Genomic DNA, 115,343 nt, shown 5'->3' with positions numbered 1-115,343 from the left:
ACCTTCTTTGGGGTGAATTTCGCCAGGTTTCCAGTCATTCTCAGCAGTCACGCTGTTGAACTGCTTCTTGATGATGGCCATCTGGTCGGCCTCTGATACGTTACGCTGGTTGACAGCTACACCGATGGTAAAATACTCTTTGTAGGCATCCTTCAATCCGGGGCCTTCCGAGAAGTCGATAGGACGTCCCCATTGTGCCAGAACAGACACGCTGCTCATGGTGAAAAACGATAATGCAAAGAAAAGTTTTTTCATTTTTGCTAATATAATCTGATTATTAATTATTCGGCAGCAAAGGTACAATAAATCCTCCAATCCGATTATTCTGAGAGTATCATATTCTTTATTATTTGTACCTAATGAGTCATATTATACCCAAATTTGTTAATCTGCCAATTGTTCTTGGCACATTTCCTACTATTATATAGGAATATCCTATTTTTGAATATGTGTAGAAATAAAATGTATTATGTGTAAGGACAAGAATGGCACAAACCAGGACTACTGGGAGTTTTTTTTTCGGTAAGTTTGCAGCGCAAAACTAATGTAACATTACTATTCAACCCACAAAATTAATATTTATGATAAAGAAGGTAACAACAATTGCTATTTCGTGTTTGGTGTCGATGAATATTGTGGCACAGGAAAAGAAGGCGTATATGGTGGCCGATGCCCACCTGGATACCCAGTGGAATTGGGATGTTCAAGCTACTATCCGAGACCACATACGAAACACCCTTAACCAAAACCTGGCGCTGTTCAGACAGTATTCTAATTATGTATTCAACTTCGAAGGAGCAGTGAAGTACGCTTGGATGAAGGAATATTACCCATTGGAATACCAAGAACTGAAAAAGTATATAGTTCAAGGCCGTTGGCACATAGCTGGTAGTTCGTGGGATGCCAACGAGACGATTATCAGTTCGCCCGAGTCGATGTTGCGCAACTTTATGCTTGGTCAGAATTTCTACCGTAAGGAGTTCGGTACTGAGGGAACAGACGTGTTCTTGCCCGACTGCTTCGGTTTCCCCTACACCTTGCCTACGCTTGCAGCTCATTGTGGACTGATTGGCTTCTCGAGTCAGAAGTTGATGTGGCGCACCAAACCTTTCTACGAAGGTAATAAACGTTATCCTTTCACTATAGGATTGTGGCAGGGCATTGATGGCAGCCGCATTATGATGGTTCATGGCTTTGATTATGGTCATATCTATAACGATGAGAATATATCGCATAGCAATGACTTGATGCGCGAGATTAATGAAAGCTCACTAGGAATGGCCTATCGCTATTATGGAACAGGTGACATAGGTGGATCGCCCACCATCTCATCCGTACGTTCTATCGAAAAAGGACTGAAGGGTGAAGGTTCGATAAAAATTATCTCGTCGACAAGCGACCAGATATACAAGGACTTTCTGCCTTATGAAAAGCATCCCGAACTGCCTGTGTTCGACGGCGAGTTGCCCATGGATGTACATGGCAATGCTTGTTATACATCACAGGCAGCCATGAAACTCTACAACCGCCAGAATGAGAATCTGGGTGGTGCCGCAGAACGGGCAGCGGTGATGGCCGACTGGCTAGGTAAAACCAAATATCCTGTCAGTCAGATGACGGAAACATGGCAGCGAGTCATCTGGCATCAGTTCCACGATGACGTTACTGGCACCTCAATCCCACGTGCTTACGAGTTCTCGTGGAACGACGAACTGCTGGCTCTGAAGAAATTTTCGGATGTGATGACGCATAGTGTAGGTGATATCGTACAGTTGATGGACACTCGTGTAGATGGTAAGCCTGTAGTAGTTTATAATAGTGAGGCGTTCCCCGTGAATAGTCTGGCCGAAGTTGAGCTGGCTGACGACAACAACTACCAAGTAGTGGACGCCAACGGACAAAAAGTGACGTCGCAAGTGGTGCAGCGAAATGGTAAACACTTCCTGCTGTTCAATGCCAGTGTACCATCAATGGGATTTGCCGTGTATGGCGTTAAGACTACCGGTAAATGGAAGAACATTAGCAAACAAGGTCAGACAATAGAGAACAGTCGCTACAAACTTTCAGTTGATGAGTATGGCGACATCACCTCTCTCTTTGATAAGAAAGCCAATCGTGAAATGGTGGTTTCAGGCAAGAGCCTGCGACTGGTAGTATTCGACGATTGCTTGTCGAAGATATGGCCCGCTTGGGAGATTCAGAAGGCTACTCTCGATAAGGCTCCAGTGCCTGTACACGATGGGGTGGAAATCAGCATGGAGTCTGGACCGCTGCGTCAGACACTCATTATAAAAAAGAAATATGGCGAGTCGGAAATCACTCAACGCATACACCTCTACGAAGGTGGAAAAGCGGAGCGTATCGATTTTGAGAACGAGGTCGACTGGCGCTCTCTGAATGCTCTGCTCAAAGCCGAGTTCCCCTTGAATATCAGCAATCCTGAGGCAACCTACGATATCGGTCTTGGCAACGTGAAGCGCGGCAATAACTGCGACAACCTGTTTGAGGTTTATGCTCACCAGTGGACTGATCTTACCGACCGTTCTGGGCAATATGGTATTACCATCCTCAACGATTCCCGCTATGGATGGGATAAACCTAACGACAACACCATGCGTCTGTCGCTGCTCTATTCGCCAAAAGTGGAGCGTAACTATGCCTATCAGGCCGAGCAGGACTTTGGTCACCATGTGTTCACCTATAGTCTCATTGGCCATCAGGATAAACTCTATCCTTCAGTAGCAGTTCGGCAGGGATTGGAGCTAAACAATCCGCTCAAGGTATTCAATGCCACAAAACATACTGGTAGTCTTGGCAAATCTTTCTCATTCGTTGCATCAGATAATAATGATGTGATGGTCCGTGCCCTGAAGCGCGCAGACGAAAGCGATGAATATGTAGTACGCGTGTATGAGACAAGTGGAAGCACGGAACAACTGGCTAAAATCACGTTTGCGGCTGAGATAGCAGAAGCTGTGGAGGCTGATGGTACTGAGAAGACCATCGGACAGGCTTCGTTCTTAGGCAGGAGTCTCAATATCAGCATTAAGCCCTATAGTGTGAAGACATATAAAGTGAGACTGAAGAAGGCGATACAATCGAACACTCAGTTTGCCACATCTAACATCAAACTGAATTTCGACCGCATGTGCGCTACATTCAACGAGTTCCGCACAGCAGCCAACTTTAGTGACGGCTATAGCTTCGCAGCCGAATTATGGCCAAGCAGTGGACTGATCGTTGATGGCATAAACTTCTGCTTTGGTGAGAAGGAAGGTAAGAATGGTCTCTCGTGCAAGGGCGACACACTGCTACTGCCTGCCAACCAGACTTATACTCACCTCTATCTACTTGCTGCCAGCGACAAGGATGACCGTGAAGGCACTTTTACTGTCGGCAAGAGTCTGCAGACGGTTAGTATTCCTTATTACTCGGGCTTCATTGGCCAATGGGGACATGACGGTCAGACCCGTGGCTTCATTAAGGATGCAGAAGTCGCTTGGGTGGGAAGCCACCGTCATTCGCCGAGTGCCGATGAGCCCTATGAGTTTACCTATATGTATAAGGTGAAACTCTACATCCCAAAGGGCGCACGTCAGGTGATTCTTCCTCGCGACCGTCATATCGTACTCTTCGCGGCTACGTTGGCCAACGATACAGAATATGCCACGCCTGCAGCTCCATTCTTTAAGACAGCCATCATAGGAGGAGCTACTGCACAGGGTGAGGCTGAGGAAGAAAAAGTGTCGCTGCTGAAAAACGCAAAGATTGTGACTGTTTCAGGCGAAGTAAACAAAGACGAAGAGGCTGCCAACCTTATCGACGGACGTTCTGATACCAAGTGGTGCGATGCCCAGTCGGCCCCGAACTATGTTGTCCTCGACCTTGGCAAACCAACCACAGTAGGTCGTTGGCGTCTGTTGAATGGTGGTCGTGAGATGGCGGCCTATATCACCCGCACTTGTCTGTTGCAGGGGCGTAATTCCGATACCGAGGAATGGCAAACGCTCGATATGATAGACAATAACCGTAACGACCTTGTCGACCGCAGGTTTCCATCAGCCACGGTGCGATATGTTCGTCTCTTTGTGGTTTCTCCCACTCAGGGACAGATGCCAGCCGCACGTATCTATGAATTAGAACTTTTCTAATCAGATAAACTTGTCACTCTGTCTCCAATCCTCGGAAAGCTTTTAACAGAGGGTTTCCTGAGGATCGGAGACAGAGTGTTTGGATAGAGAAAAGCAGGCATTTATAAAGATAAAAGCCATAGAGCGCTTGAATTATGATCATTTCCTTATTTAGTCTCATAATTTTATATTACCTTTGCATACTGATAACAGATACAATGAACATATAAAGCGTATGACACAACTGAGATTTATATTTCTAACAGCTGCAATTATCGTATCGGTAGGAGCTTTTTCACAGCAGAGAAAAGTCGTGAAGAACTATTGGCATGCCCAGGTATGGTTAAAAGACGGTACAACAGATAGTGGGTATGTCCAGAACGCTCATCATAGTGTATGGGTCTACGATGATGAAGTTGTACTCAATGACCTTGATAAATTTTTAGGAAAGAATAGAAGGCATGCCACCAAAGATATTGATAGTATGTATGTATGGGTTGATACAAATCCTTATAATGTAATTGTTAGTGTGCCCGTTCCTGTCAATAATTCTTATGGGAATGATGAACCGATGGTGTATAAGCATCCATGTATGTGTTACATCATCTACTCTGGGCGGAATGTCGTTATCTACGAAGCATGGCATGACTTTTTGGGAGACTATTACTTGTATAAGACCCCTGAAATGTACTATGCAAAAGCACTGTTTAGATCTCATCAGAAACTTAGCGAAAAACGTAGAATCACGCTTGCTGAAGAGTTTGATGACTATCCTGTAATCAAAGATTATATCAGAAACATTCCAGATAAAATGTTGAAGGTTAATCCTCTTCCTTTTTTCCTCCTTATTGATACAACGCTGGGGCAAAAAGACAAAGCAGCAGGGAAGGTTGGAAATTAGCTCCGTCGTATAGATAAAAAGCTATAGGAAGTATTCTTGGCAGAATTACGTTAATCTTCCAAAATCGTTCCGCTTTTACAAGTTTTTTCCGTATATTTGCGCACGAAAAAGGAAAAATTATACATGAAGATAAGATTACTACTGGCTTTATTAGTTTTTGTCCTGCACGTGCAGGCTTATAACATCCGACATATTTCTAATGTCGACGGATTGTCGTCAAGTTCTGTTCTCACCATTGAGCAACAGTCCGATGGTGCCATGCTGTTTGGAACGATTGACGGATTGGACAGTTACGACGGGCACAGAGTATGGCCTGCCACCTTCAATGCCGGCCAGCGACTCTACGGAAATCTGATAGAACATGTGGTCACAGTGGAAGGGGATAAGACGTGGGTTCTGACTAACTATGGACTGAACATCGTGTCGGCCAAGGGACAGACTGTGAGATTCTACCCGGAGTTTCAAGGATTAAGACGTATCCGACGGAATCCACAAGGTGATGGCTTCCTGTTACAAGATGGTAAACTGAATTATATAGGCAGGCAGGACGGGTGCATCCATGTCCTGCCCCTCCATGGCGTTACATTGGGGGATATCTGCGATTTCGCCTTTTCGCACAATGAACTCTTGCTCTTCCGTCATGAGGGTGTCGTCAGCTATCCGTTACAGTTGGATAATAATGTTTATTCGATTGGACGTCCTACATGGGTGAAGCATGTTCGGTTGATGACGGCTGTGAATAATGAAGGCGTAGAATACATGGTGTCGGATGACGGACAATTGTACAGTTATGATTTGAAGTCCCGTAAAATGCGACACGAGATGTTGTTGGCAGCTGAACTGAGTCGTCGTGGCGGTGTGACCGATGTGCTGCGGTTCAAGGAGTCGCTGATGATAGCCTTTACAGAAGGCGGTGTCATCAAGGTGAACCGCCATGCTGGAAAACCAGATGAGATTGTCGACTTGGATGTGGAGACTGGTGTGTTCTGTCTGCGGAAAGACCGTTTGGGCGACATCGTGTGGATAGGTTCCGACGGCCGTGGTGTACTGATGTATTGCGATGAACCGCTCACCCTGCGCTCATTTTCGAGTGCGTCGATAAGAGCCGGTAAGTCTTGCCCCATCAGGACACTACTGAAGGATGACGATGGTAACCTGTGGGTGGGTACCAAGGGTGATGGCGTGATTTGTCTTCCTAAGTTCAGCGTATATCAGAACCCACGACAATTAAAGGAGATGTTCTTCAGAGAACAGAATAGCGGTCTGACCAGCAACGTGATATACCACTTTGCAGAAAGCAAGTTCCCTGGATTCTGGATCAGTGGGGGCGAAGGCATCTGCTACTACTCGTACGACTCGAAAAAGATCCTCCCTGTACAATCAGACCGAAGGATACAGCAGGTTATCGACGTTCGGGAGAAAGATAACCAACTATGGATGGCTGCATTAGGTACAGGCATCTTCAGAGCTGACATTATCATGGAGAACGGACAGCCGCGCCTGACCAATATGCGCCAATACTCGCTGGACGAAGGGAAAGGTCCATCTAACTATTTCTTCTGCTTGACTTATGACCAGAAGGGGCGTTGGTGGTTTGGCAATCGGGGAAAGGGACTTTATACCTTGGAAAACGACCGGCTAAGACACGTACCGACTCTAAAGACACAAGATCCAAGCATCAATGACGTGTTTGCCCTGCAGGCTGTGGGGGATAATCTGTGGATTGGCACTGGTATGGGTATCTGCATTCTCGACAAGAACAGGAAGAGTCGGCGGTTAAGTACCACCGACGGATTGCCCAACAATACCATCCATGCCTTTACAAAAGGAATGGATGGCGAGGTATGGGCTACAACAAACAACGGTCTGGTGGAACTCTCGAGTGACGGAACTGTGTTGAAAGTCTATGGTATGAACAGTGGCCTGGATGTGACAGAGTATAGCGATGGAGCTGCATTCGCTAAAGGCATGGAACTTTTCTTTGGAGGTATCAATGGTTTTACTGCCATAGAGAATGAAAAGACCACCAACCAGAAGATACATGAGTCGCAGATAGGGTTTACGGCACTTGATATTCTTGGTAAGTTGCGGAATATCAATGAATTTACAAAAGGTGAGCGCGATAATCTTACCCTCACACTCGACCACACGCAGAACACATTCTCCGTGAGTCTAGCCACGTTCAATTATCTGGAAGAGCCTTTCTATCATTATCTCTACCGCTTGGCGGACAATGGTGAATGGATAGATAATGGGGCGAGCAACATCATCTCGTTTACACAGATGGCTGAAGGCAGCCATATGCTCTATGTCAAGGCCAAGAATATGCATGATGGCAGTGAAACGGTCGTTTCACAACTCCACATTGATATTAGACCACCTTATTATCGTACCATCTGGGCCTATCTGGTCTATGCCATGCTGGCTTTGGCTGTGATTGCCATATTGGCACGTAACTGGTATAAGGATCAGAAACTGCAACAGCAGATGCAGCTAGCAAAGTTGAATCAGCAGCACCAAGATGAGCTGTATGAGGAGAAGCTGAAGTTCCTGACCAATGTGGTACACGAACTGAACACGCCACTTACTCTGATTTACGGTCCTTGTGAACGCATCCTAGCCTACGGCAAGACCGACGGATTTGTCAGGAAATACGTAGGTAAAGTGATGCAGAACCTGAGCCGCCTGAATAGTCTGATTCAGGAAATCATCGACCTGCGTCGTGTTACCTCGGGTCATCATGTCATCAGCTGGCGCAGGGTCGACGTTTCATCCGTCATTAGCGACTTTGCCAGTGCCTTTACAGAGATGGCTGAGCGTAGTGGCATCACATATCAGCAGGAGATAGAGCCGGGCATCGTGTGGATCTCTGATGATACGGCATTGAAAAGAATAGCTGGTAATCTGATATCAAATGCCTTCAAATACACCAAAAGCGAAGGAACGATTAAGGTTACACTGGTCCGACAGAATGACGGATTACTTTTTTCTGTCTACAACTCTGGTCGCGGCATCGCACCTGAAGACAGGGAACGCATTTTTGACTATTACACTGTGTTCGACAGCGTTGAGGAGAGTCCGAATGCCGGACAGACCTCACGTAATGGCATTGGTATGGCCATCTGTCATAACATGACCAAACTGTTAGGCGGACGGATAGAGATTGACAGCGAAGTGGGCCAGTATGCACAGTTTAATGTGTATCTGCCCGAAAAGCCGCTACCCGAAGGTATGAGCGACGAGGTGGTGACATCGGCTAAGCAGACCGACAACATGCCCCTGGCTGTGCCACAGGCAGTGAGCAATGCCAAACCTGCACGCCCACTGCCCAAGATGGCAGGCGACAGAACACCTACCATCCTGACGATTGACGACAACCAGGAGATGCTTGACCTGCTGGCCGACTGCTTGTCGGACTACCGTGTGCTGGCAGCCTTGAATGCCGAACAGGGCATGGCCTACCTGAAAGAGGAAACTCCCGACCTGATTATTACCGATATTATGATGCCTGGTACCGACGGACTGGACTTTACACAACAGGTAAAGCGCAACAAGCACACCATGCACATACCACTGATTATCCTATCGGCCAAGACATCGGAAGAGGAGCGTATAGAGGGATTAGACAGCGGCGCCGACGTGTATATCAGCAAGCCCTTCAGCATCAACCTGCTGCAGGCCACCGTGGTACGACTGTTAGAGAACCGCAACGTGCTGCGCGAATACTATAATTCGGCAGCATCGGCCTATGTGTATGCAGGCGGCGACCTGATTAGCAAGGAGCACCAGAGCTTTGCCGACGAAGTGACAAAGGTGATTGACGAGCATCTGACCGATACTGAGCTGACCCCAGAGACGTTGGCGGAACTGATGAGTATCAGTCCGCGCAATCTCTATAGGAAGTTCAGTGATGCCAATATGCCGACACCTAAGGATTATATCAAGACCTATCGTATTAATGTGGCCGCAAGATGGCTTACCACTACTAATACCACTATTCAGGAAATCATTTATAAAACGGGCTTCAACACGCGCTCACAGTTCTATACTGAGTTCCGAAAGCATTTTGGTATGACACCTAAAGAGTATCGAGAGCAACAGCTTCGAGCAGTACACAACCACTAACGTGGGTACCCAAGTCGATGGCCGATGTGTTACGAGCCCAGTTGCTGCCAATCAGGTACTGGGCCTGAAGGCCTTTTTCCTTCAGTACCTCGGCATTGTGCCTTAAGTAAGCCACAAAGCGGGTTTTATCGCTCGCATCAACCTGGGGCTCCTGAATGAGCAGGGTGAAATAGCGCACAAAAATGCCCTTAAACAAGCCGCCATCGCCAGTACCCTCGTCCTTGAGCACACTCTCGGTGAGGTCGCTCAGGCTCGACAGGGTGTAAGACGAAGCACGCACAGCATCGCGCAGATACAGGGTCTCGCCAGTAATCTTGAACAACTCGTAGCACATACCCACAAACGTGCCCTGATTATAGGTAAACACCCAGGTGGTAACATTGTTGCCATCCTGCCCGTTCATACTATCATACACAGCACCCGTGCCAGGGGCATACAGGTTGTCGCGCTCCCAGTTATAGATGCGCTTGGCCAGATCTAAATCAGATGCCTTGTGAAGGATATTGTACATACGGGCAGCGATGATGCCGGCAGGACCATTGCTGCAGGCATTCTTGCTCCAGGGCTGACTTTTGCGCCAAGCCATGCCGCCACCGCAGTACTTGGTGTTCCAGGCATTCTGGATGTCGTCCCACAGCAACTGGGCGGTATCCAGATACTTCTGTTCCTTGGTGCAGTCGTACAGGCGGAGCATCGTCAAGCAGATCCACTCCTCGTCGTCGTAGAAATCGTTGAAATAGCTGTTGCCAGCCTTTTTCTTGATACCCTCGTGCCACTTGTCAAACAGGTCGCGATAGCCGGCACTGCCTGTACGCAGATAGGCATCAATCACCACATCCATGGCATGTGCCTGGGGCCAATACTGATTCTGATGGATATCGGCCACATCGGGCATCGAGTTGAAATAGCCCTCGCGACCGTTCCAGAAGTGAGTTACTAAAGCCTGTGTAGCCTGCTCGGCCACCTGTTTCCAATTCGTCTGCTCAGGCTGTGGTGCAGGCGTTGGTTCATCCTCGGATGAAGAAGAACCGCAACCCTGCAGCACAAGGCTGCAGAGAAGCGGTACGAAGAAAACTTTTAATATGTTATGCATAAGTTAGAACTTACAGGTTAGTCGGCCAACTCAACATGGTGGGTATAGTTGGCACCATGGAAGAGTACGGTGATGCGGGTCTTGACGCCGGGGTGAGGACCATCAGAGCCACCATCGAAGTCGCCATCAAACTTCCACTTGTCGTCCCACTGGTTGTTGCCAGTTTCCATAATATAATAGTAAGGATCGTCCATAGCCAGACCACCAGGGCGTGAGTCGGTGCCATTCTTGGTGCCCCAGTACTGCTTGGTGCCGTCGGCATACTCCATCAGGAACTTATAACGCTCGTCGCGGCCCCAGCCCTCCTGCTTGAAGGCTACCACACCTACACCTGAGAACTCGCCGTTGCCAGCGTAAGGAAGATCGAACATGATATTGTTGTTAGGACAGAAGAACAAACCGAGACTCTTGATTTCGCGGATGGTAGCCGAAGCCACATTGAAATCGAGTACCAGACGGTAGATACCTGTAGCAGGTGCCACGGTAGAACCACCCTCGCGCAACTTCAAACCATCGAGCGAGTAGATAGTGCCATCGCCCTTGTTGTTGCTGCAGAACTGGTAGCTCTTGCCACCCTCGAGCTTGGTGAAGATCTCATATACACCCTGCTCAGGCGAAGAGAAAGCACAGCCGTTCTCGGCACCCTCGCCCATGATGAAGAGCGAAGAAGGAATCTCGTCGAAGCCCTCGAGCGAAGTAATGTTCAGCTTGTGCTTAACTGTAGCCTCGGCCTGATTCAAACCACGTGAGGCAATGATCGACCAGCTGACTGTGCCGCTGGCACCACTCTTGAAACCGGCAGCTGCGGCTACCTTGTTCAGGGTCTTGTGAGTGATGGTGGCACTGTTCATCATACCATTCTTATCAGAGAGCACCTTATAGATAGGTGTGCTCTCGCCATCCTTGTAGAAGACAACCTCGTAGAGGGGCGAACCACTATCTTCGGCCTTGGCAGCCTCCCACTCAAAGAAAGTAGAGGCAGTGGCCGAAGCCTGAAGGGTTACACTCTTGCCATCGGCGGGCTCGTAGAGCTGGGTGATGGCGGATACCTGACTGTCCTTGAACTCCATGTCGGAGGTGCAGGCTGACATACTGAGCACGGCGCCTAACAGCGCGAATGCCTTAACAATATTCTTATTCATAGCTAATTGTTTCTTTTTTGGTTTTTACTAATAATACTTATTGATGATATGGATTAATTGCCGTAGCCAGGATTCTGACCTAAGTTAGGATTGAGGTCGATCTGACTCTGAGGAACAGCCCACAGATAATCACGGTTCTCATCGAACGTGAACTTCCAGGGGATGTCGTGGGTAAAGCTGGCGCCACGAACGGGTTGGGTAAGATACTCTGAACCGGCCTTCCAGCGCTTGATGTCGTACCAGCGCAGTCCTTCGAGAGCCAGCTCGCAGCGGCGCTCATTGCGCAGAATCTGACGAAGTTCAGTCTGTGACTTATCGGCAGGGAAGTTAAGAGCCTTAGCTGTCTTGAAGCCAGCACGCTGACGGATGGCACGTACAGTGCTGTTCCATACATCGGCTGTCATCTGGTTCTGCTCGAGCTTAGCCTCGGCCCACATCAGCAGGATATCGGCATAGCGGAACATGATGATGTTGAGACCCGAACTCATGTCGCCAGTAGCCTGTGGGGCAAACCACTTACGGGTATAGTAACCTGTAGCAGTGGTATTGCTACCTGTTCCGATATAGGTATCAACGGTGTTATCGCCAGCAGGATCGATATGGATCACCTCGCCCTTTGAACCATCGCCCACATTGGCGCTCCAGTCGTAGTTATCATAGATGATGGTAGCAGCAAGGCGTGGGTCGCGGTTATCGTAAGGATGGTTAGGATCGTAATCGGTACCAGCCTCATCAATGGTATAACCGGTCAGGGTGAGATAGCTATCCACCAGCGACTGCTGTGGCACGCGGTCGGCCACACGGCCACCCTTACTCAGGGGAACCATGTCGAGAATCTCGCCCCAGGTGAGCAGGTTGCGAACATAGGCACGATCCAGAATCACCTCCTGGTTGTACTCATTACCCTCCTCAAACAGGCCACGGTAGCTGGGGAACAGAGCATACGAGCCGTAGGTCTCGGGCTGATTGATGAGCATCTCACAGTACTTCTGCACGTTGCTCCAGTCGCTATCCATCAGATAGGCACGTGCCTGCAGAGCAACCACAGCGCCCTTGGTGATTTTACCGTTCTCGCTCTCAGGCAGGTCGTTGCGCGATGGCAGATCGCCAATGATATCGTTCAGCTCCTGATGGATGAATGCCATCACCTCGGCATGCGAGGTACGACTGATGGTGTTCGACTCATCCACGGTGATATCCTTGGTAAAGAAAGGAATATCGCCATAGAAGTTGGTGAGACGGAAGTAGATAAAAGCTCGAACAAAGCGTATCTCGGCTATCATACGAGCCTTCTTAGCTGCATCGAGGTTGGTGATAGCATCGATATTATCGAGGAACACGTGACAGGTTTTGATGCCGCCATACAGATCGGCCCACTCGCTGCCAAAGATACCAGTGGTAGGTGTGGCCTGCCCCATACGCATCAGGCGCTGGTCGGTAGTAGAGCGGCCATCAATCATGTTATCGCTGAGCGACTCGTCGCGCCACATTTTGCCAGCATTATACATCTGTGCATAGGCCATGTTTACCACGTACTGCGCTCTGTCGGGCGAATCCCAGAAGTTAGCATCGGTAAACTGATTGCCAGGGGCATTCTCCATGCCGTTGCAGGCAGTAAGCGTAAGTCCGCCTACAGCAGCAAACAGATAGATATATTTCTTGATTTTCATTTTCATAAGATTCTTAATCATTAAAATTCTACATCGAAACCAAAGCCATAGTACTGAAGCATAGGATAGTTACGACCACTGTTACCACCACCAGAGTTCATGTTCGAACCGAACTCCGACGACTCTGGATCGATGAACGAGTTCTTGGTAAGTGTAAGCAGATCCTGACCGGTAACATATACACGGAGTTTCTGCAAGCCCATGGGATCGATCCACTTCTTAGGCAGTGAATAACCGATGGCAAGGTTCTTTAAGCGTGCATACTTGGCATCGAGCACAAAGATGTCTGACGGGCGCCCCCAGTTGTTGGTATCTGAGGCCGAGCCCTGTGCTGCCAGACGTGGATATTTAGCGTTTGTGTTAGTCGGGGTCCAGAAATCAAGCTGATGTTTGTACATCACATAAGAATAGTTTGAGTGGTATGGTTCGAGCAACTCGCCACGCAGCATCTGCGAACGTTTGCCTACACCCTGCCAGAACATACTGAAATCGAAGCCCTTCCACTCGAAGCGGTAGGTGAATCCAAAGGTGTAACGTGGGAAGGCGTTACCTACGATAACACGGTCGTTAGAGTCGATGACATTGTCGCCATTCTGATCCTTGAACTTCAGGTCGCCAGGCGCTACCTCTGCGCCAAGGGGCAGAGCGGAGTTCTTAATCTCATCGTAGCTCTGGAAGATGCCCTCAACCTGCCATGCATAGTACGAGTTGAGCGCCTCGCCAACGCGGATAATCTTGTAGATCTCATCTACACCGCTAATCTGCTCGTTACCTGGGAATTTGGTAACCTTATTCTTTGAGTCGCCGATATTGAAGTAGAAGTTGTGCTTCATATCGCCGGTCTTCAAGCGGTAGTTGATAGAGAGCTCCCATCCATCGTTCGACATCTCACCGATATTGGTACTTGGCATGGTGGTGCCGAATACACTGGGCTGCAAGGGCTTCATGAGGATATCCTTGGTGCGCTTGGTGTAGTAATCGAAGGTGATGTTCAGTGCATTATGCAAGAACGAGGCATCGAAACCTATATTGAAAGTGTTGGTACGTTCCCAGGTCAGGTCCTTCAGTCCGAGGTTGAATCCGGCACCGGCTACGGCCTGATTGTTATAAGCATAGGTGGTAGAGCTAACGCTATAGCGGGTATAGCGGTCGTAGTCGCCTACAGCCTGACTACCCAGGATGCCGTATGAACCACGGATCTTCAGGTCGCCCACCTTTTCGCGATATTTCTCCATAAAGGGCTCCTCGCTGATGCGCCAGCCTAACGACAGTGAGGGGAAGAAACCCCAGCGGTAATCCTTATGGAACTTTGAGCTACCATCGTAACGGAAGTCAAACTCAGCATAATAACGCTCGTTGTAGTTATAGCCGATACGACCTAACAGTGAGGTAATGCTGGTCTGACCAGAACTATCCACGGTGGTAGCACCACCGATGTTACCTACCTCACCTGTAGTGATGCTGGTAGAGGTACCCAAGTCGGGATCAACATAGTTCTTCCAGATTTCGTTGTTATACCAGGTGTACGACTCGTTGGTGGCACCAAACAGGCCACTGACAGTGTGCACGCCGAAGGTCTTATTATAATCCAGCAGGATCTGAGTGTTCAGACGGTAGTTGTCGGCGTTCCAGTTGCTCGTTCTGAAATCCGACTCCTTACGTGGACGGGGCTCGGTAGCATCTTCGCCGGCATAATAATAAGAAGGCATGCTACGCGAGTAACGGTTGTTACCCACCACATCGGCACCAAACACGCCACGGAGCTTCAAGCCATCGATAATCTTGAGCTCACCGGTAACACTGGCGGTGATGGCATTGGTACGGTACTTATCGAAACCGCCCGACTCGAGCTGACCGAGTGGGTTGAACTCACCCCACACATCATTGAGCAGGTAACGACCATCGGCCGACTTCATCTTATAGATATAGGCACTAGGCACACGACTGGCATCAATCTCCAGACTACCACCATTGGTATTCTTGCTATCGGTGCGGGTGTAGGCCAGTGTGGCAGTCAGCTTCAGGCGACCCAACTCGGTAACCAGGTTGGTACGGAAGTTATAGCGCTGCAAACCGAACTTCTGGGTGCTCACATAGTTGCTACCCTGATCAAAATAGCCGGCAGAAACCATATAAGTGGTCTTATCGCTACCACCGCTGATGCTGATATTGTAGTTCTGCTGCATGGCTGTCTTGAAGATCTCGTTCAGCGCCCAGCTCTCCTCACTCTGATGGGCGTAATAGTCGAGAATCTGATCCTGACTGTAAACGGGGGCATTACCCACATTGGTCTCGGCCATGTTACGCAGCACCGCATTCTGGTAGCCGGTAACAGGTGTGAACAGGATATGGGGATCCTCCCAACCAACCATACCATTCAGGCGGATACTGGTGCGCTCGTTGTTCTTTCCTTTCTTGGTAGTAACGAGCACAACACCGTTGGCCGAACGTGAACCATAGATAGCGGCAGTACCGGCATCTTTCAGTATAGAGATATTCTCGATATCATTAGGGTTCAAGCGGTTGAAGTTATCGTAGTCGGTAACCAGTCCATCGATGACAAACAGCGGACTGTTATCGTTCAGTGTACTGATACCGCGAATATTAAAGTTGTTGTTCTGAGCGTTAGGGTTGTAGTTCTTACGCTGGATGATAACGTTTGGTGCAGCACCCTGCAAAGCCTGTGTTACATTGGCTACAGGACGGTTCTCTAACAGGTCGGAGCGAACCTGATCGACAGCACCTACGGCACTTTTACGAGTGGTTGTGCCATAACCGATAACCACCACCTCGTCGAGGATAGCATTATCTTCTTTCAGCACAATACGGCTCAGGTTGGTATTGGCACGCAGCTCTTGGTTGATATAGCCTACATACGAGAATACCAAGACATCAGTTGGTTTGCAGTTCAGTGAGAAGCTACCATCAAGACCAGTCACGGTACCAGAGGACGAACCCTTTACCGAGACCGTTACACCGATCATAGGTTCTCCCGATGCATCAACAACTGTGCCCCTGACAGTGGTTTGCTGTACATTGTTAGTAGCAGCCACCGAGCCACCATTGGCAAGAGCAACGGACGGACTACCTACGCATAGGGCCACTCCCATAAAACCTTGCCAGATGAATCTGGAATAGTTGAAATTTACTTTTTTCATTTAGGAAATTGTTTAAGATTGGTTTTAATTATAGTAACAGTTGATTATATAACTTATTCTGTCTGGATGAGCATCTCTGCTCCTTGCGCCAGCTGACTATGGGTGACGAACCAGCCCTTCAGCGGCTTACCACCTACGGTGATCCGGCTAATCTTACGGCCAGTTCCCTCACGACGGATGGTAAACGTCTTACCTGTTATTCCGAGAGTGAAGCTGACCTTCCGGAAGAGCGGCACCGTGACGATGTATTTCGGGTCTGCAGGCGAGTAGGTATAGATGCCGATGGCATTGAGCACGTACCACGACGACATCTCGCCGGCGTCGTCCATACCTGCATAGGCCAAGCCCTCTTCGCCCATACCATAATAATGGCTCAGCAGCGAATCGATAACCACCTGGGCCTTTTCCTGCTTATCAGCAAAATAATAGGTATAAGGAATGCTGTGACCGGGCTGGTTGCCATGACAGTAGGTTCCTAAGAAACCTGTCAGGTTCCACGCCTCGTAGCCATGATTGGGTTGGGTAAACAGCGAGTCGAGTTTCTGTTCAACAGCCTTTTTTGAGGGATAGAGTGCCACCATACCCTCGGGATCGTGAGGTGCAAAGAACAGCGAATTCCAGGCATCGGCCTCACGGTACATATAGGCGTAATAGGGATACCAAGGGTCGAAATCCTTAATCCAAGAGCCATCGGCAATTCTGCCACGCCAGAAGCCTGTTGACGCATCAAACAGGTTCTTGTAGTTCTGCGAGTGCTGCATCAGCAACTTGTAGTTTTTCTTATCTTTCAGCTCACGGGCTATCAGAGCGGTAGCATAATCATCGTAGGCATACTCCTGGGTTTTGGTTACCGAAGCCTTATACTCGTTCCATGTAGGCACATTGGTGGTGTCCTTTTCGGCAATCCAACCCTGCTCCAGATATTCTTTCAACCAAGGACGACCACCACGACCGGGAACGGTAGCATTCTTGAGCAGGAGCTTATAGGCACGCTGCAAGTCGAAGTCCTTGATGCCACGCAGCCACGAACCTGCCACGAAGGTAGAGGCATGGTCGCCATGGAAGAAGGTGGGCATATAACCACCGGCCTTCTCACCTTTATCGATAATCGACTTGATGATATCAGTAGCTACATCAGGAGTGATCATACCCAACAGAATAAGCTTGTTACGATAGGTATCCCAGAAAGAAGGATTGGTATAGTAACGGAAATCGGCTTTGCAAACACGGCCCTGTTCGTCGGTGTACTCGCCATTCACATCGCTGCGCAAGGCAGGCCACAGAAAAGCACGGTAGAGTGTAGAGTAGAACATGGTCTGCTGCTTTTCGGTACCGCCCTCTACTTGGATATGCCCTAACTGCTTATTCCAGATATTGTCGGCCTCCTGGCACACCTGCTCAAAACTCTTGTCGAGCATCTCGGCCTCGAGGTTCTGCTTGGCATTGGCAATGCTCACAAACGAGAAACCAATCTTGAGTTCCAACGCACGCGAACCTTTATTATGAGCGAAATCAACCACTGCTATCTGATGACGGAAATCCTTCTGGATGCTAACCTCGCTGACATCGTGATTAGCGACAGCGTAGAAATAGATACGTCCCTCGCCATCCTGAAAACCCTGGAAGGTGTTAGCACCCGACTTTTCGATGTGCCACTTGCGGGGACGGTTGTTGCTTCTGGTGATATCCACAACCAGCCGTTTCTCGTCCTCCGCGCGGAAGGTGTAGCGATGATAGCCGCAGCGCAGGGTAGAGGTGAGTTCGGCGTTCACATGGTAACGGTTGAGATACACCTGATAGTAGCCAGGGCGTGCCGACTCGTTGTCGTGACTAAACCACGAACAGAAGTTGTCGGGATAGAATCGGCCTGTGACTGGCATGACAGGTACGTGCAGCAGGTTCCAGTGTCCTTTACAGGTATGAGCGAAACCGTATATTTGGTGGTCCTCATACTGATAGCCCGAGCCCGACGGGTACATCGTGACCGGTGTCAGCTGCACCATGGCGTTGGGCAGGGCAGCACCAGGAAAGGCTTCGGCACCCCAGGCACGTTTCGTTTCCGTGCGGGTATATCCTAAGTCTTCCGGTGTCCATAATGTTGTGGTACCGATGAGCGGGTTCACCTTGTTGGTCAGGTTGCCGGCATGCACGACAAGTCCCGACATCTGCAGACCAAGTAGTAGTGTTAGCGTTTTTTTTATCATCATCTTACGTTTTTTATTTATTGGGTTTGCAAAGGTATACAGAATGTCGCGAAACGTTGTCCTCGTTTCTGCAAATTTTGTCGAAACGACAGATTTGGCAGCCATTGCGACAAAGGAGTGAAGGATTATTAGTAACTTTGCAACCGGATAATTAAAACATAAAAAACAAGCAAATATGAACAGACGTACATTACTCATGACAATCCTGCTGGCAGGACTCTCACTGCCTGTCATGGCCGATGGGATTGAAGAATGGAGCAAGACCATTGCTGCTCCGGCAGACAATACGAAGGTGTCGCGCCGACCGGCTGCCAAAAAACGGCTTTTCACTTCAAACACGATTGAGAAGAAGATTGCCGAAGTGAAGAAACTTCTGGAGGACGCGCCTTACCTGGCATGGATGTTCGAGAACTGTTTCCCGAACACACTTGACACTACCGTACATTATTCCGACAGCGAAGGCGATGACGACACCTTTGTCTATACCGGCGACATCCATGCCATGTGGCTTCGCGACTCCGGTGCCCAGGTGTGGCCCTACGTGCAGTTTGCCAAGAACGACGTGAAGATCCGTAAGATGGTGCGGGGCACCATCCTGCGCCAGCTGAAGTGTATTTGTATCGACCCTTATGCCAACGCCTTCAACATGGGTCCCACCGGTAGTGAGTGGGAGAGCGACCATACGGATATGAACCCCAACTTGCACGAACGTAAGTATGAAATTGATTCGCTCTGCTATCCCATCCGCTTGGCATACCACTATTGGCTTGTCACCGGCGACGACTCCATCTTCGGCGAACTGTGGCACAAGGCCATCGGTAAGATTCTCACCACCTTCCGTGAGCAGCAGCGCAAGGACGGTCTCGGTCCGTACCACTTCCAACGTACCACCGCCCAGCAGTATGACACCGTGAGCCATGGTGGCTATGGCAACCCTGTTAAGCCTGTAGGACTGATAGCCTCGGTGTTCCGTCCCAGCGACGACGCCACCGTGTTCCCTTTCCTCATTCCCTCGAACTTCTTTGCCGTCACCTCACTCCGTAAGGCGGCCGACATCCTGACGAAGGTGAACAAGGATACGGAACTGGCCGAGGAGTGCACCTCGCTGGCTGACGAGGTAAACGACGCCCTGCAGCGCTATGCCGTCTACAACCATCCCGAATTTGGTAAGATCTACGCTTTCGAGGTCGATGGCTTTGGCAATCACCATCTCATGGACGATGCCAACGTGCCCAGTCTGCTGGCCATGGCCTATCTGGGCGATGTGGATATCAATGACCCCGTCTATCAGAATACGCGCCGCTTTGTATGGAGCGAGTCTAACCCTTACTTTTTCCGTGGCAAGGCGGGCGCGGGTATCGGCGGACCTCATGTAGGCTACGACATGGTATGGCCCATGTCTATCATGATGCGTGCCTTCACCAGCACCGACGACAACGAGATTAAGCAGTGCATCCAGATGCTGGTCGATACCGATGCCGGCACTGGCTTCATGCACGAGTCGTTCAACAAGGACGATGCCGCCAGATACAGCCGCCACTGGTTCGCCTGGCAGAACACGCTCTTCGGCGAACTCATCCTCAAACTTATCGACGACGGAAGACTTTATATCCTTAGAGGCATAAAAAAAGATGCTCGCCGTTAGTGGTGAGCATCTTTTCTTTATAACATCTTTACCTATTTTTTAAACAGATGAGGAATGAATTGGTTTAGTCCGCGGCGCCAGGTGAGCCACTCGTGGGCTGTGCCTGTCGACTCGTAGTAGTGGGCATTTACGCCCTGCTCGTTGAGGCTCTTCACCAGCTTCTCGGTGCCGAACATCTTGTCCATGCCCTCTGTGCCGCTCATCATGAAGAAATAGTGAATCTGCTTGTTCAATTCGTCGGCCTTGGTGAACACACCATTGTAGGCGGTCTTCACGTCGAGATTGAAGATGGCGCCGCTGAAGGTGCCTAGGTAAGAGAACTTATCGAGGTTGTTGAGCACGATGTCGAACGTCTGATGGCCACCCCATGACAGACCAGCCATGGCGCGATTCTCGCGATCGGTTTTTGCGCGGAAGTTTGCCTCGATATAAGGAATCAGGTCGTTCAGCAGTACGGGATAGAACGAGTTTCCATAGATGTCCATGGTCTGTCCCTGTCCGAAGGGCGCCTTGATGTCGCCGCTCTCCATCACCACGATCATCGGTACGGCCTCGCCCTTGGCGATGGCGTTGTCCATGATGTGCTGCATGTGGCCCTGCTTGCTCCAGCCGGTCTCGTCCTCACCCATACCATGCTGTAGGTAGAGCACGGGGTAACGCTTCTTCTGGTTAGCCTTCAGCTCATACTCGGCAGGGGTGTAGACCATGGCGTGGCGCCATGTCTGCTGCTCGTTGCTGAAATAGTATACGCTACGCACCTGTCCGGCGGGAACGCCCTGCTGCGGACGGTAGTAGTCGCCCTCGGGACCTTCGGGCACTTCGATGCCGCCGGCCTCACGGTTACAGCCGAAAAAAGTTTCTGTGGCGGGGTCAATGAAGTTCACACCGCCGATGTTCATAAAGTAGTAGTGGAAACCCTCTACCAGCGGGTCGGTCACTGCCGTCCAGCCGCCCTGACCGTCGCTCTGCATATTGTATTTCTTGTCGCAGATGTCGAGCACCACGTTCTTAGCCTCGGGGGCCTTCAGGTAGAAGTAGCCGCGACGCTCCTTGTCGAGTTTAGGGAACTGGTTGCCGGGAATGGTGGTCTCGGCGATGAAGGCGTTGGCAGGCACCTCCATCTTTTTGATGTTCGACTCCATCTTCGGGCGGATGGGCTCAAAGCCCAGAAAGCGTGCCACGGCCTCGCCGTAGCGGCAGCCCAGCTCACGATAGCCTGCTGCGTCGAAGTGCAACTTGTCGGGACCGTTGGTACAGTCATCTGAGGAGATTACTTGTGCGGTATGCAGGGTCTGGGGCAGCTCCTCAATCTGCTTCTTGCAACCGATGCAGACGCCCTCGCCGTTGGCCTGTACGATGTTACCGGCAAACAGAGGCACGTCCTCGGGCTTCAGCTGCAGGTCGCCACACAGGTTGTCGTACACCTGCTTCACCATGCCGGCCCATTTCGGGTCGCCCGTGTTCGTCTCGCCCTGATGCATCAGGATACCTTTTATCACACCGTCCTTCTGGGCCTTCTTGGCCAGTGTCATCAGTCGCTCGTAGGGGTTGTTGCCGTAAGCGGCCAACATGCCCTTCATCCACTGTGGAGCCTTGGTCTTCACATAGCTGTCGATGCTGTCGGGTAGGAATCCCTTGATGTCGATACCGCCGACGGCCACATGGATGACACCTATCTTAATATTCTCGGGCAGTGAGGCCACGAGGGTGCGACCAAACCAGTCGGCAGGGGTCAGACCCGTGTTGGGGCGACAGAGTGGGGCAGAGGCTTCACACCACTCACCCATCTTACGACCCTTTTCGGGAAAGTCGACGGCGGGCATCAGCAGGAAGCGTGGACCAGGACTGGTCAGATCTTGAGCCTCGGGGCGTGCGTTGCCCTCCATGTTCGACTGTCCGAAACACAGGAAGATGTAGAAGTTCGGATCCGGTTTCTGTGCGTTGACCGCCAGAGCGAGCGTGCACAGGAGAATAGTTGATATAAACTGTTTCATTGCTTTTTTAGTTATGATGATTGATTATAAAATTGTAGCCGACGACTCTGGTGATGAGTCCGGCTGCAAAGTTACGACAAATTTGCCAATCGCATCTTTTTAAATGTTACATGTATTTTCTTATTTGTCTCATTTCTGTTGCAGGGTGGCATATCTTCTGGCCACGTTCCCAATACACGGACAGGCCTTGTACAACCTCTTCCCGTTGGCATCGTCCTTTTCTTTCTTTGCCATAACTACATATTTTGTAGAAACTTAGAGAATGGTAAATGGCGCTTTCTCGTTTTTTTGATCTCTGGATTGTTGGCAAAGTTGGTATGCTTCGCAAAGAATCTGGCCAGCTCTCTCTTGCTGACGGCTAATGAACCGTTGGCAATGATTCTTACCAGTTCGCGATAAACTTTTACTTTGTCGCCTCTCTTTAAGACGAACCTGATTTCCAGTAACTGCAATGGGCTTGTTTTCTTTGTTACGTTACTCACCATCTTGCACTCTCTAATGCCCTAAGATTAGGCGCAAAGAGTCCTAAAAGGGTGTTGCCCCTTTTCCTTTTCTGTCTCATTTTTTTAGTTTGTTTATTGTGCTAAGAATTTAATCCGTGCAAAGCGAAAGAATATATTATATATTTTATTTCTCGCTTAAAAAAATAACAAGAAAGGTGCACATGTGCAAAAAATCTACGCAAAAAGGGTATATTACACCCTTTTTGCGTCTTGGCATGATTGATAGTCGGGATGTCATTTAAAAGACTGCCAATTGCAGTCTGGTAAATATTTATTTACCTTATACGTTTAAACACAAATGTTGCTGGAATATGATCGGTGAAATAGAAACCGTAATAATGCAGTTTAAGTCTGTTCCCTTCGATGGCATAGCTGAATGGTACTTCACCAATAGTCATGACTGGCAAGGAAGAATTATATCTCTCCTGGTCTTCAGGGAAGGAATAGTCACGGGTTTCAACTTTCCCGTCTTCATAGTTGAAGACAATCTCTCCGCTCTCTTTGATTTCAATAATGACAGATCCTGACGGATACTGGTTAGTATAGTCATCCTTGCATAACCCGTCAGGGCCGTTCTGGACTTCAATTAAATCCCATTTCCCAGTCAGTCCTGTACCGAAGGTCTCATCATCATCGCTGCTGCAGCTAGTCATGAAAATAGTTACGAGAAGTGTCAGGCAAACATAAATAGTCTTCTTTTTCATTGTCGTTATGGTTTTGATTTATTATTCAGCCATATAAATTCGGAAAACGGAAAATCTTGCACGAGAATCGAAAGATTTAACAAAATTTATACGATGTATGTATTGATAACTTGGTGGTTAGGGGAATTATTGCTACCTTTGCACCCCGTTTTTAGGTTTAACAGAATAAAATAACTAGACAGTTTATGCCCAATCACTCTTTAAAACGACAGTTGAAGGTGCTGACTATCCCCGTATTCATAGAGATGGCCCTTGTGATGCTGCTGGGTGCCGTAGACACCGTGATGCTGAGTCGGTATAGCGACAACAGCGTGGCGGCAGTGGGACTTGACAACCAACTGATGTCGCTCGTGTTTCTCGTTTACCAATTCTTCTCGATGGGTGTGGCCATCCTCTGCGCTCAGTATATCGGAGCGGGACTGAGGAAGCGGCTTGTGCAGGCTGTGGGTATGGCGCTGGTGATAAACCTGATGCTCAGTCTGTCGGTGAGCGCACTGCTGTTCTTCTATGCCGAACAACTGTTGCAATTGATGGGATTGCGCCCAGAGTTGATGGACGATGGGCTGGTGTATCTGCGACTGACGGGTGCGCTGTCGTTCTTCCAGGCGCTGTCGCTGACTTTCTCGGCTTCGCTGAGAAGTGCCGACAAAGTGGTCTATCCTATGGTGGTGACGGGTATCGTGAATGTGCTCAATATCATCGGCAACTACGCCCTTATCTTCGGGCGCTGGGGCTGTCCACAGCTGGGTGTGGAAGGTGCCGCCATCGCTACGGCTACCAGTCGTATCATTGCCATGGTGCTGTTGGCCTGCATCCACTTTAAGGTGCATATCCCCCGTTTTCCGCTGCGCTATTTCCGCCCCATACCCTGGCAGGAACTGAGAAATCTGCTTTATATCGGTATCCCCGCTATGAGCGAGAACATATCCTATTGCCTGTCGCAGGTGGTGGTCACTTACTTCATCAACCAGATTAGCAACGAGGCGCTGGCCACGCGAACCTACTGCTACAACATGATTATGTTCGTCTATCTGTTCTGTCTCAGTATCACGCAGGGCGGTGATATCCTTGTGGGCCATCTTGTGGGGCAGCAGCGCCATCAGGCCGCCTACGTGCTCGGCAACTATTTCTACCGCTGGTCGATGGTTATCACACTTATGGGCTCGGCACTTCTCGCGCTGTCGGGGCGCAGTATCCTCAGTGCCTTTACTGATAATCAGGAGATTATTACGGTTGGCGTGTGGGTGCTGGTGGTTGACTGGTTCTTGGAGATTGGACGCACGTCGAACATCTTTGCCGTGGGTACGCTGAGGGCCACTGGCGATGCCATCTATCCCGTGGTCATTGCTATTATCTTCAACTGGACGATTGCCGTGGGCGTCGGCTACTTCATCGGTATTCCGCTGGGCTATGGCCTTATCGGAATGTGGATAGGGTTCGCACTTGACGAGAACATACGAGGCGTCATTCTCCTGCGTCGCTGGCGGTCGGGTAAGTGGAAATCGAAGGGGTTCGTAAAAAATCCCCGAACTGCTTAGTTCGGGGAGTCTTTTTCTAATTTCTCTGGTAGTTGAAGACGTCGACGTCTACGTAGCCGCCGGCTTTCTTGGTGGCGTAACAGAAGATGCCGAACTTCTGGCCCATGAAGAAGCGACGCCAGTCGAAGCCCATCTTATAGTCGGAACCAATCTTTGTCCACTGCTCACCGTCGAGGCTGTAGTAGAATGTGGCCAGATCTTTGCCGGGCATCATGCCCTTGGTCTTGACGGGTCCGAAATCTGCATCGATGCGCAGCCATATCTTATTCTGCTTCAGCTCTACGCTCTCAATGGTCTTTTCTTCTACGTTGGTCACCTCCTTGTTGCTGTCGGAGAGTTCCACCTTCAGCTCGTTCATCTGAAGCACCAGTTTCTTGCTCTGTTTCTTGATGGTGAGGGCTCCCGTATCACTGTTGAATGCAGCCAGTCCGGCATAGTCGCCATCCTTCATCTTCGAGAGGTCCATGGCGATAGCACCGCTACACTTCGGCCCTTCCATGCGCTGTGTCAGCGTGTTTGGGGCCAGGTAGATGCTCTTGACCACGCGACTAGTCTTCAGACGCAGGTAACCGGGGCGCTCTGAGAGGCTCCAAGCCTTGTCGATGGGGTTGTGGTTCCACTGCCAGTGCAGACCGAGCTTGTCGCTGCTGAAGTCGTCGCTCTTGACGATAGATGTCTCGGGTTCGCCGCTCTTCAATGGACGTACCGTGTCGGGCACCTTACCGTTCTCGTCGCCCAGCATCGGCCAGCCGTTGATCCAGCGACAGGGCATCACGGTGAGCACACGGCCCACACCGCCGCGGTCCTGAAAGATGATGCCGTACCAGTCGCCGTCCTCGGTGTCGACGATGGTGCCCTGGGCCTCGTATGAGAATCCGCCGAACTCGCTCTCAAGAATCACCTGCTTCTCCCAAGGTCCATGGATGTCGTCGGCACGGTAGCACACCTCGCGACGGTGTTTGCCAGGGGCGTAGACGTGTGAGATCATGAGCAGGTAGTACTTGCCGTTGTGCTTGATGACACGGCTGCCTTCGAGGAGGCCCTTCTCGTCTTCCTCGCGCTCGAAGATTTTCTGATAGCTGCCTTCAATGACGTCGGAGAGGTCGGACTTCAGTTCCATCATCTCGCCTGTGCCGTAGATGACGTAGACACGGTTGTCGTCGTCGAAGAACAGTGAGCAGTCGTGGAAGTGGCGCATGCGTGAGAGAATGGTCCAGGGACCTTCTGCCTTGTCGGCGGTAAAGATGTAGGTGTCGCCCATGGCACCCTGCTCGTTGGGAGCCAGCAGTGCGTAGAACTTGCCGTTATGATATTTCAGCGAGGTGGCCCACTGACCGCGGCCGTAGGCGGTGCCTTGCTGCAGGTCGTACTTTGGTGAGTCGGTCAGTTTGTCGAAGATATAGCCTACGGTCTCCCAGTTCTTCAGATCTTTCGACTTCATGATGGGTGCGCCGGGCATGAGATGCATCGTAGTGGATACCAGATAGAAGGTGTCGCCTACGCGGATCACGTCGGGGTCTGGGACATCGGCCCACAGCATAGGATTCTGAATCTTCTCTGTGTGAAGAGTCAGGTAGTCGTCGGCCATTGCCTGTGTGGCAGGTGCCAGCATCAGCATGGTCATGAGTGAATGGGTTAGAAATCTTTTCATTGTTAGTTCTTATTCTGACATATTTTTAATATAGGGAAGTTCGATGAGCTCTTTCAGCTGGTAGAACCTTTGTGCGTTCTCACCGAGAAAAAGCTGTTTTTCTTTGTCGGTCATCTCCTGTGTTTTGAGAATGAAGTCGTAGGACATGCGGTAGGTGATGGCCGTGATGGTGCGCGGATAGTCGCTGCCCCACATCAGCTTGTCGAAGCCGACCAGACCAGCTGCCTCGCGTATGGCGCGCACGGCAGAGGGGAAGGGGTAGAACTCGCTGTTGTAGAGCCAGGTGATGCCGCCACATTCTATATATACGTTGTCGCGGCTGGCCAGCATGATCTGTCTCTTCCAGTCGGTGTTCTCCCAGATGTTGCCATGGGGTGGACTGGCCATGCCCAGATGACCGATGGCGATGCGCAACCGTGGGCATTCCTCTATCACCTCGCGCAGCTCATCGGTCTGTTCCTCGCCGTCGGCTAGGGTGATGGAGAGGAAGATGTCGTGATTCTCCATCAGGTGGAACATCTTCATCATCTCCGGGTCGTTCAGATGGGCATGACGGGTGTTGGTGATGAGACGGTGGCCGGGGATGGCCAAGCCTTTGAAACCACTGTCGATGAGAACTTGTGTCTGAAGTGGCAGATTGGGCTGGAAGAAGTTGATCATGCCGCAGACGACAAAGCGGTTGGGATAGGTCTCACCCACCTGTTGCAGGTAGTGATTCTGATTACCGTCTATCAGCTCCTGAACGACGACGGCCGCCGACACCTGAGCGTAGTTCATGTTGGAGAGGAAAACCTCTGCTGTGTTCTTGCCGTCGGTCATGAATGGCGGCAGCATCTGTACCTCTTCACCGAGGAAGATGGAGCGGCCGTTTTTCTTCGACTTGATGGGCAGACCGTTCCAGGTGGTGTCTTGTTTCAGCCACAGATGGCTATGTGCATCGACTATCTTCATATTGTCTTTTTACTTTTTGTAGCTTTTGGGTGATTCTTTGCCGAAGAGGAATTGCCGCTGGTAACCACCCAGGTCAATGACGATCTTCTCGAACACGATACCAGGATCTTGCGGGTGGATGATCAGCGTATGGATGTTGCCCTCGTCGTTGACGGGCAACTCTACTTCTTTCTCAACAATACGTAAGGCTACGGTGGGGTAGTAGACGCTGTAGATGTTTTCAGGCTTCTCGTTCAGGTTGCCGTTGAAGTTGACACTCACAGGGATGCCGCCGTCGATAGCCACGTCGTAGATGAGGCCTCCCTTATCCAGATAGTCGAGAGTTGACTTGGTGACCACATGCACTTTGACCATCTTCTTACCGTTGGCCTCGAAACGGTAGGTGAGTGTTCCGCCGTCGGTCTTTGCGGTATAGGGCATCAGGGCGATACCGCTTTTGGTACGACCCATATAGGGAATCACCGTCCACTTGGCTTCTGCGGCATCGTCGCGGCTGTAGGTATGTTCGGCTTCTATGCTGATATAACCGCCGTCAGCGCTGAAGGTCGGACCGTTCTGAGGCTTCTCAACCTCAACTAGCTTGGGACAGACATCGGCAGGATAGGAGTCGTTCCACATAGTGTAGCTGATGTGCTTCTGTATCATAATGCCGTCCCACTTGCCGCCTGCGATGTCTTTGTTGTACTCACGCATCAGCAGTGAATCGCGCTTGAAAGCCTGACGGCAGCGCTCTGCCCAGTAGTTGGCGTCAGGATCGCCCACGGCAGCCTGTTTCAGGTTCATGGCCTGTGCATAGTACATCTCATAGATGTTACCCATGGCCTGTACGGGGAAGAGGATGATTTGTCGATAGGCGTCACGGCACTCGGGCTTCAAGGTGATGAACTGGCGCAGGGCACGGGCTTCCAAGGCCTGATATTCGCTTACCACCTGTGCAAACTCGTCGGTGGTATACACTCTGGCATCGAGCATCTCAGATGTGATGCGGCCGTTGTACTTGCTTACGAGGTTTAAGATAGAGGCAGCCTCCTGGGCCTGCTCTTCGCCGAAACTCTCGGCGCAGAAGTCGCGAGTGTGGTCGAGCAGATGGTCAACCTGATACTTGTTGGGGTCCCAAGCCATGTCCATAAACAGCTGGATGGGGTATTCCATCGGCTTCAAGTCGCCTACATTCAGGATCCACAGCTTCTGAATGCCGCCATTGTAGGCTAGCTGCAGCTGTTCCCACATGTTTTGTATCGGGGTAACGTTGATCCACTTCGAATTGCGGGGAGCACCCACGTAATCTACGTGGTAATACAGTCCCCAGCCACCCTTGCGCTTCTTCTCTTCGGCTGTAGGCAGTCGGCGCACGTTACCCCAGTTGTCGTCGCAGAGCAGCACGGTCACGTCATCGGGCACGCGCAGGCCGGCGTCGTAATAGTCTTGTACCTCCTTATACAGCGCCCATATCTGTGGTGTCTCCTTGGCAGGGCGCTTGGTGACCTCCTTGATGATATGGCGCTGGTTGTCGATGATGTTCTCTAGCAGTTTCGTGTCGGTACCATTACCCATGGCCTCGTCGCCATCGCCACGCATGCCGATGGTCACGATGTCGTCGGTCTCCTTCATGCGTTCGATACCTTCGCGGAAGAAACGGTCGAGGTTCTCCTTGTTGGTTGAGTAGTTCCAGACGCCCCATCCCTTGCGGTCGCGGGCATACTCCTGATGGTTGCGTGCCATCGGCTCGTGGTGCGAGGTGCCCATCATCACGCCCATGTCGTCGGCCGTCTTCAGGTTCTCGGGATCGTCGGCATAGAAGGCCCATCCCCACATGGCAGGCCACAGGTAGTTGCCCTTCAGGCGCAGGATGAGTTCAAACACTTTCTCGTAGAACTGGTGGCCGCCGTAGTTGGTGCCGAAGGTGTTCTTCACCCATGTCGTCAAACAGGGCGCCTCGTCGTTGAGGAACAGTCCGCGATAGCGCACGGCAGGCTCCCCGTCGGTATACTCACCTTTGCGAATAAACAATTGGGCGTGCTTTTCAATAGGCACGTCAGCCCAGAAGTGCCAGGGCGATACGCCCATCTGGCGCGACAACTCGTAGATGCCGTATACGGTACCGCGTTTGTCGCTGCCCGCAATGACGAGTTGGCCGTCGATGGTCTTGATTATGTATTTCTCGGTCTTGCCTTTCAGATGACTAAGCAGACCCTGTTTTACCCATTGGTTGATCTGCGGGTTGGTGCCCACGGTACCAATCACGATACTTGTTTTACCCTCACTGCGCTGTGCCGCTGTTCCCGTTACCTTCTCAAAGTCGGCTTCGAGATTGGCAATGGCCAGTTTTACACAACTGTGCTCGCCGTCGGTAAAACTAACGGTCTGCTCTTTCAGCTGCCAGGCGTCGGCGGCTGACTGGAACACTACGAATTTATCGGCGGCTAAGCCTCTCAATGGTAAGGCTGCCTGTAATACAGTGATGGCAAAAAGACTTTTCAGTCTGAAGAATTTGGTTTTCATCTATGTCGTCTTTATTTTGATTTTTGGGTGCAAAGTTAACACTTTTTCTGCTGGGAAACATTAGTATATGTTTCATGAACTTTAATTTTTGTCACATTTTTCTTGTTTCAATCATAAAAATGTATTACCTTTGTCGCCGAAATAAAAGATTAATCAAAGCATGTGGCCTAAGACTTTACTAACTATTATAGCTATAACGATGTCTATCAGCGTACGCGCGCAGATGGGCAAATTCTTTAATACAGAGAAACAACTATCCAGTAGTTTCGTTAATCAGGTGTATTTTGACCGTGAAGGATTTTTATGGGCTGCCACTCGCGACGGTATCAACCGTTACGATGGCTATCAGTTCCGGGTGCTCCGCCGTGAGAACGAAGCCGACCGGGCGCTTGCCAGCAATTACGTGAATACGATTATACAGGACCGCAACGGCTTGTTCTATTTCGGTATGTATGGCGCCTTGCAGACATGGGACGGTCGTACATTCAATAATGTCACGATGACTGATGTCAAAGGACAGGAGGGCAGTTGCTATGCCACCTGCTTTGTTGAGCGAGCCAATGGTGAGATTCTTGTCGGTACCTCGGGTCTGGGCATCATGCGGTTTACAGACAAGACCCATGCCCGACAGATGGGTGGGGCTCTCGCCAGTCTGCATACCATTAACTCTATGATTGAAGATCGTAAGGGACGTCTTTGGATCGTGACCGATGAGACTGGTCTGTTATCTTACGATGGGACTAAGATGAAGCGATACCTTACCGATCGCACAGACCTTAACCTCCTAGGACTTTGTGAAGACCTTAACGGTGTGATTTACGTCGGTACCTCTAATGCTGGTGTCTACCGTCTGCAAGGCAGTGACTTCGTTCATATTGAAGACACTAAGAGCCATGGTGTGTCATCGCTCTATTGCGACCATTTCGGTAATATCATCATCGGCTATAATGGTCAGGGTATAGCTATTTTCGAACCCCAGAACAACCGTATCATCGACAACCCCTTCTTCAGTATGGAGGTAGACTTGTCTAAAACCAAAGTCTATTCGATTGCCGAGGATAAGATGGGAAACCTCTGGTTCGGACTCCTGCAAAAGGGAATCTATAAGCAGCCTATAGCCTTCCGTGGCTTTAACTATATGGGATATAAGCAGGGCGCGCGCAATCAGATTGGCAGTGCCTGCGTCATCAGTACCCTTGTTGACAGTAAGGGGCGTCTGTGGATAGGTACCGATAAGGACGGCCTTTATTGTTTTGGCAGTGATGAACGCCTACTCAAGCACTATGTCGATCATGTTCCCTCTACCGTCATGTCACTAGCCGAGGATCTCGAAGGGCATATCTGGTTGGGCTCTTATGGTGACGGCTTTGGTTGGATAGATCCTGCCACTCAGCACTTTAACGCCATTCAGTATCCTGGCGATAAGCACCTGATTGTGATGGATATCGATCGCGATAGCCATGGACGCCTTTGGCTGGCAACGATGAAATATGGTCTGTTGTGTATGGATAATAAGGGTAACTTCCTGAAGAAATACATGATGAAACGGGGTGCTGAGGCTGACCGTAAGTTGAATTGCATCATCAACAACTATGTGTCGCAGGTGTCTGTCTCTCCCGACAGCAAGCGCATCTATTGTGCAACGTCGATGGGTATCTGTTGTCTAGACCTTGACACCGACAGTTGGATCAGTACTTTTGGCACCAACTGCCCCAATTACGGTCAGCCTGTCAAAATAGCCCGTGAATATAACGGTCATATCTGGGTGGGTACTAACGACGGCCTATTCTGTTATAGTCTTGATGGAAAGGTACTGAAACACTATACCCGCGAGACGGGACTCTGTGATAATGCCGTGGGCTCTATTGAACGCTATGCCAATGGAAGACTGTGGCTGGGTACCTGTCATGGTCTGTCCTGCTTCGACCCTAAGACGGGCCTGTTCCAGAATTTTTTTGCCGACGATGGCCTGCAAGGCAATGAGTTCAGTGACGGTGCCTCTAGCACCTCTCCCAACGGGCAGATATACTTCGGTGGTACAGGCGGTCTGACATGGTTTACCCCGCAGGATATTACCCAAAGCAAGTGGGAGGCTCGTGTTCAGCTGACCTCGTTTACCATCAATGGTGAGCCTATTGGCGGTACCGCGCGCTCAGGTAGCTATCAGGTGACAGACACCACCGTATATGCCAGTCGCCGCTTTGAGCTCGACTATCACGATAACTCTTTCGCCATACAGTTCTCAACGTTGACCTACGAGAACCCAGAGCACATATCCTATTTGTATAGTATCAATGGCGAACCCTATGTGCGTTTGCAGCCAGGCATCAACGTGCTGACTTTCTCTCACCTGCCTGAAGGTACCTATCGCTTCCGCGTGAAGGCTGAGCGCAACAATACCGAAACTCCAGAGCGCGAGTTTACCGTGGTCATTCATAGTCCGTGGTACCGCTCTGCCTGGGCCTACTGTTTCTATGCCATCGTGTTCGGACTCTTCATCTGGCAGTATCTTACCTACCGTCGCCATCGTGAGCAGAACAATTTGCGCTTGCAGGCACATATCCATGCCGAAGAGATGGGCGAGGCTAAGTTGCGCTTCTTCATGAACATGAGTCATGAGATACGTACACCTATGACGCTGATTGTTACGCCGCTGCTCTCATTGATTAAGAGTGACGACGATCCAGCCCGTCGCGGGGTCTATCTTACTATCAAACGTAATGCCGAGCGTATCCTGAGTCTGATTAACCAGATGATGGATCTCCGTAAGATTGATAAAGGACAGATGCAGATGCGCATGTCGGAGACCAACCTCGTTGGTTTCGTGGGTGATATCTATAATCTCTTTGAGAATCAGGCCAGGGCTAAGCAGATAAAACTCACCTTCGACCATGACTCTGAGGATCTGTATGTATGGATAGACCGTCAGAATTTTGACAAGGTGGTGATGAACGTGCTTTCTAATGCCTTTAAGTATACGCCTACGGGCGGTGAGGTAGGTATCCGCCTGACTCACAACGACCAGCAGGCTACCCTTGCCATCAGTGATAACGGCGAGAAGATTCCTGATGATAAACTTGACAAGATATTCGAACGTTTCTATCAGACGGCCACCATTGCCAACGACCGTAATGTGGGCACTGGTATCGGCTTGGACTTGACTCGCTCGCTCGTGGAACTTCATCATGGTACTATCACGGCTCATAACCTCGAACAGGGTTGCGAATTCGTGATTACCATTCCGATGGGTAATGCCCACCTGTCGCCAGAGGAGATGATTGACAGTCAGGAGGCTCTGGCCGATATGCCGTCGATTATTGAGGAAGAAATGGCTAAGGATGAAGAAATTCCTGTTGTGGATGTACCGCTCAGTCGCCGTCTCACCCTCGTGATTGCTGAAGATGATGACGAGATACGTAGCTATCTGGAACATGAACTTGAGGACGAGTACGATGTGCATGCCTGCGTCAATGGCCGTGAAGCCTTGGGTGAGATTCTTCACACGCGCCCCGATCTTGTTATCAGTGATGTCATGATGCCGGAAATGGATGGTAATATGCTATGCTCTAAGCTCAAGTCTAACCCCGAAACCAATATCATTCCTTTCATCATGCTTACGGCTAAGAGTCGTGATGAAGATAAACTCGAAGGTCTTGAGACGGGTGCTGACGCTTATTTCGTCAAACCATTTAATATGGATATTCTCCGTCGTACTATTGCTAACCTCATCAACAGTCGCCGCATGCTACGTCTGAAGTATGAGCGAAACGATGACCTCGAGGAACAGGTAAGCGATATTCGCCTGAAATCGCCCGACGAGAAGTTGCTCGAGCGTATTATGGAGTGTATCAATAAGAATCTGGCCAACTCCGATCTCAGCGTCGACATGATTGCCGATAAGGCTGGTATCAGCCGTGTTCATTTGCATCGTAAGATGAAGGAGCTCACAGGACAGACACCTCATGACTTCATTCGTAACATCCGCCTGAAAAAGGCTGCCCAGCTGCTCACGACTCAGGGTATGAACGTTACCGAGGTGATGTATGCATGTGGTTTCTCTAATTCAGCTTCTTTCTCTACAGTGTTCAAGAAGTTCTATGGCATGTCGCCCCGCGACTACATGAAGGAACACGAAGAACGTCAGTAAACAAACAATAAAAGGCCGACAGTTACGCCGGCCTTTTTTGTTGTTAATCAGAAGAATTATCGAGAACCACCAAAGGGGAAACCTTGTGGTTGAGGTGCTATCTCTGGTTCACCGAAGAAGGATGCCTCTTCGTCTTTGTCGTTCAACTTAAACACCATGAACTTCTTGTTCTTCTCTGTGCAAGGAGCCCATTCGCCGCCCTGAGGACCGTTTGGATCACTATACTTTACAAAGTTGGTCCATGCGGTCAACATCTTCTCTGAGAGATCCCAGTCGCCCTGAGTCCAAGGACGCCAGCAGTGCTTCAGACTCTTGAATACAAACCAAAGGTCGCTTGAGTGGAAAGCACCCTTCAGTCGCTGTGTCACCTCAGGATGAGAACCGTCGTCGGGCAGCGGACGTGCAAATTCGTAGGCCCAGGCCTTGCCGCCTTTCTGGCCACGAACTTTACAGAACTCAGCGATGTTGGGAGCCATGTTGCCCATGTCGTTGAGAGTGAAACCAATCATATATGGAACGTCGGCCAAGGTTCCTTCGCGGGTAGCGTCATCAAAACTCTTCTCGCATACATAACCATCGATCATCGGCATGAATGGCAGTCCCATGCGCATAAACGCCATTGGACCGCTGGCCTGCTTACCATTGTCGTTAATCTGATAATAGAGCGTTGGCAAAGCAAAAATAGTCTCTGTAGAAGCCTGACGCATCTTCTTTAAGTCGGTTAGACCAGCCCAGTCGAATACTTTCTTGGCATTGGCTTCGGCATCGGCAAACGAACCACCACTATAGCGAGCACCCATCGGATTGCCGTTGGCATCGGGGATACTCAGACCCTGAGCACTCATAATCACAGCCTTGTGGAATAGACCGCGAGCCAAGGGACTCTCACAGAGGGTGCGCACGCTGCCACCACCGGCACTTTGTCCGAAGATGGTCACGTTATTGGGATCACCACCAAACTGCTCAATATTCTTCTTAATCCACTTCAGAGCCTCGATTTGGTCGAGAATACCATAGTTGCCTGATACGTGATGTGGACTCTCTGCAGAGAGAGCTGGGTGTACGAGGAAGCCGAACACGCCCAAACGGTAGTTAATGGAAACGAGCACTACGTCCTTAGCGCCCCACTCCTGTCCGTCGAACTCAGGTTCTGAACCGAACCCTTCACGATAGCCACCGCCATGAATCCACAGGGCTACAGGCAGTTTCTTACCTACCTGACCAGGAGCCTTTGTCCACACGTTCAGATATAAGCAGTCCTCGCTGGAACCTGCTTCCTTTCCATAGCCCCATTCAGTGTAGTAACCGCCAGGGTACTGAATGGCCTGATAACTCGGACGCCCGAAGGTGTCACAGATTTTTACGCCTTTCCATGGTATGATGGGCTGAGGCTCCTTCCAACGATTCTCTTTGATAGGAGGCGCTGCGTAGGGAATTCCACGATACACATACACATCAGGATAATCGTCGGCCAATACACCTTGTACCTGACCACCTTCAATCTTTAACACAGGGTTTTCTGCAGCACTTGCAGATACTGCTACCAAAAGCAGAAGCGGTAAGAATAGTTTTCTCATAAAAGTTAATTAGTTTGTTGATAATATTTATATGGTTTATTTTATGATACGTCTATTAGACGTACGGCTCTCCAAAAAGTTTAATGAAGAGGGGTAATATTCTTCGCTCAATTATTTGCTATCTTAGAGGAACGCCATGCGTGTTCTTGACCTCCTTCATGACGAAAACACTATGGAAGTAACCCACACTGTCTATGTTGCCAAGCTTGGTACGCATGAATTCCTGATACGACTCCATATCCCGTGTCTGTATCTTCAACGTAAAATCATATTCGCCACTTGTATTGTAGCATTCAGTTATCTCGTCAATGTTCTGGATGGCCTCCATAAAGTCATCCATCAGCACTTGTGAATGGTGCTTCAGGCGCATGTGACAGAGTACGGTGATGCCATTGCCTGTCTTCTTGGCATCAAGAATAGCGTGATAGCCTTGGATGAATCCCTCACGCTCCAGTCGTTTCTGACGGTCGAACGTAGGTGAGGCAGAGAGATTGATGCGTGCAGCTAGTTCCTTTACAGTAAGGGTAGAGTCGGTTTGTAGGATGCGCAATATCTTGCGATCGGTGTCGTCAAGTTCGTCGTATGTTATCATATTGCCAAATAATATTCTGTAATCAAATAGAAATTCGGTACAAATATAGTATATTTTACTGAACTTGCAAAATAATTTTTGAATAAATGCGACTTTTTACTACTTTTGCAGTCGGAATTCCAACATCCGACAAAGTCAAACAGAAAAAATATATCACAATGACAAAAGTAATTAAAGGCATTCAGGTTCCGCAGCGAGCCGATTTTGTAGGCAGTTTCCTTCGTCCAGCCAATCTCTCTGACAGTACTCGTGACCAGTTGGTTCGTGAACTGACTGACAAGCAGAAACAGTTGGGTTATCATGTCATCACCGACGGTGAATTCAACCGTACCTTCTGGCATCTTGACTTCTTCTGGGGCTTTGGTGGCGTGGCTCATGAAGATGGAGGGGATGTTGTCTTCAATGGCGAGACAGCTCACCTCGACAGGATTTATCTTACTGGCAAACTCACCGCACAGCCGCATCCGTTTATCGACGATTTCCGTCGTGTCCAGCAGTTTGAAGATGCACAGACCATTGCAAAACTAACCGTCCCGTCGCCAGCGCAGTTTTTCCAACAACTCATCATTCCGCAGAATTTTCCTGGCACGAAGGCCATCTATCCCGACCTCGACGAATTGATCAGTGACATTGCTGCTGTCTATCAGGATTTTATCCGCCAGTTTTATGTTGTTGGTGGTCGGTTCTTACAGCTCGACGACTGTACTTGGGGCGCTATTGTGGGCGAGGCGGCCTCACTACGTTATGCTAGTCTGAGTCCAATACTCGACGATGTTAAGGACCTCTTGCTTAAGGTAAACAACCTAGCACTCGAAGGACGCCCTACTGATTTGCTGGTGGCGTCGCATATCTGTCGTGGCAACTACCACTCTACCTGGTTCAACAGTGGTGCCTATGACTCTGTGGCTGACTGGGTCTTTGCTCGTGAGAAGGTTGACGTACTATATCTGGAGTACGACGATGAACGTTCAGGAGGCTTCGAACCTTTGGCTAAAGTCAGTGCTGACAAACATGTGGTACTTGGTCTTATTACCACAAAAAGGCCAGAACTTGAAGATAAAGCAACAGTCATTGCCCGTATCCATGAGGCGGCCAAATACATTCCTCTCGATCGTCTTTCGCTTTCTCCTCAATGCGGTTTCGCCTCATGTGCTATCGGTAACAAAATCACGCCTGATGAGCAATGGGCAAAACTTAAGTTAGTTAAGGAAATCTCAGAAGAGGTCTGGGGAGTATAGAAAAATTCACTGCTCATTTTTTGAGCAGTGAATTTTTCTATTAGCGTGTTGATTGTATAGCCAGCATCAGAGGAATCTGTGTGTGTGAATCGTTGCCGATAAAACGTTGTACAGATTCAGTCATATGCTGTATGAAAAGTTCAGCCGAAGCATTGGTCTTCTTCTGTTGGAGCGCCTCGCCAAGTATGCGCTTTGTGCCGAACTTACGGTGGTTGGCATTCTCGATACTGCTAAGTGTGTTGGTGTAAAGGAAAAGCATATTAGAGGGCTCCAAGACAATCTCATGGGTAGAAAACGTACGACATTCATCCGAACCGCCTATAGCGTCCTCTTTGGCAGTTGGTAACAGACCAATTTCAGTAGCAGCGAGCACGGGAGCAGGATGTCCGGCATTGCAATATTGAAGTCTCCCTGTAGTTAATTCCAGTACTCCAACGAATAGCGACACAGGGCTGTAGTTGCCTGATGTCATGGCAGTGTTTACTGCTGTTACAATCTGTTCTGGTGCTATTCCCAGTGCGGCCATAGAACGGAATTGTGACTTGACAAGAGCTGCAGAGAACGAATCTTTGACGCTGTTGCCCTGCGCACCGCCCGCACAGAACCATAGTTTGTCATCATTCAACCGGTAATCAATGAAGTCGGCAGTAGCCGTACCGTTTGTCTTCGATGTTGCACAGAACGCCATCTTCTTATCCTTTGGCTCAAGAGGTGGTATGTCAGCCAGTTGTATCTCGCGGAAGATCCGCTGTTCAGTTTGTTGACGTTCTTTTTCGAAGGTCATTGTCTTTACCTCTTTATAGGCAGTCTCCAACTCCTGATGAGCTTTTGAAATGCGGTGACGCATCCATATCTGATAGAGAATGTAGGCAATGAAAATGCCGATAGCTACAAAGAGGGCTATCATCAGGGCCGTCATGCGTTTGCGCACGATTGATTCCTGATGGATAGTGATTTCTTGCAGTTTAGCCCTGGTCGTATCCTGCTCTTCAACTTCAGTGCGTCGTGAATTGGCAATCGCAGAATCAAGCATTTCACTTATCTTTATACTAACAGCCATGGCAGAGTCGCGACGTCCCGCCATCTGATTGGCATGGAACTTACGCAGACCAACACTCTGTATGTTGTCAAGGGTGTATTGTATATTGCGTAGTTCAAACATCTTGTCGAGATTCTCGTAGTTGGTGGCAGCTTCTTGCCAGCGTCCTGCGAGTTCCAGATATTCATTAGCTAGAATATGTCCTTCAGACGTCAGACTGTATTTTGTGCTTAGAAAATCGCGATAAGCCTCGGCTGCCTCTTCGTTTCGTCGTAATCCCTGTAAGGCCACAGCACGATAGATGTCATAACGTGCCCATTGTTTGTCTACATAGCTGGAATCAACGTCCTGACGTTGCTCGTACTCTGTGATGAACTTACCGTAACGCTCGTTCCATTTCAAGGCATCTTCGTAGTGTTGAATGCCGTTGTAGTTGTAAATGATATTAATCACTCCTGCGAAAGCGTTTTTATAGGCCTCGTCGTTATGGTGTACCTCAATGTCTTCCTTGTGTTTCTTATAGGCACGGTTGAAACTTGCATTGACGGAATCTTTGGATCCGTCCATGTGTATCTGGCAGCATCCGATGTAAATGAGCAGGTTAACGTAATCGCTGGTGGTGTCACATTTCAGCGACTCTAATCGATGGGCTACGGGAATACCTATCTTCAGTGTGCTTTCTCCATCGCGACGCATTGTGAGCACGTTGGCTAGTCGGCATGCTGATTTTGCATAATAAGAAAGCTCACGCGGATCGTTAGACTTCTCGGCGGCTTTGATGGCATGTTCCCAGAAAAAGGAGGCTGTGCGTAGTCTCTTCATACGATCGTATGCGTATCCCTGCCAGTAGTATGCTTCGGCTTCAGAGAGCTGACCTTTTTTCTGCAGACTGTCGGCAATAGTTGCTAGTTGCTTGTAATTCTTAGTCTGGTAGGCACTCTCAATCAAATGGTCGGCCTCGCTGTTGTATTTCACCTTTTCGTCACAGGCGCCCATCATTAGCAGGGTGGCTGTGATGATAATTAGTAGTATTGTTTGTTTCATATCTTTAGTTTTTATATTTCTGTGTAACGATACTTGATGTCAAAAGGGCGGCAATAGCCAGTCGGTATGATATTGTTCTTAGATTCACATGTATGATGATGCAAATATACAAAAAAAAGTCAGATAAATAGATCTTTATATTTTTTTTAACCTCCTTTTGATTAAATCTCGTCAAGAAATGCATAAAAGAATTTTATTCCTAACAGGAAATGATACAGAATCGGAAAAACTTTGTATATTTGTGGCAGTATTTTAAAATGTGGCGTATATGAGAAGGTATTTAATAGTTCCTGTCGTGTTTTTAATCACGGCGTGCAGCGACATGTTCGACACGCATCCATATGATGTGGACGTGCATGGAGAGAAGGGCATCAACAAGAAGCAGATGGCTGTTATAGAAAGCCGTTTTGCTGATAAGGACACATTGCGTGTCGCCTTTATCAGTGATACTCACTTGTGGCTCTCTGATGCGCGTGATCAAGTAGAAGAAATAAACCATAGGGATGACATTGACTTTGTAGTGCATTGTGGTGATCTGACTGATACGGCTACTGGTAAGGAATACGAATGGTCAAGGGATATCCTAATGAAACTTAATTGTCCGTTTGTGGCCTTGATAGGTAACCACGACTATTTGGGCACAGGTGATCAGACCTATGATGTGATGTATGGCGAAAAAGATTTCTCGTTTATTGCCTCACGAGTGAAGTTCGTGTGTTTGAATACCAACGCGACAGAGTATGACTACATGGCAGCTGTGCCCAATTTTGACTTTATGGAAACGGAGATGGTGAAGGACTCGGACCGATTCGACCGTACTATCGTAGTGATGCATGCGGCACCTTACAGCGACCAGTTCAACAACAACGTGTGTAAGGCCTTCCGCCGCTATCTCGACTTCTTCCCTGGTTTGATGTGCTGTGTATATGGTCACGATCACAACGATACAGTGAGTCGCATCTATGGCGACGACTTGATATTCTATGCTATCGACTGTGCAGAGCACCGCAACTATCGTATTTTTACTATAACCCCCGACGACTATGAGGTGGAGCAGATTTATTTTTAGTACTGCACTATTGACGTGTACACTGCAAGTGATTGCTGGCGACAGTATATACGTAGAAGATGTGCCAGAGAGCAAGTATGATAAGCGTATTCATCGCTATCAGAGGCATTGGGCGGCACTCATTCCAACGGAGTTCGTGATACAGAATGCGGGAAACATGGGAATTGCGTCAGCAGGTATTGGCTGGGACTATGGTAAGCGGGGGCAGTGGGAGACCGATTTACTGTTGGGTTACATACCGGCCCATGACTCTTCGCGTGGCAAACTGACAATGACCCTCAAAGAAAACTACATACCCTGGAGCATTAGTTTTACGCCTAGGTCCGTTAGTGTTAAAGAAAAAGGACGTTGGAGTATTGAGCCGCTTACGGCGAGCATCTACATCAATACTGTCTACGGCCATGAATTCTGGAAAACACAGCCGAGCCGCTATCCCGACAGTTATTACGACTTCATGTCGACAAAGTTTCGTCTGAATATTGCCTTCGGACAGCGTCTCTCATTTACGATTCCGGAAAAGAAGAGGAGAAGGTTCAACAAGATGACATTGTTCTATGAAGTGAGTTCGTGTGACCTCTACATTCGCTCAAAGATTCAGGATAGCAGCGTGCCGTTGAAAGATATTATCGGACTATCGATAGGGTTGAGGCTACAAACACTTTAGGCGATGGTTAGTACTGATTTGTACCAAGACATCGCCTAAAGAGAGGGTATTATTACAATCTTAGAATTCCAGAATCAGACTCTGTCGGGGCTTAAGCTCCTGATTTTCTGAGAGGTCGTAGTTGTGATCTGTCAGGATATCCTTGGCCTTGGTGGCATTGCCGATAATCTCTGCGTAGCGGCTAACGTCGAAGGTTGCAGGTTCCGAGGTGCCGTTGAGAATGGTGAGGACAGTCTTGCCTTGATACTGGCGGGCTACGACGTAGATACCGTTGAAGGGGATGAACTGCGTTTGCTTACCCTTGATGATAACATCGTTGCCCTGACGCCAATGGAGCAGACGGCTCAGCCATGTGAACATGCTCTGTTCCGCTTGGGTACGTCCTTCACGGGTGAAGCAATTATGCTCGTCGCCAGGGAAACCGCCAGGGAAATCCTTGCGCACATTGCCATCGGTAATGACCTTTGTGCCATTCATAAGAACCTCTGTGCCGTAGTAGAGCTGAGGAATGCGGTTCACAGTGAGTAGCAGTGACAGAGCCTGTTTAAGTGCCAGTGTGTCTTTGCCTTCACCTAGGAATCTGTCGGTGTCATGGTTCTCGATAAAGGCCATCACACTCGACGGGTTAGGGTAGAGGTAGTCGTATACAAACGAGCCGTAAAGGCGGTTCAGTCCTTTCTCAAAACCGTCGGTCTCTTCATCCTTCGCTTGACTGAACTTGTTGTAGAAAGAGAAGTCCATCACCGTTTTCAAGTAAGAGTTAGTCTTAGCGAGTTTCGAGTCTTTCTGCCAAGTAGCGGTATAAGCCGGCTCTGTGACCCATGTCTCACCTACGGTGTTGAAGTTGGGATATTCTTCGTTAATCTCTTTCATCCATTGGGCCATAGCATCTGCGTAGGCATAAGGATAAGTGTCCATGCGGATGCCGTCGATGCCAACGGTCTCAATCCACCACATGCTGTTCTGGATGAGGTAGCGCAGGAGGTGTGGATTATGCTGATTCAAATCTGGCATAGAGGGTACGAACCAGCCTTCGGTTGTCTCCTTGAGGTCAATCTCCGAAGCGTAAGGGTCGACAATAGGTGTCAGTTTGTAACTAGTCTGCAGATACTTACTTTGTGGTTGCTCGTCCAGCCAATCGGGAGCATTCAGCCAGTCTTTAGATGGCATGTCCTTGGTCCAAGGGTGCTCAAATCCGCTATGATTGAAAATCATGTCCATAACAATCTTCAGTCCTTTCGCGTGGGCTTCGTCGCAAAAATGCTTGTAGTCCTCGTTAGAACCGAAACGTGGGTCTACCTTATAATAGTTGGTAGTGGCATAACCGTGGTATGTGGAAAAGCCGTTCTCGCTGTCGGGAGAGTCGTTCTCCATAACAGGGGTGAACCAAAGGGCGGTGACACCAAGTTCATTAAAGTAGTCGAGATGCTCACGGATGCCGTTCAGGTCGCCACCATGGCGGAGCGACGGTTTGGTACGATCCTCTACATAATTGCGCATACCCTTGATTTGCTTTGGATGATTAGCACTCTGTGCAAAGCGATCGGGCATGAGTTGATAGAGGACGTCGGCGTTGGTGAATCCCATACGTTTGTCGCCACTCATCTCACGCTGTTTCAGTAGGTATTGTACCTTGATTTTACCAAAGTTAAGTGTCATGGTACCAGGCTGAGCATCTTTCAGGTTCAGATAGACAAGCAGGTAGTTGGGCGAGTCGAGACGAACGATGCTGTCGACAACTGCGCCCGGGTAATCGGTGCTCACACTGGCAACATCACGAATACCTTGACCATAGACCATTAGTTGTACAGAGGGGTTCTTCATCCCGACGTACCAGTTGGTGGGTTCTATACGGTCAATCACAGATTTCTTCGCTGCCATCGTGGTGAGCGTTGTGCTTACAAGTAAGCTAAAGATAAAGAGTCGTTTCATATTTAGTTGTGAATAATGATTGCTGACTGCGGATCGGCTATTGCCTTATCGCCCTTAAGACTGCCGAGGCCTTGTTCATTGATGATACCATCGCAACATACAATGGTGTAGTTGCCTTCGGGAATGGTGATCTCGGCAGACGACTTGCTGGCATTGAGAATGACGATAATATCGCGCCAGTCATCACGTCCTGCATAGTTCTTCAATCGATAGGCAACGGTGCCTTCTGGGGCATTGATAAACTCAAGGTGCTTGCGCACGAGGTCGGCATTGCCTAAACGGAAGGCGGGGTGGTTCTTGCGCAACTGGATGAGGTTCTTATAATATTCAAAGACCTGTGGATACTTAGCTTTGTTGGACCAGTCGAGCTGATTGATGCTGTCGGGCGATTCAAAGCTGTTGTGAACGCCTTTTTTGCTGCGAAGCAACTCTTCTCCGCTGAGGATGAAAGGAACGCCCTGAGAGGTGAATACGGTTGTCTGGGCAAGCAAGTCGAGACGGATGAGTTCATCGTCGGCAATGCTGGGGATGCTGGCGCGGAGACGGTCGGCAAGACACATGTCATCGTGACAGCTAACGTAACTGATCATCTGAGTAGGCTCAAGCGCCCAGGGAGTCTGTGAGTAGTTGACTTTAGACATGTCGACCTGAGGGTGTTGGATAGCGCCAACAATACCGTACTTGATGCTCTCTTCGCAATTGGGCTCACCAGCCAGAAAGCCGCCTTTGGTATCGTCAGAGAACGGACCGCGAAGAGCATCTCTGATCTCATCGCTGAAAGCTGCAATACTTGGCATCTGAGCGATGTTGGCTTTCATGCCTAACTGCTCGTTAGGCAGAGCGCAACTGCCTGCACTCCATCCCTCACCATAGATATAGATGGTGGGGTCGATGTTATTAACCATCTGGCGAATCTGGTTCATAGTCTCGATGTCGTGAACGCCCATTAGGTCGAAGCGAAATCCGTCAATGTGGTATTCGTTAATCCAGTATTTCACACTTTCGAGCATGAATTTACGCATCATGGGCTGATCGGAGGCCGTTTCGTTACCGCAACCGCTACCATTGCTATATTGTCCGTCGGCAGTCTTACGATAGAAATAGTCGGGATAGGTACGTTGGAAGTTGGAGTGCTCGATGTCGTAGGTATGGTTATACACCACGTCGAGAATGACGCGTATACCTGCTTTGTGGAGGGCTTGCACCATCTGCTTGAACTCACGAATACGTACTTCGGGCTGATAAGGATTGGTAGAGTAACCGCCCTCTGGCACGTTATAGTTCACAGGATCATAGCCCCAGTTATACTGTGGCTGGTTAAGACGCGTCTCGTCCACGGAACCGTAGTCGTAGCTGGGCAGTATATGTATTGCATTCACACCCAACTGTTTCAAGTGCTCGATGGCCCATGGTTCGGTGAGTGCCATGAACTTACCCGGATACTTGGCATCGGCACGGTTGATAGAGAAGTCGCGATGATGCATCTCGTAGATGACGAGGTCGGCAGGCGACTTGGTGACAGGACGCTTGTCGCAGCACCAATGTTCTGGGTTGGTTTGCTTCATGTCGATGATGGCGGCGCGCTTACCATTTACTCCGACGGCTTTGGCAAAGACGCCTGCACATTCGCCGCGTCCCACATCAAATGTATAGAACTTACCCATCAGGTCGCCCTTGACGGTGGCAGTGAATTGTTCTTTCCCCGTCTTCTGCATCTTCACGGTCTTGATGGCTTTACCATCCTTTCCTTGCTGATAGATGCGTAGTGTTACCTTCGCGTTGTCGGGTGCAAAGAGTTTAAACGTGGTGGCCTGCGGGGTGTAGGTCATCTCTTGAAAAGCTTGAGCCGCAATCATATTGGGCAACAACATAGACAATAGTCCTGCAAAAATCAATTTCTTCATTGGTTCTTAATTATGGTTGGCCGTTGATATTACTATTGGGCAATCAGGGAAATGGCGAAGCCGCCACCGGGTGCCTCAGTGAGTTTCAGTACATCGCCCGCCTTAACCACACGCTTGGTGATGGTATAGGCTTGGGGATTGGTGTCATAGTGAGCATCTTTTGCATCAGCATAGATGGTGCAGTTGTATTTACGACCCTTGTCAAGGAAGTCGAGCTTGACGACACTCTTGTGGCCGTTTTCGTCGCACTTGCCGCCAATGAACCAGTTATCGGTGCCTTTGGCCTTACGAGCTACGGTGATATAGTCGCCAGGTTCCGCTTCCAGATATCTGGAGTCATCCCAGTCGCAGGCAACGTCGCGAATGAACTGGAAGGCGTCGTCGAACTTCTCGTAGTTCTCTGGCAGGTCGGCAGCCATTTGCAGCGGTGAATACATTGTCAGATAAAGTGCCAGCGAACCTGCAATGGTGATACGTGCCCATGAAGTGTTGTCGCTCCATTCAGAGAGCTTTGTCACGAAGATGCCTGGGGTATAGTCCATCGGACCGCCTTGCAGACGGGTGAAGGGAAGAATACAAGTGTGGTCTGGATTAGAACCTCCAAAAGCCTCATATTCTGTACCGCGGGCACTCTCGCCACCTACCAGGTTGGGCCATGTGCGGCAGAGACCTGTAGGACGAGTGGCTTCGTGAGAGTTGACCATGATGTGGTGCTTGGCTGCCTCCTTGATGACGTAGAGGTAGTGATTATTCATTGACTGTGAGTAGTGGTGGTCGCCACGGGGAATGATGTCGCCAACATAACCTGTCTTTACGGCATCGTAACCGTACTTGTTCATTAACTCGTAAGCCTCTTTGATGTGACGCTCGTAGTTCTGCGAACTCGAAGAGGTCTCGTGGTGCATCAGAATCTTCACGCCCTTGGAGTGGGCGTATTCGTTAAGCATTTTAATGTCGAAGTCGGGATAAGGGGTTACGAAGTCGAAGACGTCGCGCTTCCACATATTGGCCCAGTCTTCCCAACCTACGTTCCAACCCTCAACGAGCACTTCGTCGAGACCATTTTTGGCAGCAAAGTCGATATAACGCTTTACCTTTTCGTTGTTAGCGGCATGACGGCCGTTAGGCTTCACACTGCTCCAATCTATCTGGTCGAGCTTGATAGAGGGGAAATCGTCGGTATAGTTCCAGGTGCTCTTGCCAACAATCATTTCCCACCATACACCACAGTATTTCGTAGGGTGAATCCATGAGGTATCCTCAATCTTACAGGGCTCGTTGAGGTTCAGAATCAGATTGTTTGCGAGCATGTCGCGAGCATCATCACTCACCATCACTGTGCGCCAGGGGGTCTCACAAGGTGTCTGCATAGCACCCTTCAGTCCTGTAGCGTCAGGAGTGAGATGACTCACGAAGGTGAAAGGTTTTGGCAGAGGATAGGTAGAGGGCTTGGGGTTAGGTGTGTAGGCATTGCTGCCACCGCCGAGTTTAGTGGTGAAAGCCTTTGTTTCTGCATCAACCAACTCAAGATGCATCGTGGCGTAATCCTGACAGGCTGCCTCGTGGATGTTGATGTAAAGACCATCCTGCGACTTCATCTGCAGTGAGGTCTGTACGCCAGTCTCTGAGAATACGGCCACGCTGGAGTTTCCCCAGTTCACAGCCTCTTTCATGCGTCCGCGGATTTCCGACAGCTTCGTCTCCTGTGTCACCTGCTCCTGTGTGTCGTAGTCGCCTGGCAGCCACCAGGCAGTGTGGTCCCCTGCCATGGCAAATTCCGTACGCTCTTCCTGAATCAGGAAATAGACGAGCTCTTGTTGCTGTGGGAACTCATAACGGAATCCGATACCATCGTCGTATACGCGGAAACGGATTAGGATCTCACGCTTAGTGGTAGGTTGTGAAAGCGTTGCAGCCAATTCGTTATAGTGATTGCGGATGGTGGCTGTTTCACCCCAGACGGGTTTCCAAGTCTCATCGAAGGTCGAAGTCTCTTCCTTTGCGATGGTGAAGCCGTCTATCAGGTTGGTTTCGTCCATCCCTTTTGAGGCATGCTTGTCCTTAGCCAACTCAAGGCCGAGGTGCGAGGGCTTGATCACCTCACGCCCCTTGTAGGTCATCTCATAGACAGGACGTCCTGTGTTATCCACAGAAAACTTTAACTCGATGTTGCCGTTAGGCGATTTTACGCTTGCGCTAAATGATAAGTGACAAATAATAAATGCTAAACTTGTCAGTAACAGAATTCTTTTCATTTTCTTCCACTATGTATGATTAGGGTCGTTATTTCATTGTTGAAATCATCAGCAGCCAGTAACTGCTCAATGCTCATATGCATGCGGTAGCGCCAGTAGTGGCGGGGATTCGCAGGGATGTTGATGCGCTCGGCGTTGGCATCGGGCAGGCGAAGGCTCTCGCTGATGCTCATCCAGTCTTGGAATGAAAGCAGACAGAGCATTGAGGGCGAGGTGAGATGACGGCTCACAATGTCCTTTGCCAGCCAGTCGGGCAGTGGGTGAGGTGCTGCGCCGCCACGATAGAGCATAGAGTTGAAATAGTCCTGTGTCAGCGCCTCGTCTTCGTCCCACCACTGACGCAGAGTTGACATGTCGTGGGTTGAGATGGTGCAGACAGAGCGGTACGGGTTGCGTGAGAGGTGACCGAAGCGGACGGTGTTGTCCTTAGGCATTGACTGAATCTCGAGACTTAGGATGCGCAACTCGTTCATCACCCAGGGCACGCAGTCGGGCACCATACCGAGGTCTTCAGCGCAAACAAGCATGCGGGTAGCCTGTGTCAGCTTAGGCAACTTCTTCATGGCCTCAGTATACCAGAACTGGTTGTTGCGGCGATAGAAGTAATCGTTGTATAGGCGGTTGAACGTAAACTTATCGTTGTCCCAGAGGGTTTGGTAGATAAAGTCGTTCTGTACGCCGATGCGTGGGTGGAACTTGTTGCTGTCCTTTCTGTCGCGTATGAAGAGTACATCGCTGATTAGAGCATAGAGGCCGTCGCGCAGGTTCAGGTCTTCTTGTGCCGTCTTGCCCTTGAAGGCTGCTTCCACTTTGCGCTGGGTGTCGTATTCGGGCTTCATCTCCCAAATGTCGTCATGGGTATGATTCAGGAAAGTGTCTTTTACGTATTGGGCCTTCTCGCCGAAGATATTCTCCAGTGTCCAGTCTGCAATGAAGGGCTTGGTGAAGAGCTCTTCCTGGAAATGCAGGCCGTAAGCCTCAATCTCCTCGGGGGTCATGCCGAGTGAGGGAGAGAACTGACCGAGTAGGCCGTGAACAGCGTTGATGGGAATCTCCCAGATACGGAAGAAACCGAGTACGTGGTCAATACGGTAGGCATCGAAATATTCAGCCATCTTGCGGAAACGACGTACCCACCATGAGCAGCCGTCCTCAATCATCGCATCCCAGTTATAGGTGGGGAATCCCCAGTTCTGTCCGTTTACAGAGAATGCATCGGGCGGGGCTCCGGCCTGACCGTTTAGATTGAAGTATTTTGGCTCTACCCAGGCTTCTACGCCGTCGCGACTGATGCCGATGGGAATGTCGCCCTTCAGGATCACACGCTGCTGACGGGCATGGTTATGGGCTGCCCGCATTTGCTGATCGAGATTGAACTGTACGAAATACCAGAATGCCACTTCTTTGTATAACTTAGTGGTTGGTTTCGTCATCGCCTCACGTTCTGCCTCAGGCAACTCATGATGGTCGGGCCACTCAGAGAAGGTGGCCGTTCCGTAGAGGTCGCGGTAGTGGCAGAAGGCGGCATAAGGCACCAGCCACTCCTTGCTCTGCTCAAAGAACTCCTTGAAGGCTTTTGTCTTCATCGTCTTAGCACCTTCTTGGGCATAAATCTCGCGCAGATAGTCCATCTTGGCGTTGTTCACACGCTCGTAGTCTATCTGTGGCAGGGCGTTCAGCTCTTTCTGCAGGGCCTCAAACGCCTTACGCTTCGCCTCATCTTTCAGCTTTGGCAACTGGCGCAGGTCAGTGTATTGCGGATGCAGGGCATAGATGCTGATGCTATTGTAGGGATATGAGTCCTGCCAAGTATGCGTGATGTTGGTGTCGTTGATAGGCAAGACCTGCAGGATTCTCTGCTTGGTCTTGGCACACCAGTCAATCATCATCTTCAGGTCGCCGAAGTCACCTACGCCGAAACTGCCCTCACTGCGAAGCGAGAAGATGGGAATCACCGTTCCTGCGCCCTTCCAGGGATAAACTGGGAAATAAGCCTGTGGCAGCTCGTAAACTATCACGTCGCCCGATTTCAGTTCGGGCAGTGAAATGGTGCGGTTCATGCCGTTTTCCCAGAGCGGTGTCAGGTCGACCTCTTCGTCGAGGCCCACGAACTTGAACTCGAAGGCTTGTGGCAGCGTGGCGGCGTCAAGACTGACTGTCCATTCGTTGTTCTCGTGCTCCGTCATGCTGATGGCACGCTTCGACTCCCAATTGCCAAGAGCCTCGCCCTCACCGATGATGGCCAGGCGCTCATTGTTGCGCAACTGAGGGGCTCGCACTTTCAGACATACCGTCTTGGCATAGTCGGTCTGTGCGCTCTCGTGAAGTCCGCGAGCGGCTACGCACTCCGTAAAAGCGGTGGAGTAGAGATAGGCATCCTCAGGGATGTCGATCCAATGGTCGTACAGCATATAGTTTGTGCCCTTCTTTGCCGAGATGTCCAGCCTGTGAGGCTCCACAAGCCACTCGTGCCGCACCTCGCTGTCTCCTCGCATCACACAATAGTAATAATCAAGGTGCGCATTTGTCTTAGCGGCCTTGCTTATTTCGCACATCCAATGCACTCCGTCGAGAGTAGTCATCTTGTGCTGCTCCGCCTTCCCGTCCAGTAGGAAGTTCAATGCCAGTTCCTCACCAAAGGTGGTCTGGTACTCGAGATTGAAAACGATCTTCATATCCGAATTGCTTTTAGTTACTCTTTGTGTGCAAAGTTACGAAATAATCCGTTTCGTTGTTCTTCTAACTCCTTAGTTATTAAAGTCTTCCAAATGCAAACGTTTGCACTATAAAGCGCAATGTCCATATACTAAACTTGGGGTTTACTCCGGGTAAAGATTATCCCTTTCGGTACAAAACAAGTTGTTTTGTTCGTGTTCAGATAGTCTCTATGGGTGTTAAGGATAGTCTCTTTGAAGGTAAAACAAGTTGTTTTACTGTAGATGAAAACGTTTGAACGAGGGCTGGAGATAAAGAAAATGCTGCAAGTTTATACTTGCAGCACTTATGCTTAGGAGTCTTGTCGTACCCAGAGCCGGGGTCGAACCGGCACGGGTTGCCCCACTGGTGTTTGAGACCAGCGCGTCTACCGATTCCGCCATCTGGGCTTGGTAAAAAGATGCAACTGGGCTCCTAAAGCGGGTGCAAAGGTACGATAAAAATTTGAAACTCCAAAGGTTTCTTATAAAAAACTTAAAAATATTTGTTTTAATCAACTATTATATGTATCTTCGCAGCAGTAAATTTTGCTAATAACCAATACATGGAAATAACTGATAAGAAGAATTTCTGTATCATCCTTGCCGGTGGTCGCGGACGTCGTTTGTGGCCTGTCAGCAGGGAGCAGTACCCTAAGCAGTTCGTAGACCTGTTCGGCACGGGAAAGACTCAGTTGCAGGCAACATTCGATCGCTTTGCCCGTTTGCTGCCTAAAGAGAATATATATATATGTACGTGTAGAGAGTATCTGCATTTGGTGCAGGAACAGTTGCCTGAGGTGACTGAGCACAATACCATTGTGGAACCGATTCACAGAAACACGGCACCGAGTGTGGCCTGGGCCACGATGCGCATCCTGCGACAGAACAACGATGCAAATATCATCATATCGCCTTCAGACCAGCTGGTGCTCGACGAGGCTTCGTTTTCGCACAGCATGGATGTAGGCGTAGGCTATGTGTCTGAGAACAATGTCCTGCTGGCTATGGGGGTGAAACCTACGCGGCCTGAGCCTGGCTATGGTTATATACAACTGGGCGATCTGAGCTGTAAGCCTGAGGTGTATAAGGTGAAGTCGTTCACCGAGAAACCTGAGCGCGACTTTGCTAAGATGTTCATGGAGAGTGGCGAGTTCTATTGGAATACTGGTATCTTTATTGCAAGTGCCCGTCACCTGATAGAGAACTTCAAGTACATATTCCCCGCCGTACTGCGTAACCTGAACGTTGAGAAGCCCAACTATACTTATGAGGAGGAATTGGTATACGTGGAGGAGAATTATCCGCGCTATCCCAATCTCTCGCTCGACTATGCCATTCTGGAGCAGAGTCAGGAGGTGTTTGTCATGAAGTGCAATTTCGGATGGGCCGACCTCGGCACGTGGCATGCCATATATGAGGTGATGACCAAGGTGAAAGATGATAATGTGGTGCTCGACTCACAGGTGTTGCTGGAAGACTGCCATAACAACATCATTCGTCTGCCGAAAGGGAAACTGGGCGTGTTTAACGGACTTGAAGGTTATATCGTGGCCGAAGAGGGCGACGTACTGATGATTTGTAAGAAGAGCGATAACTCTTCGATGGTGAAGAAATACGTGAATGAGGTACGTCTGAAATATGGAGAGGAGTTTGTCTAATCGACAAACTCCTTACGTATCTTAGCGGCAATTTCCTTGAATTCCTCTTCCGTGAGTTTCAGCTTCTCACGGCGGAAGTCAACATCCTGCTCTGACTGCATCGGAATGAGGTGGATATGAGCATGGGCCACCTCAAGACCCAGCACAACCTGAGCCACCTTCTTACAAGGGAAGGCTGCCTTGACGGCTTTGGCCACTTTCTTGGCGAACACCTGATATTCGGCAATCTCGTCATCGTCCATATCGAAGATATAGTCTACCTCGCGACGGGGAATCACGAGCGTGTGACCTTTTACCAGCGGGTTGATGTCGAGGAATGCGTAGAACTTGTCGTTCTCTGCACACTTGTAGCTGGGAATCTCACCAGCGGCAATCTTAGAAAAAATATCCATAACTTACCTCTTTTACCTTATTTACTCTTTTACCTTTATCCTACGGTTATCTTGTCGATGCGCAGTTTGATGGTGCCACGAGGAATCTTCACTTCCACCTCGTCGCCCACTTTGTGGTTCAGCAGGCCCTGTGCAATCGGGGTCTGGATAGAGATCTTGCCTTCGCGGAGATTAGCCTCACTCTCGCTGACGATGGTATAGGTCATCTTAGCCTTGTTCATCAGGTTGGTCATCTCTACTTTTGACAGAATCTGTACGGCATCGGTGCTCAGACGGCTCGTGTCTACAACCTTTGCCTCAGAGATTGTCACCTTCAGCTGGTTGATCTTATCTTCCAGATGTGCCTGTGCCTCCTTGGCAGCGTCGTACTCACTGTTTTCACTCAGGTCGCCCTTCTCGCGTGCCTCAGCAATAGCAGCAGAGGCTTTGGGGCGCTCTACACTCTCTAAATGTTTCAGTTCGGCTAGCAGTTTGTCGTAGCCTTCTTGTGACATGTAAGCCATAATACTTATTATTTTATTGATTTATGATCTTGTTTTAAGTCAGACGTAAAAAACAAAGAATCCCGACAATGGTGTCGTGTCGGAATCCTTGATTTCTAATATGTCTTATCCTTACTTACTTGGTTGCAAAGGTAGACATTATTTTTGAATTAAACAAATTTTCGGGCGAAAAAATGCAGAACCGCGTAAATGACGACGGCGGAAATCCATCCGCCAATCACGTCAATGGCGTAGTGAGCCTGAATGTAGACCGTGGCAAAGCACATAAGCACGTAGAAGGGCATCATGCCCCAGAAGAGAGGCTTGCATCGCGCCTTCCAGGCCAGGAACATCAGGATGGTGGTGATACCTACATGACTGCTGGGGAAGGCTGCCGTGGGGCGTTCGCCTGCGTCATGGGCACTCTCCACAAGATAGTAGAAGAAACCGTCGTTCCATCCAGGGGTGGTTGCTCTGTCCATATGGGTGGCGAACCAGTTGCCCACGTCGGGGAATACACCGTTGGCGATATTATCGAATCCTGCTGCCAGATAATAGTACTGCGGACCGGTGACAGGTAGGAAGATAAAGATGACGTAATAGATGAAGAACGAGCTGAGGATGATGAACTCTGCGCGGTTGAACTCCGTATATCTCTTGAAGAAATAAAACAGTGTGATAACGGCTATCAGTGGGAAATACGAGGCATAGCCCAAATGCATCAGCTCGCTGAACACAGGATTCGTGATGGCCTGTGAGAAGAGTAGGGCGGGCTGGCAGCCGAAGACTTGCTGCTCATAGCCTGCAAAGAGATGGTCGAGGTTGGCGAAGTGACGGTTGAACTCGTAGGTTTCTGGGTACCAGAACGACAGGAGTACCAACTGTAGGCCGATGCGGCAAAACAGCGTGAAGCGGCATGGAATTAGCCGATACACGAACCAGAGGGCCAGTGTCATCATTACAATATGGAAGCGTCCCCAGATGATGGGTTCGATATCGTAGATCTTCGTCGACATGAAGAGTGCCAACAACAATGTCAGCAGCACATAGCCCATGATGACCCATTCTACGGCCAGCAGTCCCTTGCGTGGCTTTTTCTCAATCTTGAATATATCCTTTATAACCATCCGTTATTCTTGTACCATTTGATTGTTTCCTTTACGCCACGCTGTAGGTCGTATTGAGGCTGATAGCCCAGTTCGTCGATGGCTGGTTGAATGTCGCATCGCCAGTTGCGTTGGCGCAGAATGTTGTATTTGTCGTTGTTGAGTGCTGTCACCTTACCTGTCATCCTTCCGATGTATTCTCCGAAGAAGGTCACGATGCGCAGTACCCATACGGGTGCTGTGATGCGTATCCACCAGGGGCGTCCCAATTCTTCGTGGATGAGGTTGCTGAACGTCACACTCTGATAGACGTTTCCGTCGCTGAGGAAATACTTTCTGCCTGTCTGTCCCTTCTCCAGAGCAAGGAAGATTGCCTGTACCACGTCGCGTACGTAGACAAACGTGATGTCCTGACGTTTGAAACCAACAGCAAAGTCGGAATGCCCCTTGATGCTCTTGGCCATGATGAAATAGTCTTTCTCGCGCGGTCCGTAAACACCTGTCGGCCTTAATATAATATAAGGTACGCGAGTACCCAATGATTCTAGATATTGTTCAGCTGCCAGCTTGCTTCGTCCGTAGGCAGTATTGGGCTGGGGCGTGTCAGTCTCAAGGATTTCTTCGTAGGGCTGCTGCTCTTTGATGGCACCAAAGATGCTGAGACTGCTTACGAATACAAATCGCTTCAGGGGCATCTTTACCTCCAGAAGAGCGTCTACAAGGTTCTTGGTCCCTTCGGTGTTGATGCGCTGGAAGTCGGCCTTGTCCAAGCATTTCGTTACACCGGCGGCATGCACCACGTAGTCGAAGTTGTGGTCGCGTAACTGCTCAACGAGTTGTTCTTTCGATGAGAGATTCAGCTCAACGAAATGGGTGCGATTGTCCTGCAGGTATTTCCTTGAACTGCTTCTGCGTACAGCAGCCCAAGTCTCGAAACCCCGATTAAGAGCTTCTTCAACGATGAAAGAGCCAATAAAACCGCTAGCACCAGTGACTAATATCTTCATTTTCTAAAATTTTGGGTGCAAAGATACGTAATTTTCCGGAAAAATGTGTATCTTTGCCAAAAACTTAAAAGAATAGAAATCTATGGGAAAGAAAAAAGGAGGTAAACGCTTAGGGAAGAAACAAGTCAGCGAACTGCTGCAGAATCTCTTCCAGCATAACCCTAATGAGACATTTACATTCAAACAGATATTCAGGACCCTTAAGCTCGACACACATCCTCTAAAGATGCTCGCCATCGATACGATGGAGGAGATGGCTTGGGACGACTTTCTGTCGAAGGTTAGTGATAACTCTTACCGTCTGAACCTCAAGACACAGGTTCAGGAAGGTGTGTTCCGTCGCAAGGTGAGTGGTCGTAACTCATTCTTGCCCGATGATGGTGGTACGCCGGTTTTTGTGGCGGAGCGCAACTCTATGTCGGCTATGGATGGCGACAGGGTAAAGGTGTCGTATATGGCCCGTCGCGACAAGCACATTAAGGAGGCTATGGTGATTGAGATTGTGAAGCGTGCCCATGATACGATTGTGGGTAAGCTCCGTGTTGAGAAAGATATGGCATTCCTTATTCCGCAGGATTCGACCTTCGTTCACGATATCATTATCCCTAAGCGTAAGCTGAAGGGCGGCAAGACAGATGACAAGGCGGTGGTGAAAGTCATCCAGTGGCCCGACAACGAGCATAAGAACATCATCGGTTCCGTAATCGACATCTTAGGCAAGGCGGGTGAGAATAATGCCGAGATGCATGCCATCTTGGCTCAGTATAGTCTGCCCTATAAGTATCCTAAGAACGTAGAGGATGCCGCAGAGAAGATTGATGCAGGTATTACGCCGCAGGAGATAGAGCGCCGCGAGGATATGCGTGACGTCTTTACCTGTACTATCGATCCCAAGGATGCCAAGGACTTCGACGATGCCCTCAGCATCCGTAAGCTCGATAACGGACTTTGGGAGGTAGGCGTTCATATCGCTGATGTGAGCCATTATGTGAAAGAAGGTTCAACCATCGATAAGGAAGCCTTCAACCGCGCCACGAGTATCTATCTCGTCGATCGCACCATTCCCATGCTGCCCGAGCGTTTGTGTAACTTCATCTGCTCGCTCCGTCCCGACGAGGAGAAACTCTGCTATAGCGTCATCTTTCAGATGGACGATGAGGCTAATGTGAAGAAGTGGCATCTTGCTCATACCGTCATCAGGAGCGATCGTCGTTATGCTTACGAAGAAGTGCAGCAGATACTTGAAGACAATGGCGTGAAGGATGGTACAGGTGAGCCTGCTCCCCCCGCAACGAAGAAAAATCCATATAAAGGCGAGAACGCCAACGAACTCATTAAGCTTGATGCCCTCGCCAAGAAACTCCGTGCAGCCCGCTTCAAGAACGGCAGCGTGAAGTTCGTCCGTGAGGAACTCCACTTCGATATCGATGAGACGGGCAAACCCGTAAAGGCTTACTTTAAAACCTCAAAGGATGCCAATAAGCTCATCGAGGAATTCATGCTGCTGGCTAATAAGACCGTAGCAGAGTCGGTGGGACGTGTGAAGAAAGGCACTAAAGCCAAGACGCTACCCTATCGTATCCACGACCAGCCCGATCCCACAAAGCTTGAGAACCTGCGCCAGTTCGTGGCTAAGTTCGGCTATAAGGTGAAGACCAGCGGTACAAAGGGGGCTATCACCAAGTCGCTCAATGCCCTGATGACAGAGGCCGAGGGTACACGAGAGCAGAATGCCATTGAGACAGTAGCCCTGCGTGCCATGATGAAGGCTAAGTACAGCGTTCATAACATCGGTCACTATGGATTGGCCTTCGACTACTATACTCACTTCACGTCGCCCATTCGTCGCTATCCCGATATGATGGTTCACCGCTTGCTCACCAAGTATCAGGACGGTGCCCGCTCAGCTAATAAGGATAAGTATGAGGAGTTCTGCGAGCATTGCAGCGATATGGAGCAGATCAGTCAGAATGCCGAGCGCGATAGTATCAAGTACAAAATGGTAGAGTTCATGGCCGATAAGATAGGTAATACCTATGATGCCCACATCTCGGGGCTTACCTCCTACGGCATTTATGCCCAGATTGACGAGACTCATTGTGAAGGTATGATTCCCATCCGTGACTTAGGCAATGATTATTATGATTTCGACGAGAAGAACTTCGTCATTGTTGGTCGTCGAAATCATACCAAGTATCAGCTGGGCGACCCCATCCGTATCCAGGTAGCCCGTGCCAACCTCGAGCGCAAACAGCTCGACTTTACCTTGGCTGATGAGTAATGCTTATAAGGCACGCACGCTGCGTCGGAAAAGGTGTGCGTGCCGGTTGAACGAAGAATTCGTATTGGAGTATAAATCTCCTGAATTGGTGTTTTTTTGTTCATTTATGCGCTTTTTTTGCACGAAATAGCGCATTTTTGTCGTTATTGTGCAATTTGTGGCTAGAATATTTGGTTTTTCTAGGAAAAAATTGCTATCTTTGCAGTACCATAAACTGAAAATTCTATATTTGTAAATGTCACAACTTATAGATCAACATATATTGAATCTCGCCTTTTCTGGTCTCCAGATGGGCGTTGGAGTCTACGATAAAGAAGGGCGTCTGACGACCTGCAATGAGGAATTCAAGAAAATGAAGAGTGCCTATCTCATAGGTGATGAGCTGTTGAAGGAGGTTGTCCGGAAGGGTAAAAGTGAACGGAGACTGTTGACTGGTCATGACGGGATGGTGCTGGAAGCTTTCATTTCACCATATACTGACGAGAAGGGCGAAACAGCCGGTTATGTGTATCGGCTCGCCAATGTGTCTTCTGGTGAGGCTCCGTCAAAAGAGAAACATCTGGAGGAGATATTCCTTGATAATGTGAGTCATGAGATACGTACGCCGCTTAATTCTATCGTGGGCTTCTGTGATTTGCTCAACGGCGTGACGGGTAAACATCTGGAAGAGACGGAGAAGTTAGTCATGAAGGACCATATTCATCGTAATGCCAACCGTTTGCTGATGGTGGTGAACGATGTGCTCGACCTCTCGAAAATGCAGAAGGGATGTCTGACGCTTCACAAGACCGTGGTTAGTCTGATGGAAGTTTGCTATAAGGCAAGAGAGAGCGTGAAACATGAGATGTCGCCCAATGTGAAGTTGCAGCATGAGTATCCCGTAGCCCTGAAAGATACCTATATCTATACCGATGGTAAGCGCCTGGAACAGTTGCTGCGTATTTTCCTGGAAAATGCCTGTCAGCATACGGGTGAAGGTTGCGTGACCCTGAAGGTGAAGACGTTTGAGTCGTCAGAGACGGGTCGGGATATGCTTCAGTTGCGCGTCGACGATACGGGTGAGGGTATTGCTCCAGATCAGTACGACTTGCTCTTCAAACCATTCCGAAAGCTCGACCGTAAGTCGGAAGGCCTTGGTGTTGGTCTGGCCATTTGTAAGGAGATAGCCCGACTGCTCGATGGACGAGTATATTTCAACGACGATTACCTGGAAGGTGCTAGTTTTGTTTTTGAAATGCCATTCGAAGAAGTCTGACGTGCTCCTATATTTATATAGGTAGATGATTAGGTATACAAAAAGGGAGGAGATATGGAATGCCGTCTCGCATGGCGGAGGCGTCTTGCTTGGTGTCGTGATTGGCATCATTTTTCTTGTTTGGTGTTTCCAAAGCGATAATGATTGGGCACGGATAGGAGTAATCCTCTATCTTTTCGGAATGTTGGGTAGCTATGTAGCTTCAACCCTTTATCATTCTATCAAACATCACTCCAAGTGGAAAGAGCGGTTGCGTAAATGGGACCATGCCGCTATCTATTGGCATATAGCGGGAAGCTACTCGCCCCTGACGCTGATAGTGCTCCGGGAACAGGGCTATTGGGGCTGGAGTCTGTTCTGCTTTGTGTGGGCCTGCGCCATTGCAGGGACTATCGTGAGTTTTGTCCATCTGAAAGAGCACTCTAATCTTGAGACATTCTGTTTCGTGGGCATGGGACTGAGTGTGCTTGTAGCCTTTAAACCGCTGATAGATTCTGTATCGACGGCAGCTGTGGTCTGGATAATTGCTGAGGGCGTGTGCTATATTACAGGAGCGGTGTTCTATTCGCTCAACAAGAAAAAATATATGCACTCTGTGTTCCACTTCTTTGTCCTGGCGGGTTCGGTATGTCATATCATAGCAGTTTGGGATGTGCTGATGGAGCAGCTGTAAAGGTAAAAAGGTAAAAAAGGTAAGGCTTTTATTTGGTGGTTTGCCCGATTATTATTAATTTTGCACGCAAAATTTGCAAATTTAACACAAATATGGCTTATACACGTATGACTGCTGCCGAGGCTGCAGCACTGATTAAGAATGGCGATCATATCGCTATGAGTGGCTTTACACCTGCGGGTGTAGCCAAGGCAACAACGAAAGAGTTGGCGAAAATCGCCGTTGCTGAGCATGAAGCAGGGCGCGAGTTTAAAGTAGCAATCTTTACTGGTGCCTCAACAGGTCAGAGTACCGATGGCGACTTGGCAAATGCTCAGGCTATCCTCTATCGTGCTCCTTATACAACAAACCCTGATTTCCGTAAGCATGTGAATATGGGTGAGATACCCTACAACGACCTCCATCTGAGCCACATGGCACAAGAGTTGCGCTATGGCTTCTATGGTCCGTTGGACTGGGCTATTCTCGAGGTGTGCGATATTGAAGAAGCTGGTAGCGATTATCATGTATACCTGACTGCTGCTGGCGGTATCTCTCCTACAGCGGCCCGTTTGGCCAAACATGTGATATTGGAACTCAACAGTTTCCATAACGCCAATGCCAAGTTCATCCACGATGTGTATGAGCCCCTTGATCCTCCTTACCGTAAGGCTATCCCCATTGAACATGTAGGCGACCGTATTGGAAAGCCTTATGTGTCAATCCCCAAGGAGAAGGTGGTTGGTGTCGTAGAGTGTAACATCCCCGACGAGGCGCGTGCTTTCAAAGACAGCGATCCCGTAACGGATAAGATAGGATTCCTGACAGCTGAGTTCCTGGTAGAGGAGATGCGCAAGGGTCGTATCCCCAAGGAGTTTCTGCCCTTGCAGAGTGGCGTGGGTTCAACGGCTAATGCTATCCTCGGCGCTCTGGGTGAGGACAAGCATGTGCCCGACTTCAATATCTATACTGAGGTGATTCAGAACTCAGTCATCGAGATGATGCTTAATGGTCGTGTGAAGGATGCTTCAGCATGTTCACTCACTGTGTCTAACGAGTGTCTGATGGATGTGTATAACAACATGGACTATATGAAGAAACACCTGACACTGCGTCAGAGTGAGATATCTAACTCGCCGGAGGTTATCCGTCGATTGGGCGTTATTGCTATCAATACAGCCATTGAAGCTGATCTCTATGGAAACGTGAACTCTACCCATATCAGCGGTACTAAGATGATGAACGGTATTGGCGGTTCGGGTGACTTTATCCGTAATGCTTACCTGAGTATCTTTACTTGTCCTTCAATGGCTAAGGGTGGCGTTATCTCTTCGATAGTACCTTTTGTAAGCCATCAAGACAGCTCGGAGCACGATGTGAACATCATCGTCACAGAACAGGGTGTAGCAGACCTGCGCGGTAAGAGTCCGGCACAGCGTGCCGAGTGCATCATCGAGAATTGTGCTCATCCTGACTATAAGCAGTTGTTATGGGACTATCTGAAAATATCGAAGATGGGACAGACCCGTCATAACCTGACTGCCGCCTTCGCCATGCACGACACGCTGGCTCGCAAGGGCGATATGAAACTGACAGATTTTGCAGAATATATTAAATAACAGATGGATTCGAAATTAGTAATTTACAATACTTTGACGCGACAGAAGGAGCGTTTCGAACCCCTTCACGCCCCCAACGTGGGCATGTATGTTTGTGGTCCTACCGTGTATGGCGATCCCCATCTGGGACACGCCCGTCCTGCCATTACTTTCGATCTGGTGTTCCGTTATCTGAAACATCTTGGCTATAAAGTAAGATATGTGCGAAACATTACTGACGTAGGTCATTTGGAGCATGATGCCGACGAGGGGGAGGACAAGATAGCCAAGAAAGCTCGTCTGGAGCAGTTGGAACCAATGGAGATTGCCCAGTATTATACCAATCGTTATCATGCAGCGATGGATGCACTCAATGTGCTTCGTCCTTCGATTGAACCCCACGCTACTGGTCACATCATCGAGCAGCAGCAGTTGGTACAGCAGATTATCGATAATGGTTTTGCCTATGAGAGTAATGGTTCTATCTATTTTGATATAGAGGCTTATAACAAAAAGTTTCAGTATGGTATCCTTTCCGGTCGTTCACTTGAGAACGTGAAGGATGCCAGTCGTGAGCTCGACGGTGTAGGCGAGAAGCATAACCAGGCAGACTTTGCCCTGTGGAAGAAGGCTCAGCCAGAACATATCATGCGCTGGCCTTCGCCTTGGAGCGACGGATTTCCTGGTTGGCATTGCGAGTGTACGGCCATGGGGCGTAAGTACCTTGGCGAAGAGTTCGATATCCATGGCGGTGGTATGGACCTCGTGTTCCCACATCATGAGTGTGAGATTGCTCAGGCTCAGGCCTCAATGGGGCATCCTGCTGTAAAGTATTGGATGCACAACAACATGCTCACCATCAACGGACAGAAGATGGGCAAGTCGTATAATAACTTCATCACGCTGGAGCAGTTCTTTACGGGTAATCATCCTCTGTTGGAGAAAGCCTACTCACCCATGACGATTCGTTTCTTCGTCCTGAGTGCCCACTACCGTGGAACGGTTGACTTCTCTAACGAGGCTCTTGTGGCTGCAGAGAAGGGATTGGAGAAACTGATGAATGCTATCAGCGATCTGGATCGTGTTCAGGTGAGTGACAAGTGCGATGCTGAGACAGAGAAAGTTGTGAAGGCGCTGCGCCAGAAGTGCTACGACGCCATGAATGATGATTTTGCTACGCCACAGGTAATCAGTAACCTCTTTGAGGCATGTACCGTGGTGAATAAGCTTACCGACCACAAGGCAACCATCTGCGCTGATTGCTTGAAGGAGTTGTCAGAGACCATGCGCCTCTTTGCTTTTGACATTCTTGGATTGAGGGCAGAGAAGAGCGGTTCGAACGACAGCCGTGAGGATGCTTTTGGTAAAGTGGTTGATATGGTTCTTGAGCTTCGCGCCAAGGCTAAGGCCGATAAGGACTGGGCTACCAGCGATAAGATTCGCGATGAACTTGCTGCTGCAGGTTTCGAGGTGAAAGATACGAAAGACGGTGTTACCTGGAAACTGAATAAATAAATTAGAAAAGAGGCGTATCAATTTTGATACGCCTCTTTTGTCATAACAACAGAGATGGTGTGTTCTCTGAAATGGACGAATGCAATGTAGTCAAGTCCGCCGTATGGCCGATCTGAGCCCCAGGAATTCTTCATGATGAAGTATTTGTTCCCATCTTCGTCATGAGCAATGCCCACGATAGCCATGCTGTGTTTATCATCACTCCAACACACGCCATGATGCTGGCGTACGGCGTGTTCTGTTTTCTGAATCAGCGAGTCCATGGGGATGTTTAAGTAACGGTCGTGCAACCAGTTGTCTTCTGTTTCCAACTCAATTTCTTGGTAATAGGTTTTGTCGCTGTTGCTCATCAGTTGTATGTATTCTCCTGGTTTACATACACTGCGGGCAAATTCCTGTGGCGTGTAAGTGGCACCAAGCATGAATACCCACTTTGGAGCAGGCGTCTCAACCTTCCGCATGGCATCATAGCCCACGATGCCGTATTTTTCAATCAGCCTGAGCAAAGTCGCAGCCTCGCCATGTTTGTTTTTAGGCGCATCAGGTTCTTGCTCCATCAGTTTCTCAATATAATAAGGCGAGAGATTTACAGAGTCGCCCCATGACAGATGTTCCGTCTCGATGGCGGCGAGCATGGCATAGATCCAACACGTTTCACTGTCGCCCTGATCTTTGATTGGCGTCATACGGTTGAGCATCTCATTGGTGAAATGCTCGGGTTCCTTTTGTGTACAGCCTATACAGAGCAGAAAGACAAATAATATTGTAAAAATACGTTTCATAACCGCTGGCAAAGGTACAATAAAATTTCCAAAATATCTGCCAATAATTTCTATTTCGTTTGGCAATGTGCAAAATATTGTGTAACTTTGACCCCTCAAAAATAGAAGAATTAAGAGAGGGATGCATATAGCTGTTGCGGGAAATATAGGTAGCGGGAAATCAACGCTGACGAAGATGCTGGCCAAACACTATGGTTGGGAACCTCGTTTTGAGGCGGTTGATAGAAATCCGTACTTGGAAGACTACTATCGCGATATCCACAGGTGGTCTTTTAACCTTGAGATATATTTCCTCAAGGAACGTTTCCGCGATCTTATCGCTATCTCGCAGTCGGAACATACTATCATTCAGGATCGTACTATCTTCGAGGGCGTATATGTGTTTATGGAGAATAACAGGTCCATGGGTAATTTGTCAGACCGCGACTATGCAACTTATATGGAACTTTTCGAGCAGATGATATCAATGGTGCGCCTGCCTGATCTGCTAATTTATCTGCGTGCTTCAGTGCCTCATCTGGTTAATAACATCCAGCAGCGGGGCAGAGACTATGAGCAGTCAATGCAGTTGGAATATCTGCAGAACCTCAATGAGCGTTATGACGACTTTATATATCACAAGTATCAGGGACGTGTGATGACCATAGAGAAGGATAATTTGGATTTCCTTCATAATCCAAAGGACCTGGCTCGGATCATTGACCGTATCGATGCTACTCTCTTTGGCCTCTTTCCTAATCAGTAATTGACTTTTATAAATGTAGTATTATGCATATCGCAGTAGCAGGAAATATTGGCAGTGGTAAGACCACCCTCACAAAATTGCTCGCCCATCGTTATGGATGGACGCCACGTTTTGAGCCTGTAGATAATAATCCTTATCTGGCCGATTTCTATGCCGACATGCCTAGATGGTCGTTCAATCTTCAGATTTACTTTCTCAATAAACGATTCAAGGAAGTGGTGGAAATCTCGAAGTCGAAGGAGACAATCATACAGGACAGAACCATTTTCGAGGATGCTCGTATCTTTGCGCCTAATTTGCATGGGCAGGGAATGATGAGTGATCGTGATTTTCAGAATTATACGGATCTCTTCGACTTGATGATGTCGCTGGTGAAACTGCCTGACCTGATGATATATATCCGCTCCAGCATTCCAACACTGGTGGCTCAGATTCAGAAACGCGGACGCGACTTTGAACAGACCATGCGCCTGGATTATCTTCAGGGACTGGAGAAACGTTACGAAGACTGGATTGCTACCTATAATGGCCCACTGATTATTGTTGACGGCGACCATTGTAAATTTGGGGATTTCCCTGAAGACTTCAAGATGGTGACCGATATGATTGACGCTAAGCTATATGGACTTTTCCCAATGGATTGAAAATGATGAACCAAACGATAAAAGACTTTGAAATTATGGCGCCCGTCGGTTCTCGTGAGTCGTTGGCAGCAGCCATACAGGCAGGTGCCGACAGTATCTATTTCGGCATCGAGAAACTGAACATGCGAGCACACTCCGCCTCTACCTTTACGATTGATGATCTTAAGGAGATGGCACAGACATGCAATGAACACGGTATAAAAAGCTACCTGACCGTCAATACCATTATATATGGTGAGGATATTCCATTGATGCACGAGATTATCGATGCGGCCAAGGAAGCTGGTATCTCGGCTGTTATTGCCTCAGATGTGGCTGTGATGACCTATTGTAATAAGGTAGGTCAGGAGGTACATCTTTCTACGCAGTTGAATATTTCTAATGTCGAGGCTCTGCGCTTCTACGCCCAGTTTGCTGATGTGGTGGTGTTGGCGCGTGAACTGAATATGGATCAAGTGGCAGAAATCTACCGTCAGGTAGAAGCGGAACATATTTGTGGCCCAAGTGGCGAGCAGATTCGTATTGAGATGTTCTGCCATGGGGCCCTCTGTATGGCTATCAGCGGTAAGTGTTATATGAGTCTCGACAATGCCAACCGTTCGGCCAATCGTGGCGAGTGCATTCAGATATGCCGTCGTAGCTATACGGTTACTGATAATGAAACAGGCAATCAGTTGGAAATCGATAATAAGTACATCATGTCGCCCAAGGACCTGAAGACCGTTCGCTTTATTGACAGGATGATGAAGTCGGGCGTCCGGGTGTTTAAGATTGAGGGACGTGCCCGTGGTCCGGAATATGTCTATACCGTAGTGAAGTGTTATAAGGAGGCCATTCAGTCTGTACTCGACGGAACCTTTACAGAAGAGAAGAAGGACGAGTGGGATGAGCGACTGGCTACCGTTTTTAACCGTGGATTCTGGGACGGCTATTATCAAGGACAGAAACTGGGCGAGTGGAATAAGAACTATGGTTCGAACGCTACAGAGCGCAAGGTGTACATCGGCAAGGGCGTGAAGTACTTCTCGAAATTGGGTGTGGCGGAGTTTACCGTTGAGGCCAATACCTTTAAAGTGGGTGACAATATGCTGATAACGGGTCCTACCACAGGAGTGATGTATGTAACGGCCGATGAGATTCATGGCGATAATGGTCCTATAGAGCAGGCCCAGCAGGGAACGAAGGTCTCTATTGCTGTGACGGGCAAGGTGCGCCCAAGTGACAAATTGTTTAAATTAGAAAAGACAGAACAACATGACAATTAATGAAATTCAAGATGAGATTATAGAGGAGTTCAGTGGCTTCGACGACTGGATGGATAAATACCAGTTGTTAATTGATCTTGGCAACGAACAGGAGCCGCTTGACGAGAAATACAAGACGGAGAATAATCTGATTGATGGATGCCAAAGTCGTGTGTGGCTGCAGGCAGATTATCTTGATGGTAAGATTCATTTCTCTGCCGAGAGTGATGCTTTGATTGTGAAGGGCATCGTGGCTCTTCTTATAAGAGTGCTCAGCGACCATACGCCAAAGGAAATACTCGATGCAGATCTTTATTTCATCGAGGAGATAGGACTGAAAGAGCACCTCTCGCCAACACGTAGCAACGGCTTGGTGGCTATGGTGAAGCAGATGCGTGTCTATGCGCTTGCTTTCAGTGCAAAAGAAGGATAATACTTAATACTAAAAACTTGATATATATATGATTCAAACAGTTGTAAAGCGCGACGGACGTATTGTCGGCTTCAATGAGCAGAAAATCATGGCTGCCATTCGTAAAGCGATGCTCCATACTGACAGGGGCGAAGACGAACGTTTGTTGTATCAGATAACCGATCACATTGCTCAGCGTGGTGAGAGCCAGATGACAGTAGAACAGATTCAGGATGCCGTAGAGGTAGAACTGATGAAGTCGAGCCGTAAGGACGTGGCTCAGAAGTACATCGCCTACCGCAATCAACGTTCTATTGCCCGTAAGGCCAAAACGCGTGATGTGTTCCTTGATATTGTAAACATCAAAAACAACGATGTTACTCGTGAGAATGCCAACATGAATGCCGACACACCTGCAGGCATGATGATGAAGTTCGCATCAGAGACAACCAAACCTTTCGTAGATGATTATCTGCTTTCAGAAGATAGCCGTGATGCTGTAGAGCACAACTATCTGCATATTCATGATAAGGACTATTACCCCACGAAGTCGCTCACTTGTGTACAGCATCCGCTCAATCATATTCTGAACTGTGGCTTCATTGCGGGTCATGGCGCTTCACGTCCTGCAAAACGCATCGAGACAGCCTCTGTGTTGGCTTGTATCTCTATGGAATGTGCACAGAATGAGATGCATGGTGGACAGGCTATCCCCGCATTCGACTTCTATTTAGCTCCTTATGTGCGTATGAGCTATATTGAAGAGTTGAAGCATCTTGAGGAACTGAATGGTGAGAGCTATAAAGATCTTTACGATGAGCCGTTGATGGACTATATCAAAAAACCGCTTGATGGGCTGACAGGTCGTGAGCGTGCTCAGCAACATGCCATCAATAAGACGGTGGGTCGTGTTCATCAGGCTATGGAGGCTTTTATTCATAATATGAACACCATCCACTCTCGTGGCGGTAACCAGGTGGTTTTCTCTTCAATCAACTATGGAACGGACACTTCAGCAGAAGGCCGTTGTGTGATGCGTGAGATTCTGCTCTCTACTTATGAAGGTGTAGGTGGTGGCGAAACCGCAATATTCCCCATTCAGATATGGAAGAAGAAGCGTGGCGTGAACTATCTGCCTGAGGATCGTAACTTCGACCTCTATCAGTTGGCTTGTAAGGTAACGGCCCGCCGTTTCTTTCCTAACTTCCTGAATCTTGATGCCTCATTTAATCAGGATGAGGCGTGGAAAGCTGACGATCCAGAGCGATATATTCATGAAGTGGCTACCATGGGTTGTCGTACTCGTGTGTTTGAAAACCGCTTTGGACCAAAGACAAGTATCGGACGCGGTAATATCTCCTTCTCTACAATCAATATTGTGAAACTCGCCATTGAGTGTATGGAAGAGGCTGATGAGCAGAAACGCATAGATATGTTCTTTGCCAAGCTCGACCACATGCTGGAGGTTACTGCCCAGCAACTCGACGATCGCTTCCAGTTCCAGAAGACAGCCTTTGCAAAGCAATTCCCTCTGTTGATGAAGAGCCTTTGGATTGGAGCAGATAAACTGGGCCCGATGGATACTATCGAAAGTGTGATTAATCAGGGTACGTTAGGTATTGGATTTATCGGACTGGCTGAATGTCTGGTAGCTCTTATAGGCAAGCATCACGGCGAAAGTGAGAAGGCGCAGGAGTTAGGTTTGAAGATCGTGACTTACATGCGTGATCGTGTCAACGATTTCTGTCAGCAGTTCCATCATAACTACTCAGTGCTTGCAACTCCCGCAGAGGGCCTGAGTGGCAAGTTCACGAAGAAAGACCGCAAACAGTTTGGTGTCATCCCTGGTGTTACTGATCGTGACTATTATACCAACTCGAACCATGTGCCAGTCTATTACAAGTGCTCAGCCCGTCATAAGGCAGAGATTGAGGCGCCTTATCATAACCTGACTCGTGGTGGTCACATCTTCTATGTGGAGATTGATGGCGATGCCACACACAATCCTCAGGTCATTATGAGTGTGGTTGACATGATGGATCAGTTTGATATGGGCTATGGGTCGGTGAACCACAACCGCAACCGTTGCATGGATTGTGGCTATGAGAATGCAGATGATCATTTGGAAGTCTGCCCGAAGTGTGGTTCAAAGAATATCGATAAGTTACAGCGCATCACAGGCTATCTAGTTGGAACAACTGATCGCTGGAATAGTGGTAAACTGGCAGAACTTAATGATCGTGTGACACACATCGATCATGGCTCGCAAGACATGTTTGAGAGCTAGCCATGATTCGTGTACTCGATATCATAGAAGATACAATGGTGGATGGTCCGGGTTTCCGGACCTCCATTTATTGTGCTGGATGTAATCATCAGTGTCCAGGCTGTCATAATCCCCAATCGTGGGCTTTTGATGGCGGACGTGAGATGACTACCAGTCAGCTTATGAAGATTATCATGGCTGATCCTTTTGCCAACGTCACATTTTCGGGTGGTGATCCTATGTATCAGGCAGCAGGCTTTGCTGAGTTGGCTTGTGCTATCCATGAGTATTCCAATAAAGATATTTGGTGTTTTACGGGCTTTACTTTTGAAAGTTTAATTCATGACGACCAGCGTGAGTTGCTTGAACAACTTGATGTGCTTGTCGATGGTCCCTTTATTCAGAAATTGCATGACCCCGACCTGTTGTTTCGCGGTTCGTCCAATCAGCGTCTCATCGATGTGCAGAAGTCACTCTACACAGGGCAGACCGTTCTTTGGCAACCAGATGTGGCTGTCAGTGGTCACTCTTCCTTGTAGGCATTGAGCTTCTTCAGGTAAACATCCCGGAAATCGCTCCAATGATAATAGGGCGCGCTGTTTGTAGGAATGGGTAGAGTGGCCTCGTTCTCATTGAGTAGTATCTTGAAAAGCACATCCTTGTCCTTTGGATTCTTTCGGTAAAAAATAAACTGTATGTTGGCGGCCATGGGGAATACATCGAAGTTCTGCCAGCCGTTTATGTCAAGCTCCTCCAAGTCGGTAAACTGATGGTCGAACCCGTTGAGGCCTAATAAACAGGTTAGTGGCAGTACGATAGTCTCATGCCCGAAACGCAGTGTGGCACCATTGCGGGGTGTGGCAATGCAGCTGTCAGCATCTTCGATAATCTTGCGCAGCAGGTTGCGCTGGGTGTAAGGTTGTGTACCGCCGTTGAAAGGACAGTTGCCGAAACTGAGATACCAATAAGCATTGTATTGTAGCCAGTTGGAATAGAGTTCGTCAATTGTGTAGATGTCAAACAGATTGAAGTGGTAGCGCTGTTCTGTACCCTGGATACTGGATGCTATCTTGAAGATGGTTTTGTTCAGTTCATAGCTGTCAATACTGTCACGATAGAATACTGAGTCATTGAAAAGCTTGCCCATAGCCTGTTCGTGTATGGCGTGACGGTCGCAGAAAGCCTTATAGGTGTCAACAGATTCCTGGGGAAAGCGTTTCTTGTAGAGTGCGGAATCCTGAAGGTTCATGTAATACATGTCGTGCTGGCTGGCATCCGACCTGATGACAAGCATCGGATTGTTCCTCACCAGTTGCGTTAACTCGTTTTCCATGGATATGATGCAACGAATGACCACCGTACTCTTGGCGTCGATGATTGCATGTCCCTTGAATACCTCAGGGAAATTGTCGTACATGCGCTGGGCAATCATACGATGCTGATGGGCACCAAGAGGTGTCAGGTCGCCATAGCGGTCGCGTGCCTCATTATGAAAAACCTTCAGTTGCTGGAGTGTCCTCTCTCCCAGCTCGCTCAACTTCCCTTGCTCATGAGCTTTTTGTAGAACGGTTTCCGGCCATTCATATTCACTGGCCCTTATCAGGAAACGGGATCCATGACGGGCATAGGTACTGATGTAGAAGGGCTTCTTACCCTTGGGGGCTGGCGCTAAGTTAGTCGATGGAGATGGATAGGCATAATAGTTACTACCCGCTTTAAAGATATCACTTTTAAGCTGTTCTCTGACGCTTTGCGCCAATAAGGTCTGTAAAGAAAGGAGCCAAAAGGCAAATAATGCTATCTTTCTCATAAGTTTTTTCCTTTTCGGTTGCAAATATATAAAAAAAACAGTATTTTTGCAAAAAAATAGCGAGGATTATGGCAAAAAAAACAAAATGGCAGGATGATTATTGGCTTCTGCTTATGCAGATATACCTACAAAAACCTGTGGGAATCAAGCCGATGTACAGCCGGAAGATGATAGACTTGAGTCTTGAGCTGCACGTCTCTCCAAGCGTCTTATTTAATAAGATGTGCCAGATTGCCAATCTTGAAACTCCCCGCATCGAGCATATTTGGGAAGTATATGGCAGCAATCCCAGAAAGCTTGCGAGAGCTGCCAGTCTGCTGCGTGAGATGAAGGGCTTTAACAACGCCGGTTTGTTCTATGAGGGCGTTGAGACCAACGAGAGTTTTGAGTTGGATTTCAAGCCTGTGGCAGAGGGTGAGACCCTCACACCGGTTATGCTCACATTGATTCTGGATCTTTATTTCCGTCTGACGCCTATCACGATGGTGATAGAGACGCCTGAGGTACAGGAACTTGCGAAATTACTGAAACAAAAGCCCCAGCGTGTTGTAGAGGTGTTGGAGGTGTTCCAATATTGCGACCCTTATTTAAATCGTAAGGATGTAACCTTCGACCCGCTATTGTTGCCTTGCCAGCAGGTATGGCGCCGATATGGTAATGCTAACACAGAAGACCTTGCGTCTTATGCCGAGCAACTTAAAGAATACTTTAAGTAGTAGAAAAAGTAAAAAGGAAAAATGAGTGAAAAATACGGTCAGATACAGGAACAGACACAACAGCTGAAGTTGGGTCAGATGATCTCTCATCAGCAGTTGCTTCAGGCATCATTGGTGGAATTGCCAGTCATGCAGCTTGTTGATCGTATCAACACAGAGATGAACGATAATCCCGCCTTGGAGTCGGCAGGCTCGGGCGATGAGGACTATCAAGACCATCAGGACTACTCAGACTATCAGGACTCAGTCGAGGGGGCAGATGATTTTGAGTCGGCCACAGAACAGGAAGAACGCCAGTCGGCGCTCGATGAGGCCTTGAGCGGTATTGGCCGTGACGACGAGGAGCTGCCTGTGTATCAGGGTGGCCATTTCGCATCTGAGGAACGTGAAGAGATGGTCTATGGTGAGACCTCTTCATTCTATGATCAGCTAAAAGAGCAGATGGGCGAGGTCGATATGACAGAACAGGAGCGCGATGTGATGGAATACCTCATTGGCTCGCTCGATGACGATGGTCTGCTTCGTAAGGACCTTGAGATAATCAGCGAAGAACTGGCCATCTACCATAATATTGACCTGACTGTGGCTCAGATAGAGCAGGTGCTAAAGAAGCTTCAGGAGTTCGACCCTGCCGGCATTGGCGCCCGAACGCTCCAGGAGTGTCTCTTGCTGCAGATTGAACGTAGAGCCCCTTCCCGTCTAAGAGACTTGATGGAACAGGTCGTGAACTCCTATTTCGAAGAGTTCACCAAGAAGCATTGGGATAAGATACAGTCGTCTTTAGGACTGAATGACGCGCAGGCTGAAGTACTCTTTCAGGAGCTGAGGAAACTCAACCCGCGTCCAGGTGCTTCTTTAGGCGAAACGGTTGGCAGAAGTCTGCAGCAGATTACGCCCGACTTCATTGTCGATACACTGGATGATGGTACGGTCACCTTTACGCTCAATAATGGCGAAGTCCCGGAGCTGAAGGTGTCGCAGTCGTTTGTCGACTCCATGAAGGAGTATCAGCAGAACAAGGAACATCTCAGTCGCCAGACCAAGGAGGCACTGCTATATATCAAGAAGAAGGTTGATGCCGCTCAGGGCTTCATCGAGGCGGTGAAGATGCGTAAGCACACGCTTACCATCACCATGCGTGCCATCATCCAACTGCAGCATCAGTTCTTCGTTGATGGCGATGAGGCTTCGTTGCGCCCTATGATATTAAAGGATGTGGCAGAGAAGACAGGTCTCGACCTCTCTACTGTGTCGCGTGTCAGCAACTCCAAGTATGCGCAGACCCGTTGGGGCACTTTCCCCCTCCGTCATTTCTTCAGTGATGGCTATGTAACAGAAAGCGGCGAGGAGCTGTCGACCCGTCAGATTAAGGCTGCGCTTCGGGATATTATTGATTCAGAGGATAAGAAACGTCCGCTAAGCGATGACCAGTTGAAGGACCTGCTCGCCTCGAAGGGCTATCCCATAGCCCGTCGTACGGTGGCGAAATATCGTGAGCAACTGGGTATACCTATAGCGCGACTGAGAAAGTGAAAGAAGAAAATGAAGAAAGAAATAAGTAGAGAAAAGGCTATCATTCTTACGGCACGTGTCATCAGCATGCTGTTCACCCCGTTCTATCTGCCGTTGGTAGGTCTTATGGCACTTTTCTTGTTCAGTTATTTGGGTCTTATGCCTTGGGGGTATAAACTACAGGTGCTCACCCTTGTCTATCTGTTCACCATCCTCTTGCCGTCGCTTCTGATTCATCTCTATCGTCGCTATCAGGGATGGAACCTGATAGAGCTGGGACACAAGGAGCGCCGCGTGGTGCCTTATGTCATCTCCATCCTGTGCTACTTCTTCTGTGTCTATCTCATGGAGATGATGCATATCCCTCATTTCATGGGTACCATCGTTTCTGCGGCGATGGCCATTCAGGTGGTGTGCGCACTTATCAACGTGTGGTGGAAGATATCTACCCACATGGCTGCTATCGGTGGTGTGGCTGGTGCCCTGTTTGTTTTTGGCGAGATATTCGGCTTCAATCCTGTATGGTGGTTCTGTGTTGTCATGATGCTGGCTGGCGTGCTGGGCTCAAGCCGTATGATTCTGCGCCAACACTCCTTGTTGCAGATTGTAGCGGGCTTCCTGATTGGAGCTGTCTGTGCCTTCTTTGGATTAATCTATATGTAAAAGTAAAAAAGTAAGATATATATGAAACCGTTAGTTAGTATTATCATGGGTAGTACAAGCGATCTGCCCATTATGGAGAAAGCCTGCAAGTTGCTCGACGAGATGCAGGTGCCTTTCGAAGTGAATGCCCTCTCAGCCCATCGCACCCCCGATGCTGTTGAGGAGTTTGCCCGCACCGCCAAGGATCGTGGCATTAAGGTTATCATTGCCGGCGCAGGCATGGCTGCTGCCCTTCCTGGCGTCATCGCAGCCTCTACCACTCTTCCTGTGATTGGTGTTCCTATTAAAGGCATGCTCGACGGACTTGATGCCATGCTCTCTATCATCCAGATGCCACCGGGTATTCCTGTGGCTACTGTCGGTGTGAACGGTGCTCAGAACGCCGCTATCCTTGCCGTTGAGATGATGGCGCTTAGCAACGACGAACTGGCTCAGCGCCTGGCCGTCTATAAAGGTAATCTCCGTGTAAAGATTGAGAAGGCTAACCAGGAGTTGGCCGAGGTGAAATATCAATTCAAGACCAATTAATTATGTATCAGAGACGACAATCATCCGAGACCCGTGTCGGCCAGATTGGCATTGGCGGCTCGAATCCCATCCGCATCCAGTCGATGGGAACGGTAGATACGAATAACACCGAGGGCTGTGTGGCTCAGGCCAAGCGCATCATCGATGCCGGCGGCGAACTGGTACGTTTCACCACCCAGGGTATCCGTGAGGCCGAGAACATGAAGAATATCTCTGCCCAGCTGAAGGCCGACGGCTATCCTACGCCACTCGTAGCCGACGTGCACTTCACGGCCCATACAGCCGATGTGGCAGCACTTTACTGCGAGAAGGTGCGCATCAATCCCGGCAACTACGTTGACCCGGGACGTACGTTCAAGCACCTCGAATATACCGACGAGGAGTATGCCGAGGAATTGAAGAAGATTGAGAAGAAGCTCGTACCTTTCCTTAATATCTGTAAGGAACACCACACCGCTGTGCGCATTGGTGTCAACCACGGCTCGCTCTCCGACCGCATCATGTCGCGCTATGGCGATACTCCCGAGGGCATCGTCGAGAGCTGTATGGAGTTCCTGCGCATCTTCAAGCGCGAGCAGTTCAACGACGTGGTCATCTCTATTAAGGCTTCTAACACCGTGGTCATGGTCACCACCGTGCGTCTGCTCGTTCAGACCATGGACAAGGAAGGTATGCACTATCCCCTTCACCTTGGTGTTACCGAGGCTGGCGAGGGTGAGGACGGCCGTATAAAAAGTGCCGTAGGCATTGGCGCCCTGCTCACCGAAGGCATTGGTGACACCGTACGTGTGTCACTCTCGGAAGAGCCTGAATACGAGATTCCCGTGGCCCGCAAACTCGTCGACTCTATCGCCGAGTGCGCTGCCTTGCGTGAACAGGCTGAGGCAGGCATTAAGGACGATACCATCACCCTCGAGATGCACGAGACCGACTGGGAGTCGCTCCAGCTGAAGGCCGCCATGGCCGTTGGTGCCCTCCTGATTGATAAGAAAGCCCATCAGCTTGTCATCCGCAACGAAGGTTTTTCAACCGAAAAGCTTGTCGAGCTGGCCGATGGCATCCTGCAGGCCGCCCGCATCAAGTTCACCAAGACCGAGTACATCTCTTGTCCGGGCTGTGGCCGCACGCTCTACAACCTGCAGGAGACCATCGCACGTATCAAGGCCGCCACGAAAGATATGGTAGGTCTGAAGATTGGTATCATGGGCTGTATCGTGAACGGTCCTGGCGAGATGGCCGATGCCGACTACGGCTATGTAGGTGCCGGTCGCGGTAAGATCAGCCTCTATAAGGCCAAGGAGTGTATCGAGAAGAATATCCCCGAGGAAGAAGCTGTCGACCGACTTATCGACTTTATCCGTAAGGATCGCGGCTTGTAGCCGATATAAAAGCTAATCCCCAGCGCGCCATCAGCGCCCTGATAATAAAGCAGTGAATGACGTCTTAGACACATCATTCACTGCTTTATTTTTCTCCCTTTCTTTGACCTTAATCAATATAAAGCGTCCGTTGATTAGCTCTCTTTAGCGTTTCTATGTTGTATCATGTATTGATGGGGCGGCTTGCGGTGTTGTCATATCATAGCGCTTTGCCTGTCATGGAATGGCCCGCTTATTGACAGAGATTATCTCTTTGATTGCAATTTAGACTAAATTGCCGACCAATTTAGTCTATTTTGTTCTGCAATTTAGTCTAAATTGCTTTGCATGATAATATAGATTACAATCAGCGGGATTATTCTTGTCATAACCCACGCCTATCTTTGTCGGCAGAAAGCCTTATCTTTGCCAGTATGAGAGCCGCTATTCCATCAGTTCGGCGAAAAGCTCTTTCATACCTTCAGAGGCACCCTTCTGAATCTGATGAACACGGGTACCGGCATTGATGGGGTTGGGGTCGATGAGATAGATGGGCACATCGGGGCGGGCGTAATGCAGCAGACCGGCGGCGGGATAGACCACTAGCGAGGTGCCGATGATAATCAGAATGTCGGCCTCTTGAACTTCCTCGGCGGCAAGGGTGATGTTGGGCACGGCTTCGCCGAAGAAGACGATGAAGGGGCGCAGTAGCGAACCGTCGCCAGCCTTCGTGCCGGGTACTATCTCACAGTTGTCGGGGGTGAGCGTCTGCTGGTAGCGCGGGTCGTCGACATCGCGGCTAGAGCATACCTTCATGAGTTCGCCGTGCAGGTGGATGACTTTCGACGAACCGGCCATCTCGTGGAGGTTGTCGACGTTCTGAGTGACCACGGTGACGTTGTACTGCTCTTCAAGGCGGGCCACCAGTTTGTGCCCCTCGTTAGGTTTTACGCCCCAGCATTTCTTGCGGAGCATGTTATAGAAGTTGGTGACGAGCGTCGGGTCTGCCTCCCAGCCTTCGTGGGTGGCCACTTGCTGCACGGGATAGTTCTCCCAGAGACCATCGGCATCGCGGAAAGTCTTGAGTCCGCTTTCCACCGACATGCCAGCACCTGTAAGTACGACAATCTTTTTCATAAGCTGTGACGTTTGTTTTATGTTGCAAAAATAAGAAAATAGCCTCAGACGGCGCAGGTTTTAACCGTTTTTTTATATTAATCTGTGTTAATCTGTGCAATCTGTAATTAAAAAGTAGTATCTTTGCGTCCGATTTTGAGAGTTACACATTATTAATATAAAGAAAGAATGAACAAATTAAGTTATGCTTTGGGCTTGGGCATCGGACAGCAGCTGGCTCAGATGGGTGCTGATGACATCAGCGCAGAGGACTTCGCACAGGCCATCAAGGATGTGCTCGAGGGTAATGAGTTGAAGGTGAGCCACCGTGAGGCCCAGACCATTGTACAGGACTATTTCCAGAAGCAGGAGCAGAAGCTCCAGGCTGAGCGTGCTGAGAAAGGTAAGGCACATAAGGAGGCTGGTGAGAAATATCTGGCCGAGAACAGTAAGAAGGATGGTGTCGTGACGCTGGCCAGCGGTCTGCAGTACCAGGTTCTGAAAGAGGGTAACGGCAAGAAGCCCAGCGCAAAGGATACCGTGAAGTGCCACTACGAGGGTACGCTGATCGACGGTACCGTATTCGACAGCAGCTATCAGCGCGGCGAGCCCGCTACATTCCCCTTGCAGCAGGTGATTGCCGGTTGGACCGAGGGACTGCAGCTGATGCAGGAGGGTGCCAAGTACCGCTTCTTCATCCCCTACCGTCTGGCTTATGGCGAGGGTGGCGCAGGTGCTTCTATTCCTCCGTTCGCAGCCCTGATCTTCGACGTTGAATTGATTCAGGTTGTGTAAAGGTAAAAGGGAAAAAGGTAAAAAATAAATATAAACAATCACGAAAATGAAAAAGATTACATTTGCTGCTGTTGCAGCTGTAGCTGCCATCATGATTTCTTCATGTGGCAATTCGACTCCCAGAGCGAGTCTGAAGAATGAAGTAGACACCTTGAGCTATGCTATCGGTATGGCTCAGACTCAGGGTCTGAAGGAGTATCTCGTTGGTAGTCTCGACGTAGATACCACTTACATCGATGAGTTTATCAAGGGTCTGAACGAGGGTGCCAATGCTGGTGACAACAAGAAGAAGGCTGCTTACTATGCAGGTATCCAGATTGGTCAGCAGATTGCTAACCGTATGGTGAAGGGCATCAACCACGAGGTGTTCGGTGACGACTCTACCAAGACCATCTCTTTGAAGAACTTCATGGCTGGTTTTATCAGCGGTACAACAGGCAAGAAGGGCCTGATGACTGTTGATTCAGCTCAGATGGTGGCTCAGCGCCTGATTAGCAGCGTTAAGGCCAAGGAGCTTGAGAAGAGCTATGGTGCGAACAAGGCTGCCGGTGAGAAGTTCCTGGCTGAGAACGCTAAGAAAGAGGGCGTGAAGGTTCTGCCCAGCGGCGTTCAGTACAAGGTTATCAAGGAGGGTACTGGTGCCATTCCTGCCGACACTTCTTTGGTGAAGGTTAACTACGAGGGCCGTCTGATTAATGACTCTATCTTCGACAGTTCTTACCAGCGCGGCGAGCCCACCACATTCCGTGCCAACCAGGTTATCAAGGGTTGGACAGAGGCTCTCTGCCACATGCCTGCAGGTTCTGTTTGGGAGGTTTATATTCCTCAGGAACTGGCTTACGGTGAGCGTGAACAGAACATTATCAAGCCTTTCTCTGCACTGATCTTCAAGATTGAGTTGCTCGAGGTAAACGCTAAGAGATAATGAAGAAGACGATATGCGTGGCACTCGCCCTTGTGGCGGGTGCTTCTTTGTTTACGGCTGAGGCCGCAAAGAAGAAGACCGTTCAGAAGCCTGTAGAGGAGAAGGTGCAGGCTGTTCAGCTCACAAGCAGTTCCGACTCAGTGAGCTATGCGGCAGGTATGACAATGACCAACGGACTGCTGAACTATCTGCTCCAGCAGAAGATGGACACAACGATGATGGCCGATTTCGTGCGTGGCTTCATGGACGCCGTGAAGACTGCCGACGATCCTAGGATGAAGGCATACATGACCGGACAGAACATTGCCCAGCAGCTGAACGAGCGTATGCTGCCCAGTCTGAAGACGGAGTTCCAGGATTCGCCCGATTCCATCATGGCCGACGTGCTCTACCGCGGCTTTACCGACGCTATGCTGAATGATACCACGATCTTCACCTTGCAGAAGGCCGAAGATTATTTCTCCGCCAGACAGAAGGCCGACAAGGCTGCTCGTGATGAGAAACTGTATGGCGCCAATCGTGAGGCTGGCATTAAGTTCTTGGAGGAGAATGCCAAGAATGACAGTGTGATCACCCTGCCCAGTGGCCTGCAATATAAGGTGCTAGTGAAAGGTTCTGGCGCTGTGCCTCAGTCTAGTGACAAGGTGAAAGTGCATTATGAGGGCCGCTTGATTGACGGCAAGGTGTTCGACAGCAGCTATCAGCGTGGCGAGCCTTCTGAGTTTACACCTACGCAGGTGATCAGAGGCTGGACAGAGGCGTTGACGATGATGCCTGTAGGTTCGAAGTGGCAGTTGTATATCCCCTATGAGCTGGCTTATGGCGAGCGTGGGGCTGGGGCTGATATCAAGCCTTACAGCATGCTGATTTTCGACGTAGAACTGTTGGAAATCGTGAAGTAAAGAGCAAGTGTGTCACAAAAGTGATACACTTTTTTTAAACTTTTCCTGATAAAAGTTGCATTATTCAATTAATTTGCTTACTTTTGCTGACAAATTGTAACTAAAAAGGAAAGGTGATGGATAAAATTGATTTTCTTGACAAGAAGATACTGAGTATTCTTTCCAAGAATGCACGTATCCCGTTTAAGGATGTGGCTGCAGAGTGTAATGTCTCCCGTGCCGCCATTCATCAGCGTGTGCAGCATCTGATTGATGCTGATGTGATTACCGGTAGTGGATTCGACGTTAATCCCAAGAGCCTGGGCTATTCTACTTGTACCTATGTGGGTATCAACCTGGAAAAGGGTTCTATGTATAAAGACGTGGTAGAGTGTCTGCAGCATATCCCTGAGGTGGTAGAGTGCCACTTTACCACAGGCCCGTACACCATGCTGGTGAAGCTCTATGCCCGTGACAACGAGCAGTTGATGGAGCTGTTGAACGGAAAACTGCAGGGCATACCTGGCGTTGTAGCTACTGAAACATTGATTTCTCTGGAACAGAGCCTAAAACGAGAGATTCCTATTGTCATTAACGAAGTTGGGCAGAAGTAATGAACAGATTTGACTTACAGTCGCATCTGGATGATATCTATGCTCACTTTCCTGAAGCCGACCAGAAACCTGTCATAGGTATCACTGGTAATTATGAAGATCTGACCTGTAAATTGGGACAGGGCTACTACAAATCTGTAGTGGCTGCAGGTGGTGTGCCTGTTGTCATTCCGCCTGTGGCTGATAAAGATGTAATCATCAACACCCTTGAGCATCTTGATGGTCTGATTCTGAGCGGTGGCGGCGATATCAACCCCTTGTGGGCTGGTGAGGAGCCTTCACCCAAACTTCATGGTGTTAATCAGGAGCGCGACCTGCCAGAGTTGCTGATAGCACAACTGGCCTATAATCGACAGATACCGATGCTGGGCATCTGTCGGGGCATCCAGACACTGGCAGTGGCTCTGGGCGGCAAGGTGGCTCAGGATATCGGAGATGTGGCAAAGGTGAAGCATTCGCAGGATGCCGACCGCTCTGAGCCTACGCATAGCATCAGTATTATAAGAGATTCTATACTTGACAGCATCTACAAGTCGTACGACAGGCCTCTTATGGTGAACAGTTTCCACCATCAGGCTGTGGTTGAGACGGGCGATAAGTTCCGTGTAGTGGCGCAGTCGGCTGATAATATCATCGAGGCGATAGAGAGTACGGAATATAAATCTATAGTAGGTGTCCAGTGGCATCCAGAGTGTCTGGAGGAGGGGCTGCCCCTGTTCCAGTGGCTGGTGGGCGAGGCTGCCTCGTTTAGACAGGCTCAGCGTGTGCATAACCGTGTGCTGACGCTCGACACCCACTGCGACACCCCGATGTTTTTCCCGTCAGGCATCCACTTCGACCAGCGCGACCCAAAGATATTGGTCGACCTGCATAAGATGACTGAGGGGCGTCAGGACGCAACGATCATGGTGGCCTATCTGCCACAGAACACTGAGAATCCTACGACATATGCTGACCGCATCTTCGACAAAATAGAGGATATTGTGGCGCAGAACCAGCAGTATATCGCGCTTGCCCGCACCCCTGACGACCTCTGGATGAACAAGCATCGGGGGAAGAAGAGCATCATGCTCGGTATTGAGAACGGCATAGCCATTGACAGTAAACTGGAGAACCTGCAGCACTTCAAGGACCGTGGCATTGTATATATGACCCTCTGCCATAATGGCGATAACGATATCTGCGATGCCGCGTCGAAGAGCAATAACACCCATGGTGGTGTGAGTGCCTTTGGCGAGCAGGTCATCAAGGAGATGAACCGTTTGGGTATCATGGTTGATTTGAGTCATGGTGGCGAGAAGAGCTTTTATGACGCCCTTGACATCAGCACCATGCCTATCGTGTGCAGTCACTCGAGCAGTCGTGTCCTCTGCGATCATCAGCGTAACCTGACGGATGACCAGATGCGTGCCTTAGCTAAGAATGGCGGTGTGGCTCAGACCACGATATACAACGGATTCCTGCGTAAAGACGGCGAGGCAACGATCTTGGATGTGATGGAACATCTTGAGCATGCCATCGACGTGATGGGTATCGACCATGTGGGACTCGGTACTGATTTCGATGGCGATGGCGGCGTGAGAGGACTGGCCGATTCGTCGGAACTCATTAACTTTACCCGTGCGCTGTTGGCCCGACGCTTTAGCGAACAGGACATCCAGAAAATCTGGGGCGGCAACTTCCTGAGGGTCATGCAACAAGTTCAAATGAAATGAAGAAAGGTGTATTTTTAGTTTTATCCATACTCCTGATGCTAAGCTGTGGAAACCTGCGTAAGCAGACTGCGGACGAGACGGCTGTGGCCCAGCCTGTAGGTCCTGCATTCTGTGCAGACAGTGCCTACCAGTATTGTCAGGCTCAGTGTGATTTCGGCCCGCGAGTGATGAACAGTGTGGCTCACGACCAGTGTGAACAGTGGATTATTGCCAAGTTCAAGAGCTTTGGTATGGAGGTGATGGCGCAGAAGGTCGACCTGAAAGGTTATGATGGTACCATACTTCACAGCACCAACATCATTGCCAGCTATAAGCCAGAGTTGTCAGAACGTGTGCTGCTTTGTGCACATTGGGACAGCCGTCCCTGGGCTGATAACGACCCTGATGAGGCTAATCACAAGAAGCCGGTGATGGCAGCCAACGATGGTGCCTCTGGGGTGGCCGTAATGTTAGAGGTGGCGCGTCTGCTCTCAGCAGACACTCTAGGCATAGGTGTTGATTTTATTTGTTTCGACGCTGAAGACTGGGGTGTGCCTCAGTGGAGCGATGCAACAGACGATGGTAACTCGTGGGCACTGGGCGCTCAGTATTGGTCGGCTAACCTGCATCGTAAAGGCTATAAGCCACGCTTTGGCATTCTGCTCGATATGGTAGGCGGACAAGGCGCTCAGTTCTATAAGGAAGGCATGTCGCTGCAGTATGCCAGCAACGTTGTAGATAAGGTTTGGCGTGCTGCTCAGGTAGTGGGCTTTGGTAGCCTGTTTCCCACTCAGACGGGTGGTTACATTACTGACGACCATATTCCTGTGAATACCAAGGCAAAGATTCCGACAATTGACATTATTCCTTATTACCCCAACTGCGAGCAAAGTAGTTTCGGGCCTACGTGGCACACAGTCAACGACGATATGGCACATATTGACAAGAATACGCTTCAGGCCGTTGGTCAGACGATGATACAAGTGCTATATTCAGAATAAATAATCCCCGTCAGCGGCGGGGATTATTTATTGGGTATGGGGTTATATCTGTCCTGCCTCAACCATGAGAACCACGCGCTCTGTGAGGCGGTCTACACCATTAGGGTCGTATTCTTTTTTGAGCGAAGCACCGAACCCCCAGGCGAAGACTTGCCAGAACCCAGCACGGATAGGCCCCATGAAGGCACTGATCATATCGTAAGACGACGAGTGGCACTCCCTGTCTATTAGCTTGATGAGCAGCTTACCTTGCGAGTAAGTCAGCTTCTTCATCTGAGGCTTGTAAGTACGGAAGATGTCATCCTCTACACGCTTGATGTGCTCCTCCTTCGATTTCTGGTCAGGCAGTGTCTCGAGATATTCCGTGGTCTCGATCAGCATCTGGCGTGCCTGCTTGGCAATGGGCAGTACCTTCTTCACGTTCTTTACCAGACGCATGTACGAGTCGGCTTGCTTCCTGTTCTTGAAGGTGAGCTGGGGGTAAACATACACATTATTCATTTCCATATACTGTATGCTGTCGCCCTCGTGAAGCACCTTACCCACTTTGACAGTAGGTACGAAAGTGGGAGAGTCCATCTCAGCCAATACCTCCTCAGCTGTCATCCGCTTGTCTTGGGCAGAGGCAGTGAAGAGTGAATAGTGAAGGGTGAACAGAATGATCACCATTCGCATCATCCATGGGGTATATGGCTGCAGATTCGTCATTTCAGCTGCAAAAGTAAGCAGTATCTCTGAGAAATCCAAATATTTCTTTGGGATTTACGCAGATTTATCATATCTTTGCGCCGCTAAACAATTATGAAGACACTATTTATATCAATCATGATGATTATGCCACTGGGCTTACAGGCTCAGGAGGGACATGTGTGGGAACGTTATCTGAGTGAAGTGATGACTGTTGAGGATTCTGAGTCAGAATCGTGGGAAAGGACTTACGATCTGCTATGCGAATTGGAGCAGCAGCCCTTAAACCTGAATACCGTAACGAGAGAACAACTGGAGGAGTTACCTTTTCTTACAGCCCAACAGATAGAAGATATGATGGAGTATCGCTATCGTTATGGGGCGATGAAGTCGGTGGGCGAGTTGATGATGATTCGCTCGCTGGGTGAAGTCCAAAGGCGACTGCTTACCTATTTTATATATGTTGGTGATGACGCGTCACAGCGAAGTCCCCGACTCGGCGATGTGCTTAAGTATGGGCGTCATGAACTTACTGCCACTATGCGCATACCCTTCTATGAGCGAGAGGGTGATCATGAACAGTATCTTGGCTATCCCTATCGTCATTGGATGCGTTATCAGTTCAGCTATGGCGACTATGTGAAGCTGGGACTGGTGGGTGCTCAGGATGCTGGTGAACCTTTCTTCGCGAATCGTAACAAGTGGGGGTATGACTACTATTCGTCTTATCTTCAACTTCGTAACTTAGGCAGACTGGAGACACTCGTCTTGGGCAACTATCGCATGTCGATGGGTATGGGACTTGTTATGAATAATGGTTTCGGACTAGGTAAGATAGCCACTCTCCAAAACATGGGGCGAAGCACCAATACGCTTACAGCCCACTCTTCGCGCTCAAACAGTTATCTGCAAGGCATGGGGGCTACCATCCGTCTCTCCACAGCTTTCAGGGCCACAGCCTTTTTGTCTTATACTCCCTTGGATGCAACCCTCAACAAAGACTCGACAGCCCGCACCATCCTTACCTCAGGCTATCATCGAACAGAGACGGAGATGGCGAAGAAACACAATCTGCATGCCTTGAAAACTGGTGGTGCGCTGCGCTATGAGGCTCATGGCCTGCATCTGGGCGTGAATGCGCTTTATGTGCATCTTGACAGGCCGCTGCATCCGCAGAGAGTTTCACTATACCAGCGTATTTACCCCTATGATCAGGACTTCATGAATACCAGTCTTGATTACGGCTATGTGAGTCATCAGCTGTCCTTGAATGGTGAGACGGCATTGGATAAGAGAGGACATATCGCAACCATCAACACTTTCAATATCCGCTTGTCTGACGTGCTGAGCATGATGGCTCTCCAGCGATTCTATTCATACAAGTATGCCTCGCTCGATGCTCAGAGCTATAGCGATGGCGGACGCGTACAGAACGAGAGTGGTGTCTATCTGGGGCTTTCGTGGCATCCCTCGCCAGAGTTTCAGGTCTCTGCCTATACAGACTATGCCTATTTTGCCTGGGCAAAGTATCAGGTGTCGCAATCGTCGTATTCATGGGATCAGCTGTTGCAGGCGGCCTATACGGGAAAGCGTTGGAACCTGGGTGTCCGCTATCGATTAAGGATGAAACAGAAGGATGATAAGGACAAAAAGACGTTGAATGACCGTTGGGAACACCGTGGGCGTCTGAGTGCCGAATATGCGACAGACTTCGGTCTCAGTTGCCGCACCCAGTTGGATGGGGGCTATTGTGCCTATAGCGAAGGCGAGTGGGGTGGAATGGTGAGTGAAAGTTTGTCGTATACCAAGGACTGGTTGAGGCTGAATATAGGGGCCGGCTATTTCCATACAGATAGCTATGACAGTCGCGTGTGGCTCTACGAACAAGGGCCGCTTTACGCCTACTCTATGAATCAGTTCTATGGTGAGGGCATCCGTTATTGGCTCATGGTAAGGGCGAAAGTCGCGGGAAACCTTATGCTCACGGCCAAAATAGGTACAACAGACTATTTCGACAGGGATTACATCGGGAGTGGCTATCAGCAGATTGACGGCTCATCACAGACGGATCTCGACCTCCAGCTGCGCTGGATTATATGATGTTAGAGCAGTGAGTGGTAAAGCTCAATCATCTGATTGGCCATATCGCTGCCCAGAAAACGACGGATGTATGCCTGGCTGCTGGCTATTCTATGTTCGCGCCCTGTTGCCCCGCGAAGCGACTCTTTGATGGCTCTGGTCATGCCTTCTACGTCGTCTGGTGCTACATAAAAGCAATCAGGCCCTCCAGCCTCTTCCAGACAGGAACCTGAACATGCTACCACAGGAAGTCCGCAGTTGATTGCTTCGATGATGGGGATGCCAAAACCTTCGTAGACAGACGGATAGACAAAGGCTTCTGCTTGGGTGTAGATGGCTGGCAGATGCTTGTTGGGCACACCATGTAGAATCAGTACGCGATGGCTCAGCTGGTGACAGTTAACATAGTCGATGACTTGATCCGTATATTTGGTATGTCTTCCTACAATGACGAGCGATAGGTCTTCTGGAAGGCTTTGCAATGCCTTGACTGCCAGGATGATATTCTTTCTTGCCTCTATACTGCCGACGTTTAGGATATAGCGTTGGGGCAGGTTGTAGTGCAGCCTTACCTCTTGTTGCTTCTGCGTGTCAGGTTCTGCAGAGAATCGTGGCGCACAACTCTGATAGATAAGGGAGATGCGGCTTTCGTCCACATGTCCATACTCAATGATGTCGCGTTTCGTACATTCGCTGATGGCAATGATACGGTCGGCTTCTTTGATGGTCTTCCTGAATTTCCAGGCGTAGATCTTTGTGTCTATCCAATGGTAGAACTCCGGGTGGCGCAGGAAAATCAGGTCGTGGATGGTAACCACGCTCTTGATGCCGCTCTTCCTGATGCCAATGGGCAGCTCGCCAGAAAGCCCGTGATAGATCTGTATACCGTCTCTCTTGAGGTCTTTTATAATGCCATGCGTGCGCCAAAGGGAAGTTCCCAACGCGGGAACTCCTGGTTTACCGTAATGAAACTGCAAGTTTCCTCGGAGTAAAACCTGACTTCTAAGGTCGTCTCTTCCTTCATTGGGCGCATAGAGGTGAAGGTCGAGATGTTCGCTGGCGGCGAGGTCGTTGACGAGCGTCCTGCCATAGCTGCCAAGACCTGTAGCGTTGCTGACAATGCGTTTGGCGTCGAAACCGATGGAGAGTTGTGGTGTCATGAGCGTTTGAAGTGTTTGAAGACATACCTTACGAGTATGAAGTTGATGGGCACAGAGATGCTGAACACCGCGAAGGGAGCCAGGATTCTGTGTACACCTATCCAGAGGAAGAAATTGAAGAGACCCATTTGCAGGAAATAATTGAATATGTGAGCCCCCGCAAACCCCGCTCCGTTTCTGGCAGAGGTCTTCTCCTTGAACGTGAAATGGGCAGAGAGATAATAGTTGGCGCAGAAACTCACCAGATAGCCTATGGTGAAGGCTATGTTTACATCAATCCAGTATTGCAGTATCCAGTAGACGGCGTAATGAATGGCCACTGCCAGAATACCAACGATTCCGAACCTGACGAGCTCCCCTAAAGTCTCTTTTTTCTCCATATTTCTGAAAATATGGGGCAAAGTTACGAATAATTCTCGAAATCTTTGTACCTTTGCAGGCAAATAATGACGTTATGGAAAAGAAAATGAATTATCTCGACAGGAACGAGTTTAACTTTGAACCCAGTCAGAAAGTGGTGGAAGCCATTCGTAATTTCGATCCCAAGACCCTATGTTTCTATACCCGTATTTATGACGAGGGGAAAAAGAGCGTGGTGTCTGTACGTTTGAGTGAAATCTATGGTGTCCCAGAGGAACAGGTTCTCTTGGCCTATGGCGGAGAGGACATTCTGAAGAATGCAATCCATTATTACCTCATGAAGGGTGACAACAAGAAGATTCTTATTCCAGAGTTCTCTTGGTGGTATTACAACAAGGTGGCCAGCGAGTGCTATGGTACGTTCGAGATGTATCCCCTTCACGAGCAGGATGATACTTTCGCCTATGATGTGGAAGAGGTCATCGAATATACAAACCGCATCCACCCGCGTATGCTGCTGTTGGCATCGCCCAACAATCCTACGGGTAACAGCCTGACGCCTGACGAGATAGGACGTATCATGGAGAATATCCCCGACGATACGATGGTGCTTATCGACGAGGCTTATGCCAGCTTTATTACCTCAGATACCGACTATATTGCCCCTCTGGTCAATAAGTACGCTAATCTGATTATCTCTCGTACCCTGTCTAAGTTCTATGGCCTTCCAGGCTTGCGCTGCGGTTTCGGCTTCATAGGTGCCGGGCACGACCATTTTGTAAGCTATATCAATAAATACTTGGGCTACAATCGCTTCTCTGAGGCTGTTGCCTTGGCTGCCCTCGATAGCGATGACCACTATCGTCGTGTGGCAGATGATATGGAATGGGGCCGCCAACTCTATAAAAAGGCCTTGGGCGACAAACCTGGTTTCAAGGTTTATAAGAGCGTGGCCAACTTCATCCTTATCAAGTATCCTGTCGCCATCAAGGAGAAGCTTCAGAAAGCCCTTGCCGAACAGGATTATAAGATTAAGTTCATGACTGATAAGGGACTTGAGGAGACCCTGCGCATCACCTTGGGTCGCAAGGAACAGACTCAGACTGTTGTCGATACGATTCTGCGTTGCTTATGATAGGTGTGATTCTGGCCGCAGGAATGGCCAAGCGGCTAAGACCGTTAACGGATACGAAGCCTAAGTGCTTGTTGGAGGTGGGCGGAAAGACGCTGCTCCAGCGCACTGTAGACGCCATGCTGTCTGCCAATATCCGGGAATTTGTTGTTGTGACGGGTTATCGTGCAGAGATGATTCGCGAGTTCCTCGCCAGTCATTATCAAGATCTTTCAATCCGTTTCATTGATAATCCTGATTATGCCCATAACAACAATATCTTCTCCCTCTGGCTGGCGATGGAACAGTTGCATGGCCAAGAGGTATTGCTGATGGATAGCGACATCCTTTGTGATCCGGAGGCCGTGCGCCGCGTGGCAGCTCAGGAATGCTCAGCCCTTGCCATGCAGCGTCATGAGTTGGGCGAGGAAGAGATGAAGATCGTAGTCGATGGCGAAGGTCGGATAACGGAAATCAGCAAAACCTGTCGTGTCGAGGATGCTGTCGGTGAGTCGGTGGGCATCGAAAAGATAACGTCATCCTATGGCGAGGCTCTCTATCAGGAACTTCGTGGGATGATACTCGACGAAGGTCTCATAGACATTTTCTATGAACGTGCTTTTGAGCGTTTGATCCCTCAGGGCCATACCTTCAAGGTCGTAGACACTACGGATTTGTTCTCATACGAACTCGACACGCCAGAGGATTTACAGCGTGCACAGCTTGAATTGCCCCAGAACCTGATTTATTGAAATAATGGCTGATTACGATATTGACAAGCTCCACCAACGGATCCTGAAGATTCTCCTGGCTGTCGACAAAACCTGTCGGGAGCATAGCCTGCGCTATTATCTATGGGCAGGGACACAGCTTGGGGCTATACGGCATAAGGGCTTCATCCCTTGGGATGACGATATCGACATCGCCATGCCCCGTCCTGACTATGAGAAACTGATTAGACATAGTCGGGAATGGTTGCCAGAACCTTTTGAACTGGTTTGTGCAGAAAACGATGCGTCATATAATCTGCCATTCGGAAAAATACAGGATGCGTCGACAACGCTGATAGAACGTATGCATCTGCGCTATCTGGGAGGTATCTATATCGATGTGTTCCCTATAGACGGGGTTCCCGAATCCAGCCTCATGCGCAAGCTCCATTTTGCAAGATATGAGTATCTGAAGCGGGTACTCTATCTGCTTCATCGTGATCCTTACAAACATGGTCATGGCCCCTCAAGCTGGGCTCCTCTGCTGTGTAGGAAGTTCTATACGCTGGATGGTGTTCAAAAGAGAATACGTCAGCTGTTGATGACCTATGACTATGAAAAGTCAGCCTTGGTCGCTGACTACGATGACGGCTCTAACGGATCCATGCCGAAGGATATTCTGGGAACTCCCACCCCATATGCTTTCGAGAATGAGATGGTCATGGGGGTGGAAAAAGCTGATACATATCTCTCACAGAAATATGGTGATTATATGACTATCCCCGATGGAGAGCATCAGAGGCAGCATAATTTCCATTATTTAGACTTGGACCATTCCTATAAAGACAATATCCATGGGCTTTAATACCGACGCAGAGAAACGTGGCGGATATCTGGTATCGCACGAGATGAAGAAAGTCTGGGCTGTGGAGCTCGATCTTCTTAGGCAGTTGATAGAAGTATGTCAGCGTGAGAACCTGCGTATGTGGGTTGATGGCGGAACACTACTTGGAGCTGTCCGTCATCAGGGATTCATCCCTTGGGATGACGATATAGATGTGTGTATGCCCCGTCCTGACTACGACCGCCTGACGGCTATTTCCGGGCAGGTATTCAAAGAGCCCTATTTCTATCAGAATGCCTATACTGACAAGGATTATTTTGCTGGTCATGCACAACTTCGCAATAGCCGTACTGCCGCCATACGTCCCTCTGCCAGCTTCAATCCTTTTAATCAGGGCATATTCATCGATATCTTCGTGCTTGATGGTGTTCCTGAGGAAGAGACAGAGCGTAGAAGGGTATGGAAGGCATCACGTCGTATGCAGCATTTTCTGAAAGCCAAGAATCTTAATATCCTTATATCGGGTCGCTGGCTTCAAGTATTCAGGAAGATACAGAGTCGTCGAGCTGTCAGCAAGACTGGCTGGACTTCATTATACCGTCAGGCAGAGGATCAGTTGCGCTTGACCTCTTTCGATGAAAGCAAGGAGGTGGCGGAGATTTCATTCAGTGCCTATGACATCGTACTTGACAGACATATATTCGATGATACAGTATGGTTGGATTTCGAGGATATGAAAGTACCGGCTCCTTCTGGATACGATCAGCTCCTTCGGACGCAGTATGGTGAAAACTATATGACTCCTATCCAGACAGGCAATTATCATGGTGAATTGGTATTCGATACAGAAAGGAGTTACGTGGAGTTGTTGCCTGAGGTCAGACTTCGATATAGGAAATCACAGATAGCCAAGCTTTTTGGGAAAAAGAAATGAAAATAGTTGTAGACGGTAAATACCAGTATTTGGCTCCTTTTATAGCCCAACTCCCTCATTTGTTGGATGAGGGACGGGGAGAGCTGGTCTACGATGGGCGCAATCAGGTGGCCCGTTTCCATGAACAGGGATTGGTAATGATGGTAAAGCGCTTTAAACGTGTAAACTTTATCCAGCAGATAGTCTATAGCTTCTTTCGTAAAACGAAAGCCGAACGGGCATATCTCTTTGCTGAAGAATTCGCCACTCGTGGTATAAAAACCCCGCAACGTGTGGCTTATATAGAACAAAAGAAGAACGGACTTTTTACTATTGGCTATTTTGTCAGTCTTGAAGCTGTCGGTACGGAAGGCCATCTGTTGCTGCGCGAAGTGAAAGATTACGATTCGGATTTAGCCGAGGCCGTAGCTCGTCAGATGGTGCTGATGCATAGCAGAGGTATCCTCCATGGCGATTTGAATTTGTCGAACTTCCTTTGTAACCATGATAACGAAGGCTATCATTTTACTATGATTGATATCAATCGCTCTCATTTCTGCGAGGGCTTCCCATCTGATAAGGAATGCCTGCAGAATATGGTGCGTCTGACGCATCGTCGAGACCTTTATGAAGACCTGATACGTCGTTATGCGCTGTTGCGAGGCTGGGATGCCGGGTCGACCATACAAAAAGCCGTTGTGTTGCTCGACCGTTTCGAACAACGTAGGTTCCATTTTTAATCTCTTTGCTTCTTATCCGATTTGCTGGAGTGCCTGTCTGATGGCATCCTGCAGATATTCTCCTTCTCTTAGGCGCTCACTGATACGAAGAACATTCTTACGCATCTCCGCTAATTGCTCTGGTGTAATCATGCTCAGTGTACTGCCTAACTCCTGAATATTCTCAATAGTGATACCAATACCTTCTTTCTCTACAATGGGGGCCACAGCAGCCTCTTTCCAGATAATGATGGGCAGACCTGCACGGAGATAGAAAGACACTTTGTGTGGACTGTTCCAGCGTAAGTATTCTCCGAAGTTACCTGTACAACTGTCAAGTGAATCGCCGTCCCAAACAAAGCCGAAGTCACCCTCCACTTTTTGGATAAAGGTGTCTGCGGGAGTAAACGGATGGAAAAGGATTTTGGGGTTCTCGTTCATGTCTGGCAGACCATTGCGGTTGCCGTAGATATGTAGTTCAAAGGGAAGTTCTTGTTCTGCCAGTTTCAGCAGGAAGGAATTCTTTCGCATAGCCAGCGCTCCTGCATAAACCAGTCGCAGGTGTTCTGATGGCAGTTGTTTTCTTGACTGTGAAGTAGAACGATAGTCAAATAGCTGTAAGGCACCTAACGGATGTCGGTAGCCATGTTCTTTCAGCCATGTCTTCATTGTGTCGTTTGATGCAATCACATAATCGGCATGCATCAGTCTGTTGATTTCTTTCTCTATCGTGAGTTTCTTTCTCCGAAATGAACCGAGGTCATGTATAAGAGCCATGGTTTTGGCTCCTTTCAGATGAGCTATGCGACAAAGAAAGGCGAAATATTTCTTTACAGGGTATTGTAGTACGACAACGTCACCTCGCCTGACAGTGAAGACATACTTGATAACCCCAGCCAAATCGAGAAAGAATGTGATAACCTTATTTGGATAGAAAGTGCGTTTCAGACCAAGATTCCTAGCCCCAATTACTTGTAGAGTGTCTTCGTTGTCAGTCTTGGCCTTGTTGCCAGCACCATTGAGATTACGGTAGTTACGGGTGATATAACAGAGTCTTGTCATAATAGTATTTGCTTATTTCCGTGATATTCTGATATTATATTCTTCGTGGGTACGTTTCCAGCGATTATGTGTCCAGAGGTAGTAAGCGGGTTCTTTGCATATGGTGTCTTCTAACATCTGGAAAAAGCGGGTGGTGATGGCATGCTCCGTTTCCTCTTTAGCATGGGCCGAGAGCATTTTGAAGGTACATACATACTTACCTCTTTTAGGACGACTCATCTCTGTGTAGAACACGGCGTCATCCATCTTTCTCATAATACGTTCACCACCAGTAAAGACCGGGGTGTCGTGATGCAAGAAAGGCAACCACAGATGGATATTCTCCCATTTCGGTGCCTGGTCGCTGATATAGCCGAAGAGCGAACGGCGATTATCACGACGAAAGTCTACGAGATAGCGGAGAATATCTTTTTTTGGTACGCATATACCACCATGGGCAGAGCGCAGAGCAATGAACAGACGATCGAAGGCATCGCTGTAGAGTGGATGGTAGATGAGACCCGTTGCAGCCTGTGGATGGCGCTCGAAGGCCAATCCTGACGCAGATAGCCATTCCCAATTGCAGTAGTGCCCTAGAATAGCAGCGCAGTTGCGTCCTTCATCGAACACTTTCTCTATCTCTTCCGTTCCGTGGAACTCTATATGCTTGAGAAGTGTCTTGTTAGAGATGCTGAGAAGCTTGAAAGTCTCGAGGATATAATCACAGAACCAATGATAGAATTTCTTTTCTGTCTTACGCAACTCCGCTTCGCTCTTCTTAGGGAACGACGAGGTGAGATTCTTCCATACAATCTTGCGCCTGTATCTGATGATATGATACACCAGCAGGTAGAGTCCGTCGCTCAGCAGATAAAGTAGCCAGAGAGGCAGCAACGATAGAAGATAGACCAAAGCGTAGAGTAAGTAATAACTAATCTGTTTCATCTTTCTTTCAAGTCTTTCGTTGTTACTTGTAATATTGCTTTGTTTAAGCGTAGCATTCTTTCAGGCTCTTTGCTGTTGCTCACTGTGAAACGCTTAGCGTCGAAATCATAGAGTATATGCCCAGTGCTGTCTATCAGCAATTGGGCGTTGTTATAGTTGTGTACTGCAGTGGGATAGTGATAGCTCTTCGATAGAACGTCGCGACTGAAGCGGAAGTCTTCGTGGTTAAGCCTCATCTGTCCTAATAATGTAGCACATATATCCGTCTGGTTACAGAGTATATTGACAGTGCGTGGTCCTTTCACTGCTCCTCCAAGCCAGAGCATAGGAATGTGGTTACGCTCTAAAGGTCGCTGCTCGTCAATGTTCTTGTAGTTGATGCCGTGGTCAGCTACAAGAACGATGAGCAGGTTGTCCCATGCTGCTGTCGACTTCATCCTGTCAATGAAGTCGCCCAGGCAGTTGTCGAGATATCTGAAAGCATTCAGCACCTCGTCGTCAAGTTCCTTCGTAGGCACGTCCCAAGGCTCGTGGCTGCTCAGTGTAGAGTAGCCTATGAGCAGTCTTCCCGTCGGATCGGCTTTACTGATCTGGTCGTGAAGCGTCTGGAAGGTGATATCGTCGCGTACGCCCCATTGGGCGGTACTCTGTTCCTCTGCAGTGTAGTCGGCCTTCCAGGTTAACTTTTCCCATCCTGTAGATATGAGGTAACTGCGCATATTGGTAAAATTGATGTCGCCACCATAAAGGAAACAGGTCTTGTAGTTCTCCTGCTGCAGGGTACGGGCGATGGATGGCAGTGAGCGACTCTTCTCAGGCATCTTCATTACCGAAAGTGACGGGAATGAAGGATAACCGCTCAGTGTGCATACCGTGCCGCGATCTGTGCGCCAGCTGTTACCATAACACTGGCTGAAGTAGATGCCTTCCTTTTTCAGCTGTTGCAGGCGGGGCATGACGCTTGCAAACTCCTCGCCACAACTCTCCAGCAGAATGATAGCAATGTTGGGACGTGTCGTTGTAAGCAGAGTGTCGCTAAATGTACTTTCTGTGGTGAAGACGCCCTTCACGAGCGCCTCGCACTCCTCTTCCTCCATATAGTTGTACTTGCTTGTGTCGCCCATCTGGTGGCTCAGTGAATAGAGGAAGCTGAACACAGGGTTCACGGCCGAATGGTTCAGAAACTGTTCTTGCGAGTAGTATACCTGTCCGATATTGGTTGTCGACTCGTCAATACCACCACGGATGCCGATAATAAAAAGAGGTATCAGCAACAGGTCACCAATGACAGATAATTTTTTGTTGGATGGCTTCTTGTCCCACATAGGGATACGGAAGTACATCCACCAGATAGCAATGGCGCCTATGATGATAAGCAGAAGCCGAATGGCCATGTAGAGTCCTGATACACTGGCCCCTATTTCTGCAGGATTATCGAAATATTGCAGACACACGGCATTGAGTTTGAATCCCCAGAAAGGGTATAGGCTGGTGTCAGCGACAAAGGCCAGGGTAAATGCTATGGCGATGATAGTATAATAGCCACAGAGAGTCCTCCTCAGCCAACGGCTCTCTGTCCAAATTGAACCTATACTTATCAGGAAAGGTACTATGAGTGCGTATAGAGCTGTAGAGAGGTCGAGCGATAGACCATGACTTATCACGTCCCATACGTCGCCAGCAGAGAAGGCATGCCCTTCGTGGTTTGCCCACATAAACACGACCTTGGCAACCATAAACAAGATCACCGTCAGGGCGTACACTTTAATTAAATATATCAGTCTCTGCCTCATTTTTCCTAACTCTGCATGTCGTGCAGTTTCTTGTAGTAGCCGTCCTGAGCCAGTAAGCCTTCATGGGTTCCGCGCTCCACAATCTTTCCGTCGTGAAGTACGCAAATCTCATCTGCATTCTTGATGGTGCTCAGACGATGGGCGATAGCTACGGTGGTACGTGTCTTCATCAGTCGCTCCAGCGCATCCTGTACCAATCGCTCGCTCTCAGTGTCGAGGGCCGATGTGGCCTCATCGAGAATTAGGATCGGAGGATTCTTCAGAATGGCACGTGCTATCGATACACGTTGACGCTGGCCACCTGAAAGTCGTCCGCCACGATCACCGATGTTGGTGTCGAAACCCTGTTCCGAGGCCATGATGAAGTCGTAGGCGTTGGCAATCTTGGCTGCCTCTTCTATCTGCTGCTGGGTGGCATTATCTACACCAAACGATATGTTGTTGCGGAACGAGTCGTTGAAAAGGATTGCTTCCTGATTCACGTTGCCTATCAGTTGGCGCAGGTCGTGTATACCCAGTTCTTTTACGTTGATGCCATCTATCAGTACTTCACCCTCCTGAACGTCGTAATAGCGGGGAATAAGGTCTACCATAGTAGACTTTCCGCTGCCACTTTGCCCAACCAGCGCAATAGTCTTACCCTTGGGAATGGTGAGGTTGATGTCCTTCAACACCCATTGTTCACCATATTTAAACGACACGTGGCGGAATTCAATCTCGTGGTCAAAACTGACAATGTGCTTGGGCTCTGCAGACTCTTTGATGGTATTCTCTGCCATTAGAATCTTGTCGATGCGCTCCATTGAGGCCAAACCTTTTGGAATGTTGTAGCCTGCCTTTGAGAACTCCTTCAGAGGTTGGATGATAGAGTAAAGTATCACCATGTAATAGATGAATGTTGGACCCGTGATGGCCTGATTTGTCAGCACCAGGATGCCTCCAAACCACAATACTATGATAATCATCACCGTGCCAAGAAACTCACTCATGGGGTGGGCCATTGACTGGCGTATGTTCACTCGCATGATATCATTTCTGTAGGCTGAGTTGATGCGATCGAAGCGGGTGTTCATCTTGCCTTCGGCACAGAAGGCTTTGATAATGCGCAGTCCGCCCAGCGTCTCCTCTACCTGACTCATTGTGTCGCTCCAGAGCGTCTGAGCCTTGATGCTCTTCTGCTTCAGCTTTCGTCCTACGAGTCCCATGAACCAACCGAAGATTGGGACGAAGACGATGGTGAAGAGAGTCAGTTGCCAGCTCACGAAAAGCAGTGTTGCGAAATATACAATGATAAGTATCGGATTCTTGAACAGCATATCCAGACTTGACATGATGCTCGTTTCAACCTCTTGTACGTCACCACTCATGCGGGCAATGATATCGCCCTTGCGCTCTTCAGAAAAGAACCCCAGCGGCAACGATGTTATTTTCTGATACAGTTGGTTACGTATGTCGCGCACTACGCCAGTACGGATGGGGATAATTGTGGCCGAAGACAGGAAATAGGCTCCCGTCTTCAGGGCTGTGGTCAGAGCCAGGAACAAGCCGATGAAGAGCAGTGTCGTGGTTTGTCCGAACTGTGCGATAAGCTGAGTCACGTAGTAGTTCATATTGTTCATCAGCACTGTCTGCACGTTGCCCCAGTCCCATGCCATGTAACCAGTGGCGGCTTCAGCGTCGCCCGTCTGGAAAAGAATCTGGAGGATAGGTATCAGTGCTGCAAACGAGAAGATGTTCAGCACGGCAGAGAGGATATTGAAGATGACCGACAATATCAGGTGTTTCTTGTATGGCGGAACAAAACGCCTCAATACGTTGATGAATTCTTTCATAATGCTTCTCCTAGTAATGTGGCACTTGTAGAGCCTGTGATGCGTACGCGCACCGTCTCTCCGATATGGTGGCCTGCTTTGTCAAATACCACCATCTTGTTCTGCTCGGTACGTCCGCAGAGTTGTTCACGGCTACGTTTAGAGAATCCCTCTACCAGCACGTCAAACTCCTTGCCCTCGTCTTTCTTGTTCTGCAGGGCGCTCATTTCCGTCTGTAGGGCGATGAGCTCGTTCAAACGACGGATCTTCTCCTCCTCTGCCACGTTGTCAGGCAAGTGCTTCGAGGCGAAGGTGCCTGGGCGCTCAGAATATTTGAACATAAAAGCAGAGTCGTAGCCTACCTCACGCATCAGACTCAGACTTAGCTGATGATCCTCTTCCGTTTCGTCGTGATACCCTACGAAGATATCCGTAGAGAGTCCGCAGTCAGGAATAATCCTGCGGATGGCAGCCACGCGATCCATGTACCACTCGCGGGTATATTTGCGGTTCATGAGTTTCAGAATCTTGTCGCTTCCGCTCTGCACAGGCAGGTGGATATGCTTGCATACGTTGGGCACCTCGGCAATTACCTTCAGTGTCTCGTCGCTCATGTCCTTAGGGTGCGATGTGGTGAAGCGTACCCTCATCGTTGGCACTTCCTCGGCTACCTTACGTAGCAACTCAGGGAAACTGATGTCGTCAAAGCGGTAGGAGTTCACATTCTGTCCCAATAGCGTCACCTCCTTATACCCCTTGTCTCTCAGGTCGCGCACTTCGCGGAGGATGCTCTCCACATCGCGACTTCGCTCACGGCCTCTGGTGTAGGGCACGATGCAGTAGTGGCAGAAGTTGTTGCAGCCACGCATGATGCTCACGAATCCGCCAATCTTATGTCCCAGTGCGATGCGCTGTGGCACCACATCCTTATACGTTTCTGTAGTTGAGAGTTCTGTGTTCATCGCTTTGTGACCCATCTCTGCCTGAGCAATCAGGTCGGGCAGAGAAAGATAAGCGTCGGGACCTGCCACGAGGTCGCAATGGTGGTTATCCAGCAAGTCCTGCTGTGCCCTCTCGGCCATACAGCCCAGCACGCCTACAATCAATGGGTTCTGGGTGTCGTCTTGCTGTTCCTTCTTACGCTTTCTGCGCTCAGCGTCGAGCGCCTCCAAACGGTGATAGATCTTCTGTTCGGCGTTATCCCTAACGCTACATGTGTTGAGGAAGACGGCATCAGCCTCTTCCAGCTTCTCGGTGGTTTCATAGCCAGCCATCTGCATCACAGATGCCACCACCTCTGAGTCTGCCACATTCATCTGGCAGCCATACGTTTCAATATACAGTTTCTTCATTTCGGCTGCAAAGGTAGTGCAAATCGAGAGAAATGCAAAATAAATTAATATTTATTTTCATTTCCGAAATGCTGCCTACCTTCGAGTTTTACTCAAAGGTGGTAAAAAATCGTAATACCATAGGTGTTCTTGCAAAAAAAGTTGTATATTTGCAGCAGATAACTTAAAACGATCTATTATATGCTACACATCCATGAAGAAGCCTCACGCTGCCTGTTGTGCGAGGAAGCCCCTTGTACCAAAGCGTGTCAGAAAGGTGATCCCGCACGTGCCATCCGTGCCATCCGTTTCGATAATGCCAAGAATGCCTGGCGCTGGCTTGAAGGCTGTACTGATGCTGATCTGCAGCGTGCCGAGCAGGCTTGTATCCATTACGACATACCCATCCGTATCAGGGAAGTGCTCCATTCTGTTGAGAGTTATGACAAGCTAACTTGTCAACCCTCGCTCGCCATCACTTTTTGTGGTGTTCCCTGTGAGAACCCTTTCTTCCTGGCTTCGTCAGCTGTCTGTACCAACTACGACATGGTGGCTCGTGCCTTCGAGGCTGGTTGGGCTGGCGTCTTCTATAAGACTATCTGTAAACAGGATATCCGTGAGGTGTCGCCACGCTTCGATGCTGTGAAAGAAGGTTCCTCGTTTGCTGGGTTCCGCAATATGGAGCAGTTGTCGGAAAATCCATACGAAGAAGATTTCGATATCCTGCATCGCTTGAAACAGAACTATCCTACGAAAGTGGTGGTGGCCTCTATCATGGGACAGTTTGAGGAGGAGTGGATAGAACTGGCTAAGATGGCAGAGGAAGCTGGCTGCGATGCTGTGGAACTGAATTTCTCCTGTCCCCAGATGCGACTGGTTGGCTTAGGCAGCGATATCGGGCAAGAGCCAGAGCTGGTAAATGCCTATACGACGTTTGTAAGACGTAATGTCAATATACCCGTTATTCCCAAGATGACCCCAAACGTCACACAGATGAACCGTGTTGCGATGGGCGCCTACTTCGGAGGGGCCGATGCCATCTCAGCCATTAACACCATCAAAAGTGTCACGATGTCGAAAGAGGCAGCTGTCAGTGAGAAGAAGACGATTTCGGGCTATAGTGGGAAAGCCGTGAAGCCCATCGCCCAGCGTTTTATCGTTGAGATGGCCTCGAATGCCGTACTTAGTGGCTCGCATGGAAAGCGTGTGGAACTGAGTGGCATTGGGGGTATCGAAACATGGCGCGACGCTCTGGAGTTTATGCAGCTGGGTTGCCGCAACGTGCAGGTTTGTACTGCCGTGATGCAATATGGCTATCGTATCATCGACGATCTTGTGCTGGGACTTCAGACTTATCTTGCAGAGCGAGGCATTGAGCGCTTGGAGGATGTCGTGGGCGAGGAACTACCCAACTTCGTGCTACCCTCTGATCTTGATCGTGAGACGCTTGTTTTTCCTAAGGTCGATTATGAGAAGTGTATAGGTTGTGGGCGCTGTTATGTGTCTTGTATGGATGGAGGCCATCAGGCCATTGGCTTCGATACGGCTACACGTCAGCCTCGTATCATTGGTACGAAGTGCGTTGGCTGTCATCTCTGTCGCCTTGTCTGTCCTACAAATGCTATCGGTCTCACCAAGCGCATTCCCAAGAGACATTGATGAAACGTCAAGAACTATTACCAAAAATTAACACTTGTAGATTTCTGAAATAGAGAAAGAAAAGGGTGCTTTTAGGGGCATTTGAAGTTTCATTACGACAAAGTAGGAGTTTGGACGGAGCAAAGTATGGGTTTACTCCGACTAAAGTCCCACTTTAGACCATCCTTTCACCCGCATTGGATAGCCTTTCCGACTGGAAAAGATAGTCTCTACGGAGGTAAAACAACTTGTTTTACTTTCAAAAAGACTTTCTCAACGAGCTCTGGAAAGTATCTTTTTCCGTAACGCGTACGTTTTCAGTCACTTAGCAAAACGGCTCAAAAATCGCATGTTTGCGACAGAAAGTCCGCTTGCTGACTAAGAAGCGGCTCTTGTGTACTAGTTTGTTGTTCTTTTTTACCAACAAAGCCCGCCTATACAATTGGCAGGGCAATGCCGCTGATCTTCTGGTAGACGTCGAGGGCATAGACGTCTGTCATACCGCTGATATAGTCGATGATAGCCATGAGGCGCGTCTCAAGGTCTGGAGCGTCGATGTGGTATTGGCTCGATACGCGACTGATTAAATGCTTGGAGTAGAATCGCTCTGGATGGACGGCGGCTTCTGTGAACTGCTGCATGAGGGTCTGGATGATCTGATAACCAGAGAGTTCAACGTCGAGCACAGGACGGCTCTTGTAGATGTATTTGACGGAGAGTTGGCAACAGCGCTGATAGGCCTCTTGCTGTAGTGGACTGATATGGTCGATGAGGCTGCCCGTGAAGGTCCCGCTGAGGATAGCCTCCTCGTTGTCTACAAACACGCTGACACACTCGTTTTCGAGTTTGCCAATGACGCAGGCCCGCAGATAGACCACTTTTTCGTTATCGTCAGTCACGCCCTCCTCGTCGATACGTTGGAGGATGTGCTGTTGGCTTTCCTTGTCGAAGAAACTGAGAAGCAGTTGCATCGTTTCATCGTGAGAGATGATTTTCAGCTTGTGGGCGTCCTCGATATCCATGATTTCGTAGCAGATATCGTCAGCAGCCTCGACCAGATAGACTAGTGGGTGGCGGGCATAACGGAGAGGTTCGCCAGCCTCGGAGAGACAAGGAATGCCAAGCTCCTGGGCTATCCTGCGATAAGCGTCTTTCTCTGAGTCGAAGAATCCGAACTTCCCCTTCTTGCCAGCAGCCGTCGAGGAGTAGGGGTACTTCACGATGCTGGCCAGCGTGGAATAGGTCATGACGAAGCCTCCAAGCCTACGGCCCTTGAATTGGTGGGTGAGGATGCGGAAGGCGTTGGCGTTACCCTCGAAATGGGTAAGGTCGTTCCAGAATACAGAACTTACCTCACGCTGCAACTCTTTCCCTGGCCCTTCGAGAAAATAAGCCTGCATGGCTTTCTCGCCGCTATGACCAAAGGGGGGATTTCCTAAATCGTGTGCCAGACAGGCTGTGGCCACAATCTGCCCTATCTCCTGGAAAAGCGTATCCTTGAACTCTGGATGCCGCTTCGTGAGTTGCTGTACCACATCGTTGCCAAGCGACATGCCTACGCTGGCCACCTCAAGCGAATGGGTGAGGCGGTTGTGAACGAAAATGCTGCCAGGTAAGGGAAATACCTGAGTCTTGTTCTGCAAACGACGGAAAGGGGCTGAGAAAATCAGACGGTCGTAGTCGCGCTTGAACTCCGTGCGATCGTCATGGCGCTCTGGGTGGCGATGCTCCTGCCCAAGGCGCTTGTTGGAAATAAGTTGTTGCCAGTTCATCATATCTAAGGTGCAAAGATACGAAATTTAAGTCAGGAAGGCACGGTTTTGACGGAATTTTTTTATTTAATGTAAAAAAACAGCCTTTCGCAACGAAATTATTTGGTCGATTAGGAAAAAAACACTACTTTTGCACATTGATTAAAATGAAATTTTAAAACCATGTTGAAAATAAAAGTCGTAAATAAAGGCCATCAGCCATTGCCACAATATGCCACGCCCCAGAGTGCGGGTATGGACTTGAGGGCAAATCTGGACGAGCCTGTCACGCTGAAACCACTGGAGCGCAAGCTCATCCCAACAGGACTACACATTGCCCTGCCTGCAGGGTATGAAGCACAGGTAAGACCACGTAGCGGCCTGGCTCTGAAGAAAGGCATTACCGTGCTGAATACCCCAGGAACCATCGATGCCGACTATCGTGGCGAGGTGTGTGTGATACTGATTAACCTTTCGCAGGAAGATTTCGTGGTCGAAGACGGCGAACGTATAGCCCAGATGGTGATAGCCCGTCACGAACAGGGCGATTTCATTGCTGTCGACGTGCTCGACGAGACAGAGCGCGGCGAGGGCGGATTCGGACACTCAGGAGTGAAGTAGAATGAGAAAAGGACTATTGGCGATCGTGATGCTGCTGGCGGGGCTTACAGGCTTTGCCCAGCGAACCTACGATCAGTTCTTTCTGGAGGCAATGATGCAGAGGCAGAAAGGTAATAATGCTGCTGCGTTCGACTTGTTGCGTCACTGCCTGGAACTGAACCCTGAGGCACCTGAAGTGTACTACTTCCTGGCGCAATACTACAATGCGCTGAAAGATAATAAGACCTCGGAGGAATATTTTAAGAAAGCTGCCGCTCTAGCGCCCGATAACGTGACCTATATGGAGACGCTGGCCCAGATATACATCCGTCAGCAGAATTTTGCTGAGGCTATTCCTGTGGTAGAGGAAATATACGAACGCGACAAAGAGCGAATAGATTTGCTGGAGATGCTGTTCCAGTTGTACCAGCAGGTAGGCAAGAATGATCAGGCTGTCGAAGTGCTGGACCGAATGGAGGCAATTGACGGTAAGAGCGAACGCCTGTCAGTAGCCAAGAGCGAGATATACACCCGTCAGGGCGATAAGAAGAGGGCCATTGCCGAGATGAAGTCATTGGCAGAGAAGTATCCCAACGACCTGAACTATCTGGGTCTGTATGGTGAGACGCTGATGATGAATGGTGAGGTGAAGAAGGCACTGAAGGTGTATGGCCAGATATTGGAGCAGGAACCAGATAATAACAAGGTTCTGATGTCGCTGAGAACGTATCATCTGGCTTTGGGACATAAAGAAATGGCCGACTCGCTGTCAGAGCGCGTACTGATGAACAAAAACGCTACGTCTGAGGAACGTATACATCTGTTGAGGCAGGAAATGTCGGCCAGTGAACTGGCTGGGGGTGACAGTACTCGTGTGCTGCGTCTTTTCAAAAAAATATTGAGTGGCCCTCAGACCAGCGAGGATATGGCATTGCTCTGTGCTTCGTATATGAACGCCAAGAAGATGCCGAAGGACAGCATTATCCATGTGCTGGAACAGGCTCTGACGATAGCGCCAGACAACTCAATGGCACGCCTGCAGTTGGTGGGTTATGCTTGGGAGAACGACGATATGGAACGCGTGGTGGAGCTATGCCGTGATGCTCGCCAGTATAACCCCGACGAGATGGCTTTCTACTACTATCAGGGCATCGCCTACTACAAACGCGAGAACCTGGATGCGGCCCTGTCAGCCTTTAAGAACGGTATCGGGGTGATTAAGGATGATAGCGATCCGAACATCGTGTCAGACTTCTATGCTGTGATGGGCGACATCCTGCACCAGCAGGGACTGGCCGAAGAGGCGTTTGCCGCCTATGATTCGTGCTTGGTATGGAAGGAAGACAACATTGGCTGTCTGAATAACTATGCCTACTACCTGAGCGAACGAGGCGAGAAACTCTCGAAGGCTGAGGAAATGAGCTATAAAACCATCAAGGCTGAGCCCAAAAACTCGACCTATCTTGATACCTACGCATGGATACTCTATATGGAGGAACGTTATGCAGAGGCCAGGATATATATCGAACAGGCCATACAGAACCTGGACGAGAAAATGGACAACGCCGTGATATACGAACATGCTGATAAAATAAAACTTAAAATAAAAACAGAATGAAACGTACAAGTATTCTCAAAGTGACCTTTTTGGCAATGTCGTTGCTTTTGACATCGTGTGGTATCTTCCAGAAGAAACCCACAGGGCCTGCGCCAATCACTGCTGAGCAGAGAGCCAAGGCCGATTTTATCGGACAAGTACAGGATAATGCTCAGACGGCTAAGTTTCTGACATCGAAAGTGAAGTTCTCTGTTGAGGTTGGTCCGCAGAAACTGACGCTGACAGGAAACCTGCGAATGAAACGCGACGACGTGATTCGTCTGCAGTTAATGGCTTTCGGATTTGTGGAGGCAGGACGTATAGAACTGACTAAGGACTACGTGCTCATTATGGACCGTATCAACAAACAGTATTTGAAGGCACCGTATATCCAGGTTGACTTCCTACGTAACAGCGGCTTGAACTTCAAATCGCTACAAGCCTTGTTCTGGAACGAATTGTTCAAGCCCAACCAGAGCAGTGTCATGAGGCACGCTGTTGATACAACAAAGGCCTATTCGACCTTAGAGAGCGGCGACGACATGATTATCAGCATGGAAGAGGGTAAGATGGATTATAGCTGGCTGGCCAGCAAGAGCACGGCTTTGATACGTATGGCTAACATCCTGTATAAGGACCGTTTCAATGGCAATACGCAGTTGAACTGGGACTACGATCAGTTTGAACCTTTGCAGAAGAAGGCGTTCCCCCACAAACATATGATTACCCTGACCACACCACAGAAGGAGGTGAAACTGGGCATGACACTCAACTACATCGGCTCGGATCAGGAGTGGGAGACACGTACGGAGATATCAAACAAGTACAGAGAAGTGACAGTTGACGAGATACTGCGTCGATTCATGGCTCTGTAAAGGAAGAAATATATACCCACTAAGGAAAAGAAAGATTAAAGGATAGCGTGAGGAAACTACTTGCACTCTTGATTTTAGTATGCTTCGTGGTGACTGCTCCTGCTCAACAAAAGCGGACAGCCACCACGAAGGCGCGTACTACCAGCACACAAAAGAAACAGACCACGAGGAAGAATACTAATACTCCCACGAGGAAGAATAGAACTACAACTACAAAGAAAACAGCAACCAGGAAAAACAGCACACCAGCTCCTACTGTTAGTGGATTGAAGAAAGAACAGCAACAGGTTCGCAACCAGATTAAGGAGCAGGAGCGGAGATTGAAGGCCAATGAGCGCGATGTGAACAAACGACTGCAGAATCTGTTGGTAATCAATAATGAGATTGCCTACAAGCGTAAAACCATCGACACAATCCGACACGACATCACCCGATTGGAGGACGACATCACTCTGTTACAGGCTCAGCTGAAGATGTTGGAACAAGAATTGGCGGAACGTAAGCAGCGTTACCTGAAGTCGATGCGCTATATGCAGTCCAATCGGCACATCCAGAGTAAGCTGATGTTCATCTTCAGCGCCAAGAACTTGTCGCAGATGTATCGTAGATTGCGCTTTGTACGTGAGTATGCTGCTTATCAGCAGACACAGGGTGAGGCGGTGATTTCGATGAAGCAGCAGGTGGCTGAGACCTTCGACGAGTTGAAGATGTCGAAGAAGCAGAAGAATGATTTGCTGTATCGTGGCGAACAGGAGAAGAAATCGCTCGAGAACAAGCAGGTGGAACAGCAGCAAATGGTCAATTCGTTGAAGAAACAGCAGAAGACCATCCAGAGTATCATCGATAAGCAGAAAAAACGCGATGCAGAGTTGAATGCTCAGATAGATCGCCTGATAGCACAGGAGATAGCTCGTGCCAAAGCTCGTGCTGAAGCCGAGGCAAAACGTAAGGCTGCCGAGGCTGAAGCGAAGCGAAAAGCGGAGGAACTAGCCAGAAAGAAGGCGGCTGCTGAAGCGGCTCGTAGGGAGAACGAACGACGCATAGCTGAGGCAAAGGCCAGAGAAGAGAAAGCCAAGGCAGAAGCTAGGGCTGCCGCTCAAAAGTCGGCACGCGAGAAAGCCGAGGCGGAGCGTAAGGCCAAAGAGGCAGAGAATGCCCGTTTGGCTGCTGAACGTAAGGCCGCTGCAGAGGCTAAGGCACACGAAAAGGAGATGGCTGAAGCCAAGAAGTCGTCGACCATCGACTATTCGGTGTCATCGGAAGACCGCTTGCTGAGTGGTAGTTTCGAGAGTAATCGTGGGCGCCTGCCCATGCCTATTGCTGGTAACTATAAGATTATGAACCATTTTGGAACAAACCATGTGACAGATGTGAAAGGTCATGTGACGCTCGATAAGAAGGGCATTGACATCAAAGGTCAGCCAGGAGCTGCGGTGCGTTGTATCTTCGATGGTGAGGTGAGTGCGGTATTCGGCTATGGTGGAACCACGGTCGTTATTGTGCGTCATGGAAGTTACCTCTCGGTATATTGTGACTTGGCTTCTGTCAGCGTGAGTCGTGGTCAAAAGGTAAGTGCACGACAAACGTTAGGGCGTGTAGGCTCTGACGGCGTGATGCAGTTCCAGTTGCGTAAGGGAAATGCGAAATTGAATCCTGAAGGATGGCTGGCGCGTTAAAGCGTCAAGCCATCGAGCAGGCCGACGTAGGTATCGATGGCCTGATGGATTTCAGAAATCTTAATAAATTCATCAGCTGAATGTGAACGGCTTGATTCACCAGGTCCTAGCTTCAACGAAAGGAAGGGCATGAGGGCCTGATCGCTGAGGGTGGGAGAACCAAAGGGGGTCATGCCACGTTCGGTGCATCGTCTGACTAGTGGATGATCTTCGGGAATACTTGATGAGTGGAGACGGAAGGAGCGGGCACGAAGCTCACATTTGCTCATCTTCTTACGAAGGAATTCAAACAGGTATTCATTCTGATAGAATTCGTTCGTGCGTACATCTATTATAAAATGAAGTGTATCGGGAATAACGTTGTGTTGGGTACCGCCCTCTACAACGGTAACAGTCATTTTTGTAGGGCCGAGTAAGGGGCTGACTTTGCGGAAACGGTAGTCGCGTAGCCATACAAGGTCGTCGAGGGCTTCGTAGATAGCATTAACGCCTTCGTTACGGGCTGCATGGCCCGACTTGCCATGGGCATAACCATCGATTACCATCAAACCTTTTTCCGCAATGGCAGGCTGCATGCCTGTAGGTTCGCCAACGATAGCTACATCGATATTAGGCAATTTATGGAGTACACGGCTGAAACCGTTATCGCCAGAGACTTCCTCTTCAGCAGAAGCAACCCACAGCAGGTTATATTTGCGTGGGCGGTTAAGCATGATGCGGTAGGTTTGTAGCAAGGCTACAAGTCCGCCACCGCAATCGTTGGCGCCAAGTCCATAGAGTACATCACCTTCCTGCATAGGCTGAAAGGGATCGCGGGTCCAGGAACTGACAGGCTTCACTGTATCAATGTGGGCATTGAGCATTATGGTAGGACGGTTATTATCCCAATCAGGACAACCTACCCAAAGGTTATTTCCCTCACGACCGAATGGCAGATGCCAAAGGTTCAGATACTCTGCCAGCTTATCGGCTGCCTTTTCCTCGCTTCTGCTGATAGAAGGAATGGCTATCAAGTCCTTCAGCAGCGTTATGGCGTCGTTTGTGTAGTAACTTGTCTCCATGTCTGCAAAGTTACGAACTTATGAGCAAAAAGCCAAGTCTTTTCAAACTTTTCTTACATATTTCCTGAGAAGATTAGGGGTTTACGCCAAAAAGTTGTACCTTTGCAGAACTAAATTAGAAGCATTGTGAGAAACAGATTATTGGAAAACTCACCCTTGCTAAAGCTGGCTGTCTTCATGATGGCGGGTATCGTAGTGGGACACTATGTGATGGTGCTGACACCATTGCAACTTCTGCTGTTATTGGCCGTTGCTGTTTTTCTGGCTTTGATGATGCGCCGAAACGGTCAGCTGCAATCGTTGGCTATCTGTGTGTGCTTTGCTGTCCTGGGGTGGTTCCTTACTGTATGGCACAAGACTTCGGAACCTGTGTGGCCAGAAGAAAAGGTTGTATATGAGGCGGTAGTCACGAGTCGACCGATAGAGAAGCCGAAGACAATGGCCATCGATGTGGTATTGATAGGTCGTGGGCATACGTTGAAATGTTATCTGTATAAAGATGAGCGGAGCAAGTCCCTAAAAATCGGTGATGGTTTGAAAATACAATCCAGAATAGAGAATGGTCGCACATTTGTGACAAGCTGGGACTGGCAGAGGTCTCGCCCCACTCTTAGTAGCCTGTCTGTGTTGACCCGGACTAGGCTCTTTTTCCTGAAACTACGTAGCAGGTTGCTCGAAAGATTCGACGTGGAGGATGCTGATGACGATGCTTATGCAGTAGTGGCAGCGATGACGCTTGGCGATAAATCAGCGTTGACCAAAGAACTGAAGGATACTTATGCCATAACCGGAGCTTCACACGTATTGGCTTTGAGCGGTCTACATCTGGGTATCATCTATATGCTGCTTTCTTTCTTAACGGTGGGGCACAGGTGGCAGACTATGACGCAAATCTTTATCGTAATGAGCGTATGGCTGTTTGTGTTCTTAGTGGGCATGTCGAGTAGTGTAGTGCGTTCTGCCATCATGCTGAGTGTATATGCTCTCCTGCAGTTAGGGTATAGGGAGAAAATGTCAATCAATACCCTTGCATTTACTGCTATCGTGATGCTGATGGCTAATCCGTTGTCGCTTTTCGATGTGGGTTTCCAAATGTCATTCATGGCTGTGTTCTTCATATTACTGTTCATGCCGTTATTCAATGAACTGATAGCTCAAAAGAATCTGATGTCCCATCGGGTAGTAAAATGGTTTTGGAGTATATTTGCCGTCTCTTGTGCGGCCCAGATTGGTGTAGCCCCACTGATTGCTTATTACTTCGGACGGTTCTCAACTTACTTTCTGCTTACAAATCTGATTGTACTTCCTGCGGCTATGCTGATACTTTACTTGTCGTTGGTAGTATTATTGATTCCGTCTTTCGCGTACCTATTATTATATATTGTCTCAAGACTGAATGCAGCTTTGATACGGATAGCAACCATGCCTTATGCAAGCATAGAAGATTTACATCCTTCGATTATGCAAGTGGTGATGATCTATGTCATCATTCTTGCTGGTTACATATTGATGGAACGGCTTCTTAGAATAAAAGCATTACCAGCAGGGGAATGCTGATCATGGATAGCAGGGTGGTGATAAAGGTGACTTCTGTAATCATGGTCGTGTCTTTCTCATACTTCAGGCAGAGAATGGTTCCATAGGTGGCTACAGGCATGGCAATAACCAGCGTGTTGATGTTGACTACGAAAGACGAGAATCCAAGTGTCCCCATTAGGTAGTGGATGCCTATGGGAAGTAAGGCCAGACGGAAAAGCGTGGTAGCGTAGACAGTGCGGTTACCCAACATGGCTCGCAAAGAGAGATTCGACATTGATGAACCTATAATCAGCAGAGCGGCAGGCACCGTGATGTTACCTAGCATGGTGAGGGGTTGGCTGATGGCTTCGGGGATGTTGTCGATCTCGAGAGCAACGATGCCCATGGTGAGATAAGCGGCCAGCATAGGAGTAGAATAGAGCACTTTTTTCTGAAAGCGCTCTCCTTCAACTTTACTCTTTCCAGTTATCAGAACGGTACCGATGGTAAAAACGGCAAAGGTGTTGACCACGTTCAGCACGGCAGCATAGAATACTGCCTCGTGACCAAAGATTGAGGCTACAACGGGGTAGCCCATGAAACCGACGTTACCGAACATAAGGGCAAAGCCGATGGGACCTTCGTCTTTCTTTCTGCTTGTGATATAGCGTGGCAGCGAGAAGGCTACGCATGCCAATATAATGTAAGTGATGGCGCTTATCAGCAACAATGGCAGGATAAACCGCTTGTCGGGCAGCTCACCTGTCATTGCTGAGGATAGGATCAATGCTGGACATGTGATATTGATGACCAGTTTTGACAGTTGCCTGTCAAAATCTCCTCCCAGAAATCCCTGTTTGCCTCCTATGTAGCCAACGACTACAAGGGCAAACAATGTCATCATTACCACAAACATAGCTTACATATAGCCGAGCCAGCGCAGAATATCATTGAGGTTTGCCACAACCATCAGGAGTATCAGGAGACCGAAGCCGAAATATTCGGCGCGAATCATGAATGTCTCTGAGGGTTTGCGGCGTGTAATCATCTCATAAATCAGGAACAATACATGACCGCCGTCAAGAGCGGGAATAGGCAGAATGTTCATGAAGGCCAAAATAATAGAGAGGAATGCTGTCATCTTCCAGAAGAGATACCAGTCCCATACTGGAGGGAAAAGGCTGCCAATAGCTCCGAAACCGCCAATTGATTTGGCGCCATCGGCGGTGAAGACATACTTCATGTCGCCAACATAGCCTGCCAGCACGTTCCAGCCGTACTTGATGCCAGCGGGGATGCTCTCCAAGAAACCATATTCACGGGTGTAGGGCTCGTAAAGACCGGCCAGGCTCTTAACGAAGAAGCCGAGTTTCAACTCTGATGTAAGTGTGACTGTAGCAGTGTCTCTTGCTTCGTTACGTTCGTAGACGATAGTTGCAGTGCGCACCTTCATACTGTCGGCCTGTGTCTTGGCTGCAGCCATCATGTCTTCGAGAATACCAAGTTGATCGGTAAATTCGTTATAGCTATCGATGGGTGTATCGTTGATGGCTATAATCTTGTCACCTTTCTGCAATCCCATAGAGGCGGCGGGGGAGTCGGCCATCACACTGTCAACCTCAGCGGGAACGAGCGGACGCACAAACGAAGGCTCTGCCTTCATCATGCTCAGCAGGTTGATGTCGCCAGGCAGGCTCAGGCTCATCTGTTGGCCGTCGCGAACCAAGTCGACACGCTTGGCTTCTGAGAGGTCGCGATAGAGGTCTGCTGAGAAGTCCTTGAAGGTTCCTTTGTCGGTGCCAAGGAGGATGTCACCATCTTGGAAACCTAATGCTTTAGCCTCGGCATTGAACTTCATACCCAGAGTCATATCCTTGACTGGGATATAGGTGTCGCCCCAGTAGAAAAGAATCATTGAGTAGATGAACAAGGCCAGTAGGAAGTTAACAAGTACACCGCCAATCATGACCAGCAGTCGCTGCCAGGCTGGTTTGGCACGAAACTCCCAAGACTGTACGGGCTGCTTCATCTGATTGGTATCAAAACTCTCGTCGATCATACCGGCAATCTTGCAGTAGCCGCCCAAAGGCAACCACCCCATACCGTATTGCGTATTACTATTCTTGGGCTTCCATTTAAAGATAGAACCATCCCACTTCCAGATGCTGGGATCAAAGAAAAGATAGAACTTATCGACACGGATGCCAAAAAGCTTGGCAAAGAAGAAATGACCGCCCTCATGGAGCAGTACTAAAAGTCCTATTGCCAGCATGAACTGCAATAGACGAATCAGAAATATATCCATAATCCTTTTACCTTATTCTTATTATTACTTATTCATTAGTTCGGTTGCAATACGGCGGGCCTCGGCATCGGTAGCTATGTACGTTTCGTAAGATGGATTCTTATCAAACGTAGCACGCTGCATGGTCTCGGCTATGATGTCGCCCATCTGCAGGAAACCGCACTTGTCTTCCAGAAAGCCGCGGTTCACGATTTCGTTTGCGGCATTCACGATACAAGGCATGTTACCGCCCTTGTTGATAGCCTCGAAGGCGAGAGCCAGACAGCGGAACTTGTTCAGGTCGGGTTCGAAGAACTCCAGGTGCTGGGCCTTGAAGAGGTCGAGACGCTCACCGCTCAGGTGCAAACGCTGGGGGAATGAGAAAGCGTACTGAATGGGCAGGCGCATGTCGGGTACACCCAACTGGGCTTTCACGCTGCCATCTTGGAATTGTACGGCACTGTGAACAATCGACTGTGGGTGAACCAATACCTGAATTTGGTTGGCTTCAACGCCAAAGAGCCATTTGGCCTCAATCACCTCGAAACCCTTGTTCATCATCGAAGCCGAGTCGATGGTTATCTTGGCACCCATGTCCCATGTGGGATGGCGTAGGGCGTCGGCTTTGGTCACATGGGCAATCTCTTCCATCGACTTCAGACGGAAAGGACCGCCTGAGGCTGTGAGCAGAATCTTCTCAATGGGGTTCTGGTCTTCGCCGACAAGACTCTGGAAGATAGCAGAATGCTCGCTGTCAACGGGAAGAATGGGGGTGTGGTACTGCTGGGCCAATTGCAGAATAAGTTCACCTGCAACAACCAGTGTTTCCTTGTTGGCCAGACAAATGGTCTTGCCTGCCTTGATGGCGTGGATGGTGGGGTTGAGACCGGAGAAACCTACCATGGCAGTGAGCACCATGTCGATAGGACCTGCCTCTACTATCTCGTCGAGCGCCTTAGCGCCAGCATATACCTTCACGTCGGGCATGTCGCTCATCAGCGACTTCAGTTCGTCATAACGCTGCTCGTTAGCAATGACGATGGCGGCGGGCTTGAACTTATGAGCCTGCTCTGCCAGCAGTTGTACTTTATTGTTGGCTGTCAGACAGTACACTTCGTACAGGTCTGAATGTTCCTCGATCACTTCGAGGGCTTGTGTTCCAATAGACCCGGTAGAACCGAGTATGGCTATTTGCTTCTTCATAATTCCAAAATGCCTTCTGGCAATTCTATTTCTATTTGATGTTTCTTTGTATCTACATTGGTAATGAGTTCTTCTGAAGCTGGAATCAGACGGCCGTCTTCCAGTTCGAAGAGAATGTTGATGGTGGCATCGTCGATAGAGGCTATCTTGCCTATGGCGTTTCCTGTATTCGCCTCTATGAGCTCGTAGCCCACAAGGGCCGACCATGAGAGGGAGTCGCTGTCTTCATCAGCCAACTCACGCGGGAAGTAGACATCGCAGCCCGTCAATTCTCTTACCTGTTCCTGGGTGTCCATACCCTCAAACTTTATCAGGGCATTGCTGTCGCTCTTGAAGCGATACTCTTCAATAAAGAAGGGTACGAGGATACTGTCGATGTCGAGAATCAGGTAGTCGGCATCCACACGGTCGAACACATCGTCATCGAAGAGAAAGCTGATTTCTCCCTTCACACCGTGCGCCTTGCCCAGCTTACCTATCTTATATACTTCTTCTCTTCTGATCATTATTCACTTCTGGTAATCTTTGCACCAAGCGCATTCAGGCGACTCTCAATGTTCTCGTAACCACGGTCTATCTGCTCGATATTGTCGATACGGCTGGTACCTGTGGCACTCATAGCGGCAATCAGCAGGGCAATACCTGCACGGATGTCCGGGCTCGACATGCGACCGCCGCGAAGGGTTATCTTACGATCGTGGCCTACGACCACGGCTCGATGCGGATCGCAGAGAATAATCTGGGCGCCCATGTCAATCAGCTTATCGACAAAGAACAGCCTGCTCTCAAACATCTTTTGGTGGAACAGCACGCTGCCGCGAGCCTGTGTAGCCACAACGATGAGCACTGATAGCAAGTCGGGGGTCAGACCTGGCCAGGGTGCATCAGCCAGAGTCATGATAGTACCGTCGATAAACGATTGTATCTCATAATGCTTCTGGCGCGGAATCACCAGGTCGTCGTTCTCAACCTTGATCTTTACTCCCAGACGGCGGAATGCATCGGGAATGATGCCAAGGTCTTTTACCGAAACGTTCTTGATACGGATGCCGTCGCCACACATGGCTGCCATGCCGATAAACGAGCCTACTTCAATCATGTCGGGAAGAATCCTGTGCTCTGCCCCGTGAAGTCGCTCTACGCCTACAATGTTCAGCAGGTTTGAGCCTATGCCGCTGATGTTGGCTCCCATCTGGTTCAGCAGATGGCAGAGCTGCTGGAGATAAGGTTCACAGGCCGCATTGTAAATGGTGGTCGTACCTTTGGCAAAGACCGCTGCCATCACGATGTTGGCCGTACCTGTGACAGATGCCTCGTCGAGCAACATATAAGTGCCCTTCAGGCGTTTGGCTGCTATCTCGTAGACGTCGCGACCAGGTATGCGAGTGAACTTGGCACCCAGTTTCTCGAAACCTAAGAAGTGGGTGTCGAGTCTGCGGCGGCCTATCTTGTCGCCACCGGGTTTCGTGATGACGGCCTTGCCCATGCGTGCCAGCAACGGACCAATCATCAAGACGCTACCGCGTAATGCTGCGCACTTCTTGACAAACTCGTCGCTCTCCAGATAATCGAGTTTCAGCTCGTCGGCTTGGAAAGTGTAGGTGCCCGAGCCTTCAGAAGAAACCTTCACGCCGATGTCGCGTAGCAACTGAATCAGATTGTTCACGTCGCGGATATCGGGAATATTGTTGATGGTCACTTTCTCCTCTGTCAGCAGCGAGGCGCAAATCACTTGCAGGGCCTCGTTCTTAGCTCCCTGCGGCGTGATGGTTCCTGATAGCAGATGCCCGCCTTCAATGATGAATGATGCCATTCTTCCGTTTATTTCTTTTTCTTACTCTTCTTGCCGTCGTCGGCCGAAATCTTCTCAAACTTGAAGTTGTTGAGGTCGAGCTGGATGATGCCGTTGGTGAAATGCGCCAGGTCGCTGGCCACGCGCTCGTCATCCATCGAACCGTGTCCCCAGGTAGCCAGGTCGCGCTTCATCTGGTTGGCTGTGTAGAAAGTCAGAGCGTCGCGCTCTTCACCCTCGGGCATGGTCTTCAGCTTCTCAAACAATTCCTCTATGAGCCTGCCATAGTGGCGCAGTCTTACACGGTCCTTCGGCAGTTTCATAGGCTGAGGCTTTGAGAGAATCTTGTCTGCCCCTGAGATGTCATAGGGCCAGTCAATCTCCAGTTCCCGATGACTCATCAGGTAGAGATGGTCCCAAAGTGTCTGCTCATAGTTGGCATTATCTTTCAGTTGGGGATTCCTGGTCTCCATCTGCTTTATAATTGCCTGAGCGCATTTCAGACGCTCTTCCTTTGTGGGCAGCTCGCAGGCGTAGGCAATCATCTTCTGAATCTCGCGGCCATACTCTGGCATGATGAGCTTCTCGCGCTGCGTGTTGTAGTCTAATCCTTTGATATCCATATTGTTATTCATTATTTACACGTTTAAGAGGTTTTTTGGCATCTTTGCCACAAAGTCCTTCAGGTAGTAAGGCACGAAATAGGCCACATCCTCCGTCTGGTCGTTCAAGAGTCTCTTTTCAGCCAAGGGCTGCATCCACTTGGCCAAGGGTTCAATACCTTCTATCAGGTGAGCGTTGGGGTGGTTGATTGCCTCCATACATTTCTTGGCGCCATTACCGAAGAAATAAACTGGATGCTGGTCAAGATACTCCTTGTAAGTCTCACCATCCACAATGTCGGCGCCAATCTCTCTGATGGGCTTCAGTCCTCGGTCGTAGATGCCTGCATAGACCTCCATTCTCCTGGCGTCGAGCATCGGACAAAGCAACGCGTCTTCTTCTACCATCTCGCGTAGCAACACAGGCACACAGAGCAGTTCCAAAGTGGGCACGGCTATCAGCTTCAGGTTTCTGCCATAGCAGATGCCCTTGGCCATCGAGACGCCGATGCGCAAACCAGTGTATGAGCCCGGACCGCAACTCACAGCCACGGCATCAAAGGGAATGGCGTGGTTGTCGGTAAACGAGAGAGCCTCGTCAACCATCGTTCCCAGGCGCTCTGCGTGGTTCGGGCCGCTGTGGTCTTCTTGCTGAAAGATAACCTGCGAGTCTTCCGATACAGCAACGGAGCAAACGTCCGTACTGGTTTCTATATGTAATATTGTCGACATACTTCTTGTTCCTTATATTAATAAGGTGCAAAGGTACGCATTTTCTTGGAATTTAAATACAAATAATTGGTTTTTTTGCATTTATTCCAGCTTTTTATCGTAGGATAATTCCTTGTCAGCGATAAGGCCTCTCGCTGACAAATATAAGTGCTGTTTATGGCAAAGTAGTTTTGTTTAATTGTGACCATACTTATTGTTTCCAGCAATTTAGACTAAATTGCTCTGCAAAATAGATTAAATTGCTTGCCAATTTAGACTAAATTGCAAACGAAGAGACTATCTTTGTCAATATCACGGCTGTTCGTTTACAGCCGTCCGTTATGTTCCTGTCAGGAATGGATCTTATTTTCCTCGTAGTGAAGTTTTGTTTTCCTCGTAGTAAAGTGTCGGTTTCCTCGTAGTAAAGTTGGGGTTTGCTTGTAGTGCCCTTCAGGTTTGGTGGATCCTTCATTCTGTTCTCGCTCTATATAATATATAATAAGGTGAGCGTTGTTTTCTGCCTTGACATTTATCAAGAGGCTGAAAATAATCGCATAAAAATCGAAAATTTCTTCTGAAAAGTTTTGCCGGTTCGAAAATTCTTCTTACCTTTGCACCCGCTAACGAGGAAACGACCTCTGTAAGCAGGCAAAAAGAAAGAGTTCTTTGAAAGATTTACATAGACAGAAGTAGTACAAGAAGCGAGAGCAGAGATGCTCTTGGGTAGAAAGAAACGAACCGTTTCAATTCTTGAATTTGGATAGTCGTTCTGAGACAGAGATAATGATCAGAGTTATTTACAAGGCTTCTA

86 protein-coding genes and 1 tRNA gene (1 of these 87 running past the window's edge) are annotated in these 115,343 nt (G+C 49.1%); 44 read left to right on the top strand and 43 right to left on the bottom strand.

Translation table 11 applies throughout. The annotated features are described in order from the left end of the window. Window positions 1-255 carry the 5' end (the start) of a bifunctional endo-1,4-beta-xylanase/feruloyl esterase gene (gene xyn10D/fae1 / locus T325_RS11110; protein ID WP_036913981.1) on the bottom strand. It extends 1,911 nt beyond the left edge of the window, so 255 of the gene's 2,166 nt are visible here — the first part of the coding sequence; its start codon is at window positions 253-255; its stop codon lies off the left edge, out of view. A 326-nt stretch (window positions 256-581) separates the two neighbouring features. Here xyn10D/fae1 and T325_RS11105 point away from each other — a divergent pair, with 326 nt between their 5' ends. The 3 genes from T325_RS11105 to T325_RS11095 all read left to right on the top strand — a co-directional run bounded on the left by T325_RS11105 (window position 582) and on the right by T325_RS11095 (window position 9,156). Continuing rightward, window positions 582-4,151, top strand: coding sequence for a glycoside hydrolase family 38 C-terminal domain-containing protein (locus T325_RS11105; protein ID WP_036913978.1), 3,570 nt, complete (start codon window positions 582-584; stop codon window positions 4,149-4,151). Between the two features lie 214 nt (window positions 4,152-4,365). Beyond that, window positions 4,366-5,031, top strand: a complete 666-nt coding sequence (locus tag T325_RS11100; protein ID WP_036913975.1) for a hypothetical protein — start codon at window positions 4,366-4,368, stop codon at window positions 5,029-5,031. A gap of 123 nt (window positions 5,032-5,154) precedes the next feature. Continuing rightward, entirely contained in the window at window positions 5,155-9,156 is a 4,002-nt protein-coding gene (locus T325_RS11095) for a hybrid sensor histidine kinase/response regulator transcription factor (RefSeq protein ID WP_036913973.1), read from the top strand. Here the strand turns inward: T325_RS11095 and T325_RS11090 are convergent. From T325_RS11090 to T325_RS11070, 5 genes are read right to left on the bottom strand one after another with little or no spacing between them, the layout of a single operon-like run. Continuing rightward, entirely contained in the window at window positions 9,110-10,249 is a 1,140-nt protein-coding gene (locus tag T325_RS11090) for a glycoside hydrolase family 76 protein (RefSeq protein WP_036913970.1), read from the bottom strand. The genes T325_RS11095 and T325_RS11090 overlap by 47 nt on opposite strands. 17 nt (window positions 10,250-10,266) lie before the next feature. After that, window positions 10,267-11,391, bottom strand: coding sequence for a SusE domain-containing protein (locus T325_RS11085; RefSeq protein ID WP_036913967.1), 1,125 nt, complete (start codon window positions 11,389-11,391; stop codon window positions 10,267-10,269). 53 nt (window positions 11,392-11,444) lie between these two features. Further along, a complete protein-coding gene (locus T325_RS11080; protein ID WP_036914471.1) occupies window positions 11,445-13,061 on the bottom strand; it encodes a RagB/SusD family nutrient uptake outer membrane protein in 1,617 nt (538 codons plus the stop codon). 20 nt (window positions 13,062-13,081) lie between these two features. Beyond that, window positions 13,082-16,219: a SusC/RagA family TonB-linked outer membrane protein gene (locus T325_RS11075; RefSeq protein ID WP_051949854.1), complete on the bottom strand. Its 3,138-nt coding sequence runs from the start codon at window positions 16,217-16,219 to the stop codon at window positions 13,082-13,084. 53 nt (window positions 16,220-16,272) lie between these two features. Further along, complete coding sequence (locus T325_RS11070; protein ID WP_231622241.1) at window positions 16,273-18,384, bottom strand: GH92 family glycosyl hydrolase; 2,112 nt, start codon at window positions 18,382-18,384, stop codon at window positions 16,273-16,275. A gap of 271 nt (window positions 18,385-18,655) precedes the next feature. Here T325_RS11070 and T325_RS11065 point away from each other — a divergent pair, with 271 nt between their 5' ends. Further along, window positions 18,656-20,068 carry a glycoside hydrolase family 125 protein gene (locus tag T325_RS11065; RefSeq protein WP_231622240.1) on the top strand — a complete coding sequence of 471 codons (1,413 nt, stop codon included), beginning with the start codon at window positions 18,656-18,658 and terminating at the stop codon, window positions 20,066-20,068. Between the two features lie 32 nt (window positions 20,069-20,100). Here T325_RS11065 and T325_RS11060 read toward each other — a convergent pair whose 3' ends face one another. Together T325_RS11060 and T325_RS11050 are read right to left on the bottom strand one after the other, a co-directional pair. Further along, window positions 20,101-22,062: a bifunctional carbohydrate acetyl esterase/feruloyl esterase gene (locus T325_RS11060; RefSeq protein ID WP_036913960.1), complete on the bottom strand. Its 1,962-nt coding sequence runs from the start codon at window positions 22,060-22,062 to the stop codon at window positions 20,101-20,103. A 778-nt stretch (window positions 22,063-22,840) separates the two neighbouring features. Then, window positions 22,841-23,269 (bottom strand): hypothetical protein, encoded by a 429-nt coding sequence (locus T325_RS11050; RefSeq protein WP_103916251.1) that lies wholly within the window; start codon window positions 23,267-23,269, stop codon window positions 22,841-22,843. Between the two features lie 185 nt (window positions 23,270-23,454). On the opposite strand from T325_RS11050, the gene T325_RS11045 reads away from it, so the two are divergent. Then, window positions 23,455-24,807, top strand: coding sequence for an MATE family efflux transporter (locus T325_RS11045; protein WP_036913952.1), 1,353 nt, complete (start codon window positions 23,455-23,457; stop codon window positions 24,805-24,807). A 16-nt stretch (window positions 24,808-24,823) separates the two neighbouring features. On the opposite strand, the gene T325_RS11040 is transcribed toward T325_RS11045, so the two are convergent. From T325_RS11040 to T325_RS11030, 3 genes are all read right to left on the bottom strand, one after another. Further along, window positions 24,824-26,395 carry a glycoside hydrolase family 43 protein gene (locus T325_RS11040; RefSeq protein ID WP_051949890.1) on the bottom strand — a complete coding sequence of 524 codons (1,572 nt, stop codon included), beginning with the start codon at window positions 26,393-26,395 and terminating at the stop codon, window positions 24,824-24,826. 72 nt (window positions 26,396-26,467) lie between these two features. Next, window positions 26,468-27,409: an amidohydrolase family protein gene (locus T325_RS11035; RefSeq protein WP_036913949.1), complete on the bottom strand. Its 942-nt coding sequence runs from the start codon at window positions 27,407-27,409 to the stop codon at window positions 26,468-26,470. 9 nt (window positions 27,410-27,418) lie between these two features. Continuing rightward, entirely contained in the window at window positions 27,419-29,911 is a 2,493-nt protein-coding gene (locus T325_RS11030; RefSeq protein ID WP_036913948.1) for a glycosyl hydrolase 115 family protein, read from the bottom strand. A gap of 160 nt (window positions 29,912-30,071) precedes the next feature. Here T325_RS11030 and T325_RS11025 point away from each other — a divergent pair, with 160 nt between their 5' ends. Continuing rightward, window positions 30,072-34,058, top strand: a complete 3,987-nt coding sequence (locus T325_RS11025) for a hybrid sensor histidine kinase/response regulator transcription factor (protein ID WP_051949853.1) — start codon at window positions 30,072-30,074, stop codon at window positions 34,056-34,058. 56 nt (window positions 34,059-34,114) lie between these two features. Here the strand turns inward: T325_RS11025 and T325_RS11020 are convergent, their stop codons facing one another. Next, window positions 34,115-35,635: a carboxylesterase/lipase family protein gene (locus tag T325_RS11020; protein ID WP_036913943.1), complete on the bottom strand. Its 1,521-nt coding sequence runs from the start codon at window positions 35,633-35,635 to the stop codon at window positions 34,115-34,117. A gap of 118 nt (window positions 35,636-35,753) precedes the next feature. Further along, window positions 35,754-36,227, bottom strand: a complete 474-nt coding sequence (locus tag T325_RS11015) for an Lrp/AsnC family transcriptional regulator (RefSeq protein WP_036913942.1) — start codon at window positions 36,225-36,227, stop codon at window positions 35,754-35,756. A gap of 158 nt (window positions 36,228-36,385) precedes the next feature. Between T325_RS11015 and T325_RS11010 the strand changes: the two genes are divergently transcribed. After that, window positions 36,386-37,465, top strand: a complete 1,080-nt coding sequence (locus tag T325_RS11010; RefSeq protein ID WP_036914465.1) for a uroporphyrinogen decarboxylase/cobalamine-independent methonine synthase family protein — start codon at window positions 36,386-36,388, stop codon at window positions 37,463-37,465. 40 nt (window positions 37,466-37,505) lie between these two features. On the opposite strand, the gene T325_RS11005 is transcribed toward T325_RS11010, so the two are convergent. Continuing rightward, the gene (locus T325_RS11005) at window positions 37,506-39,548 is read right to left on the bottom strand and encodes a PP2C family protein-serine/threonine phosphatase (RefSeq protein WP_081911190.1); all 2,043 of its coding nucleotides are present in this window, start codon (window positions 39,546-39,548) and stop codon (window positions 37,506-37,508) included. Between the two features lie 268 nt (window positions 39,549-39,816). Between T325_RS11005 and T325_RS11000 the strand changes: the two genes are divergently transcribed. Both T325_RS11000 and T325_RS10995 read left to right on the top strand, forming a co-directional pair. Next, window positions 39,817-40,617 (top strand): metallophosphoesterase family protein, encoded by an 801-nt coding sequence (locus tag T325_RS11000; protein WP_036913939.1) that lies wholly within the window; start codon window positions 39,817-39,819, stop codon window positions 40,615-40,617. Window positions 40,618-40,627: 10 nt separating this feature from the next. Beyond that, window positions 40,628-41,281 carry a hypothetical protein gene (locus T325_RS10995; RefSeq protein WP_231622231.1) on the top strand — a complete coding sequence of 218 codons (654 nt, stop codon included), beginning with the start codon at window positions 40,628-40,630 and terminating at the stop codon, window positions 41,279-41,281. A gap of 60 nt (window positions 41,282-41,341) precedes the next feature. Here the strand turns inward: T325_RS10995 and T325_RS10990 are convergent, their stop codons facing one another. From T325_RS10990 to T325_RS10970, 5 genes are all read right to left on the bottom strand, one after another. After that, window positions 41,342-43,213, bottom strand: coding sequence for a glycoside hydrolase family 13 protein (locus T325_RS10990; protein WP_036913936.1), 1,872 nt, complete (start codon window positions 43,211-43,213; stop codon window positions 41,342-41,344). Between the two features lie 2 nt (window positions 43,214-43,215). Continuing rightward, the gene (gene pulA, locus T325_RS10985; RefSeq protein WP_036913934.1) at window positions 43,216-45,117 is read right to left on the bottom strand and encodes a type I pullulanase; all 1,902 of its coding nucleotides are present in this window, start codon (window positions 45,115-45,117) and stop codon (window positions 43,216-43,218) included. 32 nt (window positions 45,118-45,149) lie between these two features. Beyond that, complete coding sequence (locus T325_RS10980) at window positions 45,150-47,372, bottom strand: glycoside hydrolase family 97 protein (RefSeq protein ID WP_036913932.1); 2,223 nt, start codon at window positions 47,370-47,372, stop codon at window positions 45,150-45,152. Beyond that, complete coding sequence (locus tag T325_RS10975; protein ID WP_036913929.1) at window positions 47,369-50,047, bottom strand: 4-alpha-glucanotransferase; 2,679 nt, start codon at window positions 50,045-50,047, stop codon at window positions 47,369-47,371. The genes T325_RS10980 and T325_RS10975 overlap by 4 nt, the downstream gene beginning before the upstream one ends. A 347-nt stretch (window positions 50,048-50,394) precedes the next feature. Further along, window positions 50,395-50,476, bottom strand: a tRNA-Leu gene (locus tag T325_RS10970). A 155-nt stretch (window positions 50,477-50,631) separates the two neighbouring features. Between T325_RS10970 and T325_RS10965 the strand changes: the two genes are divergently transcribed. Then, a complete protein-coding gene (locus T325_RS10965; RefSeq protein WP_036913927.1) occupies window positions 50,632-51,726 on the top strand; it encodes a mannose-1-phosphate guanylyltransferase in 1,095 nt (364 codons plus the stop codon). On the opposite strand, the gene T325_RS10960 is transcribed toward T325_RS10965, so the two are convergent. From T325_RS10960 to T325_RS10945, 4 genes are all read right to left on the bottom strand, one after another. After that, the gene (locus T325_RS10960; protein ID WP_036913925.1) at window positions 51,723-52,118 is read right to left on the bottom strand and encodes an HIT family protein; all 396 of its coding nucleotides are present in this window, start codon (window positions 52,116-52,118) and stop codon (window positions 51,723-51,725) included. The two genes, T325_RS10965 and T325_RS10960, sit on opposite strands and share 4 nt — an antisense overlap. A gap of 35 nt (window positions 52,119-52,153) precedes the next feature. Further along, window positions 52,154-52,621, bottom strand: coding sequence for a transcription elongation factor GreA (gene greA, locus T325_RS10955; RefSeq protein WP_036913923.1), 468 nt, complete (start codon window positions 52,619-52,621; stop codon window positions 52,154-52,156). A gap of 149 nt (window positions 52,622-52,770) precedes the next feature. After that, on the bottom strand, window positions 52,771-53,727 hold the full coding sequence (locus tag T325_RS10950) for a phosphatase PAP2 family protein (RefSeq protein WP_036913921.1): 957 nt from the start codon (window positions 53,725-53,727) through the stop codon (window positions 52,771-52,773). Further along, window positions 53,718-54,713, bottom strand: coding sequence for an NAD-dependent epimerase/dehydratase family protein (locus tag T325_RS10945; RefSeq protein ID WP_036913919.1), 996 nt, complete (start codon window positions 54,711-54,713; stop codon window positions 53,718-53,720). The genes T325_RS10950 and T325_RS10945 overlap by 10 nt, the downstream gene beginning before the upstream one ends. Window positions 54,714-54,795: 82 nt before the next feature. Between T325_RS10945 and rnr the strand changes: the two genes are divergently transcribed. The 5 genes from rnr (at window position 54,796) to cysS (ending at window position 62,014) form a co-directional block, all read left to right on the top strand. Continuing rightward, the gene (rnr, locus tag T325_RS10940) at window positions 54,796-56,994 is read left to right on the top strand and encodes a ribonuclease R (protein ID WP_036913917.1); all 2,199 of its coding nucleotides are present in this window, start codon (window positions 54,796-54,798) and stop codon (window positions 56,992-56,994) included. A gap of 235 nt (window positions 56,995-57,229) precedes the next feature. Continuing rightward, entirely contained in the window at window positions 57,230-58,249 is a 1,020-nt protein-coding gene (locus T325_RS10935) for a sensor histidine kinase (RefSeq protein WP_036913910.1), read from the top strand. 25 nt (window positions 58,250-58,274) lie between these two features. After that, the gene (locus T325_RS10930) at window positions 58,275-58,922 is read left to right on the top strand and encodes a PAQR family membrane homeostasis protein TrhA (RefSeq protein ID WP_036913908.1); all 648 of its coding nucleotides are present in this window, start codon (window positions 58,275-58,277) and stop codon (window positions 58,920-58,922) included. 92 nt (window positions 58,923-59,014) lie between these two features. Then, window positions 59,015-60,520, top strand: a complete 1,506-nt coding sequence (locus T325_RS12750; protein WP_036913906.1) for a succinate CoA transferase — start codon at window positions 59,015-59,017, stop codon at window positions 60,518-60,520. A gap of 3 nt (window positions 60,521-60,523) precedes the next feature. After that, window positions 60,524-62,014 carry a cysteine--tRNA ligase gene (cysS, locus tag T325_RS12745; RefSeq protein ID WP_036913904.1) on the top strand — a complete coding sequence of 497 codons (1,491 nt, stop codon included), beginning with the start codon at window positions 60,524-60,526 and terminating at the stop codon, window positions 62,012-62,014. Between the two features lie 17 nt (window positions 62,015-62,031). On the opposite strand, the gene T325_RS10915 is transcribed toward cysS, so the two are convergent. Next, complete coding sequence (locus T325_RS10915) at window positions 62,032-62,796, bottom strand: C1 family peptidase (RefSeq protein WP_036913901.1); 765 nt, start codon at window positions 62,794-62,796, stop codon at window positions 62,032-62,034. 121 nt (window positions 62,797-62,917) lie between these two features. Between T325_RS10915 and T325_RS10910 the strand changes: the two genes are divergently transcribed. Genes T325_RS10910 through nrdG form a run of 6 tightly spaced genes read left to right on the top strand, consistent with a single transcriptional unit; the run spans window position 62,918 to window position 68,646 of the window. After that, complete coding sequence (locus T325_RS10910) at window positions 62,918-63,541, top strand: deoxynucleoside kinase (protein ID WP_036913898.1); 624 nt, start codon at window positions 62,918-62,920, stop codon at window positions 63,539-63,541. Window positions 63,542-63,564: 23 nt separating this feature from the next. After that, entirely contained in the window at window positions 63,565-64,185 is a 621-nt protein-coding gene (locus T325_RS10905; protein WP_036913895.1) for a deoxynucleoside kinase, read from the top strand. Window positions 64,186-64,190: 5 nt separating this feature from the next. Beyond that, the gene (locus T325_RS10900) at window positions 64,191-65,450 is read left to right on the top strand and encodes a peptidase U32 family protein (RefSeq protein WP_036914463.1); all 1,260 of its coding nucleotides are present in this window, start codon (window positions 64,191-64,193) and stop codon (window positions 65,448-65,450) included. After that, window positions 65,440-65,862, top strand: a complete 423-nt coding sequence (locus T325_RS10895) for a SufE family protein (RefSeq protein ID WP_036913892.1) — start codon at window positions 65,440-65,442, stop codon at window positions 65,860-65,862. The genes T325_RS10900 and T325_RS10895 overlap by 11 nt, the downstream gene beginning before the upstream one ends. Before the next feature lie 28 nt (window positions 65,863-65,890). Continuing rightward, a complete protein-coding gene (locus T325_RS10890) occupies window positions 65,891-68,128 on the top strand; it encodes an anaerobic ribonucleoside triphosphate reductase (RefSeq protein ID WP_036913889.1) in 2,238 nt (745 codons plus the stop codon). A gap of 2 nt (window positions 68,129-68,130) precedes the next feature. Next, a complete protein-coding gene (gene nrdG / locus T325_RS10885) occupies window positions 68,131-68,646 on the top strand; it encodes an anaerobic ribonucleoside-triphosphate reductase activating protein (RefSeq protein WP_036913887.1) in 516 nt (171 codons plus the stop codon). On the opposite strand, the gene T325_RS10880 is transcribed toward nrdG, so the two are convergent. Further along, window positions 68,631-69,917 (bottom strand): histidine-type phosphatase, encoded by a 1,287-nt coding sequence (locus tag T325_RS10880; protein ID WP_036913886.1) that lies wholly within the window; start codon window positions 69,915-69,917, stop codon window positions 68,631-68,633. The genes nrdG and T325_RS10880 overlap by 16 nt on opposite strands. 68 nt (window positions 69,918-69,985) lie before the next feature. On the opposite strand from T325_RS10880, the gene T325_RS10875 reads away from it, so the two are divergent. Genes T325_RS10875 through ispG form a run of 5 tightly spaced genes read left to right on the top strand, consistent with a single transcriptional unit; the run spans window position 69,986 to window position 74,715 of the window. Further along, complete coding sequence (locus tag T325_RS10875; protein ID WP_036913880.1) at window positions 69,986-70,633, top strand: hypothetical protein; 648 nt, start codon at window positions 69,986-69,988, stop codon at window positions 70,631-70,633. Window positions 70,634-70,654: 21 nt separating this feature from the next. Beyond that, complete coding sequence (gene rpoN, locus T325_RS10870) at window positions 70,655-72,166, top strand: RNA polymerase factor sigma-54 (protein WP_036913877.1); 1,512 nt, start codon at window positions 70,655-70,657, stop codon at window positions 72,164-72,166. Between the two features lie 9 nt (window positions 72,167-72,175). Continuing rightward, window positions 72,176-72,808 (top strand): phosphatase PAP2 family protein, encoded by a 633-nt coding sequence (locus tag T325_RS10865; protein WP_036913872.1) that lies wholly within the window; start codon window positions 72,176-72,178, stop codon window positions 72,806-72,808. Window positions 72,809-72,829: 21 nt separating this feature from the next. Next, the gene (gene purE, locus T325_RS10860; RefSeq protein WP_036913869.1) at window positions 72,830-73,336 is read left to right on the top strand and encodes a 5-(carboxyamino)imidazole ribonucleotide mutase; all 507 of its coding nucleotides are present in this window, start codon (window positions 72,830-72,832) and stop codon (window positions 73,334-73,336) included. 2 nt (window positions 73,337-73,338) lie between these two features. Next, on the top strand, window positions 73,339-74,715 hold the full coding sequence (gene ispG / locus T325_RS10855; protein WP_036913861.1) for a (E)-4-hydroxy-3-methylbut-2-enyl-diphosphate synthase: 1,377 nt from the start codon (window positions 73,339-73,341) through the stop codon (window positions 74,713-74,715). A 423-nt stretch (window positions 74,716-75,138) separates the two neighbouring features. On the opposite strand, the gene T325_RS10850 is transcribed toward ispG, so the two are convergent. Further along, complete coding sequence (locus tag T325_RS10850; protein WP_036913854.1) at window positions 75,139-75,831, bottom strand: SIR2 family NAD-dependent protein deacylase; 693 nt, start codon at window positions 75,829-75,831, stop codon at window positions 75,139-75,141. Between the two features lie 168 nt (window positions 75,832-75,999). Here T325_RS10850 and T325_RS10845 point away from each other — a divergent pair, with 168 nt between their 5' ends. The 6 genes from T325_RS10845 to T325_RS10820 all read left to right on the top strand — a co-directional run bounded on the left by T325_RS10845 (window position 76,000) and on the right by T325_RS10820 (window position 81,720). Next, window positions 76,000-76,605 carry an FKBP-type peptidyl-prolyl cis-trans isomerase gene (locus T325_RS10845; protein ID WP_036913853.1) on the top strand — a complete coding sequence of 202 codons (606 nt, stop codon included), beginning with the start codon at window positions 76,000-76,002 and terminating at the stop codon, window positions 76,603-76,605. A gap of 46 nt (window positions 76,606-76,651) precedes the next feature. Continuing rightward, the gene (locus tag T325_RS10840) at window positions 76,652-77,530 is read left to right on the top strand and encodes an FKBP-type peptidyl-prolyl cis-trans isomerase N-terminal domain-containing protein (RefSeq protein WP_036913851.1); all 879 of its coding nucleotides are present in this window, start codon (window positions 76,652-76,654) and stop codon (window positions 77,528-77,530) included. Beyond that, entirely contained in the window at window positions 77,530-78,432 is a 903-nt protein-coding gene (locus T325_RS12945) for an FKBP-type peptidyl-prolyl cis-trans isomerase (protein ID WP_036913849.1), read from the top strand. The genes T325_RS10840 and T325_RS12945 overlap by 1 nt, the downstream gene beginning before the upstream one ends. 116 nt (window positions 78,433-78,548) lie before the next feature. After that, window positions 78,549-79,025 carry an Lrp/AsnC family transcriptional regulator gene (locus T325_RS10830; RefSeq protein WP_036913847.1) on the top strand — a complete coding sequence of 159 codons (477 nt, stop codon included), beginning with the start codon at window positions 78,549-78,551 and terminating at the stop codon, window positions 79,023-79,025. Next, window positions 79,025-80,740 (top strand): membrane dipeptidase, encoded by a 1,716-nt coding sequence (locus tag T325_RS10825; protein WP_036913844.1) that lies wholly within the window; start codon window positions 79,025-79,027, stop codon window positions 80,738-80,740. Before T325_RS10830 ends, T325_RS10825 begins: the two co-directional genes overlap by 1 nt. Beyond that, complete coding sequence (locus T325_RS10820) at window positions 80,737-81,720, top strand: M28 family peptidase (protein ID WP_036913842.1); 984 nt, start codon at window positions 80,737-80,739, stop codon at window positions 81,718-81,720. Before T325_RS10825 ends, T325_RS10820 begins: the two co-directional genes overlap by 4 nt. 42 nt (window positions 81,721-81,762) lie before the next feature. On the opposite strand, the gene T325_RS10815 is transcribed toward T325_RS10820, so the two are convergent. Then, window positions 81,763-82,428, bottom strand: coding sequence for a DUF4294 domain-containing protein (locus tag T325_RS10815; RefSeq protein ID WP_231622230.1), 666 nt, complete (start codon window positions 82,426-82,428; stop codon window positions 81,763-81,765). 93 nt (window positions 82,429-82,521) lie between these two features. Here T325_RS10815 and T325_RS10810 point away from each other — a divergent pair, with 93 nt between their 5' ends. Next, complete coding sequence (locus T325_RS10810) at window positions 82,522-84,507, top strand: ComEA family DNA-binding protein (protein WP_036913839.1); 1,986 nt, start codon at window positions 82,522-82,524, stop codon at window positions 84,505-84,507. Window positions 84,508-84,509: 2 nt separating this feature from the next. Here T325_RS10810 and T325_RS10805 read toward each other — a convergent pair whose 3' ends face one another. Both T325_RS10805 and T325_RS10800 read right to left on the bottom strand, forming a co-directional pair. Then, a complete protein-coding gene (locus T325_RS10805; RefSeq protein ID WP_036913836.1) occupies window positions 84,510-85,646 on the bottom strand; it encodes a glycosyltransferase family 4 protein in 1,137 nt (378 codons plus the stop codon). Further along, a complete protein-coding gene (locus T325_RS10800) occupies window positions 85,643-86,026 on the bottom strand; it encodes a GtrA family protein (RefSeq protein ID WP_036913833.1) in 384 nt (127 codons plus the stop codon). The genes T325_RS10805 and T325_RS10800 overlap by 4 nt, the downstream gene beginning before the upstream one ends. A gap of 74 nt (window positions 86,027-86,100) precedes the next feature. Here T325_RS10800 and T325_RS10795 point away from each other — a divergent pair, with 74 nt between their 5' ends. The 5 genes from T325_RS10795 to T325_RS10775 are packed head-to-tail and all read left to right on the top strand — an operon-like array spanning window position 86,101 to window position 90,324. Further along, window positions 86,101-87,141, top strand: a complete 1,041-nt coding sequence (locus tag T325_RS10795; RefSeq protein ID WP_036913830.1) for a pyridoxal phosphate-dependent aminotransferase — start codon at window positions 86,101-86,103, stop codon at window positions 87,139-87,141. Next, complete coding sequence (locus T325_RS10790; protein ID WP_036913827.1) at window positions 87,138-87,869, top strand: phosphocholine cytidylyltransferase family protein; 732 nt, start codon at window positions 87,138-87,140, stop codon at window positions 87,867-87,869. Before T325_RS10795 ends, T325_RS10790 begins: the two co-directional genes overlap by 4 nt. Window positions 87,870-87,873: 4 nt before the next feature. Beyond that, window positions 87,874-88,692 (top strand): LicD family protein, encoded by an 819-nt coding sequence (locus T325_RS10785; RefSeq protein ID WP_036913820.1) that lies wholly within the window; start codon window positions 87,874-87,876, stop codon window positions 88,690-88,692. Next, the gene (locus T325_RS10780; RefSeq protein ID WP_051949852.1) at window positions 88,682-89,605 is read left to right on the top strand and encodes a LicD family protein; all 924 of its coding nucleotides are present in this window, start codon (window positions 88,682-88,684) and stop codon (window positions 89,603-89,605) included. Before T325_RS10785 ends, T325_RS10780 begins: the two co-directional genes overlap by 11 nt. Further along, entirely contained in the window at window positions 89,602-90,324 is a 723-nt protein-coding gene (locus T325_RS10775) for a lipopolysaccharide kinase InaA family protein (protein WP_036913809.1), read from the top strand. The genes T325_RS10780 and T325_RS10775 overlap by 4 nt, the downstream gene beginning before the upstream one ends. Window positions 90,325-90,336: 12 nt before the next feature. On the opposite strand, the gene T325_RS10770 is transcribed toward T325_RS10775, so the two are convergent. The 5 genes from T325_RS10770 to miaB are packed head-to-tail and all read right to left on the bottom strand — an operon-like array spanning window position 90,337 to window position 97,245. Then, window positions 90,337-91,365, bottom strand: coding sequence for a galactofuranosyltransferase (locus tag T325_RS10770; RefSeq protein WP_036913806.1), 1,029 nt, complete (start codon window positions 91,363-91,365; stop codon window positions 90,337-90,339). A gap of 12 nt (window positions 91,366-91,377) precedes the next feature. Continuing rightward, window positions 91,378-92,289 carry a lysophospholipid acyltransferase family protein gene (locus T325_RS10765; protein ID WP_036913803.1) on the bottom strand — a complete coding sequence of 304 codons (912 nt, stop codon included), beginning with the start codon at window positions 92,287-92,289 and terminating at the stop codon, window positions 91,378-91,380. After that, window positions 92,286-94,082 (bottom strand): LTA synthase family protein, encoded by a 1,797-nt coding sequence (locus tag T325_RS10760; RefSeq protein WP_036913801.1) that lies wholly within the window; start codon window positions 94,080-94,082, stop codon window positions 92,286-92,288. The genes T325_RS10765 and T325_RS10760 overlap by 4 nt, the downstream gene beginning before the upstream one ends. Before the next feature lie 5 nt (window positions 94,083-94,087). Continuing rightward, entirely contained in the window at window positions 94,088-95,914 is a 1,827-nt protein-coding gene (locus T325_RS10755; protein WP_036913799.1) for an ABC transporter ATP-binding protein, read from the bottom strand. Continuing rightward, a complete protein-coding gene (gene miaB, locus T325_RS10750) occupies window positions 95,911-97,245 on the bottom strand; it encodes a tRNA (N6-isopentenyl adenosine(37)-C2)-methylthiotransferase MiaB (RefSeq protein WP_036913796.1) in 1,335 nt (444 codons plus the stop codon). Before miaB ends, T325_RS10755 begins: the two co-directional genes overlap by 4 nt. Window positions 97,246-97,425: 180 nt before the next feature. Here miaB and preA point away from each other — a divergent pair, with 180 nt between their 5' ends. Then, window positions 97,426-98,883, top strand: coding sequence for an NAD-dependent dihydropyrimidine dehydrogenase subunit PreA (preA, locus tag T325_RS10745; RefSeq protein ID WP_036913793.1), 1,458 nt, complete (start codon window positions 97,426-97,428; stop codon window positions 98,881-98,883). 413 nt (window positions 98,884-99,296) lie between these two features. Here preA and dgt read toward each other — a convergent pair whose 3' ends face one another. Then, window positions 99,297-100,634, bottom strand: a complete 1,338-nt coding sequence (gene dgt / locus T325_RS10740; RefSeq protein WP_036914455.1) for a dGTP triphosphohydrolase — start codon at window positions 100,632-100,634, stop codon at window positions 99,297-99,299. Between the two features lie 162 nt (window positions 100,635-100,796). On the opposite strand from dgt, the gene dut reads away from it, so the two are divergent. Genes dut through T325_RS10720 form a run of 4 tightly spaced genes read left to right on the top strand, consistent with a single transcriptional unit; the run spans window position 100,797 to window position 105,361 of the window. Further along, the gene (dut, locus tag T325_RS10735) at window positions 100,797-101,234 is read left to right on the top strand and encodes a dUTP diphosphatase (protein WP_036913790.1); all 438 of its coding nucleotides are present in this window, start codon (window positions 100,797-100,799) and stop codon (window positions 101,232-101,234) included. 1 nt (window position 101,235) lies between these two features. Continuing rightward, window positions 101,236-102,831, top strand: a complete 1,596-nt coding sequence (locus tag T325_RS10730) for a tetratricopeptide repeat protein (RefSeq protein WP_036913788.1) — start codon at window positions 101,236-101,238, stop codon at window positions 102,829-102,831. Then, a complete protein-coding gene (locus T325_RS10725; RefSeq protein WP_081911188.1) occupies window positions 102,828-103,685 on the top strand; it encodes a lipoprotein insertase outer membrane protein LolB1 in 858 nt (285 codons plus the stop codon). Before T325_RS10730 ends, T325_RS10725 begins: the two co-directional genes overlap by 4 nt. 47 nt (window positions 103,686-103,732) lie before the next feature. Then, entirely contained in the window at window positions 103,733-105,361 is a 1,629-nt protein-coding gene (locus T325_RS10720) for a murein hydrolase activator EnvC family protein (protein ID WP_036913786.1), read from the top strand. Here the strand turns inward: T325_RS10720 and T325_RS10715 are convergent. Beyond that, window positions 105,358-106,422, bottom strand: a complete 1,065-nt coding sequence (locus T325_RS10715) for a M20 family metallo-hydrolase (protein WP_036913783.1) — start codon at window positions 106,420-106,422, stop codon at window positions 105,358-105,360. The genes T325_RS10720 and T325_RS10715 overlap by 4 nt on opposite strands. 126 nt (window positions 106,423-106,548) lie before the next feature. On the opposite strand from T325_RS10715, the gene T325_RS10710 reads away from it, so the two are divergent. Beyond that, on the top strand, window positions 106,549-107,979 hold the full coding sequence (locus T325_RS10710) for a ComEC/Rec2 family competence protein (RefSeq protein ID WP_156097680.1): 1,431 nt from the start codon (window positions 106,549-106,551) through the stop codon (window positions 107,977-107,979). On the opposite strand, the gene T325_RS10705 is transcribed toward T325_RS10710, so the two are convergent. Genes T325_RS10705 through tsaB form a run of 7 tightly spaced genes read right to left on the bottom strand, consistent with a single transcriptional unit; the run spans window position 107,945 to window position 114,553 of the window. After that, window positions 107,945-108,844 (bottom strand): AEC family transporter, encoded by a 900-nt coding sequence (locus T325_RS10705; RefSeq protein ID WP_231622229.1) that lies wholly within the window; start codon window positions 108,842-108,844, stop codon window positions 107,945-107,947. The two genes, T325_RS10710 and T325_RS10705, sit on opposite strands and share 35 nt — an antisense overlap. 15 nt (window positions 108,845-108,859) lie before the next feature. Then, complete coding sequence (rseP, locus tag T325_RS10700) at window positions 108,860-110,245, bottom strand: RIP metalloprotease RseP (protein ID WP_036913779.1); 1,386 nt, start codon at window positions 110,243-110,245, stop codon at window positions 108,860-108,862. A 24-nt stretch (window positions 110,246-110,269) separates the two neighbouring features. Further along, entirely contained in the window at window positions 110,270-111,427 is a 1,158-nt protein-coding gene (locus T325_RS10695) for a 1-deoxy-D-xylulose-5-phosphate reductoisomerase (protein WP_036913777.1), read from the bottom strand. Then, window positions 111,424-111,933 (bottom strand): ribosome maturation factor RimM, encoded by a 510-nt coding sequence (rimM, locus tag T325_RS10690; RefSeq protein ID WP_036913774.1) that lies wholly within the window; start codon window positions 111,931-111,933, stop codon window positions 111,424-111,426. The genes T325_RS10695 and rimM overlap by 4 nt, the downstream gene beginning before the upstream one ends. Continuing rightward, window positions 111,933-113,240: a UDP-N-acetylglucosamine 1-carboxyvinyltransferase gene (gene murA, locus T325_RS10685; RefSeq protein WP_036913770.1), complete on the bottom strand. Its 1,308-nt coding sequence runs from the start codon at window positions 113,238-113,240 to the stop codon at window positions 111,933-111,935. The genes rimM and murA overlap by 1 nt, the downstream gene beginning before the upstream one ends. An 8-nt stretch (window positions 113,241-113,248) precedes the next feature. Further along, on the bottom strand, window positions 113,249-113,842 hold the full coding sequence (locus T325_RS10680; RefSeq protein WP_036914448.1) for a DUF4290 domain-containing protein: 594 nt from the start codon (window positions 113,840-113,842) through the stop codon (window positions 113,249-113,251). 15 nt (window positions 113,843-113,857) lie between these two features. Then, window positions 113,858-114,553 carry a tRNA (adenosine(37)-N6)-threonylcarbamoyltransferase complex dimerization subunit type 1 TsaB gene (gene tsaB, locus T325_RS10675; RefSeq protein ID WP_036913768.1) on the bottom strand — a complete coding sequence of 232 codons (696 nt, stop codon included), beginning with the start codon at window positions 114,551-114,553 and terminating at the stop codon, window positions 113,858-113,860. Window positions 114,554-115,343 lie beyond the last annotated feature (790 nt).

Source organism: Prevotella sp. FD3004 (assembly GCF_000746155.1).
Taxonomy (GTDB): domain Bacteria; phylum Bacteroidota; class Bacteroidia; order Bacteroidales; family Bacteroidaceae; genus Prevotella.
Note: the sequence above shows the minus strand (reverse complement) of the source record. Positions and strands in the feature narration are given on the sequence as shown.

Coding starts and splice junctions, on each gene's coding strand:
- T325_RS11105 (WP_036913978.1), top strand. CDS start 582: ATGATAAAGAAGGTAACAACAATTGCTATTTCGTGTTTGGTGTCGATG.
- T325_RS11100 (WP_036913975.1), top strand. CDS start 4,366: ATGACACAACTGAGATTTATATTTCTAACAGCTGCAATTATCGTATCG.
- T325_RS11095 (WP_036913973.1), top strand. CDS start 5,155: ATGAAGATAAGATTACTACTGGCTTTATTAGTTTTTGTCCTGCACGTG.
- T325_RS11090 (WP_036913970.1), bottom strand. CDS start 10,249: ATGCATAACATATTAAAAGTTTTCTTCGTACCGCTTCTCTGCAGCCTT.
- T325_RS11085 (WP_036913967.1), bottom strand. CDS start 11,391: ATGAATAAGAATATTGTTAAGGCATTCGCGCTGTTAGGCGCCGTGCTC.
- T325_RS11080 (WP_036914471.1), bottom strand. CDS start 13,061: ATGAAAATCAAGAAATATATCTATCTGTTTGCTGCTGTAGGCGGACTT.
- T325_RS11075 (WP_051949854.1), bottom strand. CDS start 16,219: ATGAAAAAAGTAAATTTCAACTATTCCAGATTCATCTGGCAAGGTTTT.
- T325_RS11070 (WP_231622241.1), bottom strand. CDS start 18,384: ATGTCGGGACTTGTCGTGCATGCCGGCAACCTGACCAACAAGGTGAAC.
- T325_RS11065 (WP_231622240.1), top strand. CDS start 18,656: ATGGCCGATGGGATTGAAGAATGGAGCAAGACCATTGCTGCTCCGGCA.
- T325_RS11060 (WP_036913960.1), bottom strand. CDS start 22,062: ATGAAACAGTTTATATCAACTATTCTCCTGTGCACGCTCGCTCTGGCG.
- T325_RS11050 (WP_103916251.1), bottom strand. CDS start 23,269: ATGAAAAAGAAGACTATTTATGTTTGCCTGACACTTCTCGTAACTATT.
- T325_RS11045 (WP_036913952.1), top strand. CDS start 23,455: ATGCCCAATCACTCTTTAAAACGACAGTTGAAGGTGCTGACTATCCCC.
- T325_RS11040 (WP_051949890.1), bottom strand. CDS start 26,395: ATGGCCGACGACTACCTGACTCTTCACACAGAGAAGATTCAGAATCCT.
- T325_RS11035 (WP_036913949.1), bottom strand. CDS start 27,409: ATGAAGATAGTCGATGCACATAGCCATCTGTGGCTGAAACAAGACACC.
- T325_RS11030 (WP_036913948.1), bottom strand. CDS start 29,911: ATGAAAACCAAATTCTTCAGACTGAAAAGTCTTTTTGCCATCACTGTA.
- T325_RS11025 (WP_051949853.1), top strand. CDS start 30,072: ATGTGGCCTAAGACTTTACTAACTATTATAGCTATAACGATGTCTATC.
- T325_RS11020 (WP_036913943.1), bottom strand. CDS start 35,635: ATGAGAAAACTATTCTTACCGCTTCTGCTTTTGGTAGCAGTATCTGCA.
- T325_RS11015 (WP_036913942.1), bottom strand. CDS start 36,227: ATGATAACATACGACGAACTTGACGACACCGATCGCAAGATATTGCGC.
- T325_RS11010 (WP_036914465.1), top strand. CDS start 36,386: ATGACAAAAGTAATTAAAGGCATTCAGGTTCCGCAGCGAGCCGATTTT.
- T325_RS11005 (WP_081911190.1), bottom strand. CDS start 39,548: ATGAAACAAACAATACTACTAATTATCATCACAGCCACCCTGCTAATG.
- T325_RS11000 (WP_036913939.1), top strand. CDS start 39,817: ATGAGAAGGTATTTAATAGTTCCTGTCGTGTTTTTAATCACGGCGTGC.
- T325_RS10990 (WP_036913936.1), bottom strand. CDS start 43,213: ATGAAACGACTCTTTATCTTTAGCTTACTTGTAAGCACAACGCTCACC.
- pulA (WP_036913934.1), bottom strand. CDS start 45,117: ATGAAGAAATTGATTTTTGCAGGACTATTGTCTATGTTGTTGCCCAAT.
- T325_RS10980 (WP_036913932.1), bottom strand. CDS start 47,372: ATGAAAAGAATTCTGTTACTGACAAGTTTAGCATTTATTATTTGTCAC.
- T325_RS10975 (WP_036913929.1), bottom strand. CDS start 50,047: ATGAAGATCGTTTTCAATCTCGAGTACCAGACCACCTTTGGTGAGGAA.
- T325_RS10965 (WP_036913927.1), top strand. CDS start 50,632: ATGGAAATAACTGATAAGAAGAATTTCTGTATCATCCTTGCCGGTGGT.
- T325_RS10960 (WP_036913925.1), bottom strand. CDS start 52,118: ATGGATATTTTTTCTAAGATTGCCGCTGGTGAGATTCCCAGCTACAAG.
- greA (WP_036913923.1), bottom strand. CDS start 52,621: ATGGCTTACATGTCACAAGAAGGCTACGACAAACTGCTAGCCGAACTG.
- T325_RS10950 (WP_036913921.1), bottom strand. CDS start 53,727: ATGGTTATAAAGGATATATTCAAGATTGAGAAAAAGCCACGCAAGGGA.
- T325_RS10945 (WP_036913919.1), bottom strand. CDS start 54,713: ATGAAGATATTAGTCACTGGTGCTAGCGGTTTTATTGGCTCTTTCATC.
- rnr (WP_036913917.1), top strand. CDS start 54,796: ATGGGAAAGAAAAAAGGAGGTAAACGCTTAGGGAAGAAACAAGTCAGC.
- T325_RS10935 (WP_036913910.1), top strand. CDS start 57,230: ATGTCACAACTTATAGATCAACATATATTGAATCTCGCCTTTTCTGGT.
- T325_RS10930 (WP_036913908.1), top strand. CDS start 58,275: ATGATTAGGTATACAAAAAGGGAGGAGATATGGAATGCCGTCTCGCAT.
- T325_RS12750 (WP_036913906.1), top strand. CDS start 59,015: ATGGCTTATACACGTATGACTGCTGCCGAGGCTGCAGCACTGATTAAG.
- cysS (WP_036913904.1), top strand. CDS start 60,524: ATGGATTCGAAATTAGTAATTTACAATACTTTGACGCGACAGAAGGAG.
- T325_RS10915 (WP_036913901.1), bottom strand. CDS start 62,796: ATGAAACGTATTTTTACAATATTATTTGTCTTTCTGCTCTGTATAGGC.
- T325_RS10910 (WP_036913898.1), top strand. CDS start 62,918: ATGCATATAGCTGTTGCGGGAAATATAGGTAGCGGGAAATCAACGCTG.
- T325_RS10905 (WP_036913895.1), top strand. CDS start 63,565: ATGCATATCGCAGTAGCAGGAAATATTGGCAGTGGTAAGACCACCCTC.
- T325_RS10900 (WP_036914463.1), top strand. CDS start 64,191: ATGAACCAAACGATAAAAGACTTTGAAATTATGGCGCCCGTCGGTTCT.
- T325_RS10895 (WP_036913892.1), top strand. CDS start 65,440: ATGACAATTAATGAAATTCAAGATGAGATTATAGAGGAGTTCAGTGGC.
- T325_RS10890 (WP_036913889.1), top strand. CDS start 65,891: ATGATTCAAACAGTTGTAAAGCGCGACGGACGTATTGTCGGCTTCAAT.
- nrdG (WP_036913887.1), top strand. CDS start 68,131: ATGATTCGTGTACTCGATATCATAGAAGATACAATGGTGGATGGTCCG.
- T325_RS10880 (WP_036913886.1), bottom strand. CDS start 69,917: ATGAGAAAGATAGCATTATTTGCCTTTTGGCTCCTTTCTTTACAGACC.
- T325_RS10875 (WP_036913880.1), top strand. CDS start 69,986: ATGGCAAAAAAAACAAAATGGCAGGATGATTATTGGCTTCTGCTTATG.
- rpoN (WP_036913877.1), top strand. CDS start 70,655: ATGAGTGAAAAATACGGTCAGATACAGGAACAGACACAACAGCTGAAG.
- T325_RS10865 (WP_036913872.1), top strand. CDS start 72,176: ATGAAGAAAGAAATAAGTAGAGAAAAGGCTATCATTCTTACGGCACGT.
- purE (WP_036913869.1), top strand. CDS start 72,830: ATGAAACCGTTAGTTAGTATTATCATGGGTAGTACAAGCGATCTGCCC.
- ispG (WP_036913861.1), top strand. CDS start 73,339: ATGTATCAGAGACGACAATCATCCGAGACCCGTGTCGGCCAGATTGGC.
- T325_RS10850 (WP_036913854.1), bottom strand. CDS start 75,831: ATGAAAAAGATTGTCGTACTTACAGGTGCTGGCATGTCGGTGGAAAGC.
- T325_RS10845 (WP_036913853.1), top strand. CDS start 76,000: ATGAACAAATTAAGTTATGCTTTGGGCTTGGGCATCGGACAGCAGCTG.
- T325_RS10840 (WP_036913851.1), top strand. CDS start 76,652: ATGAAAAAGATTACATTTGCTGCTGTTGCAGCTGTAGCTGCCATCATG.
- T325_RS12945 (WP_036913849.1), top strand. CDS start 77,530: ATGAAGAAGACGATATGCGTGGCACTCGCCCTTGTGGCGGGTGCTTCT.
- T325_RS10830 (WP_036913847.1), top strand. CDS start 78,549: ATGGATAAAATTGATTTTCTTGACAAGAAGATACTGAGTATTCTTTCC.
- T325_RS10825 (WP_036913844.1), top strand. CDS start 79,025: ATGAACAGATTTGACTTACAGTCGCATCTGGATGATATCTATGCTCAC.
- T325_RS10820 (WP_036913842.1), top strand. CDS start 80,737: ATGAAGAAAGGTGTATTTTTAGTTTTATCCATACTCCTGATGCTAAGC.
- T325_RS10815 (WP_231622230.1), bottom strand. CDS start 82,428: ATGACGAATCTGCAGCCATATACCCCATGGATGATGCGAATGGTGATC.
- T325_RS10810 (WP_036913839.1), top strand. CDS start 82,522: ATGAAGACACTATTTATATCAATCATGATGATTATGCCACTGGGCTTA.
- T325_RS10805 (WP_036913836.1), bottom strand. CDS start 85,646: ATGACACCACAACTCTCCATCGGTTTCGACGCCAAACGCATTGTCAGC.
- T325_RS10800 (WP_036913833.1), bottom strand. CDS start 86,026: ATGGAGAAAAAAGAGACTTTAGGGGAGCTCGTCAGGTTCGGAATCGTT.
- T325_RS10795 (WP_036913830.1), top strand. CDS start 86,101: ATGGAAAAGAAAATGAATTATCTCGACAGGAACGAGTTTAACTTTGAA.
- T325_RS10790 (WP_036913827.1), top strand. CDS start 87,138: ATGATAGGTGTGATTCTGGCCGCAGGAATGGCCAAGCGGCTAAGACCG.
- T325_RS10785 (WP_036913820.1), top strand. CDS start 87,874: ATGGCTGATTACGATATTGACAAGCTCCACCAACGGATCCTGAAGATT.
- T325_RS10780 (WP_051949852.1), top strand. CDS start 88,682: ATGGGCTTTAATACCGACGCAGAGAAACGTGGCGGATATCTGGTATCG.
- T325_RS10775 (WP_036913809.1), top strand. CDS start 89,602: ATGAAAATAGTTGTAGACGGTAAATACCAGTATTTGGCTCCTTTTATA.
- T325_RS10770 (WP_036913806.1), bottom strand. CDS start 91,365: ATGACAAGACTCTGTTATATCACCCGTAACTACCGTAATCTCAATGGT.
- T325_RS10765 (WP_036913803.1), bottom strand. CDS start 92,289: ATGAAACAGATTAGTTATTACTTACTCTACGCTTTGGTCTATCTTCTA.
- T325_RS10760 (WP_036913801.1), bottom strand. CDS start 94,082: ATGAGGCAGAGACTGATATATTTAATTAAAGTGTACGCCCTGACGGTG.
- T325_RS10755 (WP_036913799.1), bottom strand. CDS start 95,914: ATGAAAGAATTCATCAACGTATTGAGGCGTTTTGTTCCGCCATACAAG.
- miaB (WP_036913796.1), bottom strand. CDS start 97,245: ATGAAGAAACTGTATATTGAAACGTATGGCTGCCAGATGAATGTGGCA.
- preA (WP_036913793.1), top strand. CDS start 97,426: ATGCTACACATCCATGAAGAAGCCTCACGCTGCCTGTTGTGCGAGGAA.
- dgt (WP_036914455.1), bottom strand. CDS start 100,634: ATGAACTGGCAACAACTTATTTCCAACAAGCGCCTTGGGCAGGAGCAT.
- dut (WP_036913790.1), top strand. CDS start 100,797: ATGTTGAAAATAAAAGTCGTAAATAAAGGCCATCAGCCATTGCCACAA.
- T325_RS10730 (WP_036913788.1), top strand. CDS start 101,236: ATGAGAAAAGGACTATTGGCGATCGTGATGCTGCTGGCGGGGCTTACA.
- T325_RS10725 (WP_081911188.1), top strand. CDS start 102,828: ATGAAACGTACAAGTATTCTCAAAGTGACCTTTTTGGCAATGTCGTTG.
- T325_RS10715 (WP_036913783.1), bottom strand. CDS start 106,422: ATGGAGACAAGTTACTACACAAACGACGCCATAACGCTGCTGAAGGAC.
- T325_RS10705 (WP_231622229.1), bottom strand. CDS start 108,844: ATGATGACATTGTTTGCCCTTGTAGTCGTTGGCTACATAGGAGGCAAA.
- rseP (WP_036913779.1), bottom strand. CDS start 110,245: ATGGATATATTTCTGATTCGTCTATTGCAGTTCATGCTGGCAATAGGA.
- T325_RS10695 (WP_036913777.1), bottom strand. CDS start 111,427: ATGAAGAAGCAAATAGCCATACTCGGTTCTACCGGGTCTATTGGAACA.
- rimM (WP_036913774.1), bottom strand. CDS start 111,933: ATGATCAGAAGAGAAGAAGTATATAAGATAGGTAAGCTGGGCAAGGCG.
- murA (WP_036913770.1), bottom strand. CDS start 113,240: ATGGCATCATTCATCATTGAAGGCGGGCATCTGCTATCAGGAACCATC.
- T325_RS10680 (WP_036914448.1), bottom strand. CDS start 113,842: ATGGATATCAAAGGATTAGACTACAACACGCAGCGCGAGAAGCTCATC.
- tsaB (WP_036913768.1), bottom strand. CDS start 114,553: ATGTCGACAATATTACATATAGAAACCAGTACGGACGTTTGCTCCGTT.